The organism is Polaribacter pectinis, assembly GCF_014352875.1.
Classification (GTDB): Bacteria; Bacteroidota; Bacteroidia; order Flavobacteriales; family Flavobacteriaceae; genus Polaribacter; species Polaribacter pectinis.
Genome location: NZ_CP060695.1, coordinates 2,207,227 through 2,322,569, shown reverse-complemented (window position 1 = coordinate 2,322,569; position 115,343 = coordinate 2,207,227). Strand labels below are relative to the sequence as shown.

The window sequence follows — 115,343 nt, the reverse complement described above, 5'->3', positions numbered from 1 at the left end:
TTCAGAACAGATTTTCAATCTGCCTTTTTTAAGTTTAGCGGATAAACCAAATGATAAAAAAACAAGAGATTTTATTCAATCAATTCCAGAATTGAATACGGCATATCAAAATAAAGATAATTTCATATTTGTGGGTGATAGCTGGTTAGATGTAGCTTTAGGAAGATTGCTTAATATTAGAACAGTACTTGCAAAATTCTATAAAACCTATGTTAAAGAAGTAAGAGATGGTATAGGAGATGATTGGAAACCCATGAAAGAAGGTCCAACGTATTACGCAAAAGATTTTAAAGAAGTTAATAATATAATCGATAATCCATTAAAAAATTTGTTAGCCTTAGAAGCAATTTTTAAAGGAGTAGAGTCATTTAACGCAGTTAAATTTAAATTTCAGAGACATTCTAATGGTTTTACTGCTTTTCGATGTTTAGCTAGACAAGAAGATGGTGAGTGCGATAAATATGCTAGAGCAGATAAATATTTTCAAATCGATAATCCAAATAGAACTTTAGATTTTTTGGAAAAACTAGCATTGTCAGTTTCAAATTATTTAAAAAAAGTAGAGTCTCAAAGTAAATTCAGATGGGATTATCTTTCGTTTGTTTCTGACAAAAAGACAACGACTCCTCCAAATAAAATGAAACAGATATTTGATTTAGTCGAAAGCAATATTTCAAAAGTGAAACTTTTTGAATGGGATCTAAATGTAGAAGGGAATTTAAGGAATCATCCCAATTATAATTCTCGAAGACAATTTATTGCTCAATATCTTTCAACCAATAACGCATTCGATTTAAATGGCAAAAGCATTATCATTATAGATGATCAGTTTACTTCTTCAGCAACAGCTTACGAAATAGCAACTCAATTAAGAAATAGAGGGGCGAAAAACATTCTTTTTGTTGCTTTATTTTATTTAATTTTACCTTTAAGCAATAAAGACTGTCCAAATTGTGGTAGAAAGATGCAAATAAAAATAAATCGTCAACGAGGTAATAAATTTTACTCTTGTTTATCCCCAAGGTTTGGAGGTACTGGATGTGGTCATATTATAAACATAGTAAATGAACATTAAAATTAAACATATTCTGGCAATATCTCTTATTAAAGGAGTTGGAGATGCATTTATAAAAAAACGCTTAAATGAAATAAAATTATATATAAATGATATAGATTTATTGGGTAATATGCTTGGGGGTAAAGTTACTAAAGAAGGTATTATAGAAAATTTTCCAATAGCAGAAAAAATCATTGAAGATTGTATTGAAGGTAATATAGAACTAGTCTCTTTACTTTGCGATTCTTATCCTTGTTTATTAAAGGAAATTAAAAACCCTCCAGCAATCTTATATTTAAAAGGCAATATAACTAACTTAAGTAATTGTGTTGCTGTAATTGGTTCTAGGAAATCAGATGATTTAGGCAATGCAATTGCAAATAAGGTAGGAAACTATTTTTCACAAAAATGGTCTATTTGTAATGGATTGGTTGATGGAATAGATAGAAATGCAATCGAACAAAATGATTCAGTTTTTAAAAATGTAACCGGGGTTATATCTGGTGGATTAAATTACCATAGAACATCTTCAAAAATCACAAAAGAACTAGCAGATAAAGTATTAAGAAATAATGGATTACTAATTTCTGAAAACCCACCAAATAAAGCAGAAGATCAGTTTTCTGGAAGTAAAGCAAGTAGAATTCAAGCAGGTTTATCTAAAGGGATTATTTTAATTCAAAGCAGTATTGCAGGGGGTTCAAAATATACTTTAAAATCTTTTTCAGAATTAGATAGAGTTTTAGGAGTTATAAATTATCCAGGAAACAAATCGTTCGAAACAGAAGAGCAATTTTCTGGAAATAGATTGCTTTTAGAAAAAGGGATTGAGGGTTTGGTTGAAATGTGCGATATAAAAAAAAATAGTAATGTTAAGATTGATAAAATTGTTCAATTGAAGAGTAAAGAGGATTATTCATTTTATGATAAACAGCTAGTAAATTAAATCTACTTTATATTATCTTAAGGTTTGCGGTTGGCTTCTGTCTTAATAGTATTAGAATTTAATTTAGTTCGTCATAATTTGACGTAGATAAAAAATAGTTTTGTAAAACAGAAAAGATAAATTAAAAATGATGAATATAGTTAAAGAGTTAAAAGCAAAATTTTTAGAATTAGAAGAGACTTTTGAATATGGAAAAAATCAAGAACAGTTGGTTTATGATTTAGAAGAGGAAATACAGAATGCCCACAGAGAAGCATATGAAGATTCAGATTTAATGGCTTTAGATAAATTAAATAAAAAATTAAAAGCATTTAAAAGAGATAACGATTTTTATGATGCAGAGGGAGAATTAGACCGTATGTTTCCAGATCGTCACGACGAGGGTTTTGATGAGGATTCTATGAATTATGATAGCGTTTTTGGTGGTTAAAATTATTGAATAAAAATGTAGAGGTTGAATAATAAAACTTAATAAATTTAGATAAAGTTTGATAAAAGTAAAAACACTTAATTATTTAGATATTTTTAAAGAGTTTCCAAATCTGGTTGTTCCAGATTATCAAAGAGCATATACTTGGAATACGGATAAAATTGAAGATTTAATAAATGATTGGCAAGAGTTTCTTGGAAATAAAAATTCAAAAAACATTAGTTATTACATGGGAACTTTACTTTTTTATTTAAACAAAGAAAAAGATAAGTTTGAAATAATAGATGGTCAGCAGCGATTAAGTTCTTTAGCTCTAGTATATCATTGCATACATAACAATATATTAAAAGAACAAAATTTAAGTCATAATCAATATACTTCTGCCCACAATATAGTAAAAAACTATTCGTATTTATTACAGAGAAAACAAGAACTTGCTATTTTAAAAGAGTATGATATATTAAATAAACTTCAATTTACAATAATAGTAAGTGATAATGAAGATAATGCTTTTACCTTTTTTGATTCGCAGAATAATAGAGGAGTCACTTTAGGTGTAGATGATTATTTAAAAGCCTACCATCTAAGAGCAGTGCAAGAAAGTAATCAGGAAAAAATGGCGAAAGACTGGGAAGCCATTACTTTTTTTGCTAGAAAAAATGATAAATTAGAATTAAATCTAGAGTATTTATTTAAAGATATTTTATTTAAATCTAGACAATGGAAAGGGCAGCGCAGTTTCCCATATAAAAATAAAGATAATGTTCTTAGAGAGTTTCAAAAGCAAACCCATAAAATAAAGAAAGGTGAACAAAATTACAGGTTGTTTGCAAATCAAAATAATATGCGTTTTCATTCTTTAGAATATCAAGAAGACAATAGCTTAGTTATGTTGTCTAGAGAAAGAATTGTTGACACAAATCATTTTCCATTTTCAATAAGGCAACCTTTATTTGAAGGGCATAATTTCTTTTTATTTACTCAGAAATATCACAGTATTTACAAGTTTATTTTTTTTGATAAACATCCTGAAAACAGCGATTTAAATAGCGTTAGGAAGATGTATGATGATATTTATAATAATGATATGTCTAATTATCTTAAGGAGTATATTCAGTTATGTTTAGTTATGTATTTTGATAATTTTGGTGTAGAATATATAGTGAAAGCTTTACAGCATTTTGATTTTTATATCGGCAGTATTCGAGTAGAAAAATATTATGTACGCTCAGAAGTTGTTAAAAATAGTCTAAAAAATGCAAAAAATAATTTGTTAGATGTAATACAGGGAGCATATTTGCCTTCAGAAATTTTCAACTTTATAAAATCACAGGAAAACATTTCTAAAATCTATACTAACAAACAAAAATATATAAATGATAAAGGTGAGTATAGAAATAATGTTATAGAGAGGTATATAGAACGAGTTTGTAAAAGTTATAAAAAAGAAAAAAATAAGTTTGAAAACAGAAAAATATGGTTGGTGTAGATTCAAAATTATATGATATACATACAATAGTAGAAAATGAGTATGGTTTTAATATTCCAATATATCAGCGCTTATATGTTTGGACTGAACAACAAGTTAAAACTCTTTTTGAAGATTTATTTACAGCTTATTCTACGAAGAAAGAATTATATTATATTGGAGGAATAATTGTAGTTAAAAACCCAAATGGAAATTTTGATTTAGTAGATGGTCAACAACGTTTTACTACGCTTTGGTTACTATCTAATGAATTGAAAAATATATTAAGCTCCTTTACAAAAAAAGGAGAAGAGTTGCGTTTGCATTTTTCTATAAGAGATAATGTAACTTATTATCTTAAGAATATAGAGAATAAAAATGGTAATATAGATAGCAATGAAACAGATTTTGCAGATTTAATTAAGATTAGTAAAGCAAGAAAAATCATTGAATCATTAATTACTGAATATTTAAAAACGGATAAAGACCAAGAATTATTTGCAAAGTATATTTATGACAATTTAAAAATGGTGATTACAGAAGTTCCATATCAAACAGACTTAAATAAATTGTTTGAAACCTTAAATAATAGAGGAGAACAACTTCAGCAACATGAAATTCTTAAAGCAAGATTACTCTCTCATATAAAAGATATTACTGAATGGCATCAATATGCTACTCTTTGGTCTGTTTGTAGTAAAATGAATGAATATGTAGAGAGAACAATTGCCAAGGAAATAGATTCATCAAAAGAAATTGCTGCACAATATAACAATGGTTTTAAGCTAACTGATGTATTAAACTTGTTTAGAGCAAAAGAAAAGAAACAGAAAAGTATTAATCTTATTGAAATATTAAAGACTCCAGAAAGTTATAAAGATGAAAGTGTTTCTTTTAAAAACAACATAGATAATCATCCAGAAACTAATGAGGACGAATTTGAACCTGTGAGGAGTATACTGACTTTTCCGCAGCTTTTATTGCACACACTACGTGTTTTTTTATACGATATAGAACAAGACGATATAGATATAATAAATGAAAAAGAACTTTTAAAAACATTTGATAACTATTTTTTGAAATCAGATTTTATTGATAAAGAATCTGTAAAGCTTTTTTTCAAACAATTATTTGAAGTTAAATGTGCATTTGATAAATACATTATAAAATGGGTTGAAACTTCAAAAGAAAAAGAAGAACATCTTTTAAAATTTATAGATAAAAGAAACCAGAAAAAGGGTGGTTGGACTTATTACCTAAGAAGATTAAAAAAAGAAAGTTTTCATGGTTTTGAATTGTTGCAAAGTATTTTATATCATTCTCAACAAAACACAACTCAATATTGGTTAACACCTTTTTTATATTGGGTGAAAAATGAAAACCCAAATTTTAATAAAGCATATAAATGGTTAAGAATATTGGATAACACTTTACTTAGTTCTGAAACAAAGGGACTTCCTTTAATAAAGCGTACTTGGAATTCAATTCCTAATTATTTAGAAAATAAACCATCCGTATCAATTTTTCAAATTAATTACAATGTTTCAGCATTAGGTACAAAATTTCCTCATTATTGGTTTTATAAAATAGAATTTGTTCTTTGGTATTATAAAAATAGCTTAGGTAAAGAAGTAGAGTGGAAAGATTATAAAATGACAGCCCGAAACTCTATTGAACATATTGGCCCTCAAAATCCAAGAGATCAAAATGATAAAGTATGTGTAGAAATGTTAGATACTATGGGTAACCTAGTTTTAGTTACTAGGAGTATAAATTCTGAGTATAGTGATAGAGCATATGGAGTGAAAAAAAGTATTTTTACAGATAAAAAAAATAAAGGCAATCTAGATAGTTTGAAATCTGACATTATATATTCTGAAGAAAATTGGAACGATAATAAAGCAAAAAGACATCATCAATTTATTTTAGATTTACTAGAAATATATTTTAAAGAAAATCATATACAGTAAATTTTGTTTTTTAAAACATTGATTTTGAGCAATTAACTCACTGCTTGCCAATCCAAGGATTTAATTTACCTCTCAATTTTTTTTCAATTTGAGTAATTAAAAATTGATTAATTTCTTTATGATCGCTTTTCAATTCAGGGGGTAATTCCCAATAGGAAAAGCTCATGTTTTCAGAAGTGAAAAATGTTCGGTCTTTCAGTTTTAAGCCATAAGTAGATGCATTTTTCTCGTGTGTTATATGCTCTTTAATTCTATTTCCTAGTGTTTCTGATTTACCAATATAAAAAACATATTTTTCGCTAGTTTTTATAGGAAGATGAAAGTCAAATCTACTCTTCACAATTTGAGGAAATTTTATATAACCTTTTTCAAGTCCAATCTTTTTCCAATCTTCTTCCAAACTTTTAAAGTCATAATTTTTTAAAGGTTTTATATAAAAAATATATATTCCAAAAGTGTTCGTAATTTCTAATTGATTAAAATTAGCAATTGTTTGTTGATTATCATTTAAGCGTTTAATAATTTCCTTAAAAAAATTGCTTTCTTCAAGGTGTATTTCTATATTTTTCCAAATATTTGAAAGTTCTTGTAATTTATTTTCTAATTCCTTCACGTACTTTATTTTTTATTTATATAAAGTATTATACAATTCCAAAACAGCAAAAGTATCCAACTTGCAATAAGCCAGCATATTTTTACGAGCTTCTTCTTTTTCTACTGGAGATAAATTTGCAAAACCTTTATAAACTTCTACTGTAGCCATTCCTTGCTGAATTTCTAAATCTTGATAAGAAAGATGAGGTAAATAAGTAGGCAAAACAACTTTTAATGACCAAGTTTTTTGGGTAGCTTCTGTTTTTATGTAATTACGAAAAATAACACCTAAATCTATTAACCGTTCTTTTATAGATTCTAAATCTTCTTCATATTTAGGGAAATCTCTAATGAAATTAGTAAGCATTGTTTTTTCAAAACTAGAGTACATCAAAATTTTACCATTGTCTGCTTTATGGTTTAAATTTTTGATCAGTTGTATGATTAAATCTTCTCTTGGGTCATCAATTCCATTTCCTAAAAACTCAAAATGTTCAGGTTCAGAATTAACATCTTTTTGATAGTGTAAACTATACTGAAATGGAATTTGTTGGTAAGGTCGTGAGTTATTATATTCCGGTATTCCATATTGTGCAGATTCAAAATCTAAAGAATAAATAGGAAATGGATTTTCATTTAAAAATTGTTGAACACCTTCCTCATTTTTGTAAATTATATCTGTGCCTAATTTGGGTTGATTAGCTCTTTCTTCTAATATTTCTTGATTTTCGGTTAATTGATGGCAATAGTTTGCAAATTCACAAGCATAAGGCTTCTCACAATGATTACCAATTAAAACAGTAGGTTCGTCTTGCTGATAAACCTCTAAAAAAGCAGCTATATTTTCAGGAATTTCAGGCAGATAACTTTGCATTCTAGAAAAGACACTTTCATAGGTAAATAATTCTTTCGGATTAATATCTCCGTTTCTAACATACATATTATCAAAATGCATAATAGAAATATCTTCAATTTCAATCCCTGCGTTTGTCATTACAAAATATTGAATAGCAGCATCTCTAACATGTTCTTCCTTAACTGAATTGGTGCTTTTAACTTCAAAAGCATGCCATTTTCCATCAATTTTATGCAACATATCTAAAGCAACTAATGTGCTTTCTGCAGCAAATGTAGCTTCGTAAATAGTAGTTTCTCCTTCATCAATAAGTTGTTTCGTTCTTGCAATTGCTTTGGAATCTGGATAATTAGAAACTAACGCTAATTGACCACCATCAAAATATTGTTGTGCTAAATCGCCAGCAGTATTTCCTTGACTAAATACTCTTTTTGTGCTATCAGAATAAAAAACTTCTTCTTTTTTAAACTTGTTTAACCACAATGCTTTTGTGCATTTTAATCCTTTTAAATATCTTGATTTTGATAACATACTTTTTCTTTTTCATTTTTCTTGCTCTATAAAATTACTACAATAACTCCAAATATGAGTAATTGATTCATTAAATTGTTCTGGATTCGTTTTTTGCTTAATTAACATACATTCGTGTAAGCTATTATTAGTGTCTATTGGAAAATCTCCTTGTTGTTTAAAATAGCCGCAATTAAAACAAGATTTTAATTTAATAGGCGCACATTTTTGCTCAAACTTTTCAGAAACTACTTTTAAATCATTTGTGTAATATTCAATAATTTTTTTAGGATTTATTTTCAAAAAAACACCCATATTTAACTCTGTAAAAGTTTGAATAAAATCATATTCTGAATTTGTTACTAAAACTTTACGTTTTCCTTCTTTTACGGATAGAATTGAATAAATTTCTTTTTCTAAACTTTCTTTGTGGGCGTATTTTTTAAAAGAAATATCTACATCCCAAATTTTTCTGGTGTGTAAATTCTCACCAAAATAATGTTCAAATTTATTGATGTTATGATGAATGCCTAACTCATAAAAATTATCGTCTTTTCTGTAAGAAATTATTTTTTCTCCGTTTGTAAAATAACAAGCACTATTATATATATGATGGAACGCTTTTTTAATAAAAGAATTATTTTCATTAATTGTAGCGTATAATTTTCGAATCAATAATAATTTCTGATCTCTATCATTTAGTTGAAATTTAAAAATAAATTCACATAAAAAAGGGGCAGTTTTAATTTTAAATACACCAAGTTTAGACTCTTTTTTCATCTTTTCTTATGCTTTATTTAAACAAATTTGTATTTCGTTTTCTTGACGATTTGTTGCTGTAATTTTCTTGTGTAGTTGTTTTAAATGACTTCTATAATAAAGATGATCTCCATTCTCTATAAAAACAGTTTTTTCTGTTGCAAAATCTTGAATTAAAAGTTCTAATTTGTTTTTATAAATAACTCTATTATCGCTTAAATAATTCGCTAACTCTATTAATAGTTTTTGTTCTTTTTCTAATGTTGATTTTGCCAGTTTAAAGGCTTTCTCCATCAAGGTTTTTGCTTCCTTTTCTATAATTCTTTTACTGTGTATATGTAAGTTGGTATTTGGAGAAGGAATTTCATAAGATAAATTTGTGCTTCCAAATCCGCTTTTTTTCAACATTGTTAGTATCATCTCTGTTGCTTTTTCAATATCATTTTCTGAACCTGCAGTTTTATTATCCTCTCCAAAAATGAGTTCTTCAGCAGCAATTCCTCCAAGTATCATTGCAACACGTGGTATTAATTCTTTTTTGGAAAAATATTTCCATTTAAATTGGGTTAATACAAAGCCATTAAAATTATCGTCCACAGAATTTGAGTACACATATTTCGGAACAGTTTTCATAAGCAAAGCAGCTAAAATTGCATGTCCGCTTTCGTGCACTGCAACAATGCTTTGCATATCATCTTTTTTGTTCGACTTATTTTTCTGGATATTTAACTCGATAGGAAACTCTTGATGAAATAGAACTGTTTCTTCATGCTTGTAATCACATTTTAAAGAATTGGCTTCTTCATAATTTATTTGAATATTATTTATCTCTTTATTATGATTAAATACTTCAGAAATAATAACCGAAATTTTACTTTTAATTAGATGATTAATTGTGGTTAAAACTGGTCTTACTCCCATTGTTGGATAAACACCTTCATTATAGATTAGTTGAATAATTGAAGTACCAAATTCTAATTTGATATCTGTCATTTTTAGAATGTTATTGCTAACTTTTACAAGCTCATTCTCTATTATTTTTTGATATGCCTTTTTATGAAGTGAAGGATAAATAATATGAATATTCCCTAATCGTGCAATTTGTTCATCCCTAAATCTTGCTTTTAAAGCTTTCTTTATCTTAAATATTGTAATCTTTTTAGAGCTTTTATAGAAATCATCTGCATCAATATCCATAGCATAATCTCCACTCATTGTAAATGCTTCATCCAAATTTCCTAAAACAAATATTAATGCTTTAGAAAAATCTTTTTTCACAGGTTTTTGTGCATTAGAAACCACTTTTTTCAAAAACTGAATTGTTTCTTCTCCATTCATCTTTAATACTACCTTTTCTACATCAGATTTTAGATGAAAACCCATAACATTTCCTGCTAATTCAATAATAAACTCGTAATTGTTTACATCTAAAAATAAATTAGATTTACTTTCTTTAGTATCTGTTTCGTCAAAAAATAAGTCCTTGCCATTTGTTACTTTTCCATTTTTAACTGTAATTCCTGCAGCTAAAAGATGCTGTAGTTTTTGTGCGGTTTCTTGTAGCCTCCAAACACCAAATCGAAACATATCATGTTGAATAATGCCAGAATCTAATAATTCCCAAATAACTCTGTTTTTATCTTCTTTCTCTTTTCTAAAAGGCCCATCTAAAGTTCTTGTATGCTGGAATTCGTCTAAAGCAATAATAACTGGCGCTGCACTTGAATTTTCACAAAGATCACTTATAGAACGTGTTATTGAGTTTTTTCCTTCAGTTTGTCCTAAATCTAATCGGTAAAAAATATTTTCTAAATCTATTAATTTTATCAACCTTTTAATAAGAGATGTTTTTCCAACACCTGTTAATCCCCATAAATTAATAACCAAAGGTCTTTCTTGAATTTTAGAAAGTGTAAACCAAGAATTCATATTATCTATAATGGCATTTATAGGCTCATCTATACCAATAAATTCTTGTTTTAAAGTAATTCTTGTGTTTTCTAAAACTGCAGTTTTAGTTTTAAATTCATTTTTAAGTTTTGCTAATTTCGTCTCCATCTTTTATCTATTATTAATTTGATACAAAGAACTAAAACAGATTCGCCATTTAGTGGCGTATTAAATAGATTTATAATTTTATCTGAAAATTAGGGATTATACTTTTCTTCTTTCATAGTAGATAACAAAACAAATCAAAAGAATTAAAAAGAGGGCAGGAAAATAGAACCCTAAAATAATAAGTGTTATTAAAAGAATTCCTAATATTCCTAAAATGGCTAATACTCCCAAAAACAAAAAAACTCTAATTCCAAAAACAATAGTTTTAGGAATTAGAAAAAGTAGTAATAGAAATATGATTACTGCCATTTTTAACTTTCTTTTTTAGGAGTAAGTAAATACAAAATTACTTCAACTTGATTTTCTGGATGTTCGTTTTCATTTACTTTTTGAACTCTTGCATCAAATTTTACACCTCGGTTTTTAAGAAGTAAAGAAAGTTGTCTGTTTTTATCTCTTGGAATGTAGCCTAATTTTAAGCCTTTTCTGTACAATGCAACAGCGTGCTTATCATATTTATTTCTCGGTTCTCTTTTCAGTTTTAGCTTTTTACCAATTTTTAATTTATTGAATGCAATTGAGCCTTCATAATAAGAAAAGCCAGCAATAGCAAATCGTAAAAAATAATCTCTTTTCATTTTTTTGTTTTTAAGATTCCATTACAAAGGTCTAATGTGTATTCGTCAAAACATGACGTAGTTGATTTTAAATTTTTATATTTGATAAAAAAAAGATGGCTAACTATTTTATTTCCTTAAAAATTCAATTACTAATCCAATATGTTCACGATTATAACTTTCCATCCAAAGAACAAATTATAGATTATTTGGCTGATAAAGATTTAGAGGTATCTTCGAGAACATTAGACAGATATTTTGCAAGAATTAGAGCAGATTTTGGAATTGAAATTTCTTACAATTCTTTGGAGAAAGGGTATTTTATTGATGAAGAAAAAAGTGTAAAAGTATCGTCTTTCTTTAAGTTTTTAGAGATTATACAAGTGGCAGATATTTTTTCTAATAGCTTAAAGGACAGTAATAAAATTTTAGAATATGTAAGTTTCGATGATTCTACAAACTTTATAGGAATAGAAAATTTAAAAGATATATTGTTAGCTATCAAGCAAGAGAAAGAAATAGATTTTATTCACGAAAACTTCGAAAAAAACTCAAAAAAGAAGTACATCATTACTCCACTAATATTAAAAGAATATTTGAATAGATGGTATGTTGTTGGCGCTATTAATGAAGATAATGAAATTAGAACTTTTGGTATTGATAGAATTTCAAACATAGAAATAACCAATTTATCAACTAAAAAAAGAGAAAATTACACTGAAAAATTAGAGAAATTTAAACACACTGTTGGGTTAACTTACTGGGAAGGAGATCCAGTAAATGTAAGTTTGTTAGTAGATGAATTGCATGTAAAATATATGCGAAGTCTTCCTTTGCACCAATCGCAAGTAATCTTACCTAAAAATAAAGATAATAAGCACCAAGTAAATTTTTATATTTATCCGAATTACGAATTTATGACTCAAATTTTAAAAATTGGTGCTGAAGTAGAAGTTTTGAGCCCAAAACATTTAAGGGATGATATTGTTAGAATGTTGGAGGCTAGTTTGAAGAATTATAAATAGTAATCAAACTTTAATAGAGTAATAATTTATAACTTATTTACATATTTAGTGTCAAAGGTATTTAAACTGCTAATAATTTTACAAATGTCAGAAAAACGGTGATTTTGTTGTTTATCAAAATTTAAATTTAAAGATGTTTTCAATAATTTTAAATCAGATAGAAGTCCATTAAAATTTAAGACTTCATCTTTTAATCCAAAATAAAAAACTAATTTTCATAAAATTTCTTATACAGGTAGATATTTTTCTTTTTTCTTTTATTACTCAATGCAAAGAAATGCACTATAGGTTTAATAAATAAAAAAAAACAAAATAGTAATAAAACAAAGTTACCTGCTAAAACACTTAAGATTAGAATAAAGAGTGCAGTAAAATAATTAGCTCTATAAATAAGTCTTCTAAATTCTTTCTTATTACTTTTCATTAGTTTTTTAATGTCATCATCCTCTTCAGTTAAGAATAATTTATCTTCATTACCCAAATAATAGCTTTTTAAGGCTTTACTTTTTTTGATGCTATTTGTTCTTATGTATTGATCTATGTTCATATTAAAATTCTATTTTCCCGCCGTTTAATAAGTCTTCAATCTCATTATCTGAAATTTTACTATTCGTGTTTGGGTTGTGAAATTCGTTAATTTTATTTGCTAAAGTATTTAAGGATAAAATTTCTGAAGTACTTTGCAATTCTAAAAATTCTTTTTTGTTGTTTTCGATTATATTCTTTAAGCTTAACAGCTTCTTTGAGTACTCAATCAAAAATATTTTTTGATTAAATAAATTCTCTTTTTTTAATATTTTCTTTTCTTGTTTTATTGCTTTAGTATTAATTACGTTAAGAATTACAGTTATACCAGTATCAATAATTTCTCTTTTTTGTAATCGGTTAAAAGAGTTCATATTATTAGTATTCTCACTTTTTTTTAAAATTAAATCTATAATTATTTCTTTGTTATCACTATTGATAATTAATTCATTTGATAAATTCTGAATACTCTTTAATAGAAAGAGTTTGTTAGTCTCTATATTTAAATAATTAATTTCTCTATTTGAAATAGGTTTTAGTTTCATTACCTTATTTGATTAGATTGTTAAAATATTTACTTCCAAAACACCTTTAGAGCTTATTGAAACTTCTTTAACAGCTTCTAATAATTTTTTTAATTCCTCTTTTGATTGACTTGATGTTTTAAATATTGCGTTTATATTATCAGAATTAAGTTTTAACTCATTTTCAATACTTTTATCTCTTAATTCTAAATTTACGATATCTGTATTTATATCAATTTTAAGTTTTTCTTCATTTTTTTTATCTTCCTTTAATTTTTGGTAATTGTCTTCAAAAGGTTTACAATGAGTATTCCAATCATTTAATGTGTCTTTATATAATTTTTTAGAATTTGAAGGTGAAATAATTGAATATAATCCTTTTGGTTTTTCTGGTATCAAAGATACTAAGTAATTATATTCAAAATTTTGACTATCTATTGAAGTAGTCAGCATTGAATGAATATAGTCACAGTAATCTATTTGTTTATTTTTGTCTAACAACTCTGCTTTAATTTGTCTTTTCTCAATAATTAAGCTTGAGTTGGAATCCCTTAAATTTTTTATTTCAGAATTTTTAATTATTTTTTTATAATAAGGGGTGATTTTATTTAGAATTATATCTATAACTTTATTTGTAAATAAGATTAGTTGAGGGGTTAATTTATCTCTAATTTCTGTTTGTAATTTTCCTAACTTTAAAATGTCATTCATGATTCGTTCTGAATCAGACTGCATCCCTTGTTTTAGTTTTTCAATATCTAATTCTATTTGAGCTATTGTTTTTTTTGCTTGACTTCTAGAGTTAATTACAGCCAATCCACTTTTCACTAAAAAGCCAGTAGCAGCAGTTGCCGCATTAGTTTTAATGTCAGCGTTAGTTAATATTCCTTTGCTTTTTGATAATTTTTCTGCAGATGATAAGAAGTTATTAAACCCTTCTTTACTTGCCATAGAAATAGCTCTCATCTGTTGAGAATGGAAATCTTTAAATAATTCTATTTCATCATTTATAACGTTATAGAATAACTCTAATTTTGGGTAAGTGTCTTCAAAATCTGTCCAAACTATTTCTGAAAATTTAAACATTTCAGGCTCAGAAGTTTTTATAGAATCTCCAAATAAGTCAATTAGTAATTTTAATAAATCTTCTCTAATAAGTTTCAATCTGTTTCTAGTTAGTTCAAAATCAGAAATTAAATTTAGATTAATATCTTTTACATACTCGTAAGTTTGAATAAGATTCTCGTAACCATTTTTAATTTCAAATGCATGTTCTCTGTAGGATTCTACTTTACCGCTTCCAGTAATAGATATGGTTTTTTCTCTTTTTATTAAGTCAATATCGTTTATTATAGAATTTATAAGTTGTATACCATCTATATCTTTAATTACTTCATTTTGGTTTGTAATTAAGTTAAAGTTATTTAATTCTGTGTTAGGTTTTTCTACATTTAAGCAAAAAATATTATCATCTACTCTATTTGGATTGTATACTTTATTTTTACCGTCATTTTCTATTATATTATTTACCAAAGCTTCTTGTATACTTTTTGAATAAGATGCTTTTTGATATGAATCCTTGAGAAGATTTTTTAGATAAATCCCTTCTTTAATATCAACTTTATGTTCAAATTTCAAGTAGTTAACTAATTCCCTTCTATTTATAATTGTAGATTTTAATGAAAGTTCTTGTGATTTTTTTATAACACTATCAATTAAATTATTATAGATGCTTTTAATATTTGGCTGTATAATTTCATCATGTGTCATATTTTTTGTATAATAATTATTAATAAATTGTTGTTCTAAAATTTAATGGCTGAATTTGTAAAAAATAAGGATTAATTATCTCAAGATAACTAAACTAATTTCAAAACAAAAACTTAATTGCATTGGAGAATTTTAGCTGGAAATGTTCATTTACTTTCATTTTTTCTTTAAATGTTAAAAAAGAGAATAGCAATCTTATTTTTTAAGATTTTAAATGTATCACGTTTTATTCAAAAAAACAAATACTTTCTAATGCTAAATTATAAATTGGGTACGTCAAATTAAGTCGTATCTAATTTTTTAAGTATATTTAATAAATTAAATTATAAGTTTAAAAAAAAACCTAAATTACACTCAAAATAATACAATAATAATCATATCTAAACTGAACACGTTTTAGAACACGATTTAAATAATAAAAAGGTTAAAATTAAGTAAATCAATGATTTACTTGAGCTCATAACCCGAAGGTCACTGGTTCGAGTCCAGTTCCCGCTACAAGGCTTAACGTTAATTAAATCAACGAATTGTGTCTCACAATTCGTTTTTTTATGTCTTCAATTTTCTTACTTTTACAAAGAGTACACGAAAACGTACACGTTTTGCCTATGAAATTGAATTATTCAGAACCAAAAATCTACACTGGTGGTGTGGATATTTCTATGTGGTCTAAACTAACACCCAAAGAGAAAAAAGCATCACTTGAGAAGCCATGGTATGTTTATTTTTCATTTCGAAATCCAACAACAGAAAAATTAGTACGTCAGCCAAATATAAAAGCTGGCGCAAACAAATTAAAAAACAAGAAGGAGCGTTATGCTTTTTTAAAGACGATGCAACAAGCTTTGTTAGAATTGTTGCAATATGGTTTTAATCCCTATGAAGATAACAGTGCTTTGGAAGAAGCTATTTTTTCAGATGCCACACAGAAGAGCAAAAACAAAGCAACAGAAAAACAACAAGAAAGCAACAGTAAGGCAATAGAACAGCAACAGCCAACTATTAAAGAGACAAATGCTACGTCTATTTTAAGTGCTTTTGAATTCACTTTAGATTTAAAAGCAAATATGATGAACAAAAATTCTTTTGTTCAGTATAAGAGCAGGATAGGTCTTTTTGAGAAATGGTTAAAAGAGAAAACTTATTTCGATAATCCCATCACCTTTATAACAAAGAAAATAATTATTGAGTATCTAAATGATGTTTTAAAAAGAACGAGTGCAAGAAATCGCAATAATTCTAGAACAGATATTGCATCTATGTTTCAGCTTTTGGAAGATAATGAAATCGTAAAAGAAAATTTCGTACGTAAAATTGCTGTTTTGAAAACAGTACCAAAAAGAAATAAAACATACACCCCAAAACAAGAGAAAGATATTTACGAATATATGAAAAGTGAAGATCCACATTTATTACTATTTGTAAAATTTATTTCCTATAGCATATTAAGACCTATTGAGATATGTAGGTTAAAAATTGCTGACATTGATGTTATAGACAAGAAAATATACGTTAAAGCAAAGAACAAACCTGTACAAATTAAAAGACTGCCAACTATTTTATTGGATAGCCTACCAGATTTATCATTAAAAGACCCAAAAGCCTTCCTTTTTGGTAGATTTGAAATAGGAGAAGATTGGGATGCAGAAGAAACTAATAAAAGAAACGAATTTTCTAAACGCTTTAAAAAAATTAAAGAACACTTCAAGTTAGGTACGGAATTTGGAATGTATAGCTTTAAACATACTTTTATTACGAAGATGTATAACAGTTATAGGAATCAAGGTAAATCTCAACATGAAGCAAGGAGTATGTTGATGCCAATTACAGGACATTCAACAATGGTTGCATTAGAGAAGTATTTAAGAGATATAGATGCCGAGTTACCAGATGATTATTCAGTATTATTAAGAAAATAATTAAAAACAAAAATGCATAGAAAAAGTAAGTTTTGGTCTTGTATTAAGAAGAATACAGATTTTTATGATTTGACAAGAGAGCAACAAATTGATGCCCTAATAAATGGCGGAGTTTATGTTTGTTACAATTCTGCATCATCATCATCATCATCAAAATTAATTGTAAAAGACAACGTTCTATACCTGCCAGATTTAAGCATAAAAAAGAAACCATCAGAAGATTTATTAGATGAGTTTTATGATTACGTTCTAGATATTAGCCAAAGTGATATTGATACTCACTTTTATCTTTTTTTTAAAAACTTTAACGATAGTGTTTTCGGAATGGAGTTTTTAGAGCAAAAAAAGGTAGCTCGTGAACTTTTTATAGAAATTTATGATAGCGTAGATGTAAAAGGAATAGATTTTTTAAAAAAGGAATTTTCCAAAAACGGAATAGAAAATTTAAAAGAGTATAATCGGTTTTTAAAATTAAAAAGTGTAAGAAAAGCAAAGTGTTCAGCGCTAGCTACTGATGATTCATTAATTTCATTTTTAGGTGGTAATGAAGCCTATTTTAAGTCTTCTGAATTCTTAGAGCATAATAATTTTTTATCTATGCTTGATTTTGAAAAACAATTAAAAGTTTTAATTAGTTTGAATGACCGTTATCAATTTACAGAAGATGTAGTGTTTAGTAAATTGGGTAAATTGAAGGATCGGTATAAAAAATATCAAAACACATTCTCAAGTTTTGATGTATTTAGATTTACAAATAATTTTATTGAAGAATTAAACGAAAACAAACCCTCTAATATTGATAGCTTACACCAAGCTTTATTAGAATTGAATTTGATACAAGCAAAGAAAGAATCTTTTATCAACTACCTAAATACTGAACATAACACTCCAACTACTAAATTAAGAAATTATGCTAGAGACGTAAATCGGTCTCACGATTTTAGAGTGCTCAAAATTAAGGAGCAACTCAAAGAATTGATTTCTTAAAGAGGATGAATTCCGCATTTGACATAAAATACTTCACACAGACATAAAAAGACATCCTTCGGACATCTATTTCTAACCCCTTTCTGTACCTATAATCTTTAACTTCGAATAGACCTTAGTTATCGATTAGAAATGAATTCAGAAATAGTTTATCAAGTAGCTAAAGCCCTTCCAAAAGAGGAGCAATTGTTGTTGTTTGAAAAACTAAAAAAAGATTTCATGTTCTCAAAAACAAACAATAAAATAAGCAGCAAGCAATTAAAAAAAGAAGATGCTATTGATTATTTATTGGCTCATGTTTTTAACAAATAGGGGTAAAATATTGTAATAAAGAACGATTAAACATTAATCTTACGTAAAATTAACGCATAATGGAACCAAGAATGTATGTGTGTGAATATTGTAAAAAGGAATATTTACCAAAAAGAAGAAGGGTACAAAAGTTTTGTAGTGATAGTTGTCGTGTTCGAAAACATCAATTAAAAAGCTCAAAAATCAGTAAAGAATTATCTCTAAAAGAAAATATCGTCCAGAAGGAAAAAACAAAAATAGAAGCAGTCAGCTTCGCTGGTGTAGGAAATGCAGCTTTAGGAAATTTGGCAGTAAAAACATTAAGTACTCTTTTTACTAAAGAAGAAAACAAACCAGCAACAAAGGGAGATATACTAAAATTAACAAAATTAATTAGGTATCAAGAAATTAGAAATTTATCCAAGGACTTGTTAGGTAAAAAACCTTTTTTTGATTCCTTTCTTTGTATAGTTGTGTATAAATAAAAATCATTGTTTTAAACGACTACAAAAATCCAGCGAAGCTGAACAAATAAACCTTAAAATGCTTTTTTACTACAGTTCATTGTTAACGGTCTAGTATAACTGTTAGTTACGGGTTAATATGCGTTAATATTCGGTTTGGCACTAACTTTAGCAATTCCGAGTGGATTCGGATGTAGTCGAATCCACTCGGAATTGTGGTTATACATTGTTGTAGCCAGTTTTTATTTTTTCCATTTTATTTTTACAGCTGATATTTTGTCCATTTCTAATCTGTTTTCTGTCAGTTTTTCAAATCCGTTTTGCAGATAAAAATTCAAAGGTGAAATGTAAGCTTCACCATTTTGCTTTTTATCTCTATTATGGTCAATTACCCAACCATTTAATTCTGATTCTTTTTCTTTCGCAAGATTGAGGATTTTTGTTCCGAGTCCTTTTCCGAGAAACTTTGAATCTAAAATTATTGTAAACCACTTTTCTTTATCACGAATAAAATCAAAATACCAGCCTTTAATACTTTGATTTTCACTTTTCATTAAAATATGCGATTGTTCGGCCAAATTTTCGAGATACCTTTCAAATTCCAAAAGCGTTTGATAATTCAGTTTTTCTGGATATTGAGCATTCCAAAGATTTAGAATCTCTTTTTTATCGATTTTTGACAGTTCTATCTTCTCAATAAATTCCACTTTTCGTTTGTTTGGTCGAATTGGCTACAACGTGTTTTATTCACTAAAGTTAGCAAAAAAACCGAATAGAAAATCCGCGAGGATTTTCGTAAGTAAGCGATAAACAAGTAATTAATTATACGAGGTGTCGGCATTTAGTTGTTTTTATTCAGACTTTTAATTATTCAGTTTAATTCCGTTTTCCGATTTCCCAGGGTTTGAGTAAATTCGGTTAGCGATTTATTCCGCAAACTTTAACAATTCCGATTGAGTGAGTAATTCCACAACTTGCTAAATTCCCCATTTAATTCAGGTTTTGCTTTTAATTTAGTTTAAGATTTTACATAAAAGCTAACAATCCATATCATCCTATTAATCTTTTAATTTTTTTGTTGCCAAAAATGATAGTATCGTTATAATAATTCCGATTATTATTGCTGCAAATGCTTTAACATTTACATCAAAATTTAAGTTTTCAAAATTCAAATCTGTAATTCCCAAAGTCAAAATAAGTATTCCCATAAATTTAATAATTCCGATTTTTTTCATTTTAAGTCAGTTTTTTAAGTTAATTATGTTGTGTTGCGCCCATGAATGCCAACATTGTTGTGTAGGATTATTGGCGTGTTTAAGAACCTGTTTAGTAAATAAAAACCTGATAGCAAATTCGCGAGAATTTTCTTATGTAGTCGAGAAACAGCCATTAATTATTCACTCCGTTGTGCAAAGTTTATATTTTGTTCTATTATCGATTATAACTCTAAATTTTTGACATTTCTATTTTAATTTATTTCTATCCATTTTAACCAATGCGAAACTACAGTATTTAAGTAATCTTTTTTTTTAGTTGAATCTTTGTCATGTTCTTTCTTTTGATAATAATGATCTAACCCAACATAAGCGTTAAATGTGAAATTTGTTTGATTTTCTTTTATCGTTTCAATATGAAACATGTCACAAAATGGAGCTCCTTCATCTGAAGTGCCATAAGTAATTAAAATTGGTATTTTTAGTCTTTTTAAAACATTGTTCTCATTTTGAGAAAAGGAATAAGTTCCATAATTTGTATTCCAACCTTCGTTTCTGTTTTTTGCTAACGGATATTTAACAACATCTTTCCAATATTCAAGGTCTTTTTTAACCCAATCACTCTCTTTCTTTTTTTCTAATCTTCTGTCTTGTTGAATCATTGCTAATATTCGAGGATAATAAGGTGTGCCACCAGAATAAATGAGATGAGTAATTTCGTCTATTTTATCAGCCATATGAGTTGCAATAGTACTTCCTTCGGAATGTCCTGCAACAACTATTTTGGTTGTGTCTACCCAATCTTGTTTTTTTAAAAAATTAATGACAGCACTATTTCGTTCTACGTAATATTCAAGTTTATTATTCTCTAAATATTTTTGTGGATACTTTCCCGTTTTTAAATCTTTATACTGTCCTCTTGTAAGACTATCATTATGGATTATTAGAGGAAGACCAGGTTTATTTACCATAACTAAATGATAATCATTTTCAGTGTAACCTTCAGATAGAGATACATAGGAAACACGTTGTTTGTTATTATGAACAATCAATGGAACTGCAGTAGAGCCCTGAACCTCAAAGAATATTGGTTTCTTAATATTTTCTTCTCCTTTTTTTGACTTCACTAATACATCAATTGTATCATTTTCAATTATATATTGAAAGTGCCTAAAACCAAAGTCTTCAGCTTTCTTTTGAGAGTGAAAATTAGTTGAAATAGAAATAAATAACAATAAGATGATTTTTTTCATAAGTTTTTTTGTCTATTTAATACAATCTATTCATTGAATATTTAAATTCCTTTTCTAAAAAAAATTCAAGTTCTACTGCTTTAATTTTTCTAGCAACAATAACCCCTTCTTCATCAATTAAAACATTATCAGGTATGGCTGTAACTCCGTAAATATTGGCAGCATTATTTTCATTGCCATTAAGTTCAGAAACGTTTATCCATGGAAGTTTATCTTTTTTTATTGCCTCAAGCCAATGGTCTTTAGATCTGTTATGAGATACTCCAATTATTTCAAATCCTTTATTATGAAATTCTTTATAAATTTTTACTAATTTTGGGTTAGCAACTCTACAAGGTCCACAGTTTGAGCTCCAGAATTCAATTAAAGTAAATTTGCTTAAAATGTCTGAAACTTTTATAAGTTTTCCATTTTTATCTGGTTGCTCAAAATCAATATATTTTTCACCTATTTTAGGATTTGTTTTAGCATTTAAGTAATCGTAAATTTGTAAACCCTCTTTAGAGTTTTTATTTTTACTGGAAAGTTTATCATATAATTCTGAAGTTGTTTTTTTGCCCCATTGCCTTTTGTAATCTGTGAGAATTTCTAAACTAATTAGTGAATTAGGATTCTCTACAATAAAATCTTGATTTATTTGAGCAAACTCGGTTTCATATTCCCATAATAGTTTAGAAAGACTATCTTTTCTAATATCATTTTTAGAAATAGTCATTAGAGTATTACTTATAGCAAGCAATTTTGGTTTTGTTTTTTTTAATTTTTTGTTTAGTAAATCAGCCTCTTTTTGAGTATTAGAACCTTGTACCTCTCCATCTTTCAACTTACCTCTAGTTCCATAAACATCAATAATTTTATTTTCTAACCAAAAACTTTTATAATCTCTCGAATTTTTAATAATTAAGAATACTCTTGTAGGCTTATCTAATTTTCCCTTAAAAGTGAATCTATCATTTTTTAAAATTGTAGAATCTACATTTTTATTATTGATTCTTAATAAAATAGTTTCACTATCTTTTGCATTTGTAACTGTACCTTTTAAGACAAAATAATTTTTATCTTCTGTAATCTCACAACTAATAAAAATTACAAATAGAATAAGACCCAATGTTAAATTTTTTAATTTCATAGTATTTAACTTTTGTATATGGACATTGTTAATCAAATAATTAAATTATTATGAAAAGCTTAATTTTTATTATTTTTAATAGCTTCAAATAATTTTCTAGTTCCATCGCTCAACTTACTGTAATCATTTAATTTTGTATATTTTTTTTTATTAAACTTATTATCTGTGCCTTCTTGTATATCTTTATTTTTATGATTCATATTTTTTTTGAAATTTAATTTAGCCCATACTTTTTCTGCATTTCTGCCATTAATTTTAAGGCATCTTCTTGCGCCTTTTTTGCTGCAGCTTGTGCTTCTGCAATTTGATTATTTGCTTGGTTTATTGCTTTATTTTTTTCTTCTTCAATTAAGGCTTTATCATCTATAAGTTTCTGTTCTTTTTGCTGTTTTTTTTCTGCAGCAGCAGTTTCTTTTGCTGTAAACCAAGATAAAATTTCTTCATTATTTGGTATTTCTATCGCCAAATTAAAATCTACATCTACAATTGCATCATTGTATGAATTATAAACATCTATTAATTGAGATTGTAAATCGTTAAAAAATAAAACTTTATCTTCTTTTTCTAATATTCTAAAAAATAACATAGGCAACATTGTTAAACTACCTTCAACTGCTTTTTTTAGTTGCGCTTTTACTTGCTGATTATTTTTTGAAACCTCATAGATAATTTCTTTAACATTGTTATTGTTAGCTTCTAAATCTAATTGGTATTTCTCAATTCCTTCAAAACGATCTTGCTGTCTTTTTAAATTGTTCCAAAATCCTTCTTGACTATATAATTTATCTTTTTCTGTAATTAAATTTTCTTTATTATAAAAAGCGACCTTAAACATCATTATTGCTGTTTTAACAGCGATAATGAAAGCATTAACATCAACTTTTTCTAAATTTTGATGATATACTCCATTTGATATGTAGTATCCATGAGAAGTTTTTTGTGCTATTCCTAAATATTCACTTATTTTATCTTCGAATAATGTAGTTGCCATAATTATAAAATTTTTGAGTCTATTTTCGATTTACTATGTGTCATTTTTATAAGAGTTTTACTCCATCCGTTTGAGTTCCAGTTTTGAATAAATGAGATGTATTCTGCATAATGATCTCCATTTTCTTTGTAGATAGCTACACCCATTAAACCTCTATCTATGAGTATATCATGATGATAGGTGTTAATCCATTTTTTTCCTCCGTTAACAATTATTCTTGCTCCCTTAATATTTGGATTTTCCCTCTCAAATGCCTCCAAAAAATCTTTGTTCATAGCAGGGTTATTTGCTAAATCTTGCGGTAATTTTCTAACTAAATCAGACTCATCTCTTCCTAAACCTACGTTTTCTGCAGCGGTTTGAATTGTTTTTCCTATTAACTCTAAACCTTTGTCTCTTAAATCAAAACCTGTTCCTATAATTTTTCTTAAGTTGATCATTTTTTAAATTTTTTCTTTAATTCGTTAATTCTGTTGCATTCAGAGGCTAAATTGGCGTTAGGGTTAGTTTTTTTGATTTTCTTAATACTCGATTTTATTTTTTTAACATCTTCGGATAATTCAAGTAATTCAATATTTTCTAAATCTTTACTTAATTTATCAATTTCACTTTTCAAATTTTGATAATCTAAATATGCTTTGTCAGAAGGTTTAAGTTCCATAAGCTTACTTTCATCTTTATTACCAATACATAAATTTGTAATTTTTGTAAAAGCATTATCAATTGCTTTGTTCATTGCTTTTTTCTTTAGACTTTTAAGGTCAAATTGAGCATTCGTATTCTGTGTTGCTAATAAAGATAGCAGTAATACCGAAATGGATAGAATGTGTTTTTTTTTCATAATATATTTAGTTTTAATTATTAATTTACTTTTTTACAAGAAACTCTCTCTCTTGCAATTGCGCCACCATATTGTGCAGGAGTTCCCCAACCAGAACCTGTTGGATAAGCTCTAAAACTATATTCGTGAAAACCACATTTTCCTTCTGCAGTTTTATAAGGAAATGCAGCAGAAATTTCTCTGTATTTTTGTTTGTAAGGAGGAGAAAAAACACGCCATTGACTTCGCATTATTGTTTTGGTATATTTTTCTTTATACCCATTTTTGTTCATCACTTTTAAAAGAATTGCTTCTAAACCTGCATTTCTATAGGCTGCTTTTGGTAATTCGTTTGCTTCAATAAACGCTTCAAATTGTTTGTTTTCTACTTCAGTATAATATTTAGGTCCTTTACCTTTAGACAAGTTCATTGTAAAACTACCTTTATATGTAACAACACCTGTTTTTAACGAAATAACATTGGTGCTAACTTGCCATGTTTTTTTTCTTGGCGTTTCTTTTCCCATTCCTCTTGCCATTTGAACAGGTGTAATGTTTTCGTGTTTTATATCGTTTTTTAAATTGGTTTTTAAATTTGGAACTAACACAAATTGGTAAGTAGTTTCTGAAGTATTCCAAGCAGGATAAATTAAAAACATTGTTTTTTTGTAACCACCCTCATCTATAGGAGAAAAACGATCTAAAGTTAAGCCAGATGTAGGGTCTTTTACTATTAAAGATGCACCTGCACCCATTGGGTTTCCTGAAGCGCTTAAAGCATTAGGGTCTCCAATAGCATCAATAATTGGCGCACTTAAATACATAGTTGCATAAATAGCATCTCCAGGTTCAAAAATAGGGTTTATTTCTACAGAGGCTTCATTACCTGGTTTATAAGGTACTTTTGTAAAAACAATTTCGTTCATATGTTCTTTGTGAAATTCTCCTGTGTAAACTGCTGCCAACTCTTCTTCTGCATCAGCTAATTGTCTTTCTGCACTATCTTTTATTTCATTTAATGTTGCATTATCTCCCCCAATTGCAGCAAAACCTCTAACAACTTTTAAAACTCTTTTAGACATTTTACTTTTCTTAACACCGTCAGAATTATTAACTTCATCTAACATTTTGTACAAATTAGCGGGTATTTGATACGTTGTAAGTGTAGTTTCTAAATTTTCTAATTTATCTTTTAACTGTTTTCCTTGGCTATCTAATTTCCCAGCGTTTTCAGCTGCAGACATTTGTGAGAGCATTTTTTTTCTATCAAAATTTACAACATCATCAAATACTTTATTCTGTGTTGCAAAACGAGCATTTTCAAACATTCCTCCAGCAAAATTGTAATAATTATCAATAAAAAAAGTAAAGTTGTAGTTTGCCTTTGCAAAATCTTGCTTGTTGTTTGCTAACGATTTACTTGCGCCAGATAATGCTTTTAATCGTGAGCATTCTGCCGAAATATTTGCATTTGGCTCTTTTTTTAAAAGGAATCCTATATAGCGTTCTGCATTTTTTAAATTGTTTTGCATTTTTAACAATTCGCCTGCCGCAGAAGCTTTTTCTGCTAAATCTAATTGTTTTCTAAAGTTTTTTAGAGAAGTAAATGCTCTGTCTCCTTGAACTACGGTAATATTTCCGTTTGCGTTGTCGCAAGCAGATTGTGAAAATGAATTTTGTGCACTCATTATAATTGTAAATAGTAAGGTTGTTGTTAAAATTTGTTTCATATTGTGTGTTAATTTTGAACTATTTTTATGATTGATATTGCTGTTTCTTTTCCATCAGATATTTCTACAATGGCAATTACAGGATCTATTTTTTTATTTTCTTTTGGATAATAATCCACCAAAAAAAGATTATCATTTTCTTCGTTAATGTGTAAAACTGCTTTATTGGTGTTTTGACTTATTATAGAATATTTTAAATCGTCATCATTTAAATTTGTTGCAAAAACAAAACCTGCAAAAACATTTTTTTGATTAAAATCGATTTCAAAAGTTTGATTTTTAGTTATTGGAGGTTTATTTGATTTAAAAGGTTTACAACCAAACAAAACAAATCCTATTAGTACTGTTAGAGTTCACCTCATATATTAATTGTCTGTTTTTTTAAGGTACTATTCTCTTTCTTTACTTAAAGCTTTAATCTCACTATCCGTTAATACTCTATTAAATATTTGAAAGTCATCCATAGCACCATTAAATTTAGCTACAGGATAATCGTTTGCTAAAGCACCTAAAGTTAATGGAAAGCTGCTTTGAATATCTGGATAATTAGCACCATCTCTTTTAGTAATTTCGAGGCCATCAATATATATTTTTATAGAATTATTTTTTATTGTTAAACACTTCGTCTTTACTACATGAAAATAACAAGATTAATATTACTAAATAGTTCCAAAAATTTATTTTGTTTGAATTTTTCATAATGTTTTTTTTAATTTTCTTCTAAACTTAAAATTTTCACTTCTGCGTCTGAAAGTCTTCTATCATAAATTATGAAATTATCTAAAGAACCTAAAAATAGACTCGATTGACTACCTATACGTAGTGTTTGATTTCCATCTGAACTAAGTTTGTGAAAAGGAGTTATTGCATTAGTACTATTAAACTCAACACCATCAACATATAATTTTAAATTATCACCAGATTGAGTAATTGCAAAATGTATCCATCCATTAGATTTAACAGTAAAATTTTCCGCAGAAATATTTCCTCTTGTTTCTTTAGGTCCCTCTTTAAAATATACATACAAACTTACTGAACCAGTTTGTGCGTTTTTCAAGTATAATAACTGAAATAAAGAACCATCATCAAGTAAATAACCATTTCCAGATTCAGAGATTTTAATGTGTCCGCTAATAGTGAAAGAGTTTGCTTGAGATATTGTTGATGTATTATGTTTAAAAACAACGTTTTTAGCAGAATTAGGATTTGTAAATGCATGATTCTGTTGATTATCAAAACCAGTTGTTAAACTAGGTATGCCAGTTGTAGTTGAAATGTCAAAATCTGCATGATTGTTATTTCCACTGCTATCAACCGCATAATTTTTAGAGTTATCACTCATTTGGTAATGAGCAATAAGCCCATTTGTTGGTGGAGAAATATTGTTAATATTTATTGTTATTGTTGCAGTAGATGTTAGTGTTCCGTTGGAAACTTCTATTTTTGCTGTAAAAGACATTGTTTTTTCATAATCGTAATTACTAAATTCTTTAACTACTAAATTTCCATTGTTAGCATCAATATTTAAAAAGCCTAATGCAGGAGTTTCTGATAAAATTTTATAGGTTAAGGGTAAATTTTGTGCGTCTGTTGCAGTAATTGTTCCTATAGCATCATCTTGTGCTGGGTTTTCATCAATAGAAAATGTTTGATCACTAATTAAAGGAGCTTGATCTATTTCGTCTGTTATTTTTATAGTAATTGTTGCTTCTGCACTTGCGCTTCCGTCAGAAACTCTAACAATAGCTGTTAAACTTTGGTTTATTTCAAAATCGAAAGCAGTTGCATCGGATATTTGTAAAACTCCTGTGTTTTCTTTTATGGCAATAGCATTAGAAACACTTTGTGATACAATTGAGAAAATTAAGTTTTCATTATCTGGATCCGTTGCTATTACTGTTCCTAAATCTGCTATTAAATTACCTTCCGAAATTATAAACTCTTGATTTTCTACAACTGGTGGTATATTAACTTCGTCTTTACTACATGAAAATAACAAGATTATAATTACTAAATAATGCCATATGTTTATTTTAATTGAATCTTTCATAATAATTAGATATGTTAAAAAATTTTATTTAATGAATTATAAGTTGGTTTATCTCAGATTGAGATAGTGCTCTTCTATAGATGAAAAAGTCATCTATCTTTCCCTGAAATCCACTTCCAATACTGACATTATTATTTGTAAAAAATATAGACTCTTTTCCTGTCATTGAAGTTGTTTTTACAAGTTGACCATCAACATAAAATTTAAACTCAGTAGCGTTAAAAGTAAATGCTAAATGATGCCAATTTGAATCTATTTTTATTTCATCGGTATTACTAATAAGGTGATATTTTGTTCCAGTAGATGCTCCTAAATAAAAACATATAATATTAATATCATCTGCATCATTAGGATTTACGAGTGTAGAAATACCAAAACCTGTTTGAGCGTTATTACGATTTTCAATAAGAAAAGAAGAAAAAGATGGTTTTTCTATCCAACCAGCAATTGTTAAGTCACTACCATTGTTATAAAGAGATGACTTTGTTTCCAAAGCACCATTGTTAGGTTGGGTTATGCTATGGGCGCCATTTAGAAGACCATTAAAACCATCTGATTTTGTAACAGTTCCTATAATTTGAGCATTCTCATTCTTTCCAGACAAATCAGGAGACATATTATTTCCAATAATATTTCCAATAGGGTAGTATGCTGCAATATCATTTGTTGGGTATTGATTATCATTTAGATTTACTGTAATAAGTGCAGAATCTTTTATTACGGAATTATCAACTTCAACAGTTATTTCTAATTTTGTATTTATTTCGTAATCAAAAGCATCAATCTTAGCAACAGTTAACTCGCCACTATTAGAAATAGAAAATACATCAGAACCACTTTGTTGTACTATTGAATAAGTAAGTGTTGCGTTTTGTGGGTCGTTAGCAATTACTTGTCCAATAACAAAATTTTTAGAAGGACTTTCATTAATAGTAAATGTTTGATTTTGAATTGTAGGAGACTGATCTATAACATCTACAATATTTATTGTTAATTTTGCTACTGAACTTAATGTTCCATTAGAAACTTCTATTTCTGCTGATAATGAAGTTAGTGTTTCAAAATCATAAATTTTCGGTTCTTTTACTGTTAGTTTACCATCGGAAGTATCTATATTTAAAAAATCTGAAGCGGGAGTTTTTGATAAAATTTTATAGGTTAAAGGTAAATTTTGTGCATCAGTCGCAACGATAGTCCCAATAGTATCTCCTTGTGCTGGATTTTCATCAATAGAAAATGTTTGATCACTAATTAAAGGAGCTTGATCTATTTCGTCTGTTATTTTTATAGTAATTGTTGCTTCTGCACTTGCGCTTCCGTCAGAAACTCTAACAATAGCTGTTAAACTTTGGTTTATTTCAAAATCGAAAGCAGTTGCATCTGATATTTGTAAAACTCCTGTGTTTTCTCTTATGGCAATAGCATTTGAAACACTTTGTGATACAATTGAGAAAATTAAGTTTTCATTATCTGGGTCTGTTGCAATTACTGTTCCTAAATCTGCTGTTAAATTACCTTCCGAAATTATAAACTCTTGATTTTCTATAACTGGTGGTAAATTAACTTCGTCTTTACTACAGCTATAAAGAAATGTTAACAAGCAAGCTACAGTTAAAATTATATTGCGTAAATGTTTCATATTTATTTTTTAAATAAGTTTATAGCCCAAGTTAAAATAAAGGAATACTCATACCACTACCCATTTTGGGTAGTTTTTTGATCTAATTATTATGTTAGACAACAATCTATAATGTTTAAAAATAATTTAAAAGATTTTTTTTTTAATAATTTTTACAATACCAAGAATTAAACCTAAGGCAAATAGTATTAATATTTTTTTATTAATATCAAGACCAGGAGGGGGAGGGGGAGTAATTGGTGGTGGTGCAATTTGTAGTAGAAAGTTTAACATGTTTTAATAATTTATTTAAAACTCAAAAGAAATGGGTATAATTTATTTGGGGATAAACTATGATATTACAATTGAGGCAAAAGTTTTTTAATAAAGGCCTCCAATTAACCTAATCTTTTGAGTTTTTTTGATAATAGTTTTTTATCCCCCTAAAAGACAAAACTATTATCTGTTTTTATTTAATAAATAATTTACGATTAATAAAACCTTTTTCTGTTTTAATATTTAGGATATAGAATGCTGACGAGGGGTTTTTTACCTTTAATTTAATTTCCGGTCTTATTTTTAAATCATTCCACTCGCTAATTTTTTGACCCAAAATGGTATATAATTCTATTTTACTTATCTCTAAATTGCCTTTATTTAAGATTACAATTTCTTTTGTTTTAGAATCAAAAAACAAATTAATAGAACTATTTTTTAAAATACTTTCTTTTATATTTAGAGTGGTGTTCTTAAATGTTAAATAAAAACGATTAGAATATGTACCTTTTTCTAAATCTAATTGTATAGTATTTGATAAATTGTAAAAGTTGCCTGTGATATTATCTCTTATAAAAAGATCTTTATCTATATTTTTAATTTCATCAATATTTAATTCAATATTTTGATTATTATCTAAGACAATTGTTATTGGTATTTCTAAATCATCTGAAATACTTTCTATCCCAGCTATAATTAATTTTGTATCTGTTATTTCATCAAATTCCCAATACATATCAGTAGTACCTAAATCATACATTTTGCTATCATAACCATTCTCGTACCCAAAAGTATTTCCTTGTTTAAATGAAATTCCAATTTGTCTATGATAGTCTATAGAACTATTTTTAAAATCCATGCCTAGTTTTAGAATTGGAATTGAATCTATATTAGATTTTTGTTGATTTCTAAAAAAATAAGTTCCCCCGTTAGTATAGTCACTATTTCTATACTCTCTTTGTGAATTTTGAAATGAAACTTGACCCCCAGATGAATTTGCAGTAACAAAAAAACCTTGTCCTACAGCCATATGTTTATTAGGCTCGTGATAAAGTCCATTTCCAGTGGTAACTTGATAGCCTTTTGCAAATGAAATATCATTCATAACAATGTTGTTATCATTTTGACTAGAAATAGTAAACGATTTTACATCTGTCCAGTTAAGAGAGAAAATTTGCCCAGAATTGCCTGTTAAAGTTTGGGTTACTACCGCATTTCTACTTGTATTATTAGGGGTTATAGTAATTGTATTAGTAGTATTGTTTTGAATATTGTTGTATAAGTAGATGTTATTTATATCGACAATTATATCAAAGGTCACTTTAAATGATTCAGGACTTAATCCGCTATTTTTTACAACAGCCAAATCTGTTGGGTTTCCTGAAGATGAAATGTCCATAAGGTCTACTCCAAAACTGTCATCTATAGTTACATCTGCGGTAATGTTGTAGTCTGTATTTCCTATAGTTATTGTTTTTAATTGAGAAACATTATTTCCATTATCTGTTGCGGTTTCCCAATCATATAACCCGCTATTAGAAGTGGGAACATTTATAGCTGAAATTCCCATGGTTAAATTTCTAATAGAATATCCTCCTTGATATCCTCTATGTTCATGACCTTCAGTGCCATTAGGGTTTATGTAATCTTCACCTGTATGTTCCCAGAAATATAAAGTTCCATCAATTGAACTAAGGTTGTCATTGATAAATTTTTCAGTATTTAAAGCAGATGGATAAGGATTACCTAATAAACTTGCTGTGTTTGGGGTTAGATTAAAAGTAATGTTTCCATCATTAGGAGAGCCTACAAAAGTAAAGTTTTGTGGTACAACCCCAGTACTTTTAGATGTGAAACCTTGTCCTATATTTATTGGGCTTGTATTACCTTTATGAATGTAATTACCCGATTGTTCTCCTTCAGGTGTTGGGTCATTTAGATTTGAATAAATCCAATAATTAGATAGCGTTAAAGGTGTTGTTCCTGCTACTCCTGGTGCTCCATCTAAACCCTGTACCCAGTTAATGTCTACAATTGAAGAATTTTCTGAAGTAGGAACATTTCCATCTTTAAACACTTCTCCAACTCTATAAGTATTTAAACCTACTTCTACAACTGGCGATGACCAATAATGATATCTATAAACATTAGGCACTTTTGCTTGTTGATCTTTAAATAGTTTACCAGCGCCATAAACTTTGCTTGCGCCAGTATGTGTTTGAATCAACTGTCCATCACCAACCAATCTAATTTCGCCATCCAAAACTAAATCATCTGCTATTTCTATGTAATTTGATGTTGGAACAATTAATTTAGAGTTTGCTTTAATGTATGCACATTTTACATTTACGTTTTCGATTAGATTAGCATGATTGGAAGTTCCTTCAGCATCGATAATTAGTAAACGACCAACATCATCTGTATTAGGACTTCCATTGGCTCCTGAACCTCGAAGCCAATTAGAAGTTCCTCCTAACCAAACTATTTCTTTCTTATCAGCAATTGTAAAATATTTAATACCATCAAAATTATATTTTGCGGAATAATTAGGTGTACTATTTATAGTCTCTACATCTAATTCTACTTCTACAACATTTGTAGTAAATGAGGTATCATCTGCTACTACTAATACTTTTTGACTATTTGTAGTTGTAAAATAATTGTCTATTAAAGATTTTGTAAAAGCGATTTCTGTTGTAGTAATTGTACCTGTTTCTACAATTTTCCATGTTCTATTTAATCTTTCGTTTGTAACACATTGTGCTTGAGTTGGTACATTTGGTATCGCTGAAGCTGTTGTGGTTAAAGCACCATTATTATGCCCCCAAACTAAATAGGATTTATCAGTTAAAGTACTTGAATTTGTTGTGTTTTCGGAAGCAATATCTGTTAAACCTATAGTAACTAAAGTATTTGTATTAACAGATTTTGATTGTTTTTGAAAAAAGTTCCAACCATTGTCTTTACCAATACCTGCTATATTATTATGAAATGTGGTGTTAGCAGTATAATCCCAAACTTTTGTAGTTTCGTCTGATAAAATATAATCTCCTTCAATTATATCTCCAGAATCATTTAATGTACCTAAAGTAAAACCATATTTAATAGCCAAATAAGTTTCAACAACTTGTCTTTCTTTAGGAATGATAGCATCAGAATATAAAATAACTTCTGCAATGCCACCAGATATTCCACCAAATGAAGCATTTGCTAAAGTGTTATCTTTTCCTAAATAATATGTTTCACTATTTGGAGAGGGATTTGCACTATAAATTCTTGAATGAAGTTGAAAATTGTCTGGACGAGGTGTGTTGGTGTAACCAAACGTGATATCTCCATTGATATAATTTGTCGGTCCGAAAAAGGAATCTACAGTATTTGGTACATTTCCATAGATTCTTGTTTCATCCACATAACCATCTCCAATTCCTGTTGTATTTGTAAATGGAGATGTACTTGTTTGAGTAGAAATATCATTATAAACAATAAACATTGTTCGTGGATCTAAAACACCAGTATATTGAAAAGATTCACTACCAGTAAAACTGACAACTTTATTGAAATTTAGTCTACTTGCTGTTCCAGGTCCTCCAGAAAATAGCGAAAAATCTCTGGATAGACCAGATTGATCTTCCCAAGAATTTGCGAAAAAAAGCCCTGTAACCCCAATATCTCCTCTTAACCAAAGAGAACCATTATTATAAGGGCCTAATTTTGAGTTACTTTCTCTATAATCTACATCTCCTGAACCACTTGTGTTTGGTAAATCTGTGGAAGGGTCATTTATTTCATCATTTACATCAAAACCATCATTGTTATTGGCTCCTTCAAAAACATCGTCTAAACCATCTCCATCTGTGTCAACTCCACTAATAGCATTTGCCATTCCGTTTTCTTGAATGTCTGGAATACCATCTGCATCTGAATCTGTATTTATGTAATCTGGTGCATTTGAAGTTGCAACTGGGTTTAGACCTGTGTTATTTACATCATCGTATCTGTCATCTAAACCATCTCCATCAGTATCAGTACCTAAAGGAGGTAAATAGCCTGAAGTAGTTTGCGCCTCTACATTATCTGGAATACCATCATCATCAGAATCTATATCTTGGTAATTTGGTTTTCCATTATTATCTGAATTGATTGGTGTTATTGGGTTAGATTCAAAAATATCATCAATTCCGTTATTATTAATATCGTTTCCAGATGGTGTAATAAAACTACTTGGGTCTTGAGCTTCAATTAAATCTGTAATTCCATCACCATCACTATCCAAGTCTAAAAAATCGAAATTGGCATCACCTTCTGTATTTGTTATTGTATAAGTTATTATAGCAGTTGGTGTATCATCAGTCTCTATAGTGTCTAACAAACCATTGTTTCCAAAATTGTTAGTTAAATCTATCATACCATCATTATTGGAGTCTAAAGTACTAATGTTTGGTAATCCAGATTCAATAATGTCTAATATACCATCACCATCACTATCTAAATCTAAATTATTTGGAATACCATCACCATCAAAATCTCCAGTACCTTCAACAGAATCAGGAATTCCATCGTTATCGTCATCTAAATCAACAGAATTATCTATTCCATCACAATCGAAATCATCAGGATTAATTACTGGAATTGTAGGACCAAACTCTGATGTATTTGAAGAAATTGTAGCAGTTGCAGTAAGAGTAGTCATTTTTTGAATAGTAACCCCTGCTGGTAAAGAAATTGTAGTTATGTCTACAGTAAGTTCAAATTTATTAATATTCGTTTCTGTATTACCATCTATATTGTAAGAACCAATTGTATTATCTACATCTCCTGCAGAACCTTCTACTAAAGAGCCAAGATAAATTTGACCTTCTCCATAATCTCTTGTAGAACCAGAAAAGGTATTATCACCTGCAGTTGCCGACCCATTAAATGGGTCTGTGTCAGCTATAAAAAATTCAATAGTTGCACCAGATTTTGCAAAACCTTTAATAGTTATATTATTTCCGTTTAAAACAGCTTCTGCTAATATTGGGAAGTTTAATTGGCCATTTGCTCCACCATCAGAATCACCATTATCATTTTTAGAAACTATACCATAAGTTCCTATGGTTTGTGCTAAATCTATACCAATGGTTTTATTATTATAGATACTGTTTTGAGAAATGAGTGTATTATTAGTAGTTATTCCCAAAATTCCAATTCCTGAATTTGAAACATTTGGAATTCCAGGTAAATTTCTGATAATATTTTTTTGAATAGTTGTGTTATCAGAATTATCGGCTACATAAATTCCAGAAAAAGGAACATTATCAATTGTATTATTTCTAATAGTTGTATTAGTTGCTGATAGAAATAGCTCGATACCTGCACCACCATTTACATTGATAGTTTTTGTGCCTCTATTGTAATCTTTTATTAAGTTTTCTTCTACTATACAATCAGGATCATATATAGCCATTACATCTACAAATGTTTCACTTGGGTTTGTTTTATAGCGAGATTCATTCCCTTTTATAATTGAGCCAGCACCAACATTTGTATTTCCTGGACTAGCTACAATTACATCGTATCTTGTATAATTTCCAAATAAATTTCTTTGAATAGTAGATTTACTTTGAACTCTAACTGCTGTTTTTTGATTGTTTAGTATTGTTGCATTTGGTGTAGTTCCATCACCTAAATATCCTAAAATATTATCTTCTATAATTGCTCTAGCATCTAAAGTTTCTTTTTTAATCCAAATAGTAGACTCTAAATTCCCTGTAGTTTGCGAAGCAATTCCACCACCATTGTATAAATGTAACCCTTTAATTTTTGCATCCTGTGCTTGTATTTCTATACCTCTAGTATTTAAATCTATTATAATTTCTTTACGTTGAAATTGATTTAATGTTACTAAATCTGTACCAACTGTTCCTCCAGTTCCAAGAACACCTGTGTTTGTATCTCCTATATTTATAGTTTGGGTTGTTGCATCTATATGCGTTTTGTTGTCTGTAATTTCTAAATCGCCAGAACCAGCAACTAAAGTTATTAATAATGCGTTTATATTATTACCTGAAGTCTGGTAATTTACATCAGCTGTTCTTCCAAAAGGATCTGATGGTGTTGGAATCATGAATATTGAGGTTTCATTTCCAGTAACAGAACCTGTAAAATCTTGTGCTAAATTTGTCGCTTCATTATCTAATTTGTTTGAGTTTATTACAAATTGTCTCAAAGAACCTTGTCCGCTATCATTTGTGTTAACAATGGTAGAAAAGTTAAAACCAAAATTTATTCCAGAAATATTAAAAGTTGAATTAGAGGGTGTTACCACAGTAGACCAAGTTTGAGAGCCAGCAAAAACTCCTGCTCCAGAATCTACATTTTGAGGAAACCTACCACCAATTTCATTTGTAACATCTACTAAAGTACCATTACCATTTGTACTTTCTGTTCTAAAAGTTTGTATTCCACGTTCTGTGTGTGTTGCTCCATTTAATAAAGGTCTTTTAGATCTAACCGTAGAATTTACTACTCTTATTCTATAGGTTGTATTAGGTAAACGTCCAGAAAATGAAAAATTCCCAGATGCGTCTGTATCTTGTGAAGATAGTAGTGAAGTTCCTGTAGCATTCCATAATTGAACTTTGGCTACACCAGTTCCAATATCCCCAGAATTAAAACCAGAAAGCGCTGCAGCTGAAGCATCTGCAACAGTATAAGATCTACCAAGACCACCCCCGTAGTTAATGTCTTCGAAAACTTTACCACTAATTGTTTGTCCAAAGGCAGAAAAACTGACCGTTATACATAAAAAAAATGCGATTCTTTTAATGTACTTACAAATATTTACCCCCATAGATATTTTAAGTATTAAAATGGATTGTAAAATTAGCCAAGAAACGAAACGGTTCAACTACCCAAATAGGGTAGTTTTATAAGTAAATTAAATACTACCCTATTTGGGTAGTTGAAATAATAATTTCTTTACATAGATTTGTTCGTATAAAATTTTAATCTTAATAGATTGTTTTTTTGATTATAAGGTGCTGATTTTATCAGCACTTTTTTTATGTTTACAAAATGGTATCAACTTTAAAGAGAGTTTTTTTTGTGATTTTTTTTATATCATCCAATAATTTATTTGGGCAAGAAATTATTAATTACACAACCGAAGATGGTCTACCTAATGATATAATATACAATTTTCACCAAGACAATAATGGATATTTGTGGTTTGGTACCGATGATGGTTTATCAAAGTTTAATGGTAAATACTTTACAACGTTTACTACTAAAAATGGACTTTATAACAACTATGTTATAGATGTTAAAGGGTATAATGAAGATACACTTGCAATTGCAACATGGGGTGGAGGTTTACACCTTTTTACAAAAGACTCTTTAATAAAACCAATTAAGAATGATTTTTTAAAAATAAATGAACTTTTAATTTATAAAAAGGATATTTATACTTATTTCGGTAATAATATTTTTTTATACAAGAAAATAAAAAAAGATTGGAAATTAGTTAGCTTTGGTATTGATACTACAAAGTCATATGTAGAAAATCCATTAAAAAATCAAACCATTTCCCCAAGGGTTTCTAAAATTAAAGAAGACTTGTTTTTTCATAGTAACTATAAGTCTGGTCTACATGATAGTAAATATTTTGAAGGGGTTTCTATACTAACTAATAATAAAAAATTAGAATATAGATTTAGTCATTTAAATGGAAAAGTGATATCTACAATAACTAACTTTAATAATTCATTTATTGCAGCTGAAGGAAATAAGCTAATTTTTTTAAATGAAGAAAAGATTCTTAATGAAGAGGTGTTAAATTTTATGGGTTTTAATATTATAAAAATAATTCCCTTGAATAAAGAAGAACTTTTACTTTTGTCATCAGATAAAAACAGTTTTAAAGAACTTTATTTATACCATTTAAAAAATAAAAAAATAATAAATGTTAGAGAAAAGTACAACATTAACTCTACAGTATCAGACTTTGGTTTAGATTTTGAAAATAATATTTGGATTACTACAAATGGTTCAGGTGTTTTTCAAATACCAAATTTAAAAACAGGGATTTTGCCTGTTGTTAAAGATGATGCAATTTATAAGATGAAATATTATAATGATAAGTTATATGCACTATCACCAGGGTATTTGTGGGAAATAAAAGGTAATAAGCAAAAAAAAATAAAGCTTAATGCTTTTGGAAAAGGATTACATGTTTACAAGAATAAATTATATATAAGTTCTTTTACTCAAAAAGATACATTACTAATAGACAACAATATTATAGAAATAAAAGGACTATTAAATTACAGAGACGAAGATTTTGTAATTAGCTCACAGGAATCTTTAGTAATAAATGGAAAAGAGGAAAAAAGAATTCCTAACTCTATAAATCATATTTTAAAAACAGAAACACATTTAATTTTTTCAACAGGTTTAGGATTGTATTTGTTGAATAAAAAAACAAATGAAGTTACTTCTTTAGATTTTAAAGAATTACAAAATACGCAAATTACAAAAACCATTAAAAAAGATGATGCTTTATGGGTCGCTACAAATAAAGGACTCGTTAAATATAAAAACAATAAAATAGAAAGATTTACTGTAGATGAAGGTTTGCTGAGTAATAATATAAAAGACATATTAATAAATGATGATGAAAAATTATGGATTGCTACCTCAAAAGGAGTTTCAGTTTTTGATGGCGTTTCCTTTGTAAATATCACCAAAGAAGAAAACTTAATTTCTAATAACGTTACAAGTTTAGTTAAAAATAATAAAGGAGAAATTTTTATAGGTACAACTGCAGGAATCTCAGTTTACAATACTAAAAAAGAAATAGTTGAACAGCCACCACCAATAATAAATGTGTATCAAGATAATTCTTCATTTACTTTTGATGTAATTTCTTACAATAGTAGCAATTCTTTATTTTCTCAATATCAAATAAATAACGAAAAATGGATAACTACATCTGCTAATAAAGTAAACTTTAATAATTTTAAAGAGGGCAATTATTCATTTCAATTAAGAGCAAAGAAGCCAAATAGCGTTTGGCAATATTCAGAATCATATAAATTTTCAATTGTTATTCCATTCTATAAAAAGAAGATTTTTATTGTTCTCATTATTTTAATAATTTTTGGTCTTTCAATTTTATTTATAATTAATCAACTTAGAAAAAGTAAGAAAGCAAATAAAAAACTAAAAAATGCTATTGAAGAGCAAGAGCAATTGGAGAAAAAATTAAATTCTGTAAGAGAAAATATTGCACAAGATTTTCATGATGATTTAGGCAATAAGTTAGCAAGTATTACTGTTTTAACAGATCTTTTATCTGGGAAAATAACAGGTGAAAATGAAAAGAAAATAGTATATAAAATTCAAGAAAATTCCGATAGTTTATATAAGGGAACCAAAGATTTTATTTGGTCTTTAAATAGTAAAAGTGATAATTTAGAAGAATTAGTAACATATTTATCTGATTTTGGTGAAGAGTTTTTCCATAAAATGAATATAAGTTTTAAAATTCAAAAAGAAATAGCAACTAATATTTCTTTACCATATTACTGGAGTAGGCATATTATTTTAATCTTTAAAGAAGCAATGACAAATGTTGCAAAGCATGCCAATGCAAAAGATTGCGAAATTCGTTTTTTTTGTGATTTTAAAGTTTTAAAAATTCAACTTTTAGACAATGGCAAAGGTTTTAAGGAAAGTGATTTAAAGTTTACTAACGGATTAAAAAATATGCAATTAAGAGCTGTAAAAATAAATGGAGATATAAATATTTCTTCAACTGAAAAAGGCACATTAATTTCTTTTAACTCTAAACTACCCAAAAGAGGTAGTTAGCTTATAATCAGTTAACAGTATATTTGTAGTTTAAAATATTCCTCCAAATGAAAAAAGTAGTAATTGTAGAAGATAACAAAACATTAAATGATGCTTTTTGCGATATCATAAACTCAAGTAAATCTTTTAAAGTAGTTGGGCAATATTTAGATGCAGAAAGTAGTATAGAAAATTTACAAAAAGATAAATCAGATTTTATTTTAATGGATGTTCAATTGCCTGGTATAAATGGTGTTGAAGCTACAAAAATAATAAAAAAAGAAAAGCCTAAAATAAATATTATCATTATTACAGTTTACGAGAATTCAGAAACTGTTTTTGAAGCTCTTTGTGCAGGAGCAACAGGTTACTTAACAAAAAATACTACACAATCAAGATTGTTAGACGCTATGGAAGAGGCATTAAATGGTGGTGCACCAATGAGTATTCATATTGCAAAAATGGTGGTTTCCTCTTTTAAGAAAACCATTCATGCAGATTTATCTGAAAGAGAATTAGAAGTCTTAACACTATTATCTAAAGGTAAAAGCTATAGAAGCATTGCAGAAGTTTTATTTATCAGTCCAAATACCATAAAGTTCCATATTAAAAATATCTACGATAAACTACAGGTAAAAACCAAAGAAGATGCTATTCTAAAAGCGAATAATCAAAATTTGATTTAAAAAATAATGCAAAGAAAAATGTATTGAATTCAGTTACATTTTAATTTAAAAAAGTATAAATCATGAAATTCAAGCAAAAAAATATAATTAAAATTGTTCATTTTTTATTCTTATTTCCACTAACTTTATTGGGTCAAGCTAACATAGATTATAAAGTGTTTTACTCTGATAATCTCGAAAAAGATGGATTGAAAGTGCAAATTTCATTTACATCAAAAAAAGTTTCTGACTCGACTTATTTTCGATATTCTAATCAATTTTGGGGTGAAACTAACCTTTTAAACTGTTTAAAAATAATTCAAAAAGAAAATCCAAGCTATACATTTAAGGTTATTGCGGATGAGAATAGAATTGTTGTGTATCATCCAGAATCTAAAAATATTTCTTTTACATATCACATAATTCAAGATATAAAAAGCATAGGTTCAAAAGCAAAAAACAGACCTTTGGTTCAAGATAATTATTTTCATGTTTTAGGAGAAAGCCTATTTATAGTACCCGAAGAATTATATGAAGAAGATGTTAATGATCCAGAAATTATAGTAAATATTAAATGGTTAAATTTTCCTAAAGATTTTGTAATTCATAACACCTTTGGTTCACAACAATTACATCAAACTTTAAAAATTAAATTGTGGAGCGAATTTTATTATTCCTTATTTGTGGGTGGAGATTACAGAATTAAATCATTTAAATATTTAGAAAAACCAATCCATTTTGCAATTAGAGGAAAATGGTTGGGAACATATACAGATGACAGTATTTTTAAAGCGTTAGAAAAAGCCATTAAAACACAAAGAGCTTTTTGGAACGATAATAATTTTGATTATTACACCTTTATTATGACACCTACAAAAACTCATACAGATAGTCTTTATAAAAAACGAAATACCACAGGAACTGCTTTAAATAATGGTTTTTTTATACAGGCTTCAAATAGCATTTATAATGATTTACATACTATAAAATATATGTTTAATCATGAAATGAATCATGAATGGATTGGTGTTAAAATTAAAAACAAACACAAAGAATTAAATTATTGGTTTAGCGAAGGTTTTACAGAATATTACACATTTAAAAATGCTTTAAGAAGTGGAGATTTGACTTTAAATGAATGGGTAAAAGAATTTAACCTATTTATTATAAAAAAACATTGGAAAAATCCAGAGAAAAACAAACCCAATTATATTATAAAAGATAACTTTTGGAAGAGTAAGAACTTTGAAAAAATACCATACAGAAGAGGAGCTATTTTTGCGTTTTGGGTAGATAATCAAATTATTAAAAAAAGTAATTACACAAAATCTTTAGATGATGTAATGCGAGATGTTTTAAATATTTGCACAACCCAAAATCGAAAATTCACTGATGAGTTATTTTTAGAAATTGTTGAGAAATATCTTGATAAAGATATTAGCTACTTTTTCCAGAAATATATTATAAATGGAGAAGATATTTTATTTAAAAATAAAGAATTAATTGATGGTTTTAAAATTGAATATGTTGATAAAATTCCTCAAATAATAATTAATAATAAAACCTACAATAATTACATATTTTAATAAAACTACCCAAGTTGGGTAGTGGAGAGAGCCGTTTTCAAATTTATTTTTGTAATACAAACATTATAAAAATTTTATTTATGAAAACAAGAGTACTTTATGCTGTTATTTTTTTTGTATTTCTATCTGTAGATATAAATAGTCAAGATATTAGATTAGTAAGAGATTTTTTAGGAAATGATAATGGAGCAATAGGTTTAAATGGAGATGCTACAGGTGCAAGAGATGTTTTAGGTTTTAAAGCTGGTAATAAATTGTATACAACTTTTGGATCTGGGGGTAATGTTGTGAGATATTTAGAAATAGATGAATCTTTAAATATTGATGTTGTAACACAGGCTAATACTAATGCAATTAAACCGAGGCCAACAGGTGAAGTATTTTTATACAATTCATTAAATGATAAAACTATTATAACTGGTAATAATGTAGGAAGTGGAGCTATAAATTCTCGATTATTTTTGAATCTACCAGCTCTTGGAGATAATTTTCAGGCTAGAACAGAGTTAACAGTCAATATAGATGATTGGCAGAATTTATATTACGAAGAGACTGGTGATATCGTTTTCTTTTCATCAGCCCGAGATACAGGTTTTGGTAGAGAACTTTATTCTATAACTGTTATTAACAATGCAAACTCAATAATTACAAGACTTACTGATGTAAATAACAGTACAGGTAATTCAGACCCAGAAAATATAATTAGACCAAATAATAATCAAGATGTTGTACTTTTTTCTGCAACAGATGGCACAAATAGAGAGTTATATCAAACGAATTATAGTTTGAATACAACAGTAAAAGTGCTATATCAAGGTCAGCCCGTAAGAAATACTTCTGAATTTGTTAAAGTTGATGGAACATCATTATTCTATTTTTCTGGAGCAGACTCAAATGGTGATAGAGAATTATATGAATATGATACAACTGCAAATTCTGGAAGTGGAGCAATTACCAACAAATATAATTTAGGAAGTGTAAGTAATACAAACCCTTCTCCAACAAATATTACAGCTTTTACTTTTTCAGGAGGTGTAGGTAATTTTCTAGCTATGAGTGGAAGTCCAGATAATTCTGGTAGAAGTCAACTTATTACTTTTGATATTAGTTCTAAAACATCAAATAGTATTACTTTAAGAACTAATGGAAATGCTAATCCTCGAAATTTTACTTTTGTAAATAATAAATTATATTTTGTTTTTGAAATTGCTAACGGTAATACCCATATAGGAAATTCTATTTTAGGCTCTTCACAAGTTGCTGGTTCTGGAGATGGTACTAATAATATAAGTGATTTGACAGTTTATAATGATAATTTATATTATGTAGTTTCAAATACATTAAGAAAAATTGAAACAAGTAATGATGCCGTTACTACAATCTCTTATAATTCTTCATCAGATATAAGTGAAGTCGCAGGTATTTTAGGAGTTCAATCCTATAAAATTTTAATGACTGTAAAGTTAGCATCAACGGGTCATTTTGAAATGGGAGCATATGCAGATAATTTTACAACCACATTAACAAATGCTTCTTCAACACCTGTAGATTGGTCAGATAACACAAATTGGTCAGATGGTATACCAGATTTTTTAAGTACCGCAAATATTGATGGAAATGTTAACTTAACAGGTTTTGGTTCTTGTAGAGATCTAATAATGACATCATCTACTGCATCAAACTTAACAATTAAAGACACTGGTAAATTAACAATTTTTAATGATTTAAATACTTTAAATTCTGATAATGGAGATTTAAATATAGAGTCCAGTTTAAGTTCATCTGGCTCTTTAATTTATAATGGTAATTTTATTACAGGTGGTAAAAAAATAATTTATAAAAGAGACTATTCCTCTAATTGGCATTTAATTACAAGTCCTGTAGCTTTAGAAAATATAGAAAATATCATTCCAGATTTAGCAACAGGTACAGCCCCTAATATTGGTTTAGCCACTTACAGTAATACTTTTCCTGGGACAAACTCAACAACTGGTTGGCAGTATTATGAGTCATCTTCTACTGGAGGTTTTGAGTTGTCAAAAGGGTATTCTTTGAAAAGAGCATCAGCGGGTACAACTACTTTTATTGGTTTTCCTTTTAGTGCAAACGAAACGATACCAATTACAGAAGGTGGTAATAATAGCTGGAATTTAGTAGGTAACCCATTTACTTCTTCAATAGCAGTAAACAATGCAGCAAATAATACTAAAAATTTATTATCTAAAAATGCAGCAGAATTAGACCCAAGTTTTCAAGCATTATATTTTTGGGATGCTACAAAAAACAGTGGTGCAGGTGGTTATGAAATTATTAATAATGCTTCATCATCTACTTTTTTAGTTCCAGGTCAAGGTTTCTTTGTGCATGCAAAAACTGGTGGTGGTACTTTTGCTTTTGATGATGATATGCAGTTTCATACGTTTGTAGCAAAAACTTTTTTAAAACAGGCTAACAAATCTCAAAATACTACAAATACTCCAGAAATAAATATTTTAGTTAATAATGGACTAAATAAAAAATCTACACAAATTAAATATTTTGATACTGCAACAAGAGGTTTAGATGCTGGTTATGATGCAGGTTTGCTAAATATTAATAATAATAATGGGTCATCATCAAACTTAAATATTTACTCTCATTTATTAGATAATAATCAAGGGGTTGATTTCGGTTTACAATGTTTGCCAAAAGATTTTGAGAATCAAATTATTCCACTTGGTGTAGATGCTGTAGCAAATACAGAGTTAACATTTACATTAAACGTAAATAGTCTTCCAACTGGAATAATGGTCTATATAGAAGATAAAGTTACAAATACAATTACACGTTTAGACCAACCACAAAGTGAATATAAAGTTACACCAACAACAAATTTATCTGGAATTGGTAGGTTTTATATGCGCACTTCTGCGCAAGTTTTGAGTGTAGATGATATCTTACTTGAAAATACAGTAAGTATTTATGAAGCAAACAGAGTTATAAATATTTCAGGATTGCAAGCAAATTCAAAGTCTGTAGTTCAAGTTTATGATTTATTAGGGAAGATTGTTATGAAAAAAGAAATTCTAAATGAAATAAATACAAGTATAGAGTTGTCAAGCTCTATAAATAATGGAATTTATATTGTTAAGTTAAAGGCTAATGAAGGAACTATTTCTAAAAAAATATTAATTGAATAATAAAACACAAATGAAAAAAAAAGATATAGATATTTCAAGGAAAGAAGCACTTAAAAAGATTGGTAATTACGGAAAATATGCAGCTTTAACGGCTTTAGGAACTTATATAATTTTAAGTCCTCAAAAAGCCCAAGCGCAAAGCCCTGAAGCACCAGGTACAGGTTTTTAGATTATTTAAATTTAGTGGTTGAATTTTATTTTCTATTTAAAAATTGCTATGGTAGAAAATGTAATGTTAGTTAAAAAAGACACAAGTGAAAACTTGTGTTTTTTAATGAATTAGAATTTTACTAAATTGTTAATGTTGTATTAAAAAAAAAACTACCCAAGTTGGGTAGTGTAGCATAATCTTTTACTTTTTAAATTTATATATATGAATATAATTAGACTTTTAGTATTATTACTTTTCTTGATACCATTTTTTACAAATGCTCAACAAGTTAGATTTTTTAGGTGCAATTGCTAGTGGTGAAATGGCAAATACTACTGTTTTGAAAGAACCACTAGTATTTAATAATAAGTTATATTATACAATAAGTGTTGGTGTCAACTCTACATATTCTGAGACAAATAGAGGTTTAAATATTTCAAGTTTAGTGCCAAATTTAGTAACAGAGTTAAAATTATATGACATATTAGGGAAAATTGCTATGGAAAAAGAAGTTGTAAATAAAACAAACACAAATTTTACTATCTCCAATTCCTTAAAATCTGGAATTTATGTAGTAAGATTAAAGAGTAATAATTCAGTTTACACTAAAAAAATATTAATTAAATAAAAAAATATGAATCAAATTGAAAAAAAAGATACTATTTCTAGAAATGAAGCACTTAACAAAATTGGAAGTTATGCCAAATATGCAGCATTAACTGCTTTGGGAACTTATTTAATTTTAACCCCACAAAAAGCTCAAGCATCTAGCCCTGAAGACCCTGGGATTGGTTTTTAATCATATTAATAATTAAATTAATTATTATGAAAATTATATTTAAAAAAAAATGTCCGAAGTGCAAAAAAGATTTAAAAGTTCGTTGTACAAGGAGTTTGAGTGAAAGGTTATTTATTAAATCTAAGAAATATAAATGTTACAGTTGTAATTTGTTTTATTTAAAAATTTTTTCTTTAATTTTAGCTGTAAATTATTTATAAATCAGAGTACACGTTTTCGTACACGATTTAATTAAAATACGGCATAAAAGTGTAAAATTTGGGTGTTTTTTTCGAACTCATAACCCGAAGGTCACTGGTTCGAGTCCAGTTCCCGCTACAAAGCTTAATGCTATTAGAATCAACGGATTGTTTACGAACAATCCGTTTTTTTATGTCTTTAAGTTTCTTACTTTTACGTACCGTAAACGCTACCGTAAACGTTTTTACCATGAAAATGAATTATTCAGAACCAAAAATCTACACAGGAGGAGTAGATATTTCCACTTGGTCAAAACTCACTTTACAAGAGAAAAAGAAAGCAATGTCTAAAGATTGGTTTGTTTATTTTTCATTTCGAAATCCAGAAACTGGAAAATTGGTAAAGCAAAATTTTATAAAAGCTGGCGCAAACAAATTAAAAACCAAGAAGGATCGTTATGCTTTTTTAAAGACGATGCAACAATCTTTGTTAGAATTGTTGCAATATGGTTTTAATCCCTATGAAGATAACAGTGCTTTGGAAGAAGCTATTTTTTCAGATGCCACACAGAAGAGCAAAAACAAAGCAACAGAAAAACAACAAGAAAGCAACAGTAAGGCAATAGAACAGCAACAGCCAACTATTAAAGAGACAAATGCTACGTCTATTTTAAGTGCTTTTGAATTCACTTTAGATTTAAAAGCAAATATGATGAACAAAAATTCTTTTGTTCAGTATAAGAGCAGGATAGGTCTTTTTGAGAAATGGTTAAAAGAGAAAACTTATTTCGATAATCCCATCACCTTTATAACAAAGAAAATAATTATTGAGTATCTAAATGATGTTTTAAAAAGAACGAGTGCAAGAAATCGCAATAATTCTAGAACAGATATTGCATCTATGTTTCAGCTTTTGGAAGATAATGAAATCGTAAAAGAAAATTTCGTACGTAAAATTGCTGTTTTGAAAACAGTACCAAAAAGAAATAAAACATACACCCCAAAACAAGAGAAAGATATTTACGAATATATGAAAAGTGAAGATCCACATTTATTACTATTTGTAAAATTTATTTCCTATAGCATATTAAGACCTATTGAGATATGTAGGTTAAAAATTGCTGACATTGATGTTATAGACAAGAAAATATACGTTAAAGCAAAGAACAAACCTGTACAAATTAAAAGACTGCCAACTATTTTATTGGATAGCCTACCAGATTTATCATTAAAAGACCCAAAAGCCTTCCTTTTTGGTAGATTTGAAATAGGAGAAGATTGGGATGCAGAAGAAACTAATAAAAGAAACGAATTTTCTAAACGCTTTAAAAAAATTAAAGAACACTTCAAGTTAGGTACGGAATTTGGAATGTATAGCTTTAAACATACTTTTATTACGAAGATGTATAACAGTTATAGGAATCAAGGTAAATCTCAACATGAAGCAAGGAGTATGTTGATGCCAATTACAGGACATTCAACAATGGTTGCATTAGAGAAGTATTTAAGAGATATAGATGCCGAGTTACCAGATGATTATTCAGTATTATTAAGAAAATAATTAAAAACAAAAATGCATAGAAAAAGTAAGTTTTGGTCTTGTATTAAGAAGAATACAGATTTTTATGATTTGACAAGAGAGCAACAAATTGATGCCCTAATAAATGGCGGAGTTTATGTTTGTTACAATTCTGCATCATCATCATCATCATCATCAAAATTAATTGTAAAAGACAACGTTCTATACCTGCCAGATTTAAGCATAAAAAAGAAACCATCAGAAGATTTATTAGATGAGTTTTATGATTACGTTCTAGATATTAGCCAAAGTGATATTGATACTCACTTTTATCTTTTTTTTAAAAACTTTAACGATAGTGTTTTCGGAATGGAGTTTTTAGAGCAAAAAAAGGTAGCTCGTGAACTTTTTATAGAAATTTATGATAGCGTAGATGTAAAAGGAATAGATTTTTTAAAAAAGGAATTTTCCAAAAACGGAATAGAAAATTTAAAAGAGTATAATCGGTTTTTAAAATTAAAAAGTGTAAGAAAAGCAAAGTGTTCAGCGCTAGCTACTGATGATTCATTAATTTCATTTTTAGGTGGTAATGAAGCCTATTTTAAGTCTTCTGAATTCTTAGAGCATAATAATTTTTTATCTATGCTTGATTTTGAAAAACAATTAAAAGTTTTAATTAGTTTGAATGACCGTTATCAATTTACAGAAGATGTAGTGTTTAGTAAATTGGGTAAATTGAAGGATCGGTATAAAAAATATCAAAACACATTCTCAAGTTTTGATGTATTTAGATTTACAAATAATTTTATTGAAGAATTAAACGAAAACAAACCCTCTAATATTGATAGCTTACACCAAGCTTTATTAGAATTGAATTTGATACAAGCAAAGAAAGAATCTTTTATCAACTACCTAAATACTGAACATAACACTCCAACTACTAAATTAAGAAATTATGCTAGAGACGTAAATCGGTCTCACGATTTTAGAGTGCTCAAAATTAAGGAGCAACTCAAAGAATTGATTTCTTAAAGAGGATGAATTCCGCATTTGACATAAAATACTTCACACAGACATAAAAAGACATCCTTCGGACATCTATTTCTAACCCCTTTCTGTACCTATAATCTTTAACTTCGAATAGACCTTAGTTATCGATTAGAAATGAATTCAGAAATAGTTTATCAAGTAGCAAAAGCCCTTCCAAAAGAGGAGCAATTGTTGTTGTTTGAAAAACTAAAAAAAGATTTCATGTTCTCAAAAACAAACAATAAAATAAGCAGCAAGCAATTAAAAAAAGAAGATGCTATTGATTATTTATTGGCTCATGTTTTTAACAAATAGGGGTAAAATATTGTAATAAAGAACGATTAAACATTAATCTTACGTAAAATTAACGCATAATGGAACCAAGAATGTATGTGTGTGAATATTGTAAAAAGGAATATTTACCAAAAAGAAGAAGGGTACAAAAGTTTTGTAGTGATAGTTGTCGTGTTCGAAAACATCAATTAAAAAGCTCAAAAATCAGTAAAGAATTATCTCTAAAAGAAAATATCGTCCAGAAGGAAAAAACAAAAATAGAAGCAGTCAGCTTCGCTGGTGTAGGAAATGCAGCTTTAGGAAATTTGGCAGTAAAAACATTAAGTACTCTTTTTACTAAAGAAGAAAACAAACCAGCAACAAAGGGAGATATACTAAAATTAACAAAATTAATTAGGTATCAAGAAATTAGAAATTTATCCAAGGACTTGTTAGGTAAAAAACCTTTTTTTGATACTGTTCTTAAAATAGTTGTGTATAAATAAAAATCATTGTTTTAAACGACCACAAAAATCCAGCGAAGCTGAACAAATAAACCTTAAAATACTTTTTTTCAAATTACTGGCAACGGTTTCGTATAAGAATAGTTGCGGGTTTGCGTGCGAGGATTTTCCGAAGGAAAATCAGAGGTAGCAAACGCGTAACTACCTTTTATTTAGCACTAAATCGCAATTATTTTTATACGGTGTTATGCAAAGTGTTTTTTTATTTTTTTCTTATTCAGGAACCAAATTAAAAGAGCAATTGGTGTTGACCAAAAAAACGAATTCAAAATTGCACCATAACTAAAAGCTTCCATTCCATCTTGTTTTCCGATAGATATTGACATAGCAATCATCAGTCCCCAAATAATTAAAAAAATTAGTATTGATAAACCACTAATCATTCTATTTGCCCATAGTTTATATTTTCTTATAAATATTCCGCCAATTAAATATGCAATACCGATTAAGAGCATTATGAGGCACATTTCTAAATAGTGAGAAAAAAGAAAATAAATAGGGTCAGTTTCAGTCTCATTATTATTTAAGTCATTCTCAATTCCGATTACTGACCAAGCTACAGCTCCCATTCCATTACTGAAAATTATAAATCCAGAAAAGATTGCGACCAAAAGTCCGATTGTTTTAATTGATTTTGGTTTTTGTTCTTCCATTGAGTTTTTGTTCTGTTACATTTTGCATAACGAGTACCTATATGAAAAGTCGCGTTTTTAAAAGCGATAATTTAATAGGTATTCAATTTTTTGTTTAAAAATAAATAAATTTTTTTAATAATAACTCCCTTAGCTATTTTCTATACGGTGTTATGCTATGTTATTAATTTCCTAATTCAATTTTAAAGTCAGAAATACCAGCTGATCCAAGATTATTTTTTAAATTAGCTTTAACTTTCAAGCTTCCTCCTGAAAAATCGGAATTGAATTTAATTGTGGCTATGGATTTATTAAATCCATCTACAATTGTGTTTTCAATTTTCATTATTTCAATATTTCCTGATTCGATAGTCCATAATATTTCAGAATAATCAGAAGTAGATTTACTTGCGTAAGTTATTATTTCATTCGGTAGTACTGATGTTGCACCATCTAAACATATACCTGAAGAAATAGGGTTTGTGTTTAAATCACAATCAAATACACTTTTGGGGTTTGTTATAATTCCATTTTCAATATTTTCATCACTTTCACAAGAGATAATTGTTAACAATATTAAAACTGTAATTACTTTTAGTAAATTTTTCATTTTTTTGAATTTTATTTTATAGATTATTTTAATTGAAATCTGGAATATTTTCTTTAAATATAGCATAACGGTTTTGTGTATGGTTAGTTGCGTGTTTAAGCAACTAATTTAGTAAACAAAAACGAACGCGAGAAAATTCCGAAGGAATTTTCCAAATAAGCACTTGCCAAAGCAATTAATTATACACGGTGTTATATAGACACTTCACTTAATTACTCTTAATTTTTCTAAAACCCTTTATTTACAGTACTTTACAGGTTTTTACTAAAGTAAAGTAATGCAACAAAATGCGCTAAAATGCTTGTTTTGTTGTACCTATTGTTGTACCTTAGTACTCGGTTGCATCGCTTTGCACGCCTTTAAAACCAGTACTTTATGTCTTCAATAAAACTAATTTTAAGAAATAACAAAGTAGATAAAGCAGGGGAAGCACCTCTTTATTTAAGAGTTATCAAAGACCGCAAAACTAAATTCATTTCGTTAAGCCTGAAATTAAAGCCAAATGAATGGGATGAAGATAAGCAAAAAGTAAAGAAGAATCACAGTAATTCAACAAGACTAAATGCTTACATTTCTCAAAAGGTAGCCGATGCAAAAGGTGAGATTGCAGACCTTGAACGAAGAAACCAATCTACAACTGCAAGAAAGCTAAAAGAGGCCATTAAGGGTAAACCATTAACGAACTTTTTTGACTACTCTGATAATCTTTGCGAAAAGCGAAAAGACACTTTAGCCTATTCAACCTATAAGAATTACAAAACTTATTTAAAGAAATTTGAAAAGTTTGTAGGACATAGAGAATTGATGTTTGAGGATATTACAGTTACAACCTTAAAGGATTTCGCATCCTATTGCAGTTCTACATTAGGCAATAATAATACAACCATAAATTTCTCTTTAAAGATTATGAAGATAATGTTTAAGGAAGCACAAAAAGAAGATTTAATACCTTTGGATTTATTTCCCTTTAATAAGTTCACAGTAAAAAAAGAAAAGAGTACAAAACGCTATTTATCTGCTGAACAGTTTCAGGAATTTATGGATTTAGAAGTTTCAAATAAAGACAAAGCACAAATTATAAAAGATATGTTTATTTTTTCAGTCTTTGCAGGTGGTTTAAGGTTTGGGGATATGCTAGAGCTAAAATGGAAAAATTACGATAAGAAAAACAGCAAAATCACAAAGGTAATCAGAAAAACAAACAGACAGCACAGCGTTAGAATAGGTCAAAAAGCTGTTGAGATATTAGAGAAGTATCACCAAAAAGAACAGAGGCAAGAAGATATAATTTTTCCTTTTGCAAATATTGATAAAACCTATTTTACAGATAAAGAGCATAGAAATTTAATAACTGGTAGAGCCATAGCATTAAGCAATATGTATTTGAGAAAAATGGGTACACGTTTAGAACTACCTTTCAATTTATCGTTTCACATAAGCAGACATACATTTGCTACCAGGGCATTAAACAACGGTATGCGTATAGAACACGTTTCAAAATTGATGGACCATTCAGATATTGGTATTACGCAAGTGTATGCAAAGATTATTAGTAGTGAGTTAGATAATGCAGTAGATAAATATATCAATTAGTTTATGAAGGAAATTGTTTTTGATAGTTTTAAAAGCACACTTCAAGAAGTGAAGATTTTAAATAATATCGTTGTAAAAGAAAAAATTAGTAAGTCTGAATTAGAAGACAGTTTAAAGCAAGCGCAGAATTTATTATTTTCTAGTTACAGTAGCTTGAATATTTTTGCTGAATCAGTTAAAAGTTATATATCTGTAGGGTATAAGATTACACCTTTTGATAAAAAAGAGAAGAAACAAATATCAAAAATTGAAGCTAAAATAATTTATAACAAATTATTAGGCATCATAAACACGGAACTAGAAAAAGATATTATTGTACCAACAGAATCATTAATTCTTCAAAGTCAAGTTTCTTCATTAGGTTTAGCTTTTATTTCAGCTTCAATAGATGAAAATCTAAAAAATTTTAATGACGAATTAAATATTGGTAAATTAAAATCACAAGAATTATCAACAGCACTAAATAAATATTTTGCTGCTATAATAGGTTATATCCAAGATATTTTATTGTACGACATTTATTTAATCTTTGAAAAACCAGAGATTACCTATATCCAAGAACTCGTATTTACAACCGACTACAAAAAAGAGTATATAGATAAATGGCTGAATTGTACTGTAACTTTTAATGAATTAAGAAGAAATAAAAGAACAGATCACTGGGATGAAATTTATAAATTGGATTTAGATTTTGAACAAACAGAAAAAATTGAAAATCATCAAAAAAAGCTTTTTAATGAACGTATTGAATTTGAGATAAGCAGTGTTATAGATGATTTTGATGAATTAGAAGAAGACGTTAAAAAGGAAGCATTAAATAAAGAGATTAAATTAATACAGGACTTTTTTAATAGTAATACATCAAAGACTGTTGTAAAAAGGCTGAAAAATATTTTAAGCTTTTCAAAGCCAAAAGAGGTGGTTATTGAATATGATAATATTTTAAGAGATAGGTTATTGTTGAGTGATTTTAATGTTTATGAAGTTGGCAAATCAAATTACTCTTCCGTTTTTGTAGCATCTTTCTTTATGCAATATTTAGATAAGTTAAAAGAATATTTAGATACATTAGATGATGCAGTAAATACAAATACAATGATAAACAACCAATTTCAATACAACGTCTTCAAAGATTTATTATTAGTAGAAGAATTAGAAAAACGTATAGCGATTGAAGCAGTTGAATATAGAAAGAATTGCGATGACTATTGGGAAACTTATACTTTCGACCCAACCTATTTCGATACATTTATCTCTGGTGACTTATACAATGTATTTTTAAACGCTATATATGAAAGAATAAAGCCTTTAAATGACTTTGAAATTAACAAATACCTAACACTATCAGTAAATCAATTTAAGACGCACACGCCAACAAAAAGAGCTGAAGAATTTAAAAGAATTTACCACGATACATATTGGTATCCAAACTATATGGAGTACAATCCGAATCAATACGAGAACAAATATCCTGTTCACGTTTGGAAGCATTATAAAAATCATTTTCAGTTATTTAAAGAAGCGACAGAAAACATATTACAAGACTTTAAAAAAGGCTTAATTGGTAATGCTAGAAAGCAAGAGTTAATTGAAAGGCCAAAGAGAAAGGTAAAATCGAAGCATCGTTCATTTACTTACAAAAAGTGGCAATTTGAATCCACAAATCTAACTTCATTAAAAGACTCTTTAATTAGAAAAAAATTAATTGCATCAGACACAGATCTAAAGGATTTTAGAAAAGCATTTAGCGGAGAAGAAATTGAAAAGCCTATTGTCTGGACTGGTAATATTAGCGAACTTTCATATTTCATTAAGCAATTGCATAATGTATTAAAACTTGTTGTAGATTTAAAGCAACAGCAATGGGCAGTAACTATAAACTGTTTTATTCAAGAAAACGGAGAGCAATATAACCGCACCAAATTAAGAACTCAAAAAGTTCCTGCTACATCAAAAAACATTGATATGGCATTAAAAACACTGTAATAACACTCTACACTTCTAGTGCAGTATTAAAAAACTTTCTTCAAAAAATACAGTTAATCTCTTTTAGTTTGTCTGTTTTTTTATAGCACTCTACACTCTACACCTTACTCTAAACCCTTGTTTTTAAAGTGTTTTGAACCTCTGTTTCTGACAATCTTTGTTTTCATAATCATAAAAATTTTATCAAATGGAAGCAATTATTTTAAGCGCACAACAGTACAAAGAATTAGTAAATCGTTTAGATGTTCTAAACAAGAAACTAGAAGAAAAACAGAAGTCACCTAACGACACGTTTTTAGACAATCAAGAATTTTTACAGCTAATGAATATTAGCAAAAGAACAGCACAATCCTGGAGAGATGAAGGTAAAGTTTCATTTTCACAAATAGGCTCAAAAATCTATTATAGAATGAGCGATGTACAGAAGCTTTTAGACAAAAACTACAAAGCAGCATTTTCTAACAAACGTAAATATTAATTCTAAAATGTAAAAAGTTATGAAAAAAGCTGTATCACTAAAACCAGAATTTGAAAGTTTAGAAGAGCCTAATACTATTATTCAACACGTTAAGGAATTAACCAAAAGAGAAGAAGTTAAACACGCTAGTATATTGTCGAAATTATTAAAAGAATTTAAACCTATTGATTTTGAAAAAATAGCAAATCCAAGTGTTCACGATAATTTTAAACTTTCAAACAAACACTATTCAATTATTTCAATTGATACTGTATTAAAAATTGCTAAAAACAATAATTGGGGTTTATGTAAAAATCATAGTTTCATTTATTTATACAACGGTTCTTATTGGAATGAAATCGACAAAGAAGCATTTCAAAAGTTTTTAGGCAATGCATCAGAAATTATGGGAGTACCAAAATTTTCAGCAAAGTATTATAAATTCAAAAAAGAATTATACGAACAATTTTTGGCAACCGCTTACTTGGAAGCTAAACCAACATCAGCAGATAATGTTTTAATAAACTTAAAAAACGGAACATTTGAAATTAATACAAAAGGCACACAATTAAGGCCTTATAATTCAAATGATTTTATCACATATCAATTACCATTTGAATACAATCCAGAGGCGCAAGCACCTCTATTTAAAGCCTATTTAAACGAAGTGTTACCAGATATAGAGCGTCAAAATGTATTGGCAGAATATATAGGTTTTGTATTTATCAAACACAATAGTAATCGGTTAAAAGAAGAAAAAGCATTAATACTTTACGGTACAGGTGCTAATGGTAAATCTGTATTTTTTGAAGTGATAAGTGCCTTATTGGGTGATGAAAATATAAGTAACTATTCTTTGCAAAGTCTTACCAATGAAAACGGATATTTTAGAGCAAAGTTAGCGAACAAGTTAGTGAATTACGCATCCGAAATTAATGGAAAATTAGAGAGTTCAATATTCAAACAATTAGTTTCTGGTGAACCTGTAGAAGCGCGCTTACCTTATGGCGAACCATTTACATTGAAGCAATACGCAAAATTGATATTCAATTGTAACGAATTACCAAAAGAGGTAGAACAAACAAACGCATACTTCAGACGATTTTTAATTATTCCTTTTGATGTTACTATTCCGACTGAAAAACAAGATAAAAACCTACACAATAAAATCATAGAAAAAGAATTATCAGGTGTTTTTAATTGGGTTTTAGAGGGGTTAAATAGACTGTTAGCACAAAAAGGATTTTCTAATTGTAGAGCAGCAGAAGAAGCAGTTGCAGACTATAAAAAACAATCCGATAGCGTTAAAATGTTTATTGATGAAAACGATTATACTATTTCGCCAAACCAATACACGCTCATAAAGGAAATATATCCACGTTACAGACAATATTGTACGGAAGATGGTTTCAGACCTGTAAGTAAAGTTAATTTCTCTAAAAGACTAAAAAACTTAAAGATTATAGTGGATCGTGTTGCAGGTAACAAATTAGCAGCATTTATAACAAATGAAATTCCCTATTAAAAAAAGATGTTTATAAGTAGTACTAAAAGTAACTAAAATAACAAGTAGAGTTACTAAAGTTATTAAAGTTACCCTTCAAGAAAAACTTTTTATGCACCAATACAAATACATATTCGAAAAAGGTAGTAAAAAACACCAATGTCCTGCGTGTCATAAAAAACGCTTTGTAAGGTATATTGATGTTCAGACACAAGAATATCTTCCAGAAATTTATGGTAAATGCGACCGAGAAATGAATTGCAGTTATCATCTAAATCCCTATAAAAATGGATATGCAAAAGATAATACGATTAAGAATGATTTTGTCTATCAAACTATTAAACCAACAGTAAAACCAAAACGAGTATGTATTCCAAAGGATGTATTTTACAAAACAAGAAAAGAATATGAAATAAATACCTTTATACAAAATTTACTAAATAATATAGCATTCCCATTCGAGTCAGAAGATATAGAGAAAATCATAGCACAATATCATTTAGGCACAATAACAAAGGGTTATCGTAAAGACGCAACAACATTTCCATTTATTGATATAGATAATAATGTAAGGGCAATCCAAGTAAAGAAATTTGACAAACACAATCATACAATAGGAACAGATTTTTTACACTCAATAATAGAAAAACATTACAAACGTAATAAACAACAAATACCTAATTGGCTAAAGGCTTACAGTAAAAACGAAACTAAAGTTTCTTGTTTATTCGGAGAGCATCTATTAAGCAAACATCCTTTAAATCCTGTTGCATTAGTTGAAGCACCAAAAACAGCAATGTATGGCACGTTATATTTCGGTTTTCCTAACAATCCTAAAAATTTATTATGGTTAGCAGTGTATAATTTGAGTAGTTTAAATATTAATAAATGTAAATCATTAAAAGGTAGAAACGTGTATTTATTTCCAGATCTATCAAAAGAGGGTAAAGCATTTAATTTATGGTCTAATAAGGTACAGAAAATTCAAGAACAATTAGAAAATTCATTTTTTAAAGTTTCAGATTTATTGGAAGAACTTGCACCAAACCAAGATAAAGAACAAGGTAAAGATATTGCAGACTATCTCATAAAATTGAATTGGCAAGACTTTAGAGAAAAAGAAACAAAAAACATAACTAAAGTAATACCTAATAAACCCAATAGCATAAGTAGCAAACATTCTAATAATGCATCTACGCAAACACCTTCAAATAGCAATAAATATCTTTTGGATGAAACGTTTGTTTTTCAAGAAAAACAGACCGTTAATTGGAATAAACAAATAGAGGAATTAGAATTATTTTTTAAGAACATTCAATTACCTAAAAAAGAAATAAAACTAAATCAATGTACTAAAATTTCAAATCCCAATAAATTTACAACAAGTCATTTAGCAACTATTAAAGCGAATAATGGTAATCTTATATACTTTCCATATTTAGTGAGATTGCAAGAATTAAAAGTTATTTTAAAAGTATAGGTTTTATCTGTTAAAAGATTTATATTTTTATAGCCTTTATAAAAATATCACTAATTCTTAAAGTTACTTAAAACTATATTAACAATCCAATAAATGGCAAAAAAGAAGGAAACCAAGCAAGAACCAATTGAGAAACAGCTTTGGAAAGCAGCAGATAAACTGCGTAAAAATATTGATGCAGCAGAATATAAACATATTGTATTAGGCTTAATCTTTCTAAAATATATATCTGATTCTTTTGAAGAACTCTATGCTAAACTGCAAGCAGGTGAAGGCGAATATGCAGGTGCTGACCCAGAAGATAGAGACGAATACAGAGCAGAAAATGTATTCTTTGTGCCTCCTTCTGCAAGATGGTCTTACTTGCAAGGTAGAGCCAAACTTCCTGAAATAGGTAAAGACATTGATAATGCAATGGATGCTATTGAAAGAGACAATGCTTCATTAAAAGGAGTACTACCCAAAGCATTTGCCAAAGAGAATTTAGACCCTACCAGTTTAGGGCAACTCATTGATTTGATTAGTAACATTGCTTTAGGTGATGAAGTAAGCAGAAGTCAAGATGTATTAGGTAAAGTATATGAATATTTCTTAGGTGAATTTGCATTGGCTGAAGGTAAAAAGGGCGGACAATTCTACACACCAGAGAGCATAGTAAAATTATTGGTAGAAATGCTACAACCTTATAAAGGTAGAGTGTTTGACCCTTGTTGTGGTTCAGGTGGTATGTTCGTACAGTCTGAAAAATTCACCTTATCTCATCAAGGTAAAATCAATGATATTTCAATTTACGGGCAAGAAAGCAATCAAACTACTTGGCGTTTAGCTAAAATGAATTTAGCCATTAGAGGTATCGACAGTTCACAAGTAAAATGGAATAATGAAGGCTCATTTTTAAACAATGCACATAAAGATTTAAAAGCAGATTACATTATTGCAAATCCACCTTTTAACGATAGCGATTGGGGTGGTAACTTAATGAGAAATGATGCAAGATGGAAGTATGGGACACCTCCCGATAAGAACGCTAATTTTGGATGGGTACAACATTTTTTATATCATATGACACCAAATGGGAAAGCAGGTTTTGTTTTAGCAAATGGGTCATTAACATCAAACACAGGTTCAGAGGGTGAAATACGTCAGAAGTTAATTAATAATGATTTAGTGGAATGTATAATAAGTCTACCTGATAAGCTATTTTACTCAACTCATATTCCTGCATCACTTTGGTTCCTGAACAAGAATAAACAACAGAGAAAGGGCGAAATATTACTTATTGATGCTCGTAAATTAGGTAGTCTAAGAAATAAAAATTTAAGAGCCTTAAGTCCTGATGAAAACCAAACTTTAATTAACACCTTTCAAAATTGGAAAAACAATGACGAGAATTATAGCGATATAGAGGGCTTCTGTATTTCAATTAGTGAAGAAGAAATAAAAGAGAAAGATTATGAGCTTAATCCAGGTTATTATGTAGGTGTAGAAGAAAATACCTTGGATGAAGCATTAATAGATAATAAGATAATAGATTTAAAGGAAAATATTGATAAATGGATAGAAGAGGAAAAAGAAATTAACAATGAAATAAGTGATATTGTCGAAAATATAACTTTAGAAAAAGTAGAAAAATCAGAATATAAATTAGGAGATTTTTTTACTTTAAAAGGTGGGGCATCCTTTAAAAGTAAAGATTTTAAGTCCAAGGGATACCCTGTAATTAAAATAAAGAATGTTAAAGCAAGGAGGTTACTTTTGGACAACATTGATTTTATCTCTAAAGAAACATCTGATCAATTCCAGAATTACAAAATAAAGAATAATGACCTTTTAATAACAATGACTGGTAATCGTTTCGAAGGAGGTAAAGATAGTTGGGTTGGTAAGGTAGCAATGTTTAAAGAAAATAAAGACTATTACTTAAATCAAAGGGTGGGTATTCTAAAATTAAAAGAGGAAGTAGATATCGACTTAAATTATGTTTACTATCTAATAAGTAATGATTACTATCAAGAATTGTTTGTGAAAATTGCAAGAGGTTCTGGTGGTCAATCTAATTTATCACCAACTCAAATTTTGAGTACGAAGATAATGTTACCCTCTTATGATGACCAAGTTAAATTTTCAGCTATAATCAAGGCTATTGATAGAAAGAAGTACATCAATAAAGTCATTAACTCATATTTGACAGAATCAAATAAAGCAATTTTTCAAAAAAGTCGTGTGTAATTGCACTAACGAAATCATAAAAACTAAAAATCATTAACCCTTTAAGTAAATAATTTTGTAACTTTGCAATGGAATTATCGTATAAAAATAACAAGCTGAAGAAGAAGCTCGATACTGATAAAGGTATAGCAAAGAGTTACGGCACATTAGCAAAAAAGGTAAAGTTGCGTATCACTCAGCTTAAAAATGCAGATAATTTAGAGGTTATCTCAAAATTACCTGTATTACGATTGCACCAACACATAGGCAAAGGGAAAGGCACTTGGTCAATAGACATTCAAGAAAATTGGAGAATACTATTCATAATAAACCAAGACCCTATTCAAACCTTAGAAGATGGTGGAGTAGATTTAAAAGCGATAACCATTATAAGTATTGAGTCTGTAGAAGACCCTCACTAACTTAAAAAGGAAACAAAATGACTGATTTACAAATAAAAAAATCCTTACTCTCTTGCCCAGGCGATAGTATTCAAGAGCATATAGACCATATAGGTATGTCGCAAGCAGAATTAGCAGAGCGTTTAGGGAGGTCTGTTCCTAAACTTAATGAGTTAATCAAAGGAAAAGCACCAATAACCAAAGAAACAGCCACCAAATTAGAATATGTATTGGGTGTTCCTGCAAGTTTTTGGATAAACTTAGAACGTACCTATCAAGATGAATTATTGGAAATAGAGCAAATGGAATATTTAGAGCAATGCCAAGAATGGGTGTCCTCTTTCCCATTAGCTAAAATGAAATCTTTTGGTTTGCTTCCAGATACTCGCAAGAAACCTGAATTAGCAGACGGCTTACTAAAGTTTTTTAGAGTTGCTTCTCCTGCACAATGGTCAAATATTTATAATGGTAGTTCATTAGCCTTTAAAATTGAATTAAAACACACCACAGAACCACAAGCTATTTCAGTTTGGTTGCGTTTAGGAGAATTACAAGCAGAGAAAATAAAAGTAGCTACATTTGATAAAAAAGGTTTAAGAAACTGTTTAGATAAAATTCAAGATATTGCCTATAAGCATTCAGATACTTGGTTAGAAGAGTTACAAACACTTTGTGCATCTTGTGGCGTAGCTTTAGTTTATACGCCTTGTATCTCTAAAGCTCCTATCTATGGGGCTACCAGATGGATTAAAAATAATAGTGTACCACTAATTCAAATTACGGATAGACAAAAAGATTACAATGCATTTTGGTTCACGTTCTTTCACGAATTAGGGCATATTTTATACCACGGTAAAAAAGACATTTTTATAGATGGTTTAGAAAGTATTAAGCCTGATAAAGAAAAAGAAGATGAGGCAGATGCATTTGCAGCACGTATGTTATTATCAGAAAAAGAAAGAAACGAGTTGTTTCAATATCCCAATTTTGATAGAGAATTGGTCTTGCAACTAAGTGAAAAGTTTAAAAAACACCCTGGTATTATTGTAGCCCAAGTACAAAGACAATACACCCATTTGTATAAAAATGTACGTTTGAATAGCTTAAAAACTAAGGTAGAATTTACTGACTTAACTATTTAAGCTATGGCAAAAATTACTGAAAACGACATAGAATTATATGCAATAGAAGAATTAGAAAACCTTGGGTATTCCTATATCTATGGTCCAGATATTGCACCTGATACAGATGCACAAGAAAGAACCTCTTTTGACCAAGTAATTCTTACCGAAAGACTTCAGAAAGCAATAGACCGTATAAATCCAAGTATTCCAAGTAATGCTAAAGAAGATGCTCTAAAACAAGTATTGCGTATAGGTACACCTGATTTATTAACAGATAACGAAACGTTTCATAAAATGCTCACAGAGGGCATAAATGTTACCTATCAAAAAGACGGTAGCCAAAGAGGAGATATTGTAAAATTAGTCGATTTTGATACTGTAAATAACAATGAGTTTAATGTTGTCAATCAGTTTACGGTAATTGAAAATAACAACAATAAAAGACCAGACGTCATTCTATTTATTAATGGTTTACCATTAGTCGTAGTTGAGCTAAAAAATGCAGTAGATGAAAATGCGACCATAAGGTCAGCTTATAAGCAAATACAAACCTATAAAGCTACTATTCCATCATTATTTACTTACAATAGCATATTGGTAATATCAGACGGTACAGAAGCAAAAGCAGGTTCATTATCGGCAGGATTTACCCGTTTTATGTCTTGGAAAACAGCAGACGGAGAAAGTGAAGCATCACACCTTATTCCTGAAATGGAAACCCTTATCAATGGAATGCTAAATAAAGAAACAGTATTAGACCTTATTCGTCATTTTATTGTATTTGAGAAATCTAAAAAAGAGGATTTAAAAACAGGAATTACTACCATAGAAACAGTAAAAAAAATAGCAGCCTATCATCAATATTATGCAGTAAATAAAGCAGTTATAAGCACACAATTGGCAAGTGTTGAAGATGGTGACAGAAAAGGTGGTGTAGTATGGCATACACAAGGCTCTGGAAAGTCTTTGTCTATGGTTTTCTATTCAGGTAAAATAGTATTGAATCTAAATAACCCTACCATATTAGTCATAACAGATAGAAATGATTTAGACGACCAATTATTTGACACCTTTGCTTCTTCTACTCAATTATTAAGACAAACACCGGTACAAGCTGAAAATCGCCAACACTTAAAAGAGTTGCTAAAAGTTGCATCAGGTGGAGTTGTTTTTGCCACCATTCAAAAATTCCAACCAGAAGAAGGTAACATATTTGAAACCTTATCAGAACGTAAAAATATTATAGTTGTAGCAGATGAAGCTCACAGAACACAATATGGTTTTAAAGCAAAAACCATAGATGAAAAAGATGCAGAGGGAAATGTAGTGGGTAATAAAGTAGTGTATGGATTTGCAAAGTATATGCGAGATGCTTTACCAAATGCCACTTATTTAGGTTTTACAGGAACACCTATTGAAAATACAGACGTAAACACATCAGCTGTTTTTGGAAATTATGTAGATATATATGATATAGCCCAAGCAGTTGAAGATGGTGCAACAGTCAGAATCTTTTATGAAAGTAGATTAGCCAAAATTGCCTTAACAGATGAAGGTAAAAAATTGGTTGAAGATTTAGATGAGGAATTGGGCGAAATAGAATTAACCGAAACCCAAAAAGCTAAAGCAAAATGGACAAAATTAGAAGCCTTAGTCGGTAGCGAAAAAAGAGTAAAAAGTATTGCTAAAGATGTAGTAACACACTTTGAAGCACGCCAAGAAGTTTTTGAAGGTAAGGCAATGGTAATTTCTATGTCGAGAAGAATAGCCGCAGAACTATACAAAGCTATTACCACGTTAAGACCAGATTGGCATAATGACGATTTAGATAAAGGTGCTGTAAAAGTAATAATGACTGCATCATCTTCTGATGGTCCAGAAATGGCGAAACATCATACTACAAAGCAACAGCGTAGAGCTTTAGCAGACCGTATGAAAGACCCAAAAGACGAATTAAAATTAGTAATAGTTCGTGATATGTGGTTAACTGGTTTTGATGCTCCTTCTATGCATACCCTTTACATTGACAAGCCAATGAAAGGCCATAATTTAATGCAAGCTATTGCAAGAGTAAATAGGGTTTATAAAGATAAACCAGGTGGTTTAGTTGTTGATTATTTGGGTATAGCATCAGACCTTAAAAAGGCATTAGCCTTTTATTCAGATAGTGGTGGTAAAGGCGACCCAACAATTGCACAAGAACAAGCAGTACAACTAATGTTAGAGAAATTAGAAGTTGTATCGCAAATGTTTTTAGAGAAACCAGAGCAAGGGTATTCCAACGATTTTACTTCATTGGTAGAAGATCCATCAGTTCCTTATTTAGGCAAAGATAAAGGCTTATTGTATGAGGAATATTTTACAGCAGATACCAAAACCAAACTTAAAATCATCTTAGCAGCGGAAGAGCATATATTGAGTATTGAAGATGGGAAGAAACGTTTTATCAATGAAGTTACAGCATTGTCTAAAGCGTTTGCAATTGCTATACCTCACGAGCAAGCATTGGATGCTAAAGATGAAATAGGCTTTTTTCAAGCGGTAAAATCAAGACTTCAAAAATTTGATACAACAGGCTCAGGTAAATCAGATGATGAAATAGAATCAGCTATCAGACAAGTAATTGATAAAGCATTAGTTTCAGATGGTGTAATAGATGTATTTGATGCAGCAGGTATCAAGAAACCTGATATTTCAATCCTATCGGATGATTTCCTTATGGAAATCAAAGATATGGAGCATAAAAACTTAGCATTAGAAACATTAAAAAAATTGCTTAATGACGAAATAAAATCAAGAGCAAAAACAAATCTAATACAGAGTAAATCCTTAATGGAAATGCTCGAAAATTCTATTAAAAAATATCAGAACAAAATTATTACAGCAGCAGAGGTTATAGAAGAATTGATTGAGTTAGCTAATAGTATTAAAAATAAAGATAAAGCCGATAAAGACACAGGCTTAACCAATGAAGAATTAGCCTTCTATTACGCAATAGCAGAAAATGAAAGTGCAAAAGAAGTGTTAGGTAATGAGGTTTTAAGAGAATTAGCAGTCTATTTATCAGAAGTTGTAAAAAACAATGCAACAATAGATTGGACGATTAAGGAAAGCGTAAGAGCTAAACTGAAAGTAATGGTAAAAAGAGCATTAAGAAAATTTGGCTATCCACCAGACCTTCAAAAATTAGCAACAGATACCGTATTAAAACAAGCTGAATTATTAGCAAATCATTGGACTAAATAGTCCCCACAACACAAAACCCAGTTTTTTCGTACCTCAAAATCCTCTGTTTTTTGTGTTGTTCCGCGCGCCAACGCATAGTTGGTTTTATGTCATAATACTTGTACCCACAGCTATAATGGCACATTGCTTATTTTATTTAAACGTATCTATTTTATTAAATTGGTACAATAAAAAAGCAAAGAGCCATTGCCAACGCTCAAACAACTATTCCGCCACAAAACCAACCCAAAGCTAAGTTACATAATAGAAGTTATAGTAGCAAAAACCTTTTCAAAGGTTGCCTACGGCGTGTTCTTATGTTTTGGTAGCTATAACTGCTATTATGTAAAATATCCACACACCACCCGCACAATTCGGTACTAAAATTAAACTGTGGATATTCACGAGTACATTAATTTAAAATAAAAGTGATACGAGCTAAATATCCGCTCATCCAACGCTCACATCCGAACTTTTAACCACATTTTAAATAAGCATTAAACAGTCGAACATTTACAGAATTTCGTTAATTAATAATAATATTCGTTATCTCATTCAACTGCACAAAACCATCGTTAAGCCAGTGCAGAGCGTAGCCGAAGTATCCAAGTATTCCTTACCTCAAGTCTTTGTTTGTTTCATTTCGTTAACAAATATTAAAGTCCACTTTTCCCCACCACCCAAGTCAGCGGTTATAAAAAAAATAGGTTTAGAATATGTAGTACTACGCCATAGCACATTACTTTTTATCGTGCCTCAAAAAAGCAATAAGCTATTGCCTAAAAGTCCTGTATAAGTAGCTTGTTTAAATGCTGTTTTATCAAACAACTATTTAAAACGCTACCCATACAAACGCTTCACCCAACGCTCAAAGACGAACTGAAACCTATTTTTTTAAGTCTTAATTCCCCAGAAAAGTGTTTTATTTTCGTTCTAAAATTTAATATTATGATAACAAAAACAATCCAAATTACAGAAGTATCAGTTGATGAATTAGCAGATAAAGTAGCCGATAAACTATTGCTTAAAATAAAAAGCTATTTAGATGATTTAAGCAATAAAGAAAACGATGTCTATTTAACAAGACAAGAGACAGCAGATTTTTTGAAGATTAATGCAACGACACTTTGGCATTGGACAAATAAAGGTAAAGTCAATAGTTATGGTTTAGGGAATAGAAGATATTACAACAAGCAAGAAATTATAGACACATTAAAAAAGAATCAATTGAAATTAAAATAAAAAAAGGTAGCAAATATATGTGGCTACCTCTGCCAGCCGCACAAGGCAGTAAAGGTCAAGCCCTACGGGTTTTGAATAAAACTTTTTTCACAATAATTCTTCTTTTTCATTAAACATTTTAACTCAAAAAACTTTTATCCAAAAACCTTGACAGCCTCACCCACGCCACAATAACTATGGCTATCTTTTTTTCTTTTCAAAAAAAATAATGGTGCGAAGCGTAGCGAAGCAATTTTAAATTGGATAGCTATGTCAACTTTTGAACTAAAAACACACAAATCTGGTCGCACTTACTCGAACCCTCATTTTTTCATCTTAAACAAAGGTCTAAACAGCGGAAAACCCTTAACAAATCCCTGTCCTAATTGTTTTGTAGTAACAACTGCAACCGAAGAAGCAAAAAACACATTATTTCACTTATCGATGATGTTGCAAATAGGTGGTTTTTACGCCTACTATTTAAAAGGTAGTGTTATTCCGTTTATCTCAATAGATGATTGCAGAAACACGCTTAAAAAAGGTTTAAAATCAAATGGTAATATCGCTAATCAGATGCAAAAACATATTAATGCGGTTTCTGTTATCTGTAAAAAGGAAAAAGAGCTTCAAAATGTCATTGAAAAAATGGCAGTTTTAAAGGTTGCGTATATTCGTAATTGTTTCAAAGTAATGCAAACTAAAGAAGCTTAGCGCAAAGGCATCTAAAGAGCCTGAAACCGTAACAATATGGCACAATATTAGTTATATTAGTAACGAAAATAAGGTTTAAAAGCAATGTTAAGTCCGTACCAAATCCGAAGGTGTATTAATTTAAAATTGTTTATAAAATGGGTAAAATAGCTCAAGGAATTTTAGGAGGCTTATCTGGTAAGGTAGGTAACATTGTTGGTGGTAGTTGGAAAGGTATTGACTACATTAGAATTAAGCCATCGAGCGTGGCGAATCCTCGAACAGAGGGACAAGTAAATCAGCGTAATAAATTTATCATTACATTGGAGTATTTGCAAGCGACTAAAGATTTTATCAAAATCGGTTATAAGTCATTTGCGACCAAGAAAACGGAATTTAATGCAGCGATGTCCTATGTATTAAATAATGCAGTAGGAGGTATCGCACCTAACTTTACGATTGATTATTCTTTAGCTTTATTAAGTAGAGGTCCTTTGTCTGGAGTTTTGAATCCTACAACCGATTTAACAACCGCAGGACAAGTAAGTTTTGATTGGGATGATAACTCGGCAGAGGGTAACGCAAATGTAACAGACAAAGCGATGGTATTGGTTTACAATCCAAGCAAGAAAGAATCAATTTCTATTTTGGATGGTGCTGATAGAACTGTAGGTTCGCAAGTGGTTACAATACCAAATACCTATGCAGGAGATACAGTAGAGCTATTTATGGCGTTTGTTTCTGCTGATGGTACACAAGTATCAAATAGTGTGTATTTAGGCTCTGGTACGGCAGCTTAATAACTTTAAGTTTAAATACATATTAAAAACCGTTTCTATTAATTTAGAAGCGGTTTTTTTATGCTTATAGATCATTTAATTACAAGGTTAAAAATGTTATACCTATGTTGTACCTATTTCAATAATATTTATTTAAAGTCAATAAATACAATACTTTTAAGATGTTATTAATATAACACGGTGTTAGCAAATGTTTTTAGTATTTCAATTTTTTATAATCTATTTATTCCATACTTTTATTTCAGATAAGTATATATCATATGACGTTAAGAATCTTGATGAATTATGTATTTTCTTTAATTTAGAAAAACCTTCGAAAGATGCTTTATCTAATTGAGTTGAATAATGTGGGTCTTCAAATTTTGGAGGAGATAATTTTCCTGAAACATTTCTGTTACTCAAAAAACCATTATCCCAATCTATTTTACCACTAAGTAATTCACTCTCGAAATTATAAAAGGTAAAAGTTTTTTTATTTATTTTTTCTAAATCTTTAAGTCTTAAACCAATTCTTAAATCATCTTTTGTTAACCATCTAACATTTTTTTCTGATATTTTAATAAAATCAAGAATTTTCAATTCTTTCTCATTTTTCCAGAAAAATAATATCTCATTTTTTGTGTTAGGAAAAAGTACAGTGTAATAATTTTCACTTTCTGAGTCTATATTTCCAGTTGTTTCAGTTTTAATATTTTCTATACCAAATGTTTTTTCAAGTTCTTTTTGAGACTTAAAAATGAGTAAATTGTCTAAAACATTATTGAAATCTGATTTCGGTATAATACTTTGAGATTTTTTTTCAAGTTTTCCATTGGAGATAGTTTTCTCTTTTTTCAAATTACTACATTTTACAAATGTAATTATTCCCAATACTATTAATAATCTGATTGTTATTCTTTTCATTATAATTATTATTGATTTTTGTTAATATTTGCTAACGTTGTTGTGTATGGAAAGTTGCGATTTTGTCTGCGAGGAATTTCCGAAGGAAATTCAGAAGTTGGCAAAATTGCAACTGTCTTTGGTGAAGCACTAAAATAGCAATTTTTTATACACGGTGTTGGCAAATCGTTTTTTTCATTAAGCGACTAAATTTAATCCGCAACTTTTGCATTCAATTTCATTTGTTAAAATTCCATTTTTACAAGCAGGACATTTGTCAGTCACGATTATTATTTCTTTATTATATTTATTTTGTAATTCAATTAATAATTCAGAGTCTTTTTCCTCAATAAAATTCAATTCTCGTTTTCCGAAAAGTCGCAAAGAAGATTCTAAATTCAGCCAGAAAATTTTATAAATATTCTCACTTTCAGAAAATCCTATTATTTTATATTCAGATTTTGCATAAATAACATTTTCGATTGTGAAACCTTTTGTGTGATTGAAAATATTCCTTTGCTTTTCATTTTTATTCAGATTTTTGTATTCAATAAATGAACATTTCTTTTCATTCAGAAATTTGATAATTTCAGGCAAACTTAATTTCGGTTTTAAAAATAAGGGATTAAGAAAATATTTTATAGTCAAAATCCAAATTGATAAAACAATTAAAATTACAATTATTAAAAATATAGAATTTTCCATTCAGTTCTTAAATGTTTGCCAACGTGTTTGTATATGGTTTGTTGCGTGTTTCAAGCACCTAATTTAGTAAATAATTACCGACCAAGAAAGTCCGCGAGGACTTTCGCAAGTAAGCAAGAAGCCAGCAATAAATTATATACGGTGTTCTACGCAGTTATTTATTCTGTCAAGTTCAATTGTCAAGGGAAAAAATCACTATCTTCATAATTCAATATTTTTTTGCGTAAATCTTTCTCATTTCGAAGTATTCTACTCGCTGAAAAAACCAAGTTATCAAATGATTTTTTGACTTTATCTTCATTTTCATTTAGGTCCGACCTTTTAAATAAACGAATTTTTTTACATTTCTCATTATTAAATACTTCTTCTAATAAAGTTTTGTCAGTTGTACCTAAAGAATGCCCTAAAACAAGAACTTCATAATCATCTATACTATTATTATCTAAAATATCACTATAAATTCTATTATAATTATTATTTTTTAAATACGCAAAAGTTTTAAAATTTTCCAAAAACTCATTTGCTTCTAAATCCTTTATTTCTTGATATTCCTTATGTTTATCGTTACCATATCCAAAAACGATATTGTCTTGTGTCAAATTACCGTGGATATAATTAATATTTACGCTTTTGAGATTAGTTATTCCATTACTGAATTCCGAGAAGTAATTTCCAATGGTTTTGGTATAATTAAAGTTTATAATGAATATATTAAAATCTAAATTATCATATACTTTTATATTATTAAAGAATTCATTTATTTTCGGATTATGCTTTAGTAAAATAGTATTTAAATATTCTTTTAGGTAATTTTTGATTTCTATTAATTCTTTATTGAGTCTTTTTACTTGGTTTATGTATTTAGAATCGGATTTATATAGAATTTTTAATCTAATTAGTTCTTGGAAATAAGCATTTTCTATATCAAACCAGTTTGTATATTGATTATTATATAATTTACCCAAAAATGTATTAGATATAATAGTTTGGATTTTATCTGAATTATTAGTTAGTAGCTCGTTTAAAGAGTCGTTTGTGTAATTATTAAAATATCGTCTAACAACATTATCAATCTCATCCGGCTGAAAAATAACATACCGATATTGTTCTCTATTTATAAAATCAAAAAAAATGTCTTTCAAAAAAGTTGTAGCTTCTTTTGTCGTTATAAAAGTTTTGATTTCTTTTTCAATTTTTTCAATAAGCCAAGTAGCAAAATCATTATAGCCTGTCTTTAAGTTGTGAGATAAATCAAATCCATTTCCAATCAATAATATGATGTTAGTGCTTTTTACTACAGTTTTCATTTTAGGTTAAGATTTTGTTTAATTGCGTAGAACGGTTTTGTGTATGAATAGTTGCGGTTTTGTGTGCGAGGAATTTCCGAAGGAAATTCAGACGTAACAAAAATGCAACTACCTTTGATTAAGCACTAATTTAGCAATTTTTTATACACGTTGTTAGCTGTAGTTTTTTACTTTTCCACTAATGTATTTATTTAAAAATTCAATTTGCTCCGAATTCAAATCGTTTAAAGGAATAACTAATTCAGGAAAACCAGAATAATAACTGTTAGAATATAAATTCAGATTATTGTTGGTCATTTTGTAATAATCGTAAAATTCCCATTTTTTATTCCAACTATTTAAACTTGATGAATAACTTATTTTATTTTCTGAAAGCGTAAATTCAACTTTGTCATTTACTTTTCTCTCTCTATTTCTTTTTATGCTATATAGAAGTTCAGTTGCTTTTTTAGATTTTCTAATATCAAGAAATTTAAGAATTGAATATAGGATTAAACCGCAACCAATTCCAATTGATATTCCGTAGTTTTTATGAGTAACTTCTTCCTGTCCGTTTTTTAAAGTCATAATCTCTAAATCATATCCACTCAAAAATCCGCTTATTAAAAGAAATATTCCGATTCCGAAGAAAATCAATATCGGAATTAGTGTTTTATTACTATAGAAATGTTGAAGAAAATATTTCTCCATTTGTCTGTAATAACTATCAATATCTAAAATCTCTATTTTTATAGGTTGTTCCATTTTTCTAATTACAGCTAACGTTTATGTATATGGAAAGTTGCGGTTTTGTGTGCGAGGATTTTCCGAAGGAAAATCAGAAGCTAGCAAACGAGCAACAAACTTTGGTTTAGCTAAAACTAGCAATTTTTTATATACTTTGTTAGCCACTGTGTTTTTATTCAGTTGTAAATTCGCTTATATGTTCACGAATATATTTTATTCTTAATTCACTAATACTTTCTAAATCTCCCAATTCATAAAATTCGGTATCCAACTTATTCAAAGGATTGTCTTTATAGGATTCGCTAAAACTTTCCATTGTTCCATCATCAAATTCCGCTAGTCTCTCTTTGTTTTCTGCATAAATTTTATTCGCATTAGTAGTCAAGTCTGCATGTTTTTCCGCTCCAATTGTTTTAAATCCGAATTCCGCCATATCCGAATATTGTCCACTTGGGTTAAAATAGAATTGATTAAATCCTCCATTATTTACTTCTCCTTCTAAAACCCAAGTAGACCAAAATGCCTGTTGTCCTTTTGATAGTTTTTGGATATCAGCTAACTCATTTCTGTAATCATCTCCAATAATTTCATAGATATTATCAAAAATAGTTTGCTCAAGATTATCATCAGAAATAGATTCAAGAATTTCCGATGTCAGAACCTTATATATTTTTCGATTATTCCATTCTTCAAAATGTTTATCCATTTCGATTTCTTCATTTGATTTTTCAGGTTGTTTTTTACATCCGAAAAAACTTAAAATAGAGGTTAAAATCATAATCAAAAATATCTTTCTGTTCATTGGTTGGTTTACATTGTGGCTAACGGTTTTGTGTACTGAAAGTTGCGTTTTAAATGAACGGCTATTTTCCGCAGTAAAATTGAAGTTTATAAAAAAGCAACTAACTTTGATTAAGCTAAAAATAAGCAATTTTTATTACACGGTGTTGGCAAATGCGTATTTTGTTTTCATTTCTTAATTTTCAAAATTTTATACTTTGAAATGGTTTTAAAACTTAGATTTTGAATAAGAAATTCAATTCCGAATTTTAGTATTCAGAATATTAATTCTGATTATATTTATAAGTGAGAAAGTGTTCAATATTTTTTGTTAAATATTCATCTTTCTTATTAATTTAGAATTAATTTTAGTTACTGTTCCCAAAAGACCATCTTTAAACTCAAATTTCAGCATATATTTATTCAAATCTTTTTTCTTAAAATTAAAGTATGTTTTTTGACTTATGCTTATTCTTTTTGATTCATTTCTTAAATTGAAGTCTATAGAAAATCTATTGTTATCAAAGCTTACTAATTCGTTTATTGAACAATTAACTACTTCCACTTTTTTGTTTTCAATAAATTGAGAATTTATTTGTTCAAATAAAAATAATGATATTAGTCCAATTGTCAAATGAGAAAAAATAATTCCTTGTATTAGATACCAAATTCCTATTCCTGGATTTTTTAAGTTTTCCTGTAAAAACTTTTTTCTAATTATAAATAATATAATTAACCCAAAAATTATTGGAAGAATCCAAATTATTACATAATAATTTAAACCAAAAATTATTTGTTCTTTTGAAAATATATAATTGACAAAATAAAGTATTACAAAAATAATTATTACGAGTAATGCATTATTTTGAAACTTTGATTCTTTTTTCATTTAATATCTAATTTTTGATTTGAGTTTTATTTTAAGCAGAAAGTTAATTTAGTGAACTTATGACTTTCTAGCGTCATTCAACAAGTTTTTGCCAACGTTGTTGTATAAAGAAAGTTGCGTTTTTGTGTGCGAGGAATTTCCGCAGGAAATTCAGAAGTAGCAAAAAATGCAACTAACTTTGATTAAGCACTAATTTAGCAATTTTTTTTATACGGTGTTGGCAGTTGTTTTTTTATTTACTATTTATTGTCTTATTTATGATATTCTTTTTTCCTTCAAATTCTACTTTTGTTTCATATGTTCGAAGATATTTTATCATTTCTTTTACATTCTTTAAATGTTCATTTTCATCTTTTTCTTTAGGTTTATCCGGTTTCCATTTGTAATGTATATAAGCGTTTCTTAATTCAGATGTTTTTAAAATTGTTTTTATATGTTTCTTGTTTATTGGTCGTAAACCTAAAAGTTTAATTAGCCACGTTGATTTTCCACCGATATTTACATTTCTAATAATCTCGGTTGTAGTTTTTCTGTCTATTTCAGAATTGTAACAAGCTGATTGAATAATATAATTCAATGTATGTTCAATGAATGTGGCATATAACGTATTTGATAAATCAAAATTACTTTTTTCATATTCCTTGGCTGTTTTCAGGATTGAATTCCGATGGTCAATTAAAGTCTCAATTTCAAAATCGTTGTTATTTACAAAGTGTTTAAGTGTTTTTTCATAAACTGTTTTTTTGTCATTCAGTTCATTTTCGTTTATTTCTCCGTTTTTATATAAATCGTTAACGATAAATGGTAATAGTTGATCAGCAATTTCTTTTTTAAATTTATCTAAATCCAAGTTTTCTTTTTCAGCTTTACTCATAATTATTTATTGTTCCGAATTTTAATAACTGCCAACGTGTTTGTATAAGATTAGTTGCGTGTTTTAAGCACTAAAGTTGGCAAATAAAACACAGATAGAAAGTCCGCGAGGACTTTCGTAAATAGGCTAAAACCAGCAATTAATTTTATACGGTGTTGGGCGTTCGTTATTATTTTTCCGCATATTTAATTGTTAGTTCATCTTCTGAATCAAATATTGTCAATGCATGTTTTATCTTCTCAAATTTTCCAATATTATCAATGTTTCCTTCGATAAAATAAGTGTCATTAATTTGAACTGGCTGTCTTGGGTTTCCTTCTTTTGGTGTTTTTGTTAAAGTTACTTTTTCTGCTAAATCAGTTGTGAAAAATGTTTCAGGTTGTAAGTCAAATAATTGCTTAAAAACCTCTACATATAATTTAGCAACTTGAGTAACCTCAATTTTTTGGTCAAAGAAGATTGCATATTCAAGCTTCTTATGTTTTGGGTCTTCAGCTTCGAATATGTTTACTTCGTTGTTTTCATCTCTATCGTCTAATTCAATTTCTGGATATTCCCATATTTTTAAGAAACGTTCTGCTAATAAGTCAAAACGTTTTTCGATTTCTGCTTTGTCCCACTTTTCTGCAATTGATAAATACTTATTTAACCATAATCTACTGTCTTTGTAACCAGCATTTTCTAAATCTCGTTTAAAAGTAAAAACTTTGTTTCCTAATTTTCCGTTATTTCCAGATAACGTAAGGTTTCCTATTGTGTTTAAATAAGTTTCTTTTATAAAATTATATTCATCAGTTCCTAAATCGACTTTCCACTTTGGGTCAGGATTTTGTGGAAAAATATGTTCTATAGTTATATCTGTATTTCCTTCTATTTTAACAGGTTCCTTGTTTTCAAAATTCTCTAAACGTTCTAAAAGGTAAGTTCTGTTCTTGGATTTTACGTTATAAACGTCTTTAAGTTTAAGACTTTCTATTAATTCATTGTTTTTAGGAAAACGTTGAGAACCAGGTCTTTTTAAAAGCCATTTTTGAAGAGAAATTAAATAATTTTCTTTGTCAATTTTCTCATAAAGTGTCATAAATATTTTATTTAAAGCATTTGTCGGTAAACCGAGAATAAATCTTCGCCAAGCAAATGATTGAATAAAATCTAAAACCTTAATAAATGTTTCTTTATCTATTATGTTTTCTGAATAGTCTTCATAAACTTTCATTAAAAATGGAAAGGCTACGTTTATTTCAAGACGATTTATATATTCTAGTTGAGTTCTAATTGCTCTATCAGGTTCGTTTTTAGGGTTTAACAGTTTGTTGTAAAACTTTACTAGTGATTTTATAGGCAATAAATTGTTTTCTAATTGCTCTAAATCACTTGTTGGAAATTTAGCTTTAAACTCTAAATAGACTTTACTTTTATTAGGTATTTTATTATTAACTAAAGTCAAATAATCTCTAATAAAATCAGAAACTTTACTTGTATTTAAACTTTCGTCTTTTGCTAATTTCTCAATTATCTCCCAATAATTATTATAAATCTTATTTTGACTTTTACGATTAAGACCCATTAAAATATAGTTACGAATTAAATCCGCTTGAGATAATTCCAAACCTGTCGAGTTTAAGCTTTCAAAGATACGTTGAGGGTCGTCTTTTTCTCTGTCAAGAGAAATTTCAACGAACATAAGTTTTGAAAGACCTTTTAAAACATATTCGATATTTTCTTGAGTAATTCTACTTTTGAAGTAATTAAAATTATCAATTACTTTAGAGAAATCATTAAACTCTTCTGTTGAGTCACTTCTCAATAAATACTTGATTGCTTTATCATTATTCTCTGTAGGACGTAACTTTAGTTTTTCTTCTTCTGGTGCAAATTTATTTGTCAGATATGTTTCACTTATTTCAGCTTCAAGTCCTTCGTCATTCATTTCTATTGCTAAACGATAAAGAGTTAAATAAATTAAAGTTAATGTAGTCAAACGTTGTTGTCCGTCAATTACTGTTAATTCCTTTATTCTTGAAGAAGTATAAACATCATCGTGGACGTAAACTACACTTCCAATGAAATGTGCGTTTGTTTTTTTACTAGTTCCGACTTCGAGAATATCGTCTAAAAGTTGTTTACATTGGCTAGTTGACCAATCATAATTTCTTTGGTAAACTGGGATTACGAATTGTGTTTTGTTTGAAGATAAAAAGTCCTCAACTTTAGTTTCGTTTGCTTTCATTTATTCAGTTATGTTTCTCGTTTTGTTCGGATTTCGTTTTAATGACGCCCAACGGACTTGTATAAGAACAGTAGCGGAATTAGATGCTCTTCCTTTCAGTAGGCAAAGTTGGCTATTAAATATAATAGCGGTTTGAGATTACACCCAAACCGCTATTGCTTTTATACCTTGTTGGCATTAGTTATTCTTTTATTATCTTTCTTGTTGTGCTACCTAAATCTGTTTGGATGTACAATAAATAAACACCTGATGACAGAAAAGATGTATTTACATTAGATTCATTTGACTTAGAATTGTCAATATACAATTCAGAACCCTTAAGATCTAATATTTTAATAGTTTCAATCAGATGTGACCCCTCAACTTTAATATTAACTACGTCCTGAAATGGATTCGGGTATGTATTGACAATATTATCTAGTAAAGAAGATTCATCAATACTCAAGGAAGTGAAATCCACGACAGCTAATTCATCATAATATGGTTTAGAACCATTAGTTCCGTTGAATGAATGTCTTTGAGTTACATTACCATTGATAGGATTGTATTCAATTAGGCTACCATTATTTCCGCCGTTTTCACCTGTAGTTGTAAAGTATAAACGGTTATTAGTTGATAATGTCATAGTTCCTTTAGGTGTATAACCTTCAAGATCTAATGTGTAAAAATAATCAACAACACCAGTTGTTAAATTATAAGTGAAAAGTGTACCAGCGTTTACGTTATCTATATTTTCTTCTGATGTATTACCATATAAAAGTCCATTCAATTCTGTTAGACCACTATATGGATAAAAACCCTGGTCTTGTATTCCTGATTTGAAAACTTCTAATGCACTGTAATCTGTACCATCTAATTTAATTCTAAATAACACACCTACATCTGTTATATCACCACCTTGTGTAGATGTACCATAAAGATATCCATCGCTACTTTCTATTAAACCATTTTGTGCATTTTTAAAACCGTGATTTGGAGATTCACCAGGTCCAGTTGAATTAAATAACACCTCTAGTTGATTTGTAGAGGTATTCCAACGAGTGATCGTTCCAAAATCATTTGTTCCACCATTGGAGGTAGCAATATAAAAATGGTTGTTGCTAGCCTGCATTAATTTTGATCTTCCTTGACCGTGAGTAGTTCTATCTAAGGTAGCTAAAACAGAAATAGCTTGCGTACCTAGGTCATAAGTTGATATTATACTATTAAATACACCGACTTCACTTTGTGCACTAATAATGTAGAGCTTTCCATCATTAGCAAGAAGTGGACTATGATTAATGTCACTACCAATTATAGATTTATCATCAAGTGATTCAATTACAGTTAAATTATTTGTTAGAGGGTCAAAACTAAAAAAAGATCCGAACCCAGCGGTAGCTCCAGGGTTATCAACAGGCCCTTCTTCTGTAGTAAAACCATAAAGTTTACCATTTGCTAGTGTTAAACCTCCTAATGGTTTACCACCCGTACTAGTTGTAAAATCAAAAACTTTTTGAAAGTTTTGGCCGTTTTGGTCAACTCTGTAAATGATTCCAAGCCCATTCGCACCTCCTTCATAAGTTGTGCCATACATGTAAGTTTGCGCATGTAATTGAAACGCAATAACATAGATAACTAAAAGTAAAATTTTTTTCATGTCTGTTTTTTATTTGATTATAAATTACAATTTACGATTTTTTTTTAAATTAATGCCAACGTCTCGGCTATGGTTAGTACGGGAATTAAAAGTAATTAATTTCCGATTAAGCACTTAGCCAAAACTTTTTATTTTGTTTTATCTTTTCATTTTTAAAGCCAAATCAAAAGATTTGGCGGACTTCATAAATACACCTAAACTTTGGATTAAGCACCTAAACCCGTATTAATTATAGCCATTGTTGTACTGCGTTTTTTATTTTTGATATTCTTTACTTTCTAATAAAAAATCAACTAAAGTCATTGTTGAATTAACAGCCAATCTAGCGTGATGTTTTTTAGTGTTAAATTTATTAGCGTGTCTATCTCCAGAATTATTGCTTAAACCAGCAAGCCCACCAACAATTGAATCTAATCCCGAAAGAATTTGTAAAACTGTTTGTGGCATTGTTTTCGGGTCAATAGTCAAATTTAGAATTTTCTTTACTTGCTTATAAAGATTTTCTATTTTTCCGTCATTTTTGATTTCTTTTCCTTCGTGTTTTTCGATGATTTCAATCATAACAGCTTCAGCAAGACTTCTCGCATTCGTAATCGCTCCATTGAAATCGCCTTGTTCAATTTTTTCGTTACATTTTTTAATTTGTTCTTGGATAAAATCGTGATTAATTCCAGTTACGGTTTCAGGTTCTACTAATATTCCTTTTGAGTCTGCTATTTTGTAAAACGCTCCAACTTTTTTCAACTCATAACCATCAAAATTTAAAAGTTCATTAAATGTTTTTATGGTTTCATTGATGTCAATATTTGACTCCATAAAATCTCTTGGGTCAACAGAGTCTTCAATTATTGATTTCAAAAATTTTGTTCCGTTATATTCTCGAATCTTTTCTTCTGTATATTTCCATCTTGAAGGAAAACCTTCTCCATATTGGTCGTCCGCTCCGTAATTAACAAAAAAATCAACTAATTGAGGTCCACTTTTATAAGGCACTAATCCTGTATCTCCACATAACGCTCTACCTAAAAATCTGATTGTTTTTTCTGTTATTTTCATAGTTTGGTCAAATGCAGTACAACGTGTTTGTGTAAAGAAAGTTGCGTGGTTTAAGCAGTGAATTTAGTAAATAAAACACAAACGAAGAAAATCCGAGAGGATTTTCGTAAGTAAGCTTTTACCAGCAATTTTTTTTACACGGTGTTGTAGTGCGTTATTTTTTCATTTTCTTTAACCATTCTTCGTAATATGGTCTATCATTATTTGCTGGAACTTCATACCATTGTGAACAGACAAAATAAATTTCTCCGTTTATTTGATAAGGATTTTTCCAATATCTTATTCTCTCGTAATATGGCGAATTTTCTTTTGCCAAAAATGGGAATTGAATATCAAAGGTCAATTTTGAATAATCGCCTCTTTGTAATCTTTCAATTTCATTTCTGTCTATTAAGTTGTTATTAACTAAATCATTGAATGTTTTTCGGACATATTTTCCAATTGGTAGTTTTCCAGTCGGTTCATTAAAATTCTCAAAAGTTCTATATTTTTTCGTTCTCGGTTTTTCGTAATTTTCTATCGGAACTATTTTGTTCTTACTCTCAATTTTTACTTCTAATACTTTAAAAACATTATCTATTATTTTTTCATCGAATTCATCTTGAAGTTCAGTTTTTAAATAATCAATTATTTTTCCGCTATAATTTTCAGATAGTATTTTGGTTTTTAATTTTTTAAAATCCTCTATTTCTTTTAATTGTTGAATTTTTTCTTGAGCGTGATTTTCAATATTTTCTTTGTTATAATTCTCTTTACTAAATAATTGTACAAATTTTAAACCTTTTTCACTATCTCTATTAAATTCAATTTCATCGATTAAAACGATGCTATTTTTATTGAAAAATTTACCATCTAAAAACAATTGAATTTTATTACCAATTAGAATACCTAATTCAACTCTTGTAATTCCCATATAAGATGATAGCTGTCCTTTGAAAGTAGAATTGTCAATTTCGAGAGAAGGTTTTTTAACTTCTACAATGAAAAGATTTCCTTTCTCTTTTGATCTTAAAATTAAATCTGGACTTATTCTATTTGAAGCTCCTAATTGAATACTTTCTCGTACGGCAATTTCATTATTAAATTCGCTCCATCCTAATTTTTCAAATGCTTGAACTACTTTTAATTCAAATAACTGTTCGCTCGTGTTTGTTGGCAAGTTTTCAGATAATATGTAACATAGTTCATTCCATTTTTCCATATTGATTTTCTCTTTTTTAAGTACGATTTTTCATTTTTCCCTAATGCACTACAACGTTGTTGTATAAGATTAGTTGCGTGTTTTAAGCACTAAATTTAGCAAATAAAACACAGATAGAAAGTCCGCGAGGACTTTCGTAAGTAGGCTGGAACCAGCAATTAATTTTATACGGTGTTAGCGGTTCGTTGTTTTTTCTTTCAGTTTGTCCGCAGTAATTATTCTATTCGTAAAGGAATTAATTGTTAGTCTTATATTTCTTTCGTTGTTTGTTATATAAATATTCTTTCCCTTTTTCTGAAATTCAGATTCGTCAGTTTTAGAGAGAATTTCAGAAATCAACTTTTCAATTCGGTCTTTAGAAAGTTCTAAATTCAATTTTTTGTTTATTCTGCCGTAAACAAGTTCTGTGTAACAAATCTTGTTTAATATTTCTTTCTTGTAATTGTTCAATTGTTCGTTTTTATTGGTAAATAAATGTCAATTAGCGAATTTGGTTTATTCCATTTAAACCGATAATCATACTTTTCAAAATGTATAAATCCTGTTTTTGCTTGGTCTTCAATTTTCAGATTTGACTTGGGCAAAATAACTTTATAAATCTCAAAAAAAGTGTTTTTAATATCTTCCATTTTTCCTTTATGTGAATACACCTCGTATTCTCCTTTTGGAATTTCTAAATGTTTAAAATTATCTGGAATAGTTAAATTGCCTACAGGAATAGCAGTCAAATAGAAATATTTTTTGTTCGTTTTGAATGTTATTCCATATTTTGTCCAATTCCCACCATTTTGATTTAATTTTTTTCTTTTCAATTCCGTATTAAATTCAGACCAATGATTTTGTATTATTCCAAAATTTTCAGATTGAGACTTTGTCAATTCGGTAACAAGTCCGCAAACTTTTATGTTTTGTTCTATAATTTTCATTTATTGACGGATGTTTTTTTCAATGACCGCTAACGAGTTTTTATAAGATTTGTGCGACTGGAAAATCAAAGATTTTTCGGTGGTTGCAAATCGGTTTGTTAAAATGTTTGTCGGTTCGTACTAGTTCAAATTTAAGCATAAATTTTATGAGGTGTTGTGTGTAGGCTTTATTCTTCAAAATCGAGATTTGTCGGTTTAGGTAAAAGTTTATTTGAAATCCCAATATTTAAAGAATCATTAAATTTCTCCGTTGATTTTCCAACAATCTCAAAACTCAAATTATCAAACCAGACTTTTCCTGTTCCGTAAATTAGTACTCCAAAATTCATAGAGTTACTATTTGTCGGAATATCTAAAATAATCTCGTATTTCGTCCAATTTGTAGTTCCTTTAATCTGTTTATCTCTCATATTGTCAAAATATTCGGATGATGGAGATTTTATTGGGTCAATTCTTAACCACATTCCAACCCAATCGGAAATATTCTCAGTTTTAATAAATCCACTCATTTTAACTTTTTTTCCAAGATATTCTTTTGCATTACAAGTTTGCATTAAAGTGCCAAAACCATTAATTTCAGGCTCTATAGATTCAATATAAGAACTTTTTTCTCCGTTTTGGAAAATTGAATTATCAAAACTTATTATATAACTATCTGGTTTATCTCCAGCTTTAATCCATTCATTTGATGAATTTCTTTTGCAAGAATTAAATCCAAACATTAAAATAATCAGAAATGATAGAATAATCGTTTTTCGTAAATTTCTCATAGTTCAATTTTTAATTCTTAACATTTTTTTCCGCTTACACACAACGGTCTTGTATATGAAAAGTAGCGGATTTTAAGCACTAAATTTTCGGAAAGCAAGATACTTAATTAAATGCAAAAACGGTTCAGGTTAGCACCTAAACCGCTATTTTTTATATACGTTGTTACCCACTGGCTTTATTCCGTTCAGCTTGGTTTTCAGCGTTGGCAAAGACATACTCTTTTGTAATTTTTGGCTTGTGTGTCGGCTGATGCGAATTACAAATGTGTATGGCTTTTAGCGTTGGCTTTTTAACAACAACTTTTATTTTCTTGAATTGGTGGACAAGCTACTGTACCATAAGAACAATAAACACAACAATCCCCCTCTTTAGGTTTCAAAACCGTTTTGCAATTCTCACATTCGTAGAAAAATTGACAAGCGTTTGTTGGCATATCTTCTACTTTTTTATGTCCGCAGTTTGGACAAGTGATTTCAGATTTTAATATAGTTTCCATTAATTTTCTTTTTTGTCGGTTACTTTATAGCCTGTTGAATTAATTGCTTTCTCAATTTCCGTTTCATTGGTTTTGGTTTTGTCAAATTCAACGATTGCATTTCCATTTTCGTAAGACGCTTTTGAGTTTACAATTCCGTTGAGTTTGTTTACTTCGTGATTTACGTGCTCTTCGCAACTCGCACAGGTCATTCCATTGATTTTAAATTCCGTTGTTTTAATGTCCGATTTGTCGACTACGATAACTTGCTTTTCTGTATTTGGGTAAAAAATTCCTGAATAGTATGGGAAAGCCAACATCACAATTGCAAATACGGTTACAATTCCTAAAAACTTTTTTGATTGAATAAATTTTGGTTTTTCGTCCATCTCACAATCACAGTCGATTTCTTTTTGAGGTTTTAGTTTTTGATACCAAGCAAAACCAAGAACTAAAATTGTAAGTCCGATTAAATATGGTCTAAAAGGTTCTATCCAAGAAAATGTTGAAGCAATTCCGCTTGTTCCTGCGATTAGAGCCAAAACAGGTGTAATACAACATAATGAAGCTGTAATTGCGGTTAATAAACCTGCACCAATTAATTTGTTTTCACTTTTCATATTGATTCTAAAATTTTGTTATCATCAAGTATCTCAAAAAACGGATTTAACATTTTTTCGTATTCCGCTGTCAATGAGTAAAAAATGGTTTGAGCTTCTCTTTCCGTTTCTATTAAATTTCGGTCTTTCATTTTCCTCAAATGTTGAGAAATAGCAGAAATGTTCATTCCGAGAATATCGCTTAAATCACAAACGCAAAGTCTTTTTTCCTCAAAGAGTAGGTAAAGTATTTTCAGTCGAACGCTATTTCCGACTAATGAAAGTCCGTTCGCCAAATAGTCGAACGATTCGCTTAATTCCGAAACTGTGTCTTTGCAACGATTTATTTGTTCAATATCGGCTTGTTGTCTTATGCAAGAATTATTTTCCATAAAACAAAGTTACGGTTATTTCTTATTTAAGCAAATACTTAAATACATAATTTCAAGCGTTGGGAAATTTTAGCTCTTTTGGTTTTTTGAGCGTTGGATGTGTGTGTCGGAAAAAACCGAAAGTGCTAAAATATGCGGTTGGTTTTCAGCTTGTGGGTAACGTGTTTGTATATGGTTTGTTGCGTGTTTTAAGCACCTAATTTAGCAAATAAAAACCGAATAGAAAATCCGCGAGGATTTTCGTAAGTAGGCTAGAACTAGCAATAAATTATATACGGTGTTGCCATTAGTTTTTATTTCGGAAGTTCAATTATCCATTCATTTATATAGTTAGCAATTTTATATTTCTCTTTTTGAATTGCTTCAGTTTTTAGATTTTCTAAATTCAATTCAATTTCTTTGTAATTTTCAAAATAGCCATATAAATCTCTCCTTTCTTTGAAAAGGTCATAAACCCACTTTAGAACATTTCCTTTTTTTACAGAATCATCCCATTCGTTTCTTTTTGAATTAAGATTATTGTGGTTATCGTATTCTGAATTTACGTGTGTAATTAATTCATTTCTTTGTTGCCAACCCAATTTATTTGTTTCAGAATTATTTAACTCAATTTCTTTTTCTAAATTCATGAATATTTCTACAAGTTTTTTTTGAATTTCTAAATCTGATTTATTCATTTTTTTGTTTTCGGTTTTTTTATCAACTTCAAGTAGTTTTATTCGTTTACGCTCTCTTATTCTGTTTTTTGCATATGTAAATAACTTAAATGCTAAGAAAAAATCTAATATGATTAAAGCAAATCGGACAAAACTGTCTTTTAATATTAATATTCCTAAATCTATTTTTAAGTCTACTTTAGATGAAAAAGGAATAATTGCAATTCCAACTACAGATGTAATTGCAATTATTCCAATTATAATTGCTGGTATATAAATAAAGAAATTCAACCATTTTATATTACTGAAATATACATTAAAAATAAAGCCAAAGCCTATTGAGGATATTATAATACCTAAAATTATTGATATATAATTTGATTCATCAAAACCATTCGCAATCAAATAAATACCTCCAATTCCGAATCCAACTAAAAATATTAAAATGTTAAATATAAAGCCTAAAACCTCCCATTTTTCGATTTTATCTAATTTATTTCTAATTCTTTCTATCATAAAATATTCAATGTGAAATGTTCGGTTTGTAAATTAATGGCAACGTGTTTGTGTAAGATTAGTTGCGTGTTTTAAGCACTAAAGTTAGCAAATAAATCACAGATAGAAAGTCCGCGAGGACTTTCGTAAATTGGCTAAAACCAGCAATTAATTTTACACGGTGTTGGCAATAGTTTTTTTATTATGTTTTTACTTTTTCAGTCAATTCATTAAATATTTTTCTCAATTCAGTCTCTTTGGTTAGCTCAAAAATTTCTAATAAAGAACAAACCGTTTCCGCTTCCCACATGTTTTGAGTAATATTCCGATTATATTTTTTCAAGAGTTTGTTCAGACTTGTTTTGTTAACAGTTCCTCCAACTTCTCTTTCCAATACAATAATAAATTCATTTAAATTATTTACTGAAGTTTTCCAATCTCCCCAATCATTTTCCGCTTCGAGTATCTTTTCGGCAATCTTTTTGTCCGACTCGTTTACAAATCGATTTTCTTCGATTAGGTCAAATAGTTTGTCAAAGGTCAGATTATTCATTTATTAAATTAGTTTTTAAGTATAATCGAATTCTTCTATTTCTCCAATAAATTCAAAATTTTCAGTTTTTTCGATTGAACGAGAAATTGAAAAAGGTTCAGAAATCAAATTATTATCCAACAGGAATTTTTTGATTTCATTGTCAAGTTCTTTTTCTGCTCTAAATCTTGGGTTGACAAAATCTTTCAGTTTCTCTAAATAGTAATTGAGTTTACGTTTATAAGCAGATTTTGTAATTACAAAAATTCGATTTTGGGTTTGACTATATTTAATGTCTTCTCTCAAAACAATTTTAATTCTCCAAAATATAGGTTTGTGTTCTTTATAACAAATCAAGTTTCCAATAGGTGTTTCTAAAGTCCCTCCAAATTCATTTTTTATATAATGTCGTAACTCGGCAACAATGACATTTTCATTCCTTTCTTTCCATAAAAGCAGGTATTTGTCTAAAAGGATTGTGTCTTTCATAAATTATTGCCAACGTTTTTGTATATGAAAATTAGGCGATTTTGATGTACTGTATTTTCGATTCTTCACTGAGTCAGAAACAAGTCAACACTATTGATTTCAGCACTACTTCGCCTATTTTTTATATACATTGTTGTGTGTAGTTGCAAACTCATCGACATATTTTTTTCCAAAACGTTCTCCAATTTGAATATATGCTTCAGAGTTATAATGTATTATTCCAGCTTTATAGTCAATGTCATCAGTTTTTATCATCACCACATTAGGTAAAGAAACTTTTTCTTGACTTTTTTTAACTTTCAACCAATACTTTCCATCACCCTTTCCTATTTGTCCATAAACCACGGGAAGTGAACTATCTTTCAAATCTTCTCTAATATTAGTTATGAATTTTTCAAATTGAATGTGCCAATCGTCATAATGGTCCGTACTATCTCCTTCAGCATCATTTTCGCCTTGTAAAAAAAATAGTCCCTTTATTTCACCTTGGGTTTGCGAGGCTAAAGCCCTTTTTAATAATCTTAGGTAAAGAGAATTATCAGAAAAACTTTTTTGCCATTGAGCGATATTTGTTCCTCCTACAGCAACATTAATTACACCAATTGGATTACTTGAATTTTGACTTATTACTTTTGCCATAGCCATACTCGGTCCAACTTTTTTTCTTACAGGCTCTCTACCAAATTCCCATTTATAGTCTTTATTAAATACATATATTTTACCATCATTCAAACTTTCGATTTTTTCTTCTCCATCACCTTCCATATTTGATTGACCTGCTAGGAGATAAATAGACATTTTGCCACGATGGTTTTCATTCAAAACTTCCTTTTTGGTTTCAGACTTATATTTAGGATTTAAAATTTTGATTAAGTTTCCTAAGCCATATTTCTTTTGAACTATTGCACCTCCTATAAAAAAGAGTCCCAATAAAAGCACTAAAAGTATTTTTTTTCTAATTTTCATTTCTTCGTTCTAATAAATTACACACAACGTTGTTGTATATGGTTTGTTGCGTGTTTCAAGCAACTAATTTAGTAAATAATTACGGACAAAGAAAGTCCGCGAGGACTTTCGTAAGTAGGCGAGAAGCCAGCAATAAATTATATACTGTGTTGGCATTTCGTTGTTTTTCGAGCTAAAATTATTCAGTCTTTAGTCGATTTTTTTTGAAAATTTAATATAATTACAAAAGCTAAATTCCAGATAATGAATTAGAATTTAGCTTTTAAAATAATTTTACTTCAATATTTTTTTCTTTTCTTTTTTAGCAAAATAGTAAATTAAATTTCCAATTCCCAAAGTCCACCAAAGTGTAAAAAAGGCAATTAATAGATGTCCAGTTGTAGAACCATTATTTCTTGTTAAAAGAAAATATTCAGGTGTTTCTTCTTTTAATTTCCAATCATTTGCGATGTACATTTTTACATCTTTGTAGGCTTCATCTCTTGCCAACTTTTTTTCATCTATTTGTTTATTCTCTTCCATATTTTTAATGGTTTAGTTATTCCTACTCCTTTTTAAAGTCCTTTTTCAGATAATTCCGACTAAATTTTAATCTACAAAGTTACAATTTTAGTGACTTAATCACATAATTATATATTTCAAATTTCAATTTTTAATAATTATTTTCATTTTTAGTGTTCTGCTCAATGAATGCCAACGTGTTTGTATATGGTTTGTTGCGTGTTTCAAGCACCTAATTTAGTAAATAATTACCGACCAAGAAAGTCCGCGAGGACTTTCGCAAGTAAGCAAGAAGCCAGCAATAAATTATATACGGTGTTCTACGCAGTTATTTATTCTGTCAAGTTCAATTGTCAAGGGAAAAAATCACTATCTTCATAATTCAATATTTTTTTGCGTAAATCTTTCTCATTTCGAAGTATTCTACTCGCTGAAAAAACCAAGTTATCAAATGATTTTTTGACTTTATCTTCATTTTCATTTAGGTCCGACCTTTTAAATAAACGAATTTTTTTACATTTCTCATTATTAAATACTTCTTCTAATAAAGTTTTGTCAGTTGTACCTAAAGAATGCCCTAAAACAAGAACTTCATAATCATCTATACTATTATTATCTAAAATATCACTATAAATTCTATTATAATTATTATTTTTTAAATACGCAAAAGTTTTAAAATTTTCCAAAAACTCATTTGCTTCTAAATCCTTTATTTCTTGATATTCCTTATGTTTATCGTTACCATATCCAAAAACGATATTGTCTTGTGTCAAATTACCGTGGATATAATTAATATTTACGCTTTTGAGATTAGTTATTCCATTACTGAATTCCGAGAAGTAATTTCCAATGGTTTTGGTATAATTAAAGTTTATAATGAATATATTAAAATCTAAATTATCATATACTTTTATATTATTAAAGAATTCATTTATTTTCGGATTATGCTTTAGTAAAATAGTATTTAAATATTCTTTTAGGTAATTTTTGATTTCTATTAATTCTTTATTGAGTCTTTTTACTTGGTTTATGTATTTAGAATCGGATTTATATAGAATTTTTAATCTAATTAGTTCTTGGAAATAAGCATTTTCTATATCAAACCAGTTTGTATATTGATTATTATATAATTTACCCAAAAATGTATTAGATATAATAGTTTGGATTTTATCTGAATTATTAGTTAGTAGCTCGTTTAAAGAGTCGTTTGTGTAATTATTAAAATATCGTCTAACAACATTATCAATCTCATCCGGCTGAAAAATAACATACCGATATTGTTCTCTATTTATAAAATCAAAAAAAATGTCTTTCAAAAAAGTTGTAGCTTCTTTTGTCGTTATAAAAGTTTTGATTTCTTTTTCAATTTTTTCAATAAGCCAAGTAGCAAAATCATTATAGCCTGTCTTTAAGTTGTGAGATAAATCAAATCCATTTCCAATCAATAATATGATGTTAGTGCTTTTTACTACAGTTTTCATTTTAGGTTAAGATTTTGTTTAATTGCGTAGAACTGGTTATATGTAATCAAATATATTGTATAATAATTATATTTTAGGGGATAAACCAAGTTTTTCGTTATTATTATCCGTGTTTTTTAATTTCTGTAAAGCTAAATCTAACGGATTTTGAATTTCTAATAAATCCTTTCTTTTTACGTGTGTGTAAATCATAGTAGTCTCTGGTTTTGAATGTCCTAGTAGAGATTGTATGTATCTTATGTCTACTCCGTTTTCTAATAAATGAGTTGCGTAACTATGTCTTAATGTATGTGGTGTTACTGGCTTTTTTATATTCGCTTTTAAACAACTCTTTTTTAAAAATTGTCTAACACTTTCAGCACTATATTTTCCACCTTTTTGCCCTTCAACGAAAAATTTTTTCGGTTTGTAAGAATAATAATAATTGGATAGTAGCGGTAGAAAACTTTCAGCTAAACTTACATATCTATCTTTTCGGCCTTTACTATCTTTAACAATTAGTTGTTTTCTATCTATGTGAAAATCTATTAACTCTAAATTTATCAATTCACTTATTCTTAATCCACAAGAATAAATTAATGCAAGAATAGCTCTGTGTTTTAAGTTTTGTGTAGATCTTATAATGTCTAAAACTTCTTCCTGTGAGAGTACATTTGGTAGTTTTCTTGATTTTTTAGGTCTTTCTAAAACTAAATCATTAATTTGTGTGTGTGGATAGAATGCTATAAATAATTTCAATCCACTAATGAACTGCCTTTGGGAGCTTACAGAATATTTACGTTCAATGAATACTTTTTCTATAAACAGCTCTACACTTCTGTTGTTTAATTCGTTTAAAGGGGTTTTAGTGTGAAAATTAATAAAATCAGCTACAAAGAATGTGTAGGTTTGTATTGTGCTTAAACTATATCTTTTACCTTTTAGGTAAGAGTAATATTGGTTAAGTAGTACTTTTTCATCTTCAGTAAGGTTCCGTTTAAAAAGTGTTTTTTTAGATATTTTACTATCATCTATAATGGCTATCCTATCAAAATATTTATGGACTAATTCTAAATTTTGACTTGTATCTTCAATATACCACGCTCTTAAAGTTATGCTCCATTTAGAACCTTTAATTTTTTTTAAAGTATCTTTTAATAAGTCGTTATACTTAAACTTTAATAATAGTTGAGGTATTTTTCGATGGACTTTTTGTTCTAAAACAATAGTAGGTAGATTATTCATTCTTTTTGTATAGCTCTTAAATTTAATAAAAAAGAATTAATTATTTGTTTTTTGGTATCAAAATATTTTTAAAGAGTGTTTTTTAAGCGAAGTACTGATAATAAATAATTAGATGCAGAATGTTTCATCATCAAATTATTTTTTGAAAAAAAGTAAAATTATATTTATTTAATGCGAGGTAACTTTTTAGCTTTTTTATGTCTTCAATTTTCATATTTCAACATAAATTATAGGTTATACTTTATGAGTAAAACTCTAGAGATAAGAGTAGAGTATGTTATAACTCCTGAAATTTGAAGTTTTCCTTATGATTTTTTAACTGAAATTTAGTTAAAAGATTTTATTAAAAATAATGTGGCTTTTCTTTTAGAGCATAATAAAGGATGTATTAATTAGTAAATCATTTAATATTTATTATTTTTACTTCTAAAATCAACAAAAATTGAATTTTAAATTAAAATTATTTTCTTTTTTTACATTTATTTTCTTTCAAACTGTAATTGCACAAAACACAGTAGAATTTTTACAGTTGTCAGGAGAAAATGCTTCCACTCAAAGTATTACCTATGCAATTAAGCAAGACAAAGATGGGAATGTTTGGATTGGTTCTGAAGAAGGTATTCTAAAGCATAATTCTGTTAACTACAAAAACTATAATACTTATAATGGATTACCAGAAACATTAAGTAATAGAACAACAGAAATTTTTATTGATAGTAAAAATAATATTTGGGCTGGTTTAGAGAAAGGAGTTTGTTTGTATAATAAAGAGTTAGATAAATTTGATTTAATTCAGAATAAAAATAATATAAATCCTTCTCTAATTACTAGTATTGATGAGGATTCTGAAGGAAATATTTGGATTGGTGCTTTTAATGGTTTGTGGGAATATAATACAAAAACACAAGAATTAAATCTTAAAAAATTTGAAGAACCTATTGAAGCTTTAACAATAGCTTCTAATAAAATATTTTTTGGTACAGAAAAAGGGCTTTTTATTTATAATATTAGTAAGAATAATATACAAGAAATTGATTTAGATTCAGCACTTAAAAATATATATCATTTAAGTAGTGTAAGAAATACTGTATATGTTGGCACAAAACAAGGTGTGGTTTTCAATTTAAAGATAATGTTAAATGAAGTGTCTTTTAATAAGGTTTTAAGAGATTTTAAAAATCCTATAAAAGATATTATTGCAAAAGATAGTGAAAGTATTTATGTTGCTACAGATGGAGATGGAATCTATCATTTAGATGCACAAAATAAAACCTTAAATCATTTTATACAAAACTCCAATAATCCTACTTCAATTTCTAGTAACGGAATATATGATTTGGAGTTAAGTAAAGATGGTATTTTATGGGTAGCCACTTATGGTGGTGGTATAAACTATTTTAACCCTAAAAAACTTCCTTTTTATAAAATTCAACATCAATTAAATAATATTAATAGCCTTTCTAACAACTTTACAAGAAGTATAGCAAAAGATAAGAATAACAATCTTTTGTTGGTGTAAATGTGTAACCTCCATCTGCAAGTATTAACAAATTACCTTGTGTTAAATGGGCAACTTCTCCTTTTTGATAAGTAGTAATTCCTATTTTGAATTCTTTTACTGATAAAACATCTCCATCAATATCTGTATCATTCATTAACAATCCATCTGTTGCAGAAACTGTTAAAACTTCATCTTCATTAATTGTTTTAGAATCTGTATTTGCAATTGGTGCATCATTTGCAGGATTTACTGTAATGTTTAAAGTACTTGTTGCATTTGCTGATACAGTTCCGTCTGAAATTTCATATTGAATTTCAGGAACTTTACCATTAAAGTTTGGTGTTGGTATAAAAACATAACCTCCATTTACATTTACAGTTATAGAACCTTCTGTAACCACTGTAGTTTGACCAGCAATTTTAGTAACGCCACCGATTGTAAAATTAACAACCGTTATTGGGTCTAAATTTGCATCTGTATCATTTTTGATGATGCTTTTTGCATCACCATCTGCAACAGTTAACGTAACCTCTTCATCAGTAATATTTGTATCTGGATTCGCAATTGGTGCAAAAGAAGATTTAGGAACAACAACTGTTACAACTGCTGTATCAAAACCTCCTTGTCCATCAGAAACTTGGTAGGTAAAAATATCTGAACCATTATTAAATCCTGCTCCTGGAGTATATTTTATCGTTCCGTTTGCATTAATTACTGCTGCACCTTTTGTTGGTTGAATTGTAATTGCACTTACTGATAAAACATCTCCATCTATATCTGTATCATTTGTTAACACAGGAATATCTTTAGGTGTATTTGGGTCTGTTGCTGCTGTATCATCTACTGCAACAGGATTATCATCTACAGAAGTTACTGTAATTGTTAATGTTGTATGCGCAGTATTTGTTCCATCTGTTACTGTATAAGTAATTGTTGGTACAGTTCCGTTATAGTTTAATGTTGGTGTGTACGTATAACTTCCATCAGCATTTAATTTTACAACTCCCGAAGCAATTGTTGCAGAAGTTCCTGCTAGATAATTTGTACCATTAATTGTAAATTGAGAAACGGTAATTACATCTCCATCTAAATCTGTATCATTATTTAAAACTCCATTTGCTGCTGAAACAGTTAAAGGAGTATCTTCTAAAGTTGTATTTGTATCTGCAATTATAGTTGGTGTATCATTTATATTGGAAACTGTAATATCTAATGTTGCTGTTGCTGTAAGAACTCCATCTGAAATAGTATACATAACTTGAGGGACAGTTCCTACAAAATGTGAAGCTGGTGTGTACACATAACTTCCATCTGCATTTATTTTGATAGTTCCTTCTGTAATTGTTGCAGTTGTTCCTGCATTAAAATCTGTTCCGTTAATTTGGAATTTTGTTACTGTTATAGTATCCCCATCTGAATCAGAATCATTTTTAAGAACTCCATTTGCTACATCAATATTTAAAATGGTGTCTTCATTTGTACTGTTTGTATCTGCATAAGCAATTGGTACATCATTTACATTATCAACAGTTATTGTTAATGTGCTATGAGCTGTATGAACTTGATCTGAAATTGTATATGTAATTACAGGAACAGTTCCTTTAAAATGCAATGCTGGAGTGTAAACGTAACTTCCATCTTGATTAATTCTAACAGTTCCTTCTGTAAGTGTTGCAGTTGCTCCTGCATTATAAGGTATTCCGTTAACTTCAAAATTTAAAACATTTAAAGCATGATTTTCTGGATCAGAATCGTTCTTTAAAACTCCATCAGCAGCTAATACATTTAATGGTGTATCTTCATTTGTGCTGTTTGTGTCTGCTACTGCAACAGGAACATCATTTACTTCAATTACTGTAATATCTAATGTTGATGATGCTGTTTTATCTCCATCAGTAACAGTATAAGTAATTTGAGGAACATTACCGTGGAAATGTGACGCCGGTGTATACACATAACTTCCATCTGCATTTAATTTTACAGTCCCTTCAGTTATTGTTGCTGTTGTTCCTGCATTAGTATCGGTTCCATTAATTTGGAATTTAGTAACCGATAATGGAAGATTTTCCTCATCAGTATCATTCTTTAAAACACCATTTGCTGCAACTACATTTAAAATAGTATCTTCATTTGTACTATTTGTGTCTGGTACTGCAGTAGGTCCATCATTTACAGCATTTACGGTAATATCTAACGTAGAACTTGATGTTAGCTCGCCATCTGAAACTACATAATGGACTTGTGGCACGTTTCCGTGAAAATGAAATGCCGGATAAAAAGTATAACTTCCGTCTGAATTTACAACTAAATTTCCTTCTGTTAAATGAGCTGTTTCACCTGCATTATACGTTGTTGTTCCAATAGAAACTTGTGTTATTGTTTTGGTTACGGTTAATGAATTTCCATCAACATCAGAATCGTTGCTTAAAATTCCGTTTTCCGCAGAAACTGTTAAAACTACATCTTCATTTGTTGCACCAAAATCTGCCACAGCTAATGGTGCATCATTTACTGGAATAACAGTAATATCTAATGTTGAACTTGCTGTTAAATTTCCGTCTGAAATTGTATAGGTAACTTGTGGTACGTTTCCGTTAAAATCATGTGTTGGTGTAAATGTGTAACTTCCATCAGTTTTTAAATTTAAAACCCCTTCTGTTAAGTTGATATCTGTACCTACTGTTCTTACAGTTCCACCAATTGAAATTGCGCTCACTGTAATTGCATCTCCATCTACATCAGAATCATTTTTTAAAATTCCATTTGAAGCAACAACTGTTAGTAACGTATCTTCATTTGTTGAATTTGTGTCTTTTACTGCAACAGGTGCATCATTTACTGCACCAACTGTAATGTCTAATGTGCTGCTTAAAATATCAGTTCCATCAGTCATTGTGTATGTTACCTGTGGAAAAGCTCCGTTAAAATTAGTTGCTGGGGTAAATACGTAACCTCCATCTGCATTAATGTGAATTGAACCTTTTGTAATATTTGCAGTTGTTCCAACAAGATATGTTGTTCCGTTTATTGCAAACTGAGTAACGTGTTCTGCATCGCCATCAATATCTGTATCATTTGCTAAAACTCCATTTGCAGCAGCTACATTTAATGGTGTGTTTTCGGTTGTTGAATTTACATCTGCTACTAAAACTGGATGATCGTTTACAGGATTTACAGTTATTTTTAAAGTAGTACTTGCATTTGCAGTAGCAGTTCCATCTGTAATTGTGTAGGTAATATCTGGAACATTTCCGTTAAAATTAGGAACTGGTGTAAATACATAACTTCCATCAAAATTTAATTTAATGTTTCCAACATTTGGAATTGCAACTAAATCTCCTGCATTGTTTGTACCGGCAGCTCCGTCTATAATAAAACTAACTAAAGTTAAATGATCTAAATTACCATCTGTATCATTTTTTAAAACTCCATTTGCTTCAGTAACCGTTAAAGTTGTGTCTTCATCAACAGAATTTGTATCTGCATTTGCAACTGGTGGAAATGGCGAAACAGGAATTGAAATATTTACAACTGCTGTTATATTGTTTCCATTTCCATCAGAAATTTCATAAGTAAATGTATCTGTTCCATTTGTTACTCCTGCATTTGGTGTGTAGGTTATTGTTCCATCAGCATTTATAACTGCAGTTCCTCTTGTAGGAGCAACTGTAATATTGCTTACTGTTAAAACGTCTCCATCTATATCAGTATCATTTGATAAAACTGGAATTTTAACGGCAACACCAGGATCTGTACCTGCAACATCATTGGTTGCAATTGGCGCATCATTTATTGGGTTTACTGTTAATTCTAAAGTATTATTTGCTGTTTTTGAACCATCAGAAATGGTGTACACAATTTGAGGAACAGCACCGTTAAAATTGGCAACTGGTACAAACGTGTAACTTCCGTCAGCTTTAATAGTTAAATCTCCTTTTCCTGGAATTGTAGTGGTTCCGCCAGTTGTAGCATTTACAGGAACTGTTGTTCCGTTTACAACAAACTTTCTAACTGTTAAAGGATCGTTTTCTATATCTGTATCATTAGTTAATAAACCATTAGCAGCTAAAACTGTTAAGGTTGTATCTTCATTTACAGAATTCGTATCCGGATTTGCAACTGGTGCATCATCTATTGGGTTTACTGTAATATCAAAAGTTGAACTTGCTGTTAGCGTTCCATCAGAAACAGTGTATGTAACTTGTGGTACAGCTCCGTTATAATTTAATGCTGGAGAAAAAACATAACTTCCATCAGCATTCATTTTTAAAGTTCCAATAGTAGGAATTGTTGCAGTTGTACCTGCATTTGTTGTACCTGCAATTCCGTTGATTGCAAAACTTACTATATTTAAGGTGGTTCCTTCATCAACATCTGTATCATTTTTTAAAACTCCATTTAGAGCAGAAACAGTTAATGTAATGTCTTCATTAGTAACATTTGTATCAGGATTTGCAATTGGGGCATCATTTACAGCATTTACAGTAATATCTAAAGTTGCATTTGCTGTATTAACATCATCTGTAATAGTATAATGTATTTGAGGTACTTTTCCGTTAAAGTTAGTAACTGGTACAAAAGTATAACTACCATTTCTTGTGATTGTTAACGTTCCTTTTCCTGGAATTAATGTTGAAGCTCCTGCTGGATCATCAACTGGAACATCAACAACTACTCCTTCTACAACAAATTGAATTATGTTTATTCCATGTCCATCAGGATCATTATCATTCTTTAATAAACCATCTACTTCTGCAACTGTTAAGGTTGTATTTTCATTTGTAGTATTTGTATCTGGCAAAGCAATTGGCGCATCATTTACTTGAATTACAGTAATATCTAATGTACTTGTTGCTGTTAATATTCCGTCTGAAATTGTATACGTTACTTGAGGAACATTGCCATTAAAATTAGCAAAAGGTGTATAGGTATAACTTCCGTTTGCACTTAATTTTAAAGTTCCAACATTTGGAATTGTTACTGTACCATTTGCATTTGTAGTTCCTGCAATTCCATCAATAATAAAACTTGAAACTACTAAAGTTGTTCCTACATCAATATCCGTATCGTTTTTTAAAACTCCGTTTGAAGCAGAAACATTTAAAATAACATCTTCGTTGGTTGTATTTGCATCTGGATTTGCTATTGGTGCATCATCTACATCAGAAACTGTAATATCTAAAGTGCTTGTTGCTGTATTTACACCATCAGAAACAGTGTACATTACTTGCGGAATTGTTCCGTGGAAATTTAAAACAGGTACAAAAGCAAAACTTCCATCTCTTCTAATTGTTAATTCTCCTTTATTAGCAATTGTTCTTTTTCCTCCAATATTCGGGTCTACAGTAACTGAAACTCCTTCAACAACGAATTTGGTAACAATCATTGTGTTACCATCTACATCTGTATCGTTTTTTAACAAACCATCAACTGTTGTAATGTTTAAGGTAACATCTTCTGGTGTTGTAGCTGTATCTGGATTTGCAATTGGTGCATCATTAACAGCATTTACTGTTATATTAATAATTGCTGTATTTGAAATTAAACCTAAATTATCTTTTACGGTATAATTGATATTCGGATTTCCATAATAGTTTGCAACTGGTGTAAAAACCAATGTTCCTGAACCAGTAACTGTATAAGTTCCTACATTTGCAATTACTAACGGATTTCCTGTCATTCCTACATTTGCAGGATTATTTGGATCTATTAAAATGATAGACGTTGTATCTATGGTTCCATCTACATCCGTATCATTTGATGTAATTGTATTAAGTGTTAAAACATCTCCTTCATTAATTGTTCCTGAAACATTATTGGCAATAGGTGCATCATTTACAACCGAAACAGAAATACCAACCGTTCCTTCATTTGAAGTAATGTTTCGAGTATCTTTTACCGTATATTTTATATCTGCAGTTCCATTAAAGTTGGCAATAGGTGTAAAAACTACGTTACCTTGTGGGTCTACTGTATAAGTTCCTTTTCCTGCAATTACTAATGGAGTTCCTGATTTTCCTGTATTTGCAGGATTATTTGGATCAATTAAAATAATTGTTGATGGAACGATTGCTCCATCAGAATCTGTGTCATTCCCTGCAATTGTTGGAATTGTAATTGGTGTATCTTCTGGAGTTGAGTTTCCTAAATCATCTAAAGCAACTGGTGGAGTATTATTAACTGATAATTTTCCTGCATCTGAAATTGTGCTACAAACATAATCTGCTTTAGAAATTACAACTCTATATAAATAATTATTCTCTGTAATTGCAATATTAGAAACCGTTAATTTCTTTGTAGTTGCACCTGCATATTTTCCGCCATTTGCAATATTTGTAAAAGTTGCGCCATTATCTGTGCTTTGTTGCCATTGAAAAACTGAACCTGTAGAAGTAGCTTCAAAAGTTGTACTTGCACCTACAAATACTGTTTTATTTGTTGGTTGAGAACTCACAACAACTGCTGTACCTGCAGTAGTTACGTTGATGTTTGTACCTGTATAAGCAGTCGCAAAACCGGTAACTTTACCATCTACACCAATTCCTGTTCCATTAACTTCTCCTGGTTTTGTAGTACTTTCTGTATGACCAGCTTCTTTAACATCTGGACAACCGTCATTATCTGAATCTGTATCTTGATGATCTGGTTTTCCGTCAGAATCTCTATCAAAAGTTGAAACAATTCCGCTTGCGTTTAAAGTTCCGTAATCTGGATCTTTATAATCTGGTGTTCCATCTGTGTCTGAATCTGCATCAGGATTTACATTTCCTGGAGTTTCTTGTGTATCTAAAATTCCATCATTGTCATCATCTAAATCTATTACATCTGGAATTCCATCTGAATCTGAATCAACTTTAATCGTAATCGTTAAGGTTGATGAAGCAGTTCCTCCAGTTCCATCAGAAACAGTATATGTTACCACAGGTATTAAACCTGCATAACCATTATTTGGCACAAAAACATAACTTCCGTTTGCATTTATTTTCAAAGTTCCAACACCTGCAATTGTTACTGTTTGGTTGGCATTATAAGTTGCACCGTCTCCAGTAATTACAAAAGTTAAAACAGTTAAACTTGATGATTCTACATCAGAATCATTCTTTAAAACTCCATGTGCAGCATTCACATTTAAAGTAACATTTTGTGTTGTTGCATTTGTATCAGGATTTGCAATTGGATTGTCATTTACCGGAGTAACAGTAATATTTAATGGCGCTTCATTAGATGTAAACCCTGCATCATCTTTAATTGTATACTTAATATTAGCAGTTCCGTTAAAATTTGCTTCTGGTGTAAATACTAAATTTCCTGAAGCATCAATAGTATAAGTTCCTTTTCCTGCAATAATTAAAGGAGTTCCTGTTTTCCCTGTATTTGTTGCATCTGTTGGATCTATTAATATAATAGTTGAAGGATCTACTGTTCCATCCTCATCTGTATCATTTACATTAATAGTGGCAATATTTACAGGGTTGTCTTCTGCCGCTGTTCCAGAATCTGCAACTGCAACTGGCGCGTCATTTACAGCTGTTATTGTAATATCAGTAGCACCAGAAACTGCTGGTGCAATTCCGTCTGAAACTGAATATGTAAAATCTCCAGGATTGTCTGTACCATTATAAGCAGTTGGTGCATCATAAATTAAACCAACTAATTCAGCAGAAGTTAACGTTGCTCCATTTGCAACAACTGTTCCGTTTGCTTTTTTAACAACTCCTAAAGTTGGTAAACCTGTAACTGTAATTGTTAATGTATTTCCATCTGGGTCTGATGGTGCTGTTAAACCTAATGCAGTATTTTTGCTTTCTTCTGCAACTGTAATTGCAGAACTATTTGCAACTGGAGGATTGTTAGAAGATACCGTTAATTTTGCCTGATTAGAAATTACTTCACATACATAATCTGTTTTAGAAACTCTTAATCTAAATAAGTAGTTATTTTGTGAAACTGTTACCCCTGTTATGTTTAAAGTATTTGTATGTACTCCACTATAAACACCATTGTTTAAAATTGTGTGAAAACTTGTACCATTATCAGAACTAACTTCCCATTGAAAAACATTACCAGTAGTTGCTACTGTAAATGATGTGTTAGCACCAGAAATGATTGTTTTATCAGTTGGTTGAGCTGTTATAGCCTCTGCAACACCTGCCGTTACAACATTTGCATTTGTACCTGTATATGCTGTTGTAAAACCTTTAACTTTTCCGTTAGAACTATAACCTGTTCCTTGAACTTCACCAGCTTTTACTGTACTTTCTACATGTAAAGATTCTCTAACATCCGGACAACCATCACCATCTGAATCTGTATCAAATTGGTCTATTTTTCCATCTTTATCAATATCAAATCTGTCATCTATATTATCTGAATTTGTATCTATAAACCCTGGAGTTGCTGGATCTTTATAATCTATAACTCCATTATTATTCGCATCAAGAATTGGATTTGTTCCATTATTTTCTACGGTGTCTAAAATTCCGTCATTGTCATCATCTAAATCTATAGTATCTCCAATTCCATCATTATCGTTATCATTATCAATAACTAAAATACCCAATGTTCCGTTTTCTGCGTGCAAACCTAAAGTATCTTCAACAGTAAATTTTATAGAAGCATCACCTGCAAAAGTTACTATTGGTGTAAAAACAAAACTACCATTGTTTGTTACTGTGTATGTTCCCACATTTGAAATTACCAAAGGTGAACCTACTTTTCCTTGGTTAGCGGTATTGTTTGGATCAATTAACTTCACTGTAGTTAAGTCTATATTTCCATCAACATCATTTGCACCCGTTAAAATATTTCCAGAAAAAGTTGTGCCTATATTTATAGTATTCCCTAAATTATCTACAACTGTTGGGGCAGTGTTTAAAGTTGTAGTTTGTGGATTACTAAAATTAATTTCTTTTAAAAAACTTACAGAATGTAATCTTGCATAAGAAGAGGTTGTTGCATCTCCATTTCTAAATCTAATTGTACTTACATTTTCGTAATCGATTCTTACTACTGCTCTTGGGTTTGTAGAAATTCCGTTTATACTTCCAGAAGGCGATTGAAATCTTGTAAATGGAGCATGTGGTTGCGAAACTGTTAAAAGAGAATTATTTCCTCCTTCTAAAACATACGATTTTGCCACAACTGCACTAAAAAATTCTCTACCATCAACATCAATTGCTTCAACAGAAAAATTATTTAAAACAACAGGAGTACCTATATCTGAAGCATTAGTTACAGTTCCGTCTGCAACAAAATTAATTTCCCATTCCACATAACCACCACCTTGAGTTATACTTGTTGTTGGTTGAAAACGATTATCCGAACCGTAAGTACTTTCATCAGTTTCACCAATATTTGCATGTGAAATATTTACAATAGTTACAACTGCATCTACTGTAATTCCATCTTGATTTACAACTACATTCTGATAAATGTATTTAGCACCAACTGTATTACTTGCTGGACTCCCAGATAAACGAGTAGGACCTTTTGCTGCACTAAATTTAGGTTTTAATTGTGCACTTAAAGTTAATGTAAAGCAAAAAATGAGAATTGCTAATACTTTTGAAAAAGTGTTTTTTTTGTAGGATTTCATATTAACTTGATTAATGTGAATTTTAGTGGAAAAATTAAAATTTAATTATGTACACAAATATGTAGTAATTCAGTTAATAAAGGCTTGTATTGTACTACTCACTTACCACGCAATAATTAGATAAAGTAATTATTTTAAAAAAAGAAATATCTATCAATAAAACATTATCTTATATACTAGAGATAGTTTAAAGTTAATATTAGCTTTCTTTACTAAACCTTTCTTATTTTTGTTATATTCATTCATCCCCAAGTAATTCTAAATGTTGAAATCAAAAAATCTATATAAATTAATTGTAATAAACTTTCTTTTTTTTAGCATTACATCATTTGCTCAAAAAGCTGATTCTAATAAATATGTTCGATTTATTGATTCAGCAGATGCAAAAATTTATGATTTTCCAAGTATTGCTAATGATTTTTTAGATTCCATACCTAAACCTTTAGAGAATAATATCAAAGGCCATGTTGCTAAATATTATCACTTTAAAGCTGTAATAAGCAGTTTTTTAAGTGATGATGCAGAAGTGTATCATTATAATATTCTTTCTCTAAAATATGCAGAAAAAGAAAAGAATTATGAAATGGCTGGTGCTTCAAGTATTGAATTGTTTTACAACCTATACATTATAAAAAAAGATTCAACTGCGTTGGATTATTTAGAAAAAGCAGAAAAATTTTACACATTAGATAACAATGAAAAAGGTCTCATAGATGTAATGCAAATGAGAGCATTTACCGAATTTAATCGTAAAAATTACAAGAAATGTAACGACTTACTCATACCTAAATTAACATACTACAAATCTATTAAAGATGACTCTTTTTATTATATGTATGCTTTGTTTATGTTAACTTCTAATTATATTCATTTAGATGATGATGTAAATCGCGAAAAATATTTTAAAGAATTTAGAAAATTAGAAAATGACACTACTATTTCAACATCACTATATAAAATACATGAAGTTACTTTAAACATCTGTATGCAACATCTGCATTTAGAAAGGAATGAATTAGATTCTGCACTCCATTTTCTTAATAAAGTTGATAAAATGCGTGATTTTATGAATAATTCTGATAAAGAATCACATTTTAAAAACTACTTAGATTACTTTGAAAAAGTTAATGATGCAACCGCAAAAAATAACTACATTGATTCATTAAAACTGCATAATGAAAACTTAATTGAAAAAAATCTTAATGCAAGTTATAATATTAATAAGTCTTTTTTGGAAACTTCTAACAACTTAAAAATAGAAACTGAAAAAAAATTTTTAAATAGAAATTGGATTTTATTTTTAACTGTTTCATTAATTGGTTCAATTGTTTTTATAATTGTTAAGCAAAAAAAAATTAGGAAGAAAATTGAAGAATTTTCGAAAAGGAAAAAAGAGTATACCTTTTTACAAAACAATCATGAAAAATTAAAAGTAAAAGTTAAAGGTCTCGAAAATTATATTGCTGAAATAAAAAAAGAAGTAAAAACTATTTCTTCAATTACTACGATTGATGAGCAAAAGAAAAGGATTCAAGAACTTCATAAAGAAATTCACCATAATTCATCTGTATTATTAGCAAAAGGAGAAAGTCATTTAGATTTAATAAACGAACTAAATGTTGAATTTTTTAATGAAATATCTATAAAACACCCAGAATTAAATTCTTCTGAAAGAATAATATGTTACTACTTATTTATGGATTTTAAGAGTAAAGAAATTGCTGCTTTTATAAATACATCTGTAAGATCTGTGGAAAGTAAAAGGTATAGAATTACTAATAAATTAAACCTTAAAGAAAAAGATTTTAAACTTTCAGACTATTTAAAAGAATCATTTTCTAGTAATACTATAGATTCTAACTCTTAAGAGTTAATAAATTCTCATACAGTTTTTTTAGATGAGTTTAAAATGACTATTTAAAATCTATTAATGAAATAGTTTTGTTTGATACTTTAATTAGTTTCATTTCTAATTATAGGAGTAGGGAATAGGCTTTCTCTAGTTATAAAACCCTAAATAAAAGGTGGGATTAAAATTTTTTGGGGAAATTTTAAAAATTGCATTAAAAGATAAAATGTTTAAAAAAGATCTTTTAAGAACCACCTTTTAGTTGGATTTTTTATAAAACAAAAGCAACAAGCTCTATTTAGAGTTCGTTGCTTTTTGTTTTTTTATTATAGTTATTCAATAACTATTTTCTTGCTAATTTTTCCTTTGTTGGTATATACATTAACAATGTAAATCTGGTTGACTAAATTTTTAGTTTCTAGTCTGTTCTCTGGTTTAGATTCTAGGTTTTTCCATTGTGCTACTTTTTGTCCAAGTATGTTAAACAATTGCACTTTGGTAATCTCTAGGTTATCTAAATTCTGAATCACCATTTCTTTATTCGCGTTGTCCATAAACACAGCGATTGTTTTCTGTAATTCTTCATTGATGTTATCATCTACATCTAAAGTAGAATTCTCTACAAAAGATAACACAAATCTGTCTGTGTAAGTACCTTTTTCTAATTGGTATACAGCACTTTTATCGTTTATTTGCTGTGTTTCTCCTGTAAGCTTGTCTTTGATAAATACATCTTGATTGTTAATGTATTTCATCTCATCAATTGTAATGGTAATTAAACCATTTTTATTCATGATTACTTCTAAAGGAACTTCTAAATCATTAGAGATTTCTTGCACTCCTGTAATTACATAGCCTAATTCATCATTTGGAAACTTCCAATAGAAATCCGTAGTATTGGTATCATACATTTCAGAGTCATATCCTTTTTCAAAGGCAAAAGAATTTGATGAATGAAAAGAGGCTCCAATTTGACGGTGAAGGTTTGTTCCTTGGTCGTCTTGGTAGTTCATTCCTAGTTTTATAATAGGTAACTCAAATCCAGTAGTCTCATCAGATTTAGCGCTTTCACCTCTTAAGAATACAGAAGAACCTGTTCCTTCTGTTTTAAATTCTCTTTGACTGTTGTTAAAGACAATTGGGCCACCATCTGTTGCATCTCCTTGTACAAAGAATCCTTGTCCAATGGCAATGTAAGGTTCTGGAGCCGTGTAAGAATCTGCATATTGGCTACCACCTGTACTTGGTGCACATACAATTTTCCCATCATCTTTAAAGATGACACTGTCTACGAAAAAGTCGTTGGTGTCGTTAGAGGTTAATGTAACATCACTACCAGGTTCTATACATATAATTACATAACCCTCGTCATAAGAACCATCTGTATGTTGAAATACAAAGTTTCCTTTATCAGCATTGTCTATTTTAATTTTTATGTTTTTATCTACCATAGATTTGTACACAACTCTTAAAGTATCTAAACCTCTAGAGATGTTAGAGAACTTTACAAAGCTAGTATTGGTGTTCATGTTTGCTACATCTAAAGCTTGATCTTGTGTAATAGAAACATTATACTCATCTGCATCTTCTACTTCTACAGTATACTCAAAAGGAGCATTTGCAGAAGGGTCATTTGCAGTAACCCCCATAGAGATATTTCTTGTAGCATACCCACCAATGTATCCTGCAAAATTATGTCCGGCAGAACCTTCGTCAACAGTACTTTCTGACACATGCTGCCAAAAATATAATGTTGCATTGGTAGAGTTTATATTGTCTTCAATAAACTTCTTAACACTCATTGCAGACGGGAATGGGTTTCCTATTAAATAAGACTCATTAGCCCCTACAGGCGCAACCGTATTAAAGTTACCATCGTTAGGAGTTCCTAAAAACGTGTAGTTTTGTGGTCTTCCTGGTCCTTTAAATATATATCCTTCTCCTTTATCTAAAGGAAGTCCTCTATATTTATGAGCCCAATTAGATCTTCCGTTAGATCCTGGTGAATATGAATATACCCAGTGTTCTGCTAGCGTAATAGGATCTGTTGTTGCTCCATCATAACCTCCAACGAAAGTAATGTCTTTAGCAATCGTTCCAATACTAGATGTAGCATCTAAAGGTGTTGTTCCGTCTTTTAAAACAGTTTCTAAAGAGTAGGTGTTTGCTCCAATAGTATTTACTGGAGAACTCATGTAATTGTATCTATACAAACTAGGTACTGTTGAGTTTTGGTCTACTAATAGTTTTCCACTACCAGATACTTTAGTTGTTCCTGTATGGGTTTGTATCAATTGTGAAGTACCTACTAAACGAATCTCATCATTAGAATTTGTTAAAGTGATGTCATTAGTAACTACTAATAACTCATCTGTAACTGCTAATTTACTATTGTTATTCACAACAAGTTTTCTTGCGCTTAATCTACTACCAATATGGTTGTAGTTTTCTTCTACAACTGTGTGCCTAGATCTATCTGGGAATCCGTTATTCCAAACATTACCTGTTCTTGTAGTAACATTGATTCTATGCAAACCTAATCTTGTGTTGGCATCTGTGTTAGAATTAATGATTTCTGAAATAAGAGGATCATGTGGATGTCTTTCTGGACCTCCATCTCCTAACAATTTGTACGGATCTAAATAATCTGGATCTGTTACAATATCGTTTACAAATACAACCCACTCGCTAGGTGTATAGTCTTTATTTGGTACTAATGTCTCATCGATTCTAACATAAGAGGTCTTATCTGCAAAACCTGAAACAGCATCGTATCTAAAGTTATATGAACCTTTATCTGTAATAGCAGATAGAGTAATAATATCATTTGCTCCACCAATATCTGTAAGTGCATCATTTGTGATTACTCTTGCTGGTTCTGAATTATCGAAATTAGTGATCACATTCGAAGAGTTTCTAAATAATACAGATTCTCCTGGATCTAGAACTGCAGGAACGATAAAGTTAACATCTGGAAGTACTCCTAACTGGTCTCCTGTTTTATCTTTATATAATTGAATTTTAATAAGATTTGCTGGAATACTATTTGTTGTACTAATGTTTGTGATTTCAATCCATCTTTCTGAACCAAATTGATATACTTGCGTAATCATTGGGGTTCCATTTGCTCCTGTATCTCTATAATCGAAATCTCCAATTGTATTAAAATCATTGTCTACATCACCTAAATCGGCAACACTAGGTGGATTGTGATTATCATTTACAGTAGATCCTGAAATACTAGAATCGTTATTTTCATCAAAAATATCGTATAAACCATCTCCATCTACATCACCTCCTGATAATACATTATGTGCAGGAACTCCGTTTTCTGCGATGTCTAAAATACCATCATTGTCTGAATCTGTATCTAAATAATCTGGTATTGCATCATTAGTGATATCTGTGTTTTCTGTTAATAGACCAACTAAATTATTTGGAATATCTTCATAAACATCATCTACACCATTGTTATTTACATCTGTAATACCTGTACCTTGTCCACTTGGTGTAATATAACCTTTAGAAGGTTGTCCTTCTACGTTATCTGGAATACCATCATTGTCTGCATCGATATCTAAATGGTTTAGATTTCCATCTGTATCTAAATCTCCATTTGGATATGTATTTGGTTTTCCATCATTATCTGTATCAGCACCCGTAACTATTGTTGCATTACTGGTGTTGGCACCTGCTGTATCTGTTCCGGTTGCTAATGCGTTTGTTGGATCTCCATCCACAACATCATTAAACCCATCATTATCTGCATCTACAAAAGCATCTTCTAAACCGTCTCTATCTACATCTGTTCCGCCAGCTTCAACAATATCCGTAATACCATCGTTATCAGCATCTAAATCTAAATGATTTAATTTTCCATCGCCATCTGCATCTCCTTTTGTGTAAGAATTTGGCTTACCGTCATTATCTGTATCAGCTCCAGTTAAGATTAATGCATCACTAGTGTTAGTACCTGCAGTATCTGTTCCATTTGTTAATGCATTGGTAGGATCTCCATCGACAACATCGTTGAATCCGTCATTATCTGCATCTACAAAATTATCTGCTTTACCATCACCATTTGCATCTGTTCCACCAGCTTCAACAACATCTGCAATACCGTCATTGTCAGCATCTAAATCTAAATGATCTAAAATACCATCACTATCTGTATCTCCTTTTGTATAAGAGTTTGGTTTACCATCATTATCAGTATCTGTACCTGTTACAATTAAAGCATTTGCTGTGTTAGCACCTGCAGTATCTGTTCCATTTGCTAATGCATTGGTTGGGTCTCCATCAACATCATCGTTGAATCCGTCATTATCTGCATCTACAAAATTATCTGTTTTACCATCTCCATTTGCATCTGTTCCACCAGCTTCAACAACATCAGCAATACCGTCATTGTCAGCATCTAAATCTAAATAATCTAAAATACCGTCATTGTCTGTATCTCCATTTGGATACGTATTTGGTTTACCATCATTATCTGTATCTGCACCTGTTAAGATTAATGCATCACTAGTATTAGCACCTGCAGTATCTGTTCCATTTGCTAATGCATTGGTTGGATCTCCATCGACTACATCGTTGAATCCATCATTATCTGCATCTACAAAATTATCTGCTTTACCATCTCCATTTACATCAGTTCCACCAGCTTCGACAACATCAGCAATACCGTCATTGTCAGCATCTAAATCTAAATGATCTAAAATACCGTCACTATCTGTATCTCCTTTTGTGTAAGAGTTTGGCTTACCGTCATTATCTGTATCTGCTCCAGTTAAGATTAATGCATCACTAGTGTTAGCACCTGCAGTATCTGTTCCATTTGTTAATGCATTTGTTGGGTCACCATCAACAACATCGTTGAATCCATCTTTGTCTGCATCTACAAAACCATCTGCTTTACCATCTCCATTTACATCAGTTCCACCAGCTTCAACTACATCAGCAATACCGTCATTGTCTGCATCTAAATCTAAATGATTTAAAATACCATCATTATCTGTATCTCCTTTTGTGTAAGAATTTGGCTTACCGTCATTATCTGTATCAGCTCCAGTTAAGATTAATGCACCACTAGTGTTAGCACCTGCAGTATCTGTTCCATTTGCTAATGCATTGGTTGGGTCTCCATCAACAGCATCGTTGAACCCATCTTTGTCTGCATCTACAAAATTATCTGCTTTACCATCTCCATTTGCATCTGTTCCGCCAGCTTCAACTACATCAGCAATACCATCATTGTCAGCATCTAAATCTAAGTGATCTAAAATACCGTCATTGTCTGTATCTCCATTTGGGTATGTATTTGGTTTACCATCATTATCAGTATCTGTACCTGTTACAATTAAAGCATTTGCTGTGTTAGCACCTGCAGTATCTGTTCCGTTTGCTAATGCATTGGTTGGGTCTCCATCAACAGCATCGTTGAATCCGTCATTATCTGCATCAACAAAATTATCTGCTTTACCATCTCCATTTGCATCGGTTCCACCAGCTTCAACTACATCAGCAATACCATCATTATCAGCATCTAAATCTAAATGATCTAAAATACCATCTTTGTCTGTATCTCCATTTGGATACGTATTTGGTTTACCATCATTATCTGTATCTGTACCTGTTATAATTAAAGCATTTGCTGTGTTAGCACCTGCAGTATCTGTTCCATTTGCTAATGCATTGGTTGGATCACCATCAACAACATCGTTGAATCCATCTTTGTCTGCATCTACAAAACCATCTGCTTTACCATCTCCATTTACATCAGTTCCACCAGCTTCAACTACATCAGCAATACCGTCATTGTCTGCATCTAAATCTAAATGATTTAATTTTCCATCGCCATCTGCATCTCCTTTTGTGTAAGAATTTGGCTTACCGTCATTATCTGTATCAGCTCCAGTTAAGATTAATGCATCACTAGTGTTAGTACCTGCAGTATCTGTTCCATTTGTTAATGCATTGGTAGGATCTCCATCGACAACATCGTTGAATCCGTCATTATCTGCATCTACAAAATTATCTGCTTTACCATCACCATTTGCATCTGTTCCACCAGCTTCAACAACATCTGCAATACCGTCATTGTCAGCATCTAAATCTAAATGATCTAAAATACCATCACTATCTGTATCTCCTTTTGTATAAGAGTTTGGTTTACCATCATTATCAGTATCTGTACCTGTTACAATTAAAGCATTTGCTGTGTTAGCACCTGCAGTATCTGTACCATTTGCTAATGCATTGGTTGGATCTCCATCAACAACATCGTTGAATCCGTCATTATCTGCATCTACAAAATTATCTGTTTTACCATCTCCATTTGCATCTGTTCCACCAGCTTCAACAACATCAGCAATACCGTCATTGTCAGCATCTAAATCTAAATAATCTAAAATACCGTCATTGTCTGTATCTCCATTTGGATACGTATTTGGTTTACCATCATTATCTGTATCTGCACCTGTTAAGATTAATGCATCACTAGTATTAGCACCTGCAGTATCTGTTCCATTTGCTAATGCATTTGTTGGATCTCCATCGACTACATCGTTGAATCCATCATTATCTGCATCTACAAAATTATCTGCTTTACCATCTCCATTTACATCAGTTCCACCAGCTTCGACAACATCAGCAATACCGTCATTGTCAGCATCTAAATCTAAATGATCTAAAATACCGTCACTATCTGTATCTCCTTTTGTGTAAGAGTTTGGCTTACCGTCATTATCTGTATCTGCTCCAGTTAAGATTAATGCATCACTAGTGTTAGCACCTGCAGTATCTGTTCCATTTGTTAATGCATTGGTAGGATCTCCATCGACAACATCGTTGAATCCGTCATTATCTGCATCTACAAAACCATCTGCTTTACCATCTCCATTTGCATCAGTTCCACCAGCTTCAACTACATCAGCAATACCGTCATTGTCTGCATCTAAATCTAAATGATTTAAAATACCATCATTATCTGTATCTCCTTTTGTGTAAGAATTTGGCTTACCGTCATTATCTGTATCAGCTCCAGTTAAGATTAATGCACCACTAGTGTTAGCACCTGCAGTATCTGTTCCATTTGCTAATGCATTGGTTGGGTCTCCATCAACAGCATCGTTGAACCCATCTTTGTCTGCATCTACAAAATTATCTGCTTTACCATCTCCATTTGCATCTGTTCCGCCAGCTTCAACAACATCAGCAATACCATCATTGTCAGCATCTAAATCTAAGTGATCTAAAATACCGTCATTGTCTGTATCTCCATTTGGGTATGTATTTGGTTTACCATCATTATTTGTATCTGTACCTGTTACAATTAAAGCATTTGCTGTGTTAGCACCTGCAGTATCTGTTCCATTTGCTAATGCATTGGTTGGGTCTCCATCAACAGCATCGTTGAATCCGTCATTATCTGCATCAACAAAATTATCTGCTTTACCATCTCCATTTGCATCGGTTCCACCAGCTTCAACTACATCAGCAATACCATCATTATCAGCATCTAAATCTAAATGATCTAAAATACCATCTTTGTCTGTATCTCCATTTGGATACGTATTTGGTTTACCATCATTATCTGTATCTGTACCTGTTATAATTAAAGCATTTGCTGTGTTAGCACCTGCAGTATCTGTTCCATTTGCTAATGCATTGGTTGGATCACCATCAACAACATCGTTGAATCCATCTTTGTCTGCATCTACAAAATTATCTGCTTTACCATCTCCATTTACATCAGTTCCACCAGCTTCAACTACATCAGCAATACCATCATTGTCAGCATCTAAATCTACGTGATTAGGAAGACCATCATTATCTGAATCTCCATTAGGGTAGGTGTCTGGTTTACCGTCGTTATTAGCATCATCTCCAGTTACAACTAATGCATTGGCTGTGTTTTCTGAAGTACCATCTTGACCAACATCTCCATCGACAACATCGTTGAATCCGTCATTATCTACATCTACAAAATTATCTGCTTTACCATCTCCATTTACATCAGTTCCTCCTGCTTCTACTACATCTGGAATACCATCATTGTCTGCATCTAAATCTTGGGTGTCTGGAATACCATCTCCATCTGTATCTGGATTTGTTATCGCATTACCATCTGTTCCACCTGTAACATCTGCATCATAACGATCGTCTAAACCGTCATTGTCAAAATCATTTACTAAGGTACCATCAGTGTTAATATCATCAATAAGTCCATTTCCGTCTGTATCTTCTCCTCCTGCTTCTACTAAATCTGGAATGCCATCATTGTCTGAATCTAAATCTAAAGAATCAGGAATACCATCTCCGTCTGTATCTGATATACATAATTGTGTTACAGAAATATCATCTATAGCTAAATCATTCCCAGTAATATTAGCAACGTTATTCCTTATAATAAATGTAATATCACTATTATCTAATGCTATTATTGGGGTAGTAGGACTGTAAAATTTCCATGCACTAATATCTCCTTTTGTTACACGTGGTATATCGCCAGTACCTAAAGCAGTTCCTAAAATAGTACCGTTTTGTATAAGTTCTACTTGTATGTTAGGTAACGCTCTATTATTAGTTCCTGGGTCATTTGGTTTATCGACATCTAAATTTAATACCCAAAAAGAAACATTTATTGCAGCACCTGCAGTTATTCCTGTTAAGGTTTTTTGATAAATTACATCTAATGTAGTACCTGCATTAACCATAAGCATCCTATCGATTGTAGGCGTTGCACTACCACTGGTATGGTCTCCAATGTTTTGCCATCTTTCGCTACCTTGACTAGCCCAACTAGCCGATTCTGGAATATTATTAAAAACAGAATAAAAGTTATCTTGTAAATCGTTAGTACGAGGGCTGTTTAATTGTACGTAACCATATGCAGTAGAAACACCTGGATCTATAGACGCCAAAGTAACACCTGCACTAGGGCTTACAGTACCACTGGCAGCTACACCAAAATCTTCTTTAAGTAAATTTAAATTACCATCACATGCATTTTCAACAGTATCTGGAATACCATCATTATCGTCATCTAAATCTACATTGTCAGGTATACCATCATTATCTGTGTCTGTAGCATCTCTATAGTCTAAATCACCAGTTTCAGGAAGTGGAAAATCATTGTCTGAATCTCCATAAGCCGTTTCTAATGTAGCTTCGTCTGTTACTTTATTATTTGCACCTAAACCATCATTAACTGTAAAACCTGAAATACTTGTATCGTTATTATCATCAAAAACATCGTCTAAACCATCGTTATCTGCATCGTCTCCAGAAGCAACGTTATCTGTGTCTCCGTTTTCTTGAATGTCTGGAATACCATCATTGTCTGCATCTAAATCTATATAATCTGGAGTATCTGTATTATCTGTGTTTGTTGCTTCTAAACCAATAATGGCACCAATTTCGTAAGTATCATCTACACCATTATTGTTAACATCTGTAATTCCTGTTGCAATACCACTTGGTTCTTTATAGTTGTTAGAAGGTTGACCTTCTATATTATCTGGAATTCCATCATTATCTGCATCTATGTCTAGATAGTCTGGAATACCGTCTGTATCTGTGTTTCTTGGTGTTTGACCTGATCCTGCAGAAGTTGGAATACCATTAGTTGCAGTATTGTCTGCATTATCATCATCATCATCTGCCATACCATCTCTGTTAGTGTCTGTACCACCAGCCTCTATAACGTCAGGAATTCCATCGTTATCTGAATCTAAATCTAAATGATTTGGAATTCCATCACCATCTGTATCAATTACACATCTTTTTTCTCCACCACCAATTTCAGTAAGTTTTGTTCCATAAATATCGATATTAGTGTTACCAGTATGTTCTTCTATTAAAAGATATTGTAAAACGTCACCTGTATTAAGTGTTATTGATGGTATTACACTGCTAATACTTACTGCATTATTATTAGTAGTTGAATTGTATGCATTTTGAATTGAATACACCTTATTACCGTTATGATATACTACAATATGGTCATCTCCATACCCTAAATCTATTTGATATACTCCTGCTTCTACAGTTGTAATTGTTTTAGTAAATAAAATGGCAGCATCTTCAGAACCATTTGGTACATTGGAACCATTATAGTTGGTTGCTTTAGAGTATCCTGAAAGATTTACTGGTGAATTAGCAAACCTTACGTTAAAGGCATTGTCTGTATTTTTATATTCTACGTAATCAAACGTTGCTATTTGTGTTTGATTAAAATCAGGAAATTGATTAGAAGCATTAATAAACGACCAAGTATCTTGATCTGGCATATCAAATAGTATTCCTTCAAAACCTGTTACACTTGCAACTGTATTATCAGTTCCACAAACTCCAGTTTCCTCTGAATCTAAAATACCATCGTTATCGTCATCTAAATCTGTATCATCTGGAACCCCATCTTTATCAGTATCTAAATCGAAAGTTGTATCTCTGTAATCTACATCTCCACCAAAATTAGCATCATCATCTACATCTGTGAAATTGTCTGTTTGCGTATCATCAAAACTACCATTTACATCTGCATAATTATCGCCATTATCTAATGCGTTTACTAAACCGTTTACACCAACAGCTCCTGTAACTTTTCCACTTCCGTCATTTGACAACCCACTACCAGATTCAATAATATCAAAGATACCATCGTTATCTGCATCTAAATTAATATAATCTGGATTTGAAGGACCATGTGTATTAGTTGGGTCTAAACCTAAAGAACCTGCACCAGAAGAAGCACCGTTTGGTGTAGAATCATAAGCATCATCTAAACCATCGTTATCTGAATCTAAACCTAAAGGTTTCGTATAATCTTTTGTACTTTGTGCTTCTATAATATCTGGAATACCATCGTTGTCTGAATCTAAATCTAAAGAGTTAGGTATGCCATCCCCATCTATATCTTTACTTATAGTACATGAAGAAACTGTTACTGAATCTAAACCAACATCTTTATGCCAAACTGTACCAGTTGTACCTTGTGTGATTACAAGTCTAAACCTTGTAGCATTTCCACTTATTAAACCACTTAAATCTACTGTTTTTTGAAGCCAAGCAAAAGTGCCGTTCTGTGCTATACCTTGTTGATCTAGTTGTTCAGCGTTACCTCTATTTACCCATCCTGCTCCGTTTTCATTAGATTGTAACTGTATGTTTCCGTCATTAACATCTCCTCTATAACCAAAGTAATAACTAAAGCTGATACTACGATCACTTGCATCGAAAGGTACATCTAATTCTGCTATAAATATATCTCCATTAACTCCAGTAGAAGACATTTCTGTATATACATAGCCCGCATCTCCTTGCCCAGTGTTCGGACCAACACCACTTGAGGTAGTGTCATTATTATCCCAAGACCATCGACGATAAGTATCAGGGCCTTGCAGATTATTCCCCCCAGGTGCTTCAAAATTCCAATTAGTTTCAGCACTTGTTTGGCTTGTAAAATTATATGTCGATACATTACATGTACCATCCTCTTCAGTATCTAAAATACCATCATTATCATCATCTATATCTACAGAATCTGGTACACCATCTCCATCGGTGTCTAAAAACACAGTACTTGCATCTCTAAAATCTACGTTGTTTGGAGAATCTGTTGCACTTGTATTTGGAATTTCACCATAAGGTGTATTATCAAAATTACCATTAACATCTGCATAATTATCACCATTATCATAATTGTTATCTAAACCATTTTTACCAACAACACCACTTAAAGATAAGCCAGCTTCTATTCTATCTGTAGTACCATCATTATCTGAATCTGTATTTAAGTAATCTTGATTATCTACTGCATCATGATTATTTGGTGTTAAACCTAAAGAACCTGACCCATTAGAATTTCCAAGAGGAGTCGTATCATATCTATTGTCTAGACCATCATTGTCTGTATCAAGATTTAAAGGTGCTAAATAATTAAATGTACTTTGTGCTTCTATGTTGTCTGGAATACCATCGTTATCTGAATCTAAATCTCTAATATTTGGTATACCATCTCCATCGAAATCACAAATTGGTTGAAAACTTTTGTAAAGAACATTGTCTATTTGTAATGAACCACCACCATCTACAGCTAATTTAATTCTGATGTATCTTGCTGCTGATGTTAATTTATATTGCTTATTTTCTTCAGTATTTACTGTAGTCCATGAATAAGATTTTGCATTTGTATAGCTAGATGTAGCTGCAGTTAGAGATTGATCTACACTCATAAAGTGATTAATGTTACTAGTCACACGAGACTCAATTTCTATAATTGCATTTTTAGCTACAATTGTCCCTAAATCTATTACCAATACATCTGCAATGTCGTTTAAGGTTGCTCTAGCATTATTTGACCCAATAGCATCGGTAGGATTAGTAACACTAGTACTACTTTGTATTGCAGTTGCATTACTTCCTGCTACACTTGGGCATTCTACCGTGTCTATAATACCATCATTATCATCATCTATATCTACAGCATCTGCTACACCATCTCCATCTGTATCTTTTGAGGTTGATGCATCTCTCCAATCTACATCTCCACCGACAGTAGAGTCTGGAAAGTTGTCTGTTTGTGTATTATCGAAAATACCATTTGGGTCAGTGTAATCGTCTCCATTATCATAAGAATTATCTAAACCATTTACACCAACATCTCCAGTAAGAGTAATGTTAGCTTCTTCTTCGTCTGATTGTCCATCACCATCTGAATCTAAATCTAAATAATCTGGATTACCTGCATTCTCAGTATTTACGAGTGTATAACTAGTTGCGGTAGGTGAATCGTTATTTTCGAAAGCGCTATCTAAACCATTTGCCCCAACATTCCCTGTAAAAGCTATATAAGTTGCTGTTGGCTGACCTTCAATAATATCTGGAATACCATCACCATCTGCGTCTAAATCTAAATGATTTGGAACTCCATCATTGTCAAAATCGAATATGTCTGCAACTCCATCTCCATTAATATCGTTATAATTGGTAGTACTTCCATCTCCAGTACCATCATCTCTTGTATCTAAATAATTTGGAAGTAAATCTCCATCTTCATCTCCTAAAGGATTGTATACTGT

Annotated in this window: 84 protein-coding genes (2 of these 84 only partly in view); 35 read left to right on the top strand and 49 right to left on the bottom strand. The window is 29.7% G+C overall.

Features of this window, described 5'->3' with window-relative positions:
- From H9W90_RS10305 to H9W90_RS10285, 5 genes are all read left to right on the top strand, one after another.
- Positions 1 to 1,075: the 3' portion of a hypothetical protein gene (locus H9W90_RS10305; protein ID WP_187481517.1), read on the top strand. It extends 209 nt beyond the left edge of the window; only the last 1,075 of its 1,284 coding nucleotides appear in the window; its start codon lies beyond the left edge, outside the window; its stop codon occupies positions 1,073 to 1,075.
- Positions 1,065 to 2,003, top strand: coding sequence for a DNA-processing protein DprA (locus H9W90_RS10300; RefSeq protein ID WP_187481516.1), 939 nt, complete (start codon positions 1,065 to 1,067; stop codon positions 2,001 to 2,003). The genes H9W90_RS10305 and H9W90_RS10300 overlap by 11 nt, the downstream gene beginning before the upstream one ends.
- A 127-nt stretch (positions 2,004 to 2,130) precedes the next feature.
- Positions 2,131 to 2,433, top strand: a complete 303-nt coding sequence (locus H9W90_RS10295; RefSeq protein ID WP_187481515.1) for a hypothetical protein — start codon at positions 2,131 to 2,133, stop codon at positions 2,431 to 2,433.
- Positions 2,434 to 2,491: 58 nt separating this feature from the next.
- Positions 2,492 to 3,922, top strand: coding sequence for a DUF262 domain-containing protein (locus H9W90_RS10290; RefSeq protein WP_187481514.1), 1,431 nt, complete (start codon positions 2,492 to 2,494; stop codon positions 3,920 to 3,922).
- Positions 3,910 to 5,871, top strand: coding sequence for a GmrSD restriction endonuclease domain-containing protein (locus H9W90_RS10285; protein ID WP_187481513.1), 1,962 nt, complete (start codon positions 3,910 to 3,912; stop codon positions 5,869 to 5,871). The genes H9W90_RS10290 and H9W90_RS10285 overlap by 13 nt, the downstream gene beginning before the upstream one ends.
- Positions 5,872 to 5,908: 37 nt before the next feature.
- On the opposite strand, the gene H9W90_RS10280 is transcribed toward H9W90_RS10285, so the two are convergent.
- The 5 genes from H9W90_RS10280 to H9W90_RS10260 form a co-directional block, all read right to left on the bottom strand.
- Entirely contained in the window at positions 5,909 to 6,484 is a 576-nt protein-coding gene (locus H9W90_RS10280; protein ID WP_187481512.1) for a GIY-YIG nuclease family protein, read from the bottom strand.
- 12 nt (positions 6,485 to 6,496) lie between these two features.
- Positions 6,497 to 7,852, bottom strand: a complete 1,356-nt coding sequence (locus H9W90_RS10275) for a DUF2779 domain-containing protein (RefSeq protein ID WP_187481511.1) — start codon at positions 7,850 to 7,852, stop codon at positions 6,497 to 6,499.
- A 12-nt stretch (positions 7,853 to 7,864) separates the two neighbouring features.
- Positions 7,865 to 8,611, bottom strand: coding sequence for a hypothetical protein (locus tag H9W90_RS10270; RefSeq protein WP_187481510.1), 747 nt, complete (start codon positions 8,609 to 8,611; stop codon positions 7,865 to 7,867).
- 6 nt (positions 8,612 to 8,617) lie between these two features.
- Positions 8,618 to 10,648: a ClpB D2-like domain containing protein gene (locus H9W90_RS10265; RefSeq protein ID WP_187481509.1), complete on the bottom strand. Its 2,031-nt coding sequence runs from the start codon at positions 10,646 to 10,648 to the stop codon at positions 8,618 to 8,620.
- 311 nt (positions 10,649 to 10,959) lie between these two features.
- On the bottom strand, positions 10,960 to 11,286 hold the full coding sequence (locus H9W90_RS10260) for an HIRAN domain-containing protein (RefSeq protein ID WP_187481508.1): 327 nt from the start codon (positions 11,284 to 11,286) through the stop codon (positions 10,960 to 10,962).
- Between the two features lie 95 nt (positions 11,287 to 11,381).
- On the opposite strand from H9W90_RS10260, the gene H9W90_RS10255 reads away from it, so the two are divergent.
- On the top strand, positions 11,382 to 12,290 hold the full coding sequence (locus H9W90_RS10255) for a helix-turn-helix transcriptional regulator (protein ID WP_187481507.1): 909 nt from the start codon (positions 11,382 to 11,384) through the stop codon (positions 12,288 to 12,290).
- Between the two features lie 548 nt (positions 12,291 to 12,838).
- On the opposite strand, the gene H9W90_RS10250 is transcribed toward H9W90_RS10255, so the two are convergent.
- Positions 12,839 to 13,360 (bottom strand): hypothetical protein, encoded by a 522-nt coding sequence (locus H9W90_RS10250; RefSeq protein WP_187481506.1) that lies wholly within the window; start codon positions 13,358 to 13,360, stop codon positions 12,839 to 12,841.
- Positions 13,361 to 13,372: 12 nt separating this feature from the next.
- On the bottom strand, positions 13,373 to 15,109 hold the full coding sequence (locus tag H9W90_RS10245) for a hypothetical protein (RefSeq protein WP_187481505.1): 1,737 nt from the start codon (positions 15,107 to 15,109) through the stop codon (positions 13,373 to 13,375).
- 551 nt (positions 15,110 to 15,660) lie between these two features.
- Here H9W90_RS10245 and H9W90_RS10240 point away from each other — a divergent pair.
- The 4 genes from H9W90_RS10240 (at position 15,661) to H9W90_RS10225 (ending at position 18,791) form a co-directional block, all read left to right on the top strand.
- The gene (locus tag H9W90_RS10240) at positions 15,661 to 17,028 is read left to right on the top strand and encodes a tyrosine-type recombinase/integrase (RefSeq protein ID WP_187481504.1); all 1,368 of its coding nucleotides are present in this window, start codon (positions 15,661 to 15,663) and stop codon (positions 17,026 to 17,028) included.
- A 12-nt stretch (positions 17,029 to 17,040) separates the two neighbouring features.
- Entirely contained in the window at positions 17,041 to 18,015 is a 975-nt protein-coding gene (locus H9W90_RS10235; protein WP_187481503.1) for a hypothetical protein, read from the top strand.
- A 132-nt stretch (positions 18,016 to 18,147) separates the two neighbouring features.
- A complete protein-coding gene (locus H9W90_RS10230; protein ID WP_187481479.1) occupies positions 18,148 to 18,327 on the top strand; it encodes a hypothetical protein in 180 nt (59 codons plus the stop codon).
- Between the two features lie 59 nt (positions 18,328 to 18,386).
- Positions 18,387 to 18,791: a hypothetical protein gene (locus H9W90_RS10225; protein ID WP_187481502.1), complete on the top strand. Its 405-nt coding sequence runs from the start codon at positions 18,387 to 18,389 to the stop codon at positions 18,789 to 18,791.
- A 221-nt stretch (positions 18,792 to 19,012) separates the two neighbouring features.
- On the opposite strand, the gene H9W90_RS10220 is transcribed toward H9W90_RS10225, so the two are convergent.
- The 14 genes from H9W90_RS10220 to H9W90_RS10155 all read right to left on the bottom strand — a co-directional run bounded on the left by H9W90_RS10220 (position 19,013) and on the right by H9W90_RS10155 (position 36,686).
- Positions 19,013 to 19,477, bottom strand: a complete 465-nt coding sequence (locus H9W90_RS10220) for an N-acetyltransferase (RefSeq protein ID WP_187481501.1) — start codon at positions 19,475 to 19,477, stop codon at positions 19,013 to 19,015.
- Positions 19,478 to 19,828: 351 nt separating this feature from the next.
- On the bottom strand, positions 19,829 to 20,005 hold the full coding sequence (locus H9W90_RS10215; protein ID WP_187481500.1) for a hypothetical protein: 177 nt from the start codon (positions 20,003 to 20,005) through the stop codon (positions 19,829 to 19,831).
- A 233-nt stretch (positions 20,006 to 20,238) separates the two neighbouring features.
- Positions 20,239 to 21,237: an alpha/beta hydrolase gene (locus H9W90_RS10210; protein ID WP_187481499.1), complete on the bottom strand. Its 999-nt coding sequence runs from the start codon at positions 21,235 to 21,237 to the stop codon at positions 20,239 to 20,241.
- A gap of 16 nt (positions 21,238 to 21,253) precedes the next feature.
- A complete protein-coding gene (locus H9W90_RS10205) occupies positions 21,254 to 22,366 on the bottom strand; it encodes a TlpA disulfide reductase family protein (protein WP_187481498.1) in 1,113 nt (370 codons plus the stop codon).
- Between the two features lie 59 nt (positions 22,367 to 22,425).
- On the bottom strand, positions 22,426 to 22,566 hold the full coding sequence (locus H9W90_RS10200) for a hypothetical protein (RefSeq protein ID WP_187481497.1): 141 nt from the start codon (positions 22,564 to 22,566) through the stop codon (positions 22,426 to 22,428).
- A gap of 14 nt (positions 22,567 to 22,580) precedes the next feature.
- Complete coding sequence (locus tag H9W90_RS10195) at positions 22,581 to 23,357, bottom strand: hypothetical protein (RefSeq protein WP_187481496.1); 777 nt, start codon at positions 23,355 to 23,357, stop codon at positions 22,581 to 22,583.
- A 2-nt stretch (positions 23,358 to 23,359) separates the two neighbouring features.
- Positions 23,360 to 23,797 (bottom strand): hypothetical protein, encoded by a 438-nt coding sequence (locus H9W90_RS10190; RefSeq protein ID WP_187481495.1) that lies wholly within the window; start codon positions 23,795 to 23,797, stop codon positions 23,360 to 23,362.
- Positions 23,794 to 24,198: a hypothetical protein gene (locus H9W90_RS10185; protein ID WP_187481494.1), complete on the bottom strand. Its 405-nt coding sequence runs from the start codon at positions 24,196 to 24,198 to the stop codon at positions 23,794 to 23,796. Before H9W90_RS10185 ends, H9W90_RS10190 begins: the two co-directional genes overlap by 4 nt.
- A gap of 20 nt (positions 24,199 to 24,218) precedes the next feature.
- Positions 24,219 to 25,907, bottom strand: coding sequence for a hypothetical protein (locus H9W90_RS10180; protein ID WP_187481493.1), 1,689 nt, complete (start codon positions 25,905 to 25,907; stop codon positions 24,219 to 24,221).
- Between the two features lie 8 nt (positions 25,908 to 25,915).
- Positions 25,916 to 26,233, bottom strand: a complete 318-nt coding sequence (locus H9W90_RS10175) for a hypothetical protein (RefSeq protein ID WP_187481492.1) — start codon at positions 26,231 to 26,233, stop codon at positions 25,916 to 25,918.
- Between the two features lie 63 nt (positions 26,234 to 26,296).
- The gene (locus tag H9W90_RS15525) at positions 26,297 to 26,476 is read right to left on the bottom strand and encodes a LamG-like jellyroll fold domain-containing protein (protein WP_367890073.1); all 180 of its coding nucleotides are present in this window, start codon (positions 26,474 to 26,476) and stop codon (positions 26,297 to 26,299) included.
- 140 nt (positions 26,477 to 26,616) lie between these two features.
- Positions 26,617 to 27,957 carry a LamG-like jellyroll fold domain-containing protein gene (locus tag H9W90_RS10165; protein WP_187481491.1) on the bottom strand — a complete coding sequence of 447 codons (1,341 nt, stop codon included), beginning with the start codon at positions 27,955 to 27,957 and terminating at the stop codon, positions 26,617 to 26,619.
- 28 nt (positions 27,958 to 27,985) lie between these two features.
- Positions 27,986 to 29,596 (bottom strand): LamG-like jellyroll fold domain-containing protein, encoded by a 1,611-nt coding sequence (locus H9W90_RS10160; RefSeq protein WP_187481490.1) that lies wholly within the window; start codon positions 29,594 to 29,596, stop codon positions 27,986 to 27,988.
- Between the two features lie 448 nt (positions 29,597 to 30,044).
- On the bottom strand, positions 30,045 to 36,686 hold the full coding sequence (locus H9W90_RS10155) for a beta strand repeat-containing protein (RefSeq protein ID WP_187481489.1): 6,642 nt from the start codon (positions 36,684 to 36,686) through the stop codon (positions 30,045 to 30,047).
- Positions 36,687 to 36,940: 254 nt separating this feature from the next.
- On the opposite strand from H9W90_RS10155, the gene H9W90_RS10150 reads away from it, so the two are divergent.
- From H9W90_RS10150 to H9W90_RS10100, 11 genes are all read left to right on the top strand, one after another.
- The gene (locus H9W90_RS10150; protein ID WP_187481488.1) at positions 36,941 to 39,706 is read left to right on the top strand and encodes a sensor histidine kinase; all 2,766 of its coding nucleotides are present in this window, start codon (positions 36,941 to 36,943) and stop codon (positions 39,704 to 39,706) included.
- A gap of 47 nt (positions 39,707 to 39,753) precedes the next feature.
- Positions 39,754 to 40,371 carry a response regulator transcription factor gene (locus tag H9W90_RS10145; RefSeq protein WP_187481487.1) on the top strand — a complete coding sequence of 206 codons (618 nt, stop codon included), beginning with the start codon at positions 39,754 to 39,756 and terminating at the stop codon, positions 40,369 to 40,371.
- A gap of 62 nt (positions 40,372 to 40,433) precedes the next feature.
- Positions 40,434 to 41,936: a DUF2268 domain-containing putative Zn-dependent protease gene (locus H9W90_RS10140; protein ID WP_187481486.1), complete on the top strand. Its 1,503-nt coding sequence runs from the start codon at positions 40,434 to 40,436 to the stop codon at positions 41,934 to 41,936.
- A gap of 80 nt (positions 41,937 to 42,016) precedes the next feature.
- Positions 42,017 to 45,115 carry a T9SS type A sorting domain-containing protein gene (locus H9W90_RS10135; protein ID WP_187481485.1) on the top strand — a complete coding sequence of 1,033 codons (3,099 nt, stop codon included), beginning with the start codon at positions 42,017 to 42,019 and terminating at the stop codon, positions 45,113 to 45,115.
- A 10-nt stretch (positions 45,116 to 45,125) separates the two neighbouring features.
- Positions 45,126 to 45,284, top strand: coding sequence for a hypothetical protein (locus H9W90_RS10130; RefSeq protein ID WP_187481484.1), 159 nt, complete (start codon positions 45,126 to 45,128; stop codon positions 45,282 to 45,284).
- Between the two features lie 259 nt (positions 45,285 to 45,543).
- A complete protein-coding gene (locus H9W90_RS10125) occupies positions 45,544 to 45,894 on the top strand; it encodes a T9SS type A sorting domain-containing protein (RefSeq protein WP_187481483.1) in 351 nt (116 codons plus the stop codon).
- 6 nt (positions 45,895 to 45,900) lie between these two features.
- Positions 45,901 to 46,065 (top strand): hypothetical protein, encoded by a 165-nt coding sequence (locus H9W90_RS10120; protein WP_187481482.1) that lies wholly within the window; start codon positions 45,901 to 45,903, stop codon positions 46,063 to 46,065.
- Between the two features lie 372 nt (positions 46,066 to 46,437).
- Positions 46,438 to 47,805: a tyrosine-type recombinase/integrase gene (locus tag H9W90_RS10115; protein ID WP_187481481.1), complete on the top strand. Its 1,368-nt coding sequence runs from the start codon at positions 46,438 to 46,440 to the stop codon at positions 47,803 to 47,805.
- Positions 47,806 to 47,817: 12 nt separating this feature from the next.
- Complete coding sequence (locus tag H9W90_RS10110; RefSeq protein ID WP_187481480.1) at positions 47,818 to 48,795, top strand: hypothetical protein; 978 nt, start codon at positions 47,818 to 47,820, stop codon at positions 48,793 to 48,795.
- Between the two features lie 132 nt (positions 48,796 to 48,927).
- Entirely contained in the window at positions 48,928 to 49,107 is a 180-nt protein-coding gene (locus H9W90_RS10105; RefSeq protein WP_187481479.1) for a hypothetical protein, read from the top strand.
- A 59-nt stretch (positions 49,108 to 49,166) separates the two neighbouring features.
- A complete protein-coding gene (locus H9W90_RS10100; RefSeq protein ID WP_187481478.1) occupies positions 49,167 to 49,571 on the top strand; it encodes a hypothetical protein in 405 nt (134 codons plus the stop codon).
- A gap of 203 nt (positions 49,572 to 49,774) precedes the next feature.
- On the opposite strand, the gene H9W90_RS10095 is transcribed toward H9W90_RS10100, so the two are convergent.
- A complete protein-coding gene (locus tag H9W90_RS10095) occupies positions 49,775 to 50,242 on the bottom strand; it encodes a hypothetical protein (RefSeq protein WP_187481477.1) in 468 nt (155 codons plus the stop codon).
- Between the two features lie 163 nt (positions 50,243 to 50,405).
- Entirely contained in the window at positions 50,406 to 50,831 is a 426-nt protein-coding gene (locus H9W90_RS10090; RefSeq protein ID WP_187481476.1) for a hypothetical protein, read from the bottom strand.
- Positions 50,832 to 51,206: 375 nt separating this feature from the next.
- Here H9W90_RS10090 and H9W90_RS10085 point away from each other — a divergent pair, with 375 nt between their 5' ends.
- The 12 genes from H9W90_RS10085 (at position 51,207) to H9W90_RS10030 (ending at position 67,520) form a co-directional block, all read left to right on the top strand.
- The gene (locus tag H9W90_RS10085) at positions 51,207 to 52,424 is read left to right on the top strand and encodes a site-specific integrase (protein WP_187481475.1); all 1,218 of its coding nucleotides are present in this window, start codon (positions 51,207 to 51,209) and stop codon (positions 52,422 to 52,424) included.
- A gap of 3 nt (positions 52,425 to 52,427) precedes the next feature.
- Positions 52,428 to 54,410, top strand: coding sequence for a hypothetical protein (locus H9W90_RS10080; protein ID WP_187481474.1), 1,983 nt, complete (start codon positions 52,428 to 52,430; stop codon positions 54,408 to 54,410).
- 187 nt (positions 54,411 to 54,597) lie between these two features.
- A complete protein-coding gene (locus H9W90_RS10075; protein WP_087490832.1) occupies positions 54,598 to 54,888 on the top strand; it encodes a helix-turn-helix domain-containing protein in 291 nt (96 codons plus the stop codon).
- A 19-nt stretch (positions 54,889 to 54,907) separates the two neighbouring features.
- A complete protein-coding gene (locus H9W90_RS10070; RefSeq protein WP_187481473.1) occupies positions 54,908 to 56,392 on the top strand; it encodes a DNA primase family protein in 1,485 nt (494 codons plus the stop codon).
- Positions 56,393 to 56,483: 91 nt separating this feature from the next.
- Complete coding sequence (locus tag H9W90_RS10065) at positions 56,484 to 57,851, top strand: DUF6965 family protein (RefSeq protein ID WP_187481472.1); 1,368 nt, start codon at positions 56,484 to 56,486, stop codon at positions 57,849 to 57,851.
- A gap of 93 nt (positions 57,852 to 57,944) precedes the next feature.
- Positions 57,945 to 60,080, top strand: coding sequence for an N-6 DNA methylase (locus H9W90_RS10060; protein WP_187481471.1), 2,136 nt, complete (start codon positions 57,945 to 57,947; stop codon positions 60,078 to 60,080).
- A gap of 68 nt (positions 60,081 to 60,148) precedes the next feature.
- Positions 60,149 to 60,481 carry a type II toxin-antitoxin system RelE/ParE family toxin gene (locus H9W90_RS10055; RefSeq protein ID WP_187481470.1) on the top strand — a complete coding sequence of 111 codons (333 nt, stop codon included), beginning with the start codon at positions 60,149 to 60,151 and terminating at the stop codon, positions 60,479 to 60,481.
- A 17-nt stretch (positions 60,482 to 60,498) separates the two neighbouring features.
- A complete protein-coding gene (locus tag H9W90_RS10050) occupies positions 60,499 to 61,602 on the top strand; it encodes an ImmA/IrrE family metallo-endopeptidase (protein ID WP_187481469.1) in 1,104 nt (367 codons plus the stop codon).
- A 3-nt stretch (positions 61,603 to 61,605) separates the two neighbouring features.
- Positions 61,606 to 64,830 (top strand): type I restriction endonuclease subunit R, encoded by a 3,225-nt coding sequence (locus H9W90_RS10045; RefSeq protein WP_187481468.1) that lies wholly within the window; start codon positions 61,606 to 61,608, stop codon positions 64,828 to 64,830.
- Positions 64,831 to 65,757: 927 nt separating this feature from the next.
- Positions 65,758 to 66,051: a helix-turn-helix domain-containing protein gene (locus H9W90_RS10040; protein ID WP_187481467.1), complete on the top strand. Its 294-nt coding sequence runs from the start codon at positions 65,758 to 65,760 to the stop codon at positions 66,049 to 66,051.
- 249 nt (positions 66,052 to 66,300) lie between these two features.
- Entirely contained in the window at positions 66,301 to 66,741 is a 441-nt protein-coding gene (locus tag H9W90_RS10035) for a DUF6943 family protein (RefSeq protein ID WP_187481466.1), read from the top strand.
- 137 nt (positions 66,742 to 66,878) lie between these two features.
- Positions 66,879 to 67,520, top strand: coding sequence for a DUF6266 family protein (locus H9W90_RS10030; protein ID WP_187481465.1), 642 nt, complete (start codon positions 66,879 to 66,881; stop codon positions 67,518 to 67,520).
- A gap of 219 nt (positions 67,521 to 67,739) precedes the next feature.
- Here H9W90_RS10030 and H9W90_RS10025 read toward each other — a convergent pair whose 3' ends face one another.
- From H9W90_RS10025 to H9W90_RS09910, 24 genes are all read right to left on the bottom strand, one after another.
- Positions 67,740 to 68,357 (bottom strand): hypothetical protein, encoded by a 618-nt coding sequence (locus H9W90_RS10025; RefSeq protein ID WP_187481464.1) that lies wholly within the window; start codon positions 68,355 to 68,357, stop codon positions 67,740 to 67,742.
- Positions 68,358 to 68,600: 243 nt separating this feature from the next.
- On the bottom strand, positions 68,601 to 69,050 hold the full coding sequence (locus H9W90_RS10020; protein WP_187481463.1) for a hypothetical protein: 450 nt from the start codon (positions 69,048 to 69,050) through the stop codon (positions 68,601 to 68,603).
- Positions 69,051 to 69,286: 236 nt separating this feature from the next.
- Positions 69,287 to 70,414, bottom strand: coding sequence for an AbiH family protein (locus H9W90_RS10015; RefSeq protein WP_187481444.1), 1,128 nt, complete (start codon positions 70,412 to 70,414; stop codon positions 69,287 to 69,289).
- Between the two features lie 153 nt (positions 70,415 to 70,567).
- Positions 70,568 to 71,158: a hypothetical protein gene (locus tag H9W90_RS10010; protein ID WP_187481462.1), complete on the bottom strand. Its 591-nt coding sequence runs from the start codon at positions 71,156 to 71,158 to the stop codon at positions 70,568 to 70,570.
- Positions 71,159 to 71,312: 154 nt separating this feature from the next.
- Entirely contained in the window at positions 71,313 to 71,918 is a 606-nt protein-coding gene (locus tag H9W90_RS10005; protein WP_187481461.1) for a DMP19 family protein, read from the bottom strand.
- A gap of 333 nt (positions 71,919 to 72,251) precedes the next feature.
- Positions 72,252 to 72,809: a hypothetical protein gene (locus H9W90_RS10000; protein WP_187481460.1), complete on the bottom strand. Its 558-nt coding sequence runs from the start codon at positions 72,807 to 72,809 to the stop codon at positions 72,252 to 72,254.
- Positions 72,810 to 73,041: 232 nt separating this feature from the next.
- Positions 73,042 to 73,683, bottom strand: coding sequence for a hypothetical protein (locus H9W90_RS09995; protein ID WP_187481459.1), 642 nt, complete (start codon positions 73,681 to 73,683; stop codon positions 73,042 to 73,044).
- Between the two features lie 169 nt (positions 73,684 to 73,852).
- Positions 73,853 to 75,913 (bottom strand): DUF262 domain-containing protein, encoded by a 2,061-nt coding sequence (locus tag H9W90_RS09990; protein WP_187481458.1) that lies wholly within the window; start codon positions 75,911 to 75,913, stop codon positions 73,853 to 73,855.
- A gap of 181 nt (positions 75,914 to 76,094) precedes the next feature.
- Entirely contained in the window at positions 76,095 to 77,552 is a 1,458-nt protein-coding gene (locus H9W90_RS09985) for a T9SS type A sorting domain-containing protein (protein ID WP_187481457.1), read from the bottom strand.
- 255 nt (positions 77,553 to 77,807) lie between these two features.
- On the bottom strand, positions 77,808 to 78,608 hold the full coding sequence (locus H9W90_RS09980; protein WP_187481456.1) for an abortive infection family protein: 801 nt from the start codon (positions 78,606 to 78,608) through the stop codon (positions 77,808 to 77,810).
- Between the two features lie 154 nt (positions 78,609 to 78,762).
- On the bottom strand, positions 78,763 to 79,809 hold the full coding sequence (locus H9W90_RS09975; protein WP_187481455.1) for a type I restriction enzyme HsdR N-terminal domain-containing protein: 1,047 nt from the start codon (positions 79,807 to 79,809) through the stop codon (positions 78,763 to 78,765).
- A gap of 174 nt (positions 79,810 to 79,983) precedes the next feature.
- Positions 79,984 to 80,184 carry a DUF3781 domain-containing protein gene (locus H9W90_RS15520; protein ID WP_367890060.1) on the bottom strand — a complete coding sequence of 67 codons (201 nt, stop codon included), beginning with the start codon at positions 80,182 to 80,184 and terminating at the stop codon, positions 79,984 to 79,986.
- A gap of 71 nt (positions 80,185 to 80,255) precedes the next feature.
- Positions 80,256 to 80,735, bottom strand: coding sequence for a GyrI-like domain-containing protein (locus H9W90_RS09965; RefSeq protein ID WP_187481453.1), 480 nt, complete (start codon positions 80,733 to 80,735; stop codon positions 80,256 to 80,258).
- A 167-nt stretch (positions 80,736 to 80,902) separates the two neighbouring features.
- Positions 80,903 to 81,505 (bottom strand): hypothetical protein, encoded by a 603-nt coding sequence (locus tag H9W90_RS09960; RefSeq protein ID WP_187481452.1) that lies wholly within the window; start codon positions 81,503 to 81,505, stop codon positions 80,903 to 80,905.
- A 290-nt stretch (positions 81,506 to 81,795) separates the two neighbouring features.
- A complete protein-coding gene (locus tag H9W90_RS09955; RefSeq protein ID WP_084677408.1) occupies positions 81,796 to 82,002 on the bottom strand; it encodes a GDCCVxC domain-containing (seleno)protein in 207 nt (68 codons plus the stop codon).
- A complete protein-coding gene (gene merTP / locus H9W90_RS09950) occupies positions 82,002 to 82,601 on the bottom strand; it encodes a mercuric transport protein MerTP (protein WP_187481451.1) in 600 nt (199 codons plus the stop codon). The genes H9W90_RS09955 and merTP overlap by 1 nt, the downstream gene beginning before the upstream one ends.
- A complete protein-coding gene (locus tag H9W90_RS09945; protein ID WP_187481450.1) occupies positions 82,598 to 82,972 on the bottom strand; it encodes an ArsR/SmtB family transcription factor in 375 nt (124 codons plus the stop codon). The genes merTP and H9W90_RS09945 overlap by 4 nt, the downstream gene beginning before the upstream one ends.
- Positions 82,973 to 83,265: 293 nt before the next feature.
- Positions 83,266 to 84,144, bottom strand: a complete 879-nt coding sequence (locus tag H9W90_RS09940; RefSeq protein ID WP_187481449.1) for a hypothetical protein — start codon at positions 84,142 to 84,144, stop codon at positions 83,266 to 83,268.
- 181 nt (positions 84,145 to 84,325) lie between these two features.
- A complete protein-coding gene (locus H9W90_RS09935; protein WP_187481448.1) occupies positions 84,326 to 84,676 on the bottom strand; it encodes a hypothetical protein in 351 nt (116 codons plus the stop codon).
- Between the two features lie 15 nt (positions 84,677 to 84,691).
- The gene (locus tag H9W90_RS09930; RefSeq protein ID WP_187481447.1) at positions 84,692 to 85,144 is read right to left on the bottom strand and encodes a hypothetical protein; all 453 of its coding nucleotides are present in this window, start codon (positions 85,142 to 85,144) and stop codon (positions 84,692 to 84,694) included.
- Between the two features lie 114 nt (positions 85,145 to 85,258).
- Entirely contained in the window at positions 85,259 to 86,110 is an 852-nt protein-coding gene (locus H9W90_RS09925) for a sialate O-acetylesterase (RefSeq protein WP_187481446.1), read from the bottom strand.
- A 273-nt stretch (positions 86,111 to 86,383) separates the two neighbouring features.
- The gene (locus H9W90_RS09920; protein ID WP_187481445.1) at positions 86,384 to 86,632 is read right to left on the bottom strand and encodes a DUF8108 domain-containing protein; all 249 of its coding nucleotides are present in this window, start codon (positions 86,630 to 86,632) and stop codon (positions 86,384 to 86,386) included.
- Positions 86,633 to 86,964: 332 nt separating this feature from the next.
- Positions 86,965 to 88,092: an AbiH family protein gene (locus tag H9W90_RS09915; protein ID WP_187481444.1), complete on the bottom strand. Its 1,128-nt coding sequence runs from the start codon at positions 88,090 to 88,092 to the stop codon at positions 86,965 to 86,967.
- A gap of 66 nt (positions 88,093 to 88,158) precedes the next feature.
- Positions 88,159 to 89,316, bottom strand: a complete 1,158-nt coding sequence (locus tag H9W90_RS09910; RefSeq protein ID WP_187481443.1) for a tyrosine-type recombinase/integrase — start codon at positions 89,314 to 89,316, stop codon at positions 88,159 to 88,161.
- 442 nt (positions 89,317 to 89,758) lie between these two features.
- Here H9W90_RS09910 and H9W90_RS09905 point away from each other — a divergent pair, with 442 nt between their 5' ends.
- The gene (locus H9W90_RS09905; RefSeq protein WP_187481442.1) at positions 89,759 to 90,835 is read left to right on the top strand and encodes a ligand-binding sensor domain-containing protein; all 1,077 of its coding nucleotides are present in this window, start codon (positions 89,759 to 89,761) and stop codon (positions 90,833 to 90,835) included.
- On the opposite strand, the gene H9W90_RS09900 is transcribed toward H9W90_RS09905, so the two are convergent.
- The gene (locus H9W90_RS09900; protein WP_187481441.1) at positions 90,786 to 100,412 is read right to left on the bottom strand and encodes a cadherin-like domain-containing protein; all 9,627 of its coding nucleotides are present in this window, start codon (positions 100,410 to 100,412) and stop codon (positions 90,786 to 90,788) included. The genes H9W90_RS09905 and H9W90_RS09900 overlap by 50 nt on opposite strands.
- Before the next feature lie 262 nt (positions 100,413 to 100,674).
- Between H9W90_RS09900 and H9W90_RS09895 the strand changes: the two genes are divergently transcribed.
- Complete coding sequence (locus H9W90_RS09895) at positions 100,675 to 102,279, top strand: helix-turn-helix transcriptional regulator (protein ID WP_187481440.1); 1,605 nt, start codon at positions 100,675 to 100,677, stop codon at positions 102,277 to 102,279.
- Between the two features lie 314 nt (positions 102,280 to 102,593).
- Here H9W90_RS09895 and H9W90_RS09890 read toward each other — a convergent pair whose 3' ends face one another.
- Positions 102,594 to 115,343, bottom strand: the 3' portion of a protein-coding gene (locus H9W90_RS09890) for a DUF8693 domain-containing protein (RefSeq protein ID WP_187481439.1). 825 nt of this gene lie beyond the right edge of the window; the window shows 12,750 of its 13,575 coding nt (coding positions 826-13,575); the start codon falls outside the window, past its right edge; its stop codon occupies positions 102,594 to 102,596.

Coding starts and splice junctions, on each gene's coding strand:
- H9W90_RS10000 (WP_187481460.1), bottom strand. CDS start 72,809: ATGAAAAAAGAATCAAAGTTTCAAAATAATGCATTACTCGTAATAATT.
- H9W90_RS09930 (WP_187481447.1), bottom strand. CDS start 85,144: ATGAAAGACACAATCCTTTTAGACAAATACCTGCTTTTATGGAAAGAA.
- H9W90_RS10110 (WP_187481480.1), top strand. CDS start 47,818: ATGCATAGAAAAAGTAAGTTTTGGTCTTGTATTAAGAAGAATACAGAT.
- H9W90_RS10015 (WP_187481444.1), bottom strand. CDS start 70,414: ATGAAAACTGTAGTAAAAAGCACTAACATCATATTATTGATTGGAAAT.
- H9W90_RS10050 (WP_187481469.1), top strand. CDS start 60,499: ATGACTGATTTACAAATAAAAAAATCCTTACTCTCTTGCCCAGGCGAT.
- H9W90_RS10060 (WP_187481471.1), top strand. CDS start 57,945: ATGGCAAAAAAGAAGGAAACCAAGCAAGAACCAATTGAGAAACAGCTT.
- H9W90_RS09910 (WP_187481443.1), bottom strand. CDS start 89,316: ATGAATAATCTACCTACTATTGTTTTAGAACAAAAAGTCCATCGAAAA.
- H9W90_RS10005 (WP_187481461.1), bottom strand. CDS start 71,918: ATGATTTTAACCTCTATTTTAAGTTTTTTCGGATGTAAAAAACAACCT.
- H9W90_RS10135 (WP_187481485.1), top strand. CDS start 42,017: ATGAAAACAAGAGTACTTTATGCTGTTATTTTTTTTGTATTTCTATCT.
- H9W90_RS10265 (WP_187481509.1), bottom strand. CDS start 10,648: ATGGAGACGAAATTAGCAAAACTTAAAAATGAATTTAAAACTAAAACT.
- H9W90_RS09990 (WP_187481458.1), bottom strand. CDS start 75,913: ATGAAAGCAAACGAAACTAAAGTTGAGGACTTTTTATCTTCAAACAAA.
- H9W90_RS10235 (WP_187481503.1), top strand. CDS start 17,041: ATGCATAGAAAAAGTAAGTTTTGGTCTTGTATTAAGAAGAATACAGAT.
- H9W90_RS10075 (WP_087490832.1), top strand. CDS start 54,598: ATGGAAGCAATTATTTTAAGCGCACAACAGTACAAAGAATTAGTAAAT.
- H9W90_RS10130 (WP_187481484.1), top strand. CDS start 45,126: ATGAAAAAAAAAGATATAGATATTTCAAGGAAAGAAGCACTTAAAAAG.
- H9W90_RS10295 (WP_187481515.1), top strand. CDS start 2,131: ATGATGAATATAGTTAAAGAGTTAAAAGCAAAATTTTTAGAATTAGAA.
- H9W90_RS09965 (WP_187481453.1), bottom strand. CDS start 80,735: ATGAAAATTATAGAACAAAACATAAAAGTTTGCGGACTTGTTACCGAA.
- H9W90_RS10205 (WP_187481498.1), bottom strand. CDS start 22,366: ATGAAATTAAAAAATTTAACATTGGGTCTTATTCTATTTGTAATTTTT.
- H9W90_RS10125 (WP_187481483.1), top strand. CDS start 45,544: ATGCTCAACAAGTTAGATTTTTTAGGTGCAATTGCTAGTGGTGAAATG.
- H9W90_RS10055 (WP_187481470.1), top strand. CDS start 60,149: ATGGAATTATCGTATAAAAATAACAAGCTGAAGAAGAAGCTCGATACT.
- H9W90_RS10070 (WP_187481473.1), top strand. CDS start 54,908: ATGAAAAAAGCTGTATCACTAAAACCAGAATTTGAAAGTTTAGAAGAG.
- H9W90_RS10240 (WP_187481504.1), top strand. CDS start 15,661: ATGTCTTCAATTTTCTTACTTTTACAAAGAGTACACGAAAACGTACAC.
- H9W90_RS09920 (WP_187481445.1), bottom strand. CDS start 86,632: ATGGAAGAGAATAAACAAATAGATGAAAAAAAGTTGGCAAGAGATGAA.
- H9W90_RS10145 (WP_187481487.1), top strand. CDS start 39,754: ATGAAAAAAGTAGTAATTGTAGAAGATAACAAAACATTAAATGATGCT.
- H9W90_RS10225 (WP_187481502.1), top strand. CDS start 18,387: ATGGAACCAAGAATGTATGTGTGTGAATATTGTAAAAAGGAATATTTA.
- H9W90_RS10210 (WP_187481499.1), bottom strand. CDS start 21,237: ATGAAAAAAATCATCTTATTGTTATTTATTTCTATTTCAACTAATTTT.
- H9W90_RS09975 (WP_187481455.1), bottom strand. CDS start 79,809: ATGGAAAAATGGAATGAACTATGTTACATATTATCTGAAAACTTGCCA.
- H9W90_RS10085 (WP_187481475.1), top strand. CDS start 51,207: ATGTCTTCAATAAAACTAATTTTAAGAAATAACAAAGTAGATAAAGCA.
- H9W90_RS10105 (WP_187481479.1), top strand. CDS start 48,928: ATGAATTCAGAAATAGTTTATCAAGTAGCAAAAGCCCTTCCAAAAGAG.
- H9W90_RS09895 (WP_187481440.1), top strand. CDS start 100,675: ATGTTGAAATCAAAAAATCTATATAAATTAATTGTAATAAACTTTCTT.
- H9W90_RS10065 (WP_187481472.1), top strand. CDS start 56,484: ATGCACCAATACAAATACATATTCGAAAAAGGTAGTAAAAAACACCAA.
- H9W90_RS10245 (WP_187481505.1), bottom strand. CDS start 15,109: ATGACACATGATGAAATTATACAGCCAAATATTAAAAGCATCTATAAT.
- H9W90_RS10040 (WP_187481467.1), top strand. CDS start 65,758: ATGATAACAAAAACAATCCAAATTACAGAAGTATCAGTTGATGAATTA.
- H9W90_RS10120 (WP_187481482.1), top strand. CDS start 45,901: ATGAATCAAATTGAAAAAAAAGATACTATTTCTAGAAATGAAGCACTT.
- H9W90_RS09915 (WP_187481444.1), bottom strand. CDS start 88,092: ATGAAAACTGTAGTAAAAAGCACTAACATCATATTATTGATTGGAAAT.
- H9W90_RS10180 (WP_187481493.1), bottom strand. CDS start 25,907: ATGAAACAAATTTTAACAACAACCTTACTATTTACAATTATAATGAGT.
- H9W90_RS10190 (WP_187481495.1), bottom strand. CDS start 23,797: ATGATCAACTTAAGAAAAATTATAGGAACAGGTTTTGATTTAAGAGAC.
- H9W90_RS10255 (WP_187481507.1), top strand. CDS start 11,382: ATGGCTAACTATTTTATTTCCTTAAAAATTCAATTACTAATCCAATAT.
- H9W90_RS10200 (WP_187481497.1), bottom strand. CDS start 22,566: ATGAATCATAAAAATAAAGATATACAAGAAGGCACAGATAATAAGTTT.
- H9W90_RS10160 (WP_187481490.1), bottom strand. CDS start 29,596: ATGAAACATTTACGCAATATAATTTTAACTGTAGCTTGCTTGTTAACA.
- H9W90_RS09960 (WP_187481452.1), bottom strand. CDS start 81,505: ATGAGAAATTTACGAAAAACGATTATTCTATCATTTCTGATTATTTTA.
- H9W90_RS10090 (WP_187481476.1), bottom strand. CDS start 50,831: ATGAAAAATTTACTAAAAGTAATTACAGTTTTAATATTGTTAACAATT.
- H9W90_RS09935 (WP_187481448.1), bottom strand. CDS start 84,676: ATGAATAATCTGACCTTTGACAAACTATTTGACCTAATCGAAGAAAAT.
- H9W90_RS10010 (WP_187481462.1), bottom strand. CDS start 71,158: ATGGAACAACCTATAAAAATAGAGATTTTAGATATTGATAGTTATTAC.
- H9W90_RS10260 (WP_187481508.1), bottom strand. CDS start 11,286: ATGAAAAGAGATTATTTTTTACGATTTGCTATTGCTGGCTTTTCTTAT.
- H9W90_RS10080 (WP_187481474.1), top strand. CDS start 52,428: ATGAAGGAAATTGTTTTTGATAGTTTTAAAAGCACACTTCAAGAAGTG.
- H9W90_RS09955 (WP_084677408.1), bottom strand. CDS start 82,002: ATGGAAACTATATTAAAATCTGAAATCACTTGTCCAAACTGCGGACAT.
- H9W90_RS10185 (WP_187481494.1), bottom strand. CDS start 24,198: ATGAAAAAAAAACACATTCTATCCATTTCGGTATTACTGCTATCTTTA.
- H9W90_RS10115 (WP_187481481.1), top strand. CDS start 46,438: ATGTCTTTAAGTTTCTTACTTTTACGTACCGTAAACGCTACCGTAAAC.
- H9W90_RS10030 (WP_187481465.1), top strand. CDS start 66,879: ATGGGTAAAATAGCTCAAGGAATTTTAGGAGGCTTATCTGGTAAGGTA.
- H9W90_RS09925 (WP_187481446.1), bottom strand. CDS start 86,110: ATGAAAATTAGAAAAAAAATACTTTTAGTGCTTTTATTGGGACTCTTT.
- H9W90_RS09900 (WP_187481441.1), bottom strand. CDS start 100,412: ATGAAATCCTACAAAAAAAACACTTTTTCAAAAGTATTAGCAATTCTC.
- H9W90_RS10095 (WP_187481477.1), bottom strand. CDS start 50,242: ATGGAAGAACAAAAACCAAAATCAATTAAAACAATCGGACTTTTGGTC.
- H9W90_RS10270 (WP_187481510.1), bottom strand. CDS start 8,611: ATGAAAAAAGAGTCTAAACTTGGTGTATTTAAAATTAAAACTGCCCCT.
- H9W90_RS09980 (WP_187481456.1), bottom strand. CDS start 78,608: ATGAAAATAACAGAAAAAACAATCAGATTTTTAGGTAGAGCGTTATGT.
- H9W90_RS10275 (WP_187481511.1), bottom strand. CDS start 7,852: ATGTTATCAAAATCAAGATATTTAAAAGGATTAAAATGCACAAAAGCA.
- merTP (WP_187481451.1), bottom strand. CDS start 82,601: ATGAAAAGTGAAAACAAATTAATTGGTGCAGGTTTATTAACCGCAATT.
- H9W90_RS10035 (WP_187481466.1), top strand. CDS start 66,301: ATGTCAACTTTTGAACTAAAAACACACAAATCTGGTCGCACTTACTCG.
- H9W90_RS09940 (WP_187481449.1), bottom strand. CDS start 84,144: ATGATAGAAAGAATTAGAAATAAATTAGATAAAATCGAAAAATGGGAG.
- H9W90_RS09945 (WP_187481450.1), bottom strand. CDS start 82,972: ATGGAAAATAATTCTTGCATAAGACAACAAGCCGATATTGAACAAATA.
- H9W90_RS10195 (WP_187481496.1), bottom strand. CDS start 23,357: ATGGCAACTACATTATTCGAAGATAAAATAAGTGAATATTTAGGAATA.
- H9W90_RS10045 (WP_187481468.1), top strand. CDS start 61,606: ATGGCAAAAATTACTGAAAACGACATAGAATTATATGCAATAGAAGAA.
- H9W90_RS09995 (WP_187481459.1), bottom strand. CDS start 73,683: ATGAGTAAAGCTGAAAAAGAAAACTTGGATTTAGATAAATTTAAAAAA.
- H9W90_RS10215 (WP_187481500.1), bottom strand. CDS start 20,005: ATGAAAAAAATCGGAATTATTAAATTTATGGGAATACTTATTTTGACT.
- H9W90_RS10155 (WP_187481489.1), bottom strand. CDS start 36,686: ATGGGGGTAAATATTTGTAAGTACATTAAAAGAATCGCATTTTTTTTA.
- H9W90_RS10250 (WP_187481506.1), bottom strand. CDS start 13,360: ATGAAACTAAAACCTATTTCAAATAGAGAAATTAATTATTTAAATATA.
- H9W90_RS10285 (WP_187481513.1), top strand. CDS start 3,910: ATGGTTGGTGTAGATTCAAAATTATATGATATACATACAATAGTAGAA.
- H9W90_RS10140 (WP_187481486.1), top strand. CDS start 40,434: ATGAAATTCAAGCAAAAAAATATAATTAAAATTGTTCATTTTTTATTC.
- H9W90_RS10165 (WP_187481491.1), bottom strand. CDS start 27,957: ATGAAAGATTCAATTAAAATAAACATATGGCATTATTTAGTAATTATA.
- H9W90_RS10100 (WP_187481478.1), top strand. CDS start 49,167: ATGGAACCAAGAATGTATGTGTGTGAATATTGTAAAAAGGAATATTTA.
- H9W90_RS09985 (WP_187481457.1), bottom strand. CDS start 77,552: ATGAAAAAAATTTTACTTTTAGTTATCTATGTTATTGCGTTTCAATTA.
- H9W90_RS10230 (WP_187481479.1), top strand. CDS start 18,148: ATGAATTCAGAAATAGTTTATCAAGTAGCTAAAGCCCTTCCAAAAGAG.
- H9W90_RS10300 (WP_187481516.1), top strand. CDS start 1,065: ATGAACATTAAAATTAAACATATTCTGGCAATATCTCTTATTAAAGGA.